The organism is Hyphomicrobium sp. DY-1 (assembly GCF_047497105.1).
Lineage (GTDB): Bacteria > Pseudomonadota > Alphaproteobacteria > Rhizobiales > Hyphomicrobiaceae > Hyphomicrobium_B.
This window is the reverse complement of record NZ_CP134870.1, coordinates 2,117,569-2,232,911: the sequence shown is the minus strand read 5'-3', so window position 1 is coordinate 2,232,911 and position 115,343 is coordinate 2,117,569. Positions and strand designations below refer to the sequence as shown.

The window sequence follows — 115,343 nt, the reverse complement described above, 5'->3', positions numbered from 1 at the left end:
TAAAAAGGTAATTTCCCTATAAAAGGGCCTCTCGGAAAAGTTTACTGTTTATCATACACTAGATACACCAAATGGAACATAACATCAAAAACACGTCATATTTTGCATCTGCGGCCCAATTGAAATCAGACCTTCTCATTTTTGGGTTTTTTAGGATCAGGCATTTCCACAACCACAGTATCCGTCATTTCTTCCAAATTTACCCACGAGACTGTTAGCTGTACGAGACCCTTCAGATATTTAATATCTTTGTCTTCCCATTTTCTCACAAAATGAGTTTCGTCGTTCCCCAGCCAAGTTGCTCTGGACGCTACTTTCTTGACGTTTTCGTTCTGCACAAAATTCGCTATGCAGTTTGCCAGCAACGCGTCTTTGATAGATTGCTCTTTTTCGGGCAACCTCTTTATGAGGTAGGTCTTGATGAGGAACTCTAAAGCCTTCCTGTATCCTGGACCGCAAACGTCTAACAACCCGTACTGCTCAGCTGCATGAGCCTGATTGTAGATGTCTGCGAAACGCGGGTAATTCTTTTCGATCTCGCCAGGAAATTTATGATCCTCTATGTTCACAGGTAACAAATACTTCAGCTGATAATACGGGGTCCCGAAGGTGGTGAGAGGGCCAATATAGCGCCCTATAATAAGTCGGCTACACTTGGGATTGGTGCACTTGAAAGCTAGTTCGATGGCTATGCCATCTAGCTTCGACCGCCGCGTTATTCCGTCAATGAACTCTGGAACGATGTTGTGGTGACATACACAGCATTCGCTTGGAAAAGCGTCTACTTTGGCAGCCACATTATCTGTTGCTATATCGCGCATAAATTAGGTTCTTTGAAGATAGGGGCACCATTGCTGGCACCCCTTGGCATTATTTGGTCTGTATAGAGACGTGCAGTACGAATCTAAACTTGATACGCTTCAGAAGCTTTCGCATCATCAGTACCGAAGTTGGGAAATGAGCATCGAACGCGTTCCCCAACGCTAGTTTGTCCTCAGCTCAGTTCCTAGGCTGGTACCCGAATAGCTGATTCATCTTGTGTCTTAAAATCACGGAATTTCTACGCGATATTTTTTGTCTGTGATTCTCTACCGCCTAACCCCGCCCCCCACATTGACCTTGTCTCGCCTCGGTCTGAGAGAGTGGACGCCGTTAGTCCCTTGCCGCTTTAGCTCAGCCGGTAGTCACCGAAGCGAGCAACGCGAGCGGAAGGGACGAGGAACGAGCGTAGCGAGTGACGGGGGCACGTCACATTCGCAGACCTCGGGGGAGTTGGTGGTATCAAAATCTAGCAGTTGCCAATCAATCGCAACTGAAACAGAGCTAAGCTATTGAGCGATATGGTGCCGCTTGTGTGACTCGAACACACGACCCCGTCATTACGAATGCGCTTGGCGTGAAAGGAAATTATCATGCTGTTTCCGATACTTAAGCTGCGTTCTTTGTCTTGGTCTGGGATTTTTTCTGGGACTTTGCGTTTTCCTCCAACGCGTCGGCAACCTCTTCATCGAGAATGTGGGCATAGCGCGCGGTGGTAGCGATGTTCGCGTGGCTCAACACTTTCTGCACCATGGGTAGCTTTCCGGTCCGGCGCAAAACCTTGGTTGCAACATCGTGCCTGATGTCATGGAAGCGGAAATCAGTAACTCCCGAGCGTTTGCTTAATCGACGCCACTCAGTCTTCGCGCCTTCCGGCGTAATTGGGTAGCGCGCTCCCTTCTTCTGATCTCCTTTAGGTCGCTTACAGATGTAGGTGAAAACAAACTCGGGGTGATGCCCCCGGCACCGATCAAGGATCGACTTGACCGTCGGCGTGATTGGTGTGACGACCTTTCGGTCGCGCTTGCCGATGGTCACAATCTGCCTGCCGATCTCGTTGACGTTAGACCATCGCAACAGAGTCTCGTTGCGGCGAAGACCGGTGACACGGGCGAACTCAAACCAATCCGCATAATCGCTGCGCACACTACCATCTAAGGCTTCCGCTTCCATAGGCTGAAGCTCGCGGACCCGTTCCTCCGGCATCTTCTGCCAATGGTCCTTCCAGTTCGGCTCCTTCGGTAACGGCACTTTCCAAGTACGGCGTGCTCGAACCAGGACGGCTTTCAACGGAACGACGGCAGTTCTATTGATGGTAGAGTTGGAAGCGAAGCGAGTTAGCGCCTCCTTCTTAGCCTTCTTGCGTGGCCGCACGATCTGTTGCTGCCGACGCGCAGCTATTAGGGCAGCGACTTCGCCATCGCTGATTTCGTCAATACGCTTATCCGGCCCAATGAACTCGGTGATCATCCTCAGATGCCGCCAAGTATCTTTGCTGTTTCGGTGAAGCTGACCGACTTCTTGCCAATACCTCCCGCACGCTACGCGAAGCGTCATGGGGCCATGCCCAAACCGCTTCTCTTGCTCAATATCGGCCTTCGCCCGCTCCTTTAGGTCACGCTCGACTTGTTTGGCTTCAGGCTTGTTCCGGGCTTTGGTACTGCCATGAAATCTATGACCGTCGATTTGAAAGTCGTATTGGTAGAAAGGCGAATTTCTGAGCCTGTAGATGGACACGCTGGTACCTCACGCACTTTCTGACGCTCGATAAACGATTGAATGTTTTTTGAAGTGAACATGCGGCGGGGGCGCTTAGTCCCACCGCCTTTTTTTACGTAGCGGATACGGCCCATGCGGGCGTGCTCATTCAACGTCTTTACGGCCATGCCAAGAATTTTGGCTGCTTCTTTTGACGAGTGGAGTGGTTCAGGCGGCATCGAACTGACCCTCTCAAATGCGTGCGCTAAACGTGGCGCTGCGCCGGGTCGGTTTAGGAGTATCTTGCCTAAAGGCTATCGCGGGATAACCTGTGCCGCACAGCTTAGAGACGAATTTAGCGAATGCTTTGCCGGGGTCATTGCTGGCTTTCAATTGCCGACGAAGACGTTTTGAGACAGCCAGCGGGACCCCTATCATCACACCCGACGTTCTAGATAGCGCTACTTCAAGCGCACTAAATCCTTGACAGATATTATCGTGGAAACAAATTTCGAGGCCGTTTCGCTTTCTCGAGGGGAACTTCTTTTTGTGTCGGGTTACGTTGGGTTGAATGCTCATTTACTGTTCCTTACAGAGACCCATGGCTTCATGCAGCCTGGTACACATGTGTACCCTAAAAGGTTCATGTTCCTTTATGGGAACAGATTGGTTCCATGGTAAACAATGAGCGAAGACCTTCACACACGCGTGCGAATGCCCCAGGCTTTGCACGACAAAATCGAGGCGGTGCGCAGAGATACCGGACGATCATTCACGGCCGAAGTGGTCGCCCGGCTAGAGCGAACCTTCACCGAAGACGCGGTTAAGGGCAGCGAATTAGACGCGCTTCGCGCGAGCCTTCGCTGGTTGGAGGGGCGACTGTTAACCCTAGAAAGCAAGGTCAACGGACTGGAAAACCCCCTGTCCAATGCGGAGCGCCTGCTCAAGCTCTAACTCTGCAATCAATCGCAAAACGGCTTGCGCGGCCGACACAACCGCTGCAGATCATCGCCGCGGAGCAACACCAAATGTTGCTCATCTAGGTAGTGGGTCAGTTTGAAACTAAAGGAAGTGCGAGCAATATCCCTTGGCATGCGACAGCGATCGCCGCAGCTATTGCGGCTTTTGAATTTAGGGACGCTTGCCGATCTATTCGGTCCTTAATCTCCGGGGGAGGTCCGCTCGGGTACGCTGCCGGATAGGCTGGAGGGACCTTGGATGAAGCGACCCAATAATATGCAGAAACCGCCGCTGAGATCGTACCGGCGATTGAGACAAAGATACTCAGGGTCACGCCACTAATTCCTTTTTCTTGTAAGGGCCGCGCACCTTCGTTGCCTCAGCGGCTCAACGGAAGATGGCGAAACATGATTTAGCCGTCCCGCCCGCTTCGAAGTCATGTGAATTTGCACAAGGCGCTGAATGACGCAATTTATCCGGAGATCGTAAACGGCGGCCCGTCATGGTGTGTCGTAGTAATCGACCATATCGACCGCACCGCTATGTACGCCGATGAGCATCGGTTCGAAGTCTTGCCACCAAGCTTCCATGCGACTCGTTCCGAGCGTAGCTCTGAGGCGGCCCGTTATCGGCTTGCAAGCTTGCTCGGCGGCCTCGATCAATTTCTGAATGTCGTCGGAGGTCCGGTACGGCTTATTCGTCTCTCGCATGAAGCACGCCGATGCTTCGCGTTGCAGCGGCAGGGCTTCTGCCTTTTGCTCCGGTGTCATCGGGTCGAACTCTTGCGCAAATGCTGGTGAGGCAAATGCAATTGACAGAGCGGCTATTAGAACTGTCGAGTGTTCTTTCATCAAATCACACGTTAGTAAGCTTTTGTGGCCCTAGCGGCATTAGCCCGGTTTGAACTTACTGCTACGTAAAAATATGAACTATATACTTTAGCCCTTAACGTCTTGCAGCCTGCAGCGCAGATTGGTGGATGTGGGCGCCTTTTGCGTGTCAGTCTATCTGAATATGTCCGGTAGTTTTTGCCGACCATCTCGGGCTTTGACCACAGCCGTCGATTTGATTGCCACGGCCGCGGATGCCGTTCTCGGGAACGATGATGTTGGTCATGTTGCATGGAGAATGGTTATAGCCGAACGAAACTGGTCCGCCCGCCGCAAATTTCATTCCTCACATCCGAGAGATTAGGCGAGCAACGTGGGCTCGTTCAACTCTTTCAAAGAAGCCCCTCGGCCGCATTCTGGATGAAAAACGCGTCGGTTCTAATGTAGCGGGCGACACCTTGGTCAGTTGTATGGCGTGTCTGCTTGCGAATTTTCCAAATCGGCGCACCGCTTATCGCAGCGCTAGTTACGAAGCCCGCCCGCAGTGAATGGCCGGAAAAGCCGGTAGGATCAAATCCTGCTGCAGCGAGCCTACGCTTGACGATTAGTGAAACAGCTTCTGACGACAGCCTCCTGTCCAGAATGGCTCCGTGTCTGTTCATCGGCCGGAAAACCGCTCCGTCTTGGATGCCCGAAACTTTCAACCAATCGCTTAATGCTCGCACGGGGCAATGACGTTCGCGACCGAATGGAACGCCAATTTTCTGTCCAGTGTTGAGCTGATCGGTTTTGGAATGCCTCAGCGTGATGACGACGCCATCGCCCGTCTGAGTCAGATCGGCGAAGTCTAGACCGACGACCTCGGAGCGTCTCAGAGCGCCAGCAAACCCGATCAGTAAGAGGGCGCGATCTCTAAGATCGCTCGCCGACGTGCCAATTGCGTCAAGCACGGAAAAGAGATTGTCCCGCAAGAGCGGTTTGGCCGCTCCCGCGGGTCGTGCACGGGTCCGAGCTATGCCGCGCAGAGTTGCTTTGACGAGTTCAGTTGCAACGGGATTTACCTTCGAATGTGTTCGGTGTGCATGGGAGATCGCAGTAAGGCGTCGGCGCAAAGTGGCGACCGAAAGCACGTCAGCATGGGCAGCGAGATAAGCCGCAACAAGTTCGGGTGACGCGGGAAGCGCGCCGCCCCAATCGCAAAACTGGGCCAAATCGGAAGCGTAAGCCAGTCGGCTGTTCGGCGCGCGGCTGTCGCGGATGAACTCGTTAACTTTCGTCGCGAGGCCGGGCTCATCGATGTTGCTCGCTGTTGCTGCCGCTTTAGTCTTGGAGTCTCGATGGCGAGAGACCTACCGAACTTTGCAATCGATTGCAAAATGACCGACGAAGAGTTCATCATCGGTGTTAGCCGGGAAGCTAGGTCGCGATAATGAATGTTATCGGAGGTAAAAAGTTGAAGAATGACGGCCTATGGCGGACATCAAACACAGGGTCGTACGCTATCAGCGGCAAGCTAAAACTCTGCTGAAAGCGGTCGATACCAGTCGGCGCATGCTTCATTTGATGTGTACATTAGGGATCAGAAGTGTGGGGGCGCCGGACCAAGACACCCGCAGTGTTTTTTTCGCGCGCGTGGCAGCGACGTGCAGGAGCGATCGATACTGATCGACTATGTCCGTCCGGTCTGCTTGATCCACCGCCGCGTTTAGCGCGCCGGCCGGTGGAAACGCAGATTCCGACAGCAACGGGATGGCCACGGAAAAGAACTCAAGCCCCTTGGCCCGGTGCATAGTGGTCACTCGAACTCCGGGGGCGGAACGATCATCTGTGCTTCCGGCCTGCAGCTCAATGGTCTCAATCCCCGCCGATGAGAGCGCTCGTCGCACCCGCGCTACATCAGCCCGCCGACCACATAACACTCCTAAGTCCGCGAGTCCGATCTGGTCCGCAAGCTGCACTCGTGTCCAATCGACCAATCCCTTCAACTCCTCCGTCTCAGACCGGTACGAAACGAGCTCAGGCGGCGCACCGCGCAGGACGCTGACGTAACCACGTAACGAGTCGGTTCCTTGATCGAGGTCATCGACGCTGACTCCCTCAAGGATAGACACGGCCCAGGTGCGGATCTCTTGGGTAGTTCGATAGTTGAGCCGAAGCTGCCGCGAGCGGCCGCGCACGTTGATCCCGCAGACGGACATGCTTGCGCGGCGCGCGTAGATGCGTTGATGCGCATCTCCCACGACAAAAATCGAATTTTGGTCTCCAGACGAGGCTTCCGGCACGATCGCGCGAACCAGTCGAAACGCCTGTTCCCCCATGTCCTGTGCTTCGTCTACGATGACGGCCGCGTAGGGGAGGTTCGGCGCCTGCGCCAACAGGATCTCTATCGCTTCCCGATAGGCGTCATCCGGCTCTGCCAGCCCCTCGCTGATCATTCGCGCACGGTAATCCGAAAAAACTTCCCAGAGCGCGGCCCGTTTGCGTCGGTCAAGCGGTGTCCCACGTCCCGCACGCGACGCCTTCAAATAGGAGCGTTGCTCGGTCAAGCCAGTTGCTTGGACGATCTGCGCCCATTCAGCCTTCACGAACGCTTCGGAAAGTCCATCAGGCAGCACATGATCGAGAAACACATCACGCCAGATCTCCTCAAGTCGGTCGCGAGCTTCCCCGAAATACGCAACCTTCCGCTCGAAGTTTTTACGCTTTAGGAACTGAGAGACCCAGCGGTCAAGGTTGATCACCTCGATGCGGGGCGGCTGCGCATCGAGATGCTCCGGACAGAGGGTCCGAAGATTCGCTTCGATGTCCTGCGCGAGACTGGTTGTAAAGGTAGTAAACAGGACTCGTTGACCCGCGCGCGTAGGGTCCGACATGATCTGATCGGCTAGATACTTCGCGCGGTGCATCGCGACTACAGTCTTTCCGGTTCCGGCGCCCCCACGAGCCATCGCTGGGCCGTTGTAATCACGGTAGGCAATCTTGCGTTGCTCGGGGTGCAGGAAGATCCGCCAACCCTCGAGTCCCTCCTCGAACACGCGCCGAAGCTCTGCTTCCGACTCCGGAATGAAAATCGTCTGACGGCTTTCCTCCGTTTCGATCAGCGCGCCAAAATTCAGCTCGGCCTTTGGAGACTCCGCCTCTGACTGGGCACCGATGCCCGTCAGCGCATGGACCTCCTCGTCGTTGTAACCAGCGGCGAGGGCGTAGAGGATTTGGTAGGTGAGCGGGTCAAACCGCTCCTCGGCCGCCTCGAACGCTTCAAGGGTGGTGAGCAGGCGCACTGCCGGAAGCTCCTCCTCCGGAACCCCAAGAGCACCAAGCCTCTTATCGGACAATTTGGAGAAGAGGCGGGGCTCGGACGGGGCCGGGGCACTCTCTGTTCCCGCGTCGACCTCTTCGATCACCCGGATTCGGTTGGTGTCCGGGTCGAGCTTGACTCTCCGTCCCACAGCCCACCGATATGCCTTGTCATGTTCGTTGACGTGAACAAACATAATGTCCCGGCCCACCTCAAAGGCGATCGCGCGGTAACCCTGATCCACGCGGAGGGATTTAATCGCGTTGTCCCGCGCCCCCTGGACCGTCTCGAGGTTCAGCCCGTTTCCGGACGGGTCAGTCATGTAGCGAGTCATCATATCCATGAACCGGACGATGACCTTGTCCGGCAATTTCCTCAGACTCTTCATGCAGCCGATGTCGTAGGAGACCCGTTTTGTGATCGCGACCGTCATGGGTATGCTCCCGCAAGCGCCTGAAGAATTCTGGTGACGGTCTCACCGACCGGATCCGTCTTCGGATCGAATATGACGAGGGTCCAACCAGTGCCACCGTATCCTTCCTCCGACACGGCGATGTTGGCCTTTGACCAGCCAAATTCTATCATCCCGACAACCCGCCCTCCTGCGAGGAGGTCGTCCCCGAACCGGTCAGGTGCAGGGGTTTCTGCCGAGATCAGCGCGTCGATGAGCGGGGAAAATGCTTCGTCGCACAACGCCCGCGCTTCGGCCCAGGCTCGGGCCTCTGCGTCCCCATCCAACGCGTCGGACGGGGCGGTCATGTCAGGGGGAGATAGGACATCGAGCCCGTCGATCTCGACGTGGAATCCGCGCAGTTCCTGAAATAAGTTCACGATGCGCCATAACCCTCGCCAAGCGTCAGTATAGGACGTTCTGGCGGCCGGCATATTACCCGGCCCCGGGAGCGCGGCCCGAAGCAGAATCCGAAGGTCCCCATCTGTCGCCCGCCACTCTGTTGGGGAAATCTGCTTGCAGGCCAAATAAAGGTCGAGCACTCCGAGCCCGACGTGCTCGGTGAGTCCAGGCGTTAAGAGAAATGCGCGTCCCTCTCCAGAAAGGGCGGCCACCCTTGGCAGCTGGTCCAATGGCTTTCCCATCGCGACCAGACCCCGGATTAAAATGGACCGAGCTGAACCAGAAACAGTCTCGTCTGTCTCTCCATCCAGAAGCCGCCGAAGTGCGCGCAGGGCGGTGTCGTTCTGAATAGCCCTCACCGAATCGGCGAGCGGGGAGAAAGCCGTATGGGCCAAAACGCGGCCGAGGCGTCCGATCTTATCAGTGTCGAGGACTGCTTCTGCGAGCGGGTTTTGTGGTGAAGCGGCGTTGGCGTCGAGATCTTTCCAAGCAAGCGTCCACACTCGCACTTCCCCAGAGCGGATCATTGTAATGCGGTCGAGCAGGTCCTTCGCGACGGTCGCGGCATGATACTCGACTCCGTCCATCTCAATCACGATCGGTCGGGTCCCGACGCGACCGATAGGGGTGAGCAGAAAGTCTATCCGCTTCTTCGGGAAGTCACGATATCGCACGTCAATCTGCACCTGCGGCTCGATAGTCCAGAGCCGAGGCGCGCCCGGGCGCCCCGCCCGCAGCACGAAGCCTCGGCGTCCTCCGGAAAGTACCTGTGGGGTCAACGCTCCCTCTCCGTAGATCTCGGAGAGAGCTCGAAGGAGCTGCTTCTCAAGCACGCTCTCGACGAGCGCACCCCGGATGGAGTCGTCGATCCCCGTCTCCGTTCGAGAGAGACTGTCCCATTTCTGCAGGATCGACTCCATCAGCTCGCGCGCCCGATCCCGATCGGGTTCTCCGGGCCCGAACTGCGCCCGGTAAGGTTTAACGCAGCGATAGCACCCATTCCGATCCGGCTGCTGATTGCAGGGGCAGTCCCGAAGCGCCTCCAGCGCTCTTAAAATGACCGCTCGCATCGTCTCCGGATGCTCGCCGATCTGGCGCAGATATCCGGACCCGCCGGGCACGGAGTCGTATAGGTAGAGGCTGCGGACTGTCGTCATCCCATCAAGTTGCGCCTCGAAGACGGTCGAGCGGATATGGTCCACCTTGCCTGCGAAATGCCGGCGCATGCCCAAGTTAATCGCGGCGACAAAGCTCTTTAGATCGTCATCATCGGCCTCACCGAAGACGGGAACCACGATCCGGATCGCCTCCGTCGAGAACCTTCGCATCAGGAAGACCCCGGTCTCCCATGCGTCACGTGCGAGATCCTGTTCCCGGGAGGCGCGGCAGTTCGGCGGATGCGTGCCCCGGTCTCCGTCCTCACGAGGGGGCTTTTGTAGCGTGCCGCAGTGGCGACAAATCCGGAACGGTTGCGCCGGACGACGTTCCCCGGCGATCTTCGGCCCTGTCGAGGCCGAGGTCTTCCGGCCAAAATTGAAGTCACGAAAGGAGCACCTTGGAATGAACTCGAACCCGAAGGGTGCTCCTGTCTCGCGACACGTGAACCAGGACGCAGTGATGTCGCCTGGCTCATGGAACGGCATCAGGGCCCGATCGAAACGGCGCTGATCACGCTGATCAAGATCCCGGATGACCGCTTTATCTTCGCTGTCGACCGAGATCACGGACCTGAGCTGCACCACATCATGGTGCGATCCGGAATCCGACCACATCTCGTCTCCGCATCGAGGGCAGGTTCGGCTCTCCGCCCCCTCTATTCGCCCCGCGACATGAGAACAGGAGGGGCAGAAGGTCCATGCGGCCAAGTCTTCCTTGCCGATTTCAATCCGTTCTATCTCGACCTGACGTCCATTGGCGTAGAAGAACTGGCCCGGCGCAAACTCGGACAGCGCAGAACTTGCGGGACGGGAATACTCGAGATAGAGGAGCCCATCCTCGTCGCGAGCATGGTCGTTCCGCCGAGACAGGATCGAGGTGAGTTTCACCCCCTCCTCCGGGAAAGCGTAGTTCGGTAAGATCCCCTTGTCGGTCAGGAATTTTATGACCGGGACGTCATCGATCCCGCTCCGGATGAGCCGGTTGATCGCGGTCCGATCCCGAGAGATCTCCGCCTCACGCTTTTCGTATTCCTCCTCTGTCAGTTCCGCCCGTCGCCGCCGTAACCGTTCCAATTCCCGTGTGGCCTCCTCGCGCTTCTGCAGCAAGCGCGCTCGCTCCTCGGCCGCCTCGTCGAAGGTGGCCCCGATCCGCCATCCGATCGATAGGGTATCCGTCCCCGTAAGATAGATGCGGATCCGTTCCGCGAGATCTGCACGCTCCCGGACCTCTTGGGGAAGCCCAGACAGGAAGGCGCTCGCGAGTTCCGTACCACGTTCCCCAACGAGCTCCAGCCACTCGACCGGGAACCCCTGCATCACCCCGTCCGCACGGCGTTTTAGGACCTCGCGCACCTTCCCATAATCCCCAGCCTCAGCGGTTGCGGCGACGTAAGCATCAAGGGTGAAGGCGGTTACCTGGCGGAGGAGCACCTCCTCTGCGGCAAGAAACACCCCGGGCGGGCGCACCTGGCCGGAGAGCATCGCAGTCGGGTCCTCCCAGAACTCAAGGTCATGTGGCCGTGCATTGGCGAGGACCATATTCAGAGCGTTTCCGTCTCGACGGCCGCTCCGGCCCATCCGTTGCACGTAATTCGCCTCCTCCGGCGGGACCGAGCTGAGCAGCAGGGTCGAGAGATCGCCGATATCAATTCCCATCTCGAGGGTCGGGGTAGCCGAGATCAGGTTGGGTGCCCAGCGGGCTTCCTCCTTGATGAACCCGGTCTCCACCCGAAGCCGGTCACCTGCTTCGAGGATTCCCGTATGCTCACGTGCCACCACCCGGTGATTCCGGTCGGAGAGGAGCGAGCGTCGCAGGGCCGGTCTCGGCGGCAGGACTGAGGACTTAAGCCGTCCCTCACAGCCGATCCGCGTACAGGGAGAATCAATCGCATGGTCCGCATTCTCCGCGAGCACCGTCTCTCGCCGTCTGCATTGATCGCAAACGAGGCCCAGCGTTGCGGTCGAGACGGTAACCTGCGCCGGCTCTAGAAGCCAGGCGTGGCGGTTCTGCCCGTCAGGCCCGTTCACTCTCGTAACAAACGCATCCGCCTCCAGCCGGCTTAGAACCATCGGGTAGACGCTGTCCGGATCGGTCCCGAGCCGGAGATCAACGGGCCCAAGCGTACGGAAAAGCCAGTCGCGATACCAGTTCGAGATCTGATTCCGAGTGATCCGCTCGAACCCGACCGGGCTGTTCTGGAGCGTGATTGGGATGGGAGCGAGCGCGTTGCGGGGATTGGGGCTAGGCAGTGTTCCAGTCTTGCCGAGACCGAGTTGTGCCCCAGCAGCAAACCAGTTCAAGCCTCGGCTCCCCTTGCTCGTCGCTACCGCCCTCGCGATATACGGATGAGCAACGGACCCTTGTCGCCGCATCCTCTGCAACACCCCGGATAGAAACCGAGCCAGGGTGACAGGGTCAATCTCAGGTAAGCGGGGGAACTGATTCCGAAGCTGTTGGGCGAGCTTTTCGGCTGAGGCGCGCGTTTGCGACGAGGGGATGTCCGCGACCGCAATTCCGTTCACCTCGAGTGTGTGACTGAAATGCGCCCGATAGCTCAGGTCGACTAAATACTCCCAGCCGAGCCGGATCCGCATCTGCTCGAGAAAGACGGGGTCGGTGATAGAAACGCCGTCGCGGATCAGGTTCTGGTAGCGGCCGCGCCAGGTCTGCTCCTTCGAGATGAAGAGCGCAGTGAAATCGTCTGGCCCCAACGCATCGAGGTGGCGTGCTGGAACATCCTCGATCACCTCCCGCAAAGACAGTCCGTTGGTCTCGGCGCTCGTCAGGGCGGCAAATAGCGACTTCTGGTAAACGGAGAGCGCGTTCCGAGTCTCGGCGATAGCCGCACGATGGGCAGCATCCTGAATTGAGTCTGAGAATATCAAGAACCGCGGTTTGGCGGCGATGCGCTCCTCGTTCTGTTCGGAGGTGTAGAGCGTTCCGATCACCCCAGTTGTGAGGCGCGCAGCACGCATCCCGAATAGCAGGAGTCCTCTCGCCTGTCCGCATGCAGGGCAGGTACGATCGATCCGACCTTGGGCGTCAGAGGGATTGTACATCCAGACGGGCGAGTCGGGGCCTGGCTCGAGCCCATCATGCTCCGAGGGGTGGAACTCCATAGACTCCGAATTGAGGAGTCCCTTCACGATCTGGCCAGCCCCCTCGCTCGCGTTCACCTTCCGGTCGATTGAGTCATGATAGAGCAGCCGGATCCGGTCGCCCCCGTTCTCATCGAAGAATTCTTCATGGAGCTGATCGAGCGGAGCCCAGAGGGATCTCGATCCGCCGTTCAGACGACCTATGTGGGCGGTGGCGCCGCACCGATTGCAGTTCACCACCGGTAACACACCCTGGAGCGCGTGACGGTCGAGGTCGAGCGCGTGGAGCAAATGGATTTCGGAGCGCCTGCCGCCCGCCTCGATGCGCGGCAGGCTCGTGACCATTCGGGACATCTCTCGGACCCAGAGCTGCAGGCGAACGTTGAAGAGCGGGCGCGGACTCTCCGGGGAGCCGGAACGGGCCCAGGCGACAAGAGCAACCACCAGTTCTGCAAGAGCGCGATGATCCGCGGGCGCCCAATCTCGGAGAACCTTCGCTTGGGAAAGCCCTGTGGCTATTGCATCATAGGAGGCAGGACCGGGCTGTTCAGCGATGAGCCTGAGCGCCCTTTGGCAGAGGTGATGCTGGAGAAGCCGATCCCCGAGCGCGATCCGCCAAGTCTGGTCAGCTGGATCGCCATCACGCAAGAAGATCAGGTCGGAGTCAGCAGTATCCGGAAAGAGGCAAGCCGCCAGCCGCTGCGCAGCGCCGGGCTGATCCAGATCCTCCGCGTCTTTTAGAGCGGCGTGGATCGCCGCCGGAGCAGGCCGGTCGAGGTATTCTGGGTCCCTGAATACCTCGTTAGGAGTTTTCCGAATCTCGCGGATGACCGCGCCCGTTTCAAATGGCTCCCCAAAAATCGTCTCTGCGTAGCGTCGCAGCTCGGTCGCTGCCTCGTCGCCGGAACCGAGCGTTGCCGAGGAGCCGACGCAGATAAGATGTCGCTCAGGCGTTCCCAGCCTGTACTTTAGCCGCCGCAAGAGAAGCGCTAAGTCCGCCCCTTGCGCTCCGTCAAACGTGTGCATCTCATCGACCACGAGGAATTGCAGGGTCTTCGGGTCGTTCTTCTCCCAAAGCGGTCGGTCGCGACCGCGCAAGAGGAGATAGTCGAGCATTTTGTAGTTCGTGAGCAGGATGTCGGGCGGATTGCGCCGCATCGTCTCGCGATGGGTGATGATGCTGTCCGCCGTCACCTCGTGGGTCGCGTTCTGCGGCTCCGCGTCCGCATAGATCCCTGCTCGAACTCCATGCAGAGCTGAGATGGAGGTTAGCGCAGAAGCGATTCGACGCGCCTGGTCGGTGGCCAGCGCGTTCATCGGATAGATCAGGATCGCTTTGATCCCCGGCTTCCCCTTGTTCTGCCGACAATGCTCGAAGATCGGCCATAGGTAGGACTCCGTCTTGCCCGACCCTGTCCCCGTCGCAACGAGGGTCGAGCGCATTGCCATGCCGCTCAGTCGCACGAACGCGTCCATCTGGTGCTGATAGGGGGCGAAGCGGAGTGGGACCTCGGAGAACGGCTGGATCCAGGTGCCATCCACTGCTCCATCAATTTGACGGAACGGCATGTCGACCGAGATCCATGGTCCCTTGATGAAGTTCCCAGGGTCAGCAAGGAACCGATCCACCATGCCGTCGAAGGCATGGCTCGAAGTGTTGAGTGTCGTGTGAACGAGTTCGCGCAGGCTCTCCTGAACATGTCGTGCGAGAAGGATGGGGTTCATCTCACGCGGCCTCTTCTGACTTCAGTCGCTCGAAATGCGCCCAGGCGCGCTCGTAATCCTCGATCCGGTCGCAGAGTGTGAAGGGTCCAACGAAGTGGCGGGTCATCTTGCGCGGCCCGCCAGGCAACGTGTCATCGATGGCGATACAGGTCAGCTCGGAGGGGTTCTCCGCGAGAATCTTCTCCCACGCCGCGCGACCGGGACTTTTGCTACGCTCGTCGAGCCAGCCGACGCCGGGCAGACCTTTAGAGCAAGTCCAGACGATGCGACCGTACTGATCGTACCAAGTGCCCGCCTCGTTTTCCTGCATGACAGGGAAATATATGCGGTAGATCTCGATCAGCTGGTCGAGCGTCAAACCAAGCGCCTGAGCGACTAGAACGTCGATTTCTACCAGTGCCATGCGGCGTGCGAATTCGGTGCGCAGGGCGGCGGTCCGATCCCAAGTAGCGGGGCCTTGGACCGGGCCTTCGCGGTGCAGACGCGGATCCGGGGAAGACCATGGGAGCACATAGAGGCTATGAGCGCTTCTGTTCCAGAGATCGGCATAAGCAGAAGTGAGGCATGCAAGGCGAAGAGAACGGTGTTGGGCTGTTGGGCCGGGATCAACCCAAGGCAAACCTTTTGCATCCTTATCATGAAAGTTCTGTTTTCCCGTTGCCTTCAGGTAGAAGTCGATCGGCAACGAAATGAACAGAGACGTCGCGGCCAAAAGATCTGAGTCGCGGCCAAACGCTATGCTCTGTACACTGTTAACATGTGCGCCGCCTCGAGGGATTAGGGCGTTGATAAGGCTGCGTTCGCCATTAAGCGCAATCATTGCGCGGAACGCCACGCGATAGAAATCGGCGTGGCTTTTTGTAGAGTCCCAACGGCAGCGAGTCATGCGGCGGCGGTATTCGCCCATCTCCAGCGCAGGGCCATAATTCGTGCGCGGCAGATAATCGTCGGGCAAAGTAGTCAAGTCGATGGGGTCGTAAGCCTTGTTCGAATTGCATACCGGACGCGGCGTTTTATAAAGCGGATTACCGACATGAAACAGTGGCCCCTGCAAGATCATCTGATCAGTCTCGCGGAATGCCGTTTCGCGCCGAATCGTACCGTCTTTTTGGGATCCGGTCTCGTGCCAATGCGCTGACATCTGCCATAGAGGAATCTCTACTCTGCGTTCCCCGGCTGCGGTGGTGATCGTCCGCTTGATTGTTGATATCGAAGCGTCCAGCTTTGGAAACCGCGCCATCTCGCGGAACACGTCGAGTGTCCTAACGGAATAGGGCTGGATGAAGCGGGCTTCCTCGACCGGCACGTTCTCGTCTTCGGATAGCGCATGGATGACAGCCAGTGCTACGCGATCCATCCGCATCACTCGGTCGCGGTGGCCCTTTGCATTCCATTCGCCTTCTGCGGTCTTAATTCCCTCAACTGACCCAACACCATCGTGTGCGTACGAGTCTTCTACTTGCGTCGGGAGAAATGCATGGGAGACTTGGTCGAACGATGGATCAGCAGCATCGCCTCGATACACGTTCAGCGAGAAGTCGGTTTCATTATGAACTTCCGCGAACATCTTCCGCTTCATTTCGTTTCTGAAGTGGAAGTGCTTCGCGATCCTCGCATACCAGTGCCGCCTGAATTGCCCCGACTTTGGATCACCGAGGTGCCCATCTTGATGAATCAGCGCCGCGCAGCCCTGCGGCGCAACGAGCCGGAAAGACAGATCTATGAAGCAACGATACAGGTTGTTCGAACCACCGCCGGCGAAGGGGTTCATTACCTCAGATGAGGTGACTTCCATCGCACCACGGATGGAGACGAAATCCTGCAGGAACGCCTCTTGCGCGGAAACCAGTTTGCCCTCTCGCCTAACGGCAGAAGATTTTTCTAGGGCCTCGCGGAGCACTAATTTTGCTTCAGAGGCCGATAGACCGGCATAGAGTGGATCAATATCGGCAAGCACCAGCCCCTCGTTCCACGCCGGCTTCGCCCAAGGCGGATTGCCGACGATGACGTCAAACCCGCCGCGCGCCTTCATGATGTCGGCGAAAATCAAGTCGAAATGCACGAAGCGCTCGCGCTCGGCCACTTCCATGGCAACTCCCAGCCAGTCGAACGTCTCGATCAGCGCTTCGACATTGGTCTCTCGGAAGAGACTGTCTTGGTTCTTGGTCTGCCGTTTGGCAGCAGCCTTGAACAGGTCGCGAGCGGGTGCGTCGAGCTCGAGCTGGTCGAAAAAATCTGGGGTCGATTCAGCGAACTCTGCAGCGCTCGGCGCTGCGAGTGCGCCATCGGCAGTGAACCCACCTTCGAGGATCATCGCCATACCCTGCAAGAACTCCGCCCGGCTGGGCAGAAGCTCCGCCTTATCGAGCGGCCAAAGCCAGAGCGCACACCATGCGTCCATCGCCGTCTTCAGTCGCTTGTAGGGTAGCGTATTCGTGGCGTGATCTGCGCCGGTGAGGCGGTCGTTACGTAGCGCCTTTTCGCGGAAATCCATCCGTTTGTTGCCCGCCATAACTTTGTCGGGCCAGATCGTGATCTCGTCGTTAGTTTCGGAGCGGGAGCGCGCGAGATCTTCGGCAACTTGGGCGAACAAAGCCTCGGCAATGCGGCTTAGCTTCTGGACCAGCTTGATTTCATGTAGTTCCAGCTTCTTGAAGAAACCATCCTTGCGCCACGTCTTGATGTGTTCCTGGGCCTCCTTGGCGAAGAGCGCAATCGACTTATCCTTGTCGAAGTTCGCCATATCCTTTGCGGGTAGGAGCCACTGCCAGACGTGTCCATCGATAAGGCGCTTCCGCCAGCCGATTTCCTCGGGCTTGGCATTGAACCAGAGGTCCTGCTGTTTCTTCGCTGTTAGGAGCTCCGGCGAGTAGGACGCTCGTCGGGCGCCAATCAGCGAGTTACCGGCGTGGAGCTGGTCGCCGAACCACGGCGAGAAGTCGCTCGCATGCAGACTGTTGAGCCAGAGTGAGATCGCCCCGAGTTCGACCGCAATCGGGTTGAGGTCAACACCGAAACAATTGTGGTCAGCGATGTAGGCGCGAACCTTCTGCTTTTCGATGCCGACATGGTCTTGAGGGATAGTGCGTCCGCTCTCCTTCTGCTTGCGCTCGAGATAAAGGTCGGCGAGTTGATTGGTCGTCTCAACGAGGAAGGCCGCCGATCCCATGGCGGGCTCGAGGATCTTGAGATCGAGGAGTTCGTCGGCTGTCAAATCTTTGCAGCGCTCGATCAGCGCATGCTTGACGAGGAGGCGCGCGAGTGGTTCTGGAGTGTAGTAGGAGGCGGATTTTTCTCGATCTCGCCCTGCAAGGCGGTAGATGAAGCTGCCTTTCGGATAAAGCCGCGCCTCCGGGCCGTCAAAGACGATCTCATCGCGAGCGAACTCACTTATCCTGCTACGCGGAACGAACCAGCTTGGCGCGAGTAAGTCCACCTTATCGCGGCGGAACGCCTCGTCCTGCTGATCTTCGTCATCCGTCTCCTCCTCCTCCTCGTCGGCGTTCTCGGGCTCCTCTCCGGTTTCCTCATCGGCGTCACCCTCGAGGGACCTGCCCCTACGCGGTTTCAGCTCGATCAGATCCGTCTTCGCTACAACACCGGTAAAAGAGATAAGGGTCTCATAGACCGCGCCCAACTGGCCGATTCCGAGCTTGGCGTAGGAGATGCGACCGGTGCTCTTGCCGTTGGAGCGCAGTGACAGCAGGCGTACAACCTTCTGTACTGCCTCGTTCCTAAGTCTTAGCGCGTTGAGGAGAGGTGTGCTCTGCGGGTCAAGCAGCGACACCTTGACTGATGGAAGCCGCAGTCCGGTCCCCTTCTCCTCATCGATGAGATCCAATCCCGTGTTGAGGAGTTGGAAAGTCCGTTGGAGGCTCTCCCAGAGGAAGGTGCCCTCGCGATCCGCCGTCGTTCGGAGCGGAACTGATTCGAGCTCGCGCAGCGCTTCCAACGAATATCCAGTCGCGTAAATTGGGTCCTTGAGGTCAAGAAGATTTAGGCGCGGGTTCGCTTCCGCATAGAACAGGAACAGGAGACGGTACATGTAGCGCAAGCATTCCCGCGACAGTTCCGGTCCGTCGATCCAGACGCCACGACGCCACGATTCCGGGAAGGTCGAAGGATATTTTCCGCCAGTGACGTCGAGCACCTCCTGGCCCAGGATCTCGATTGCGTCGCGCACCGTCTGCTTCAAAGAAGTGGTGACCGCATTGGCGTTCCGCTGCGCCTCTTCCTCGAGACGGTCCGATATCGGCACCCCCTGCTCAGGAACGCGGGCTTCGCGTGAGATCAGGCAGGCCATGACAGTCAGCGTGTCGCGGTCCGATCGAGTGAAGATCTCCTGAAGGTCGAACCGAAGCACCGACCTCGCGGGCCACTTCCGTTTGTCGACGAGGACGAGTTGGGAAAGACCCAGAACCAGTACGTGCCGCGGCCCGTCAGGGAGCTCGAACACCGCCTCGGCGAGTAAATCCTCGATCGTCCGATCGAGGAGCGCCGCCTCGCGCGACTCCACTGGGAACTGGTCCGTCGTGAAACATGCGCCGAGCGGGTCGGCGGCCTCATCACCAACGTCCGCAATCGCCGCCTCGATGATCCAAAGCGCATCTCGGCCGGAAGCGTCGGCAATCTGAGCGACGAGGGGGATGACTGGGTGACCGTTCAGCGCTGTCAGCGCGGTCTCCCGCTTCCAGACGTAGCCGAGCGCGGAGAGGAGCCCGCGATGCGCCTCCCGGATCAGCTCCTCCCTGCGTACCTGATCGGACTCGTTTCTGATTTGCCGCAGCGCCTCCACAGTCGGCGCCGCTATGCGGACGAGCCGCTCCACCGGATGTGAATTCCGGTCAAGCCCGGCCCAACGAGACGTGATGTCCTGCAGTTCGTACTTTAGGACGTCCGATAAAGTCCCCGATGGGAAAAATTCGGCTTCGTTCTCGATCCCAATCAAGTCCATCCGCTCAACCCCACAAACACTGCCTTGACGTCGACATGGGGGTTCGGGTCCGCCATCATGCGGCGGGTCCTCTCGAACCATTCTGTCCAGTCCTTGAAGAGGCGCTCGATTTGTTGCTCCTTCGCCTGTCTTACGGCTACGCGTCTCTTCTCGGCCGCGCTGATTGCTCCATGCACCTCCGGTGGCGCGTCAAGGTTCAGGGAAAGCTGAGCCTTGAATCGAGTTTCAAGAGCCGTCAGCCGGTCCAGAACCGCATCCAGATCACGTTCGATCTCCGCCTCACGTGCGCGTCTAAGATCGACGAGATGCGTCTGGAACCTATCGACCGCCTGCGGCACGACTGCGCGTATCGCCTCAAGATCGTCCAGCGCACGACTGGGTGTATCCTCGGAGAGGCGTGTCCGACTCAGGAAGTTCGGGACCTCCTCGATCCGGAGTGCTCCATCCGGTGCGCTGATTACCACGGCCCACCGATCAACGACTGGTGCGCCGTTCGCGTTTGGGATTGCCCCGTGGAGGATCACGGCGACCTCGCCTGGGGCGAGGTGCCCGCTAAGCGGTGCGACCGGAGCCGTATGCTCCGGGAAGAACGTGCTGGCGCGGTCCGCGAACCAATCCAAGATCGGGTGACCATCCCAGAAGTACTGGACAGTCGGCCAAGATCGGTCCTGCATCTTTGCTGCTTCTATCGCCCGGTTGATAAGCTGTGCGTCATCAGTGAGTTCGATCCGATCGCCCGGACCGACCGCCTCCTCGGGCATATATCTGCCGTCGACTGCGCCCTCGCTCGCGTACCCAAAACCGTCCCGTGCCCTCATATCGTCCGGTAGCGTCATGCGGATCAGACGCTCCTGGGCCGAGATGGACGGCGCGACGGGGAAGACGCGCTCCTCGGGACGGGACAGTCGCGCGAGCATGGCCGTCGCATAGCTGAACGTGTCAGGAAAGAGACGAGGCGGCGCCGTTTCTTCGATGCCGTGATCCGCCGGGAGGGTCGTTGTCGGGGCCGCGTAGTCCCCGAAGAGGGCGGCGAATTCTTCATCGAGGCTTCGGCGCGAGGTTGCCTCGGCGGCACGCGCATCCATTTGCGCCTCGAAGGCTTCAGGGCCAATCCCATTGGCAACGGCCTCGGCGACAATTACCTCTTCCTGGTCAGCATCGCCGGCGCCGAGGAAGACCGCCGGGTCACCGACTCCCTTTTGTGCGGCGATGTCTTTGACCACCAGCTTTTCGAGAACCCACATCTGGCGAATCTTCGGGTGAGAGCTCTCCGCGACGAAATAGGTGATCTGCGGGGCGCGGTCCTGGCCATACCGATCGATCCGACCATTACGTTGCTGAAATCGGAGCAGCGACCAGGGAAGGTCGAAGTGGATGAGCCTGTGGCACTGGAAGTGCAGGTTCAGTCCCTCGGATGCCATATCGGAGGCAATGAGGATTCGTATAGGCGAGCGCTCTTGACCGAACGCCTCGATCACCTGTTGGGTGCGCACGTCCGCCTCGACACTGCCGCCGTCGACGCGTGCAACCTGATCTTCAGTGAGGGCGAGATCCTCCCTCAGCCGTTGGGAGAGCCAAGCGACGGTGGCGATCCGTTCGGAGAAGATCACGAGCCGATCGCGAGAGTCCCGGCCGGTCCATCGCAGGTCACGAAGCAGCGTGAGGAGGTCCTGGTACTTGTTGAACGCGCTCGTATCGATCGCAGCGACTTCGTCCGCTAGGGCCCGAAGCCGATCCCGATCCGACGGGGTGCCACGGGCGGTTCCGTTCTCGATACCCCTGATTCTCCGCTCCAGGGTTTCGAGACAGGCGGCCGGGCTCGAGAAGATCGCCTTGGCGAGCGTGGTCCGGAACAGGTCGATCGCGCGGCCCCGCGGCGTCTCTGCGTCAAGGTCCAGATGCAGGGCCGCGACGGACTGATAGGCAGTCTCCTCCTCCCGGCTGAGCGGGAAGGCGCGTCGGAACAGCTCCCGTTTAGGCACGACTTGGCCCAGATCGGCCACCACCTCGGGGGAAGACCTGAAGCGGCGCACCACGAGGTCCTCGATGTCACTCCGATGAAGGCGAGACGGGTCCGGTACGCGGGTTGGGTCGAGCATCTCGATCAGGCTCGAGAAGCTCTCCTGTGACCCGTCATGTGGGGTGGCGGTCAGTAGCAGGAGCGAGTCGGTTCGGCGAGACAGAAGCCGCGCGAGGTTGGCCCGTTGGGAATTGGTCCCGGTGGTGCCCTTTCGAATCGCGGCGTTATGCGCCTCGTCAATGATGATCAGATCCCAATACGAGTTCCCGATCGCGTCTCGGACCTGCGCGTCCCGCTTCAGCGTGTCGATTGAGACAATGGATCGGTCAAACTGGTCGAACACGTTATAGTGGGCCGGGATCCGGTTCCTCATGCGCCGGATCGCGGCGCTGTCGAGCCGCGCAAGTGGGATCGAGAACCGAGTCCAGAACTCCTTTTGAAACTGGGTCAGCATGGACCGAGTGGTGACCACCAGGATCCGGTCAGCTCGGCCGCGCAGGGCCAGCTCCGAGGTGATGAGGCCCGCTTCAAGCGTCTTTCCCAGTCCCACATCGTCCGCAATCAGAAGCCGGACACGGTCCTGTGCCAGAGCCTTCTCGACTGGCAGGTGCTGAAAGGTGAGATCGACGATTGCTGCCCGGCCAAGCGCCAGGGGGCGACGGCTCGTCGTCGGAGTGCGCCGAAACGCCGCCTCAATATGAAGTTTCGTATCCATGAGGCCTGGAGACCTGTCTGGGACGAGGTCGATCGCAGCGGGGTCAAGAACACGCGCATCCTTCTCGAGGTCCCAAATGAATTGAGCCTCCTTATCTCGGACGATCCCCGAGAGCCCTCGACATTGCACTGCCCGGTACCCGCGCTTGAGTGTGGCAGTGCCGAGCACCTTCCACGTGGCGGACCGGAGCTTGATCAATGATCCGGGTATAGGAGTAGAGTTCATATTTCACCTGCGCTTCCGACAGCGCGGGGCGCGAGCTTATCATCCTGCGTGATCTCGATATTCCAGTCGCGTACTTCGCCTGCCGAGATCCCCCTTTCGTAGGCAGCGCAGGCGACCCGGTAAAACATGAAGTCTTTTAAGCGCGCGTTGGTGAGCCGAACACCTGTCGCGCGTTGAAAGCCAAAGCTGGCGAACGTCATCCCCTCTCCTGATAAGACCGCCCCCGAAATCAGTTTTTTCAGGAAAGTGAGGGAATGTCTAATTTTGTATCACCATTGGTCCCCCGCATATGCACAGGTGTGAGCAAGTTCAGGGCATAACCGGTCATTTTATGTCTTGGCGCGTCAGGCGCTCGATGCGCGTACACGCAGGCAGCATTCTGTTGCCATGCCATCCCTTTCTGCCGAGGGGATCGCGCCGGTGTCATATTCAGATCTCGGAGCTACCCTTTGTGCGGCCGGGGCGCACGTGCCACGGAGCGCGGAAGTTCCCGACGCGCTTCCCTAAGCAGAGGCCGTTATAGAACGTCGGCTGCAGCATTCTGCTTGAACATACCGTTGGGCCGGATGTAGCGCGCCACGCCCTTGTTAGTCGCATGTCGCGTCTGCATCCGGATTTTCCAGAGCGGTGTCCCTGCTATCGCGGCGCTCGTTGCAAAACCACTTCGTAACGAATGCGCCGAGTAGCCGATTGGATTAATGTCTGCTGCCGCAAGGCGCTTCTTGATGATATTCGACACGGCGGCGGCCGACAGGCGCTCGTTCGAGATTGCGCCATGCCGGTTGATGGGGCGAAACAGGGCTCCTGTATCCGTAGCCAACATTTGAAGCCAGCACTGCAACGCCTGCACCGGGCAATGTGTCGTGCTGCCATAGGGGATGGCCACCTGCTGTCCGGCGCTCCGTTGATCGGTTTTGGAGTGTCGCACTGTTGCAATAACGCCTTGAGACGCAAACTCGAGGTCGGCAACGTCGAGACCGATGAGTTCCGAGCGGCGAAACCATCCGGCAAAGCCGGTCAAGAGAAGGGCGCGGTCGCGGCTGTTTTTGGCCGAAGCGTTGGCGAACCGATCAAGGACCTTGAACAGATCGTCGCGCAGCAGCGGTGTCGCTGCCTGGGCCGGCCGTCCACGTGTTCGAGCGATGCCCCGCAACGTTGCTCGAACGAGGCCTGCCGTAACCGGGTTCGAGAGTTGATGCGACTGGTGTGCGCTGGAGATCGCGGCAAGGCGGCGCTTCAATGTCGCAACAGAAAGCGTGTCCGCGTGTTCGGCCAAGTATGCTGCGACCATCAGAGGGGTAGCGGGCAGCGTTCCGCCCCACGCCTGAAACGCAGCTAGATCGCCTTTGTAGGCGAGATGCGTATTTGTTGATCGGCTGGCCCGGGCAAACGCCTCGATCCGGTTCAGCAGTGTTGTGCAATTAATTGCACAAGTCCCGCCGTCAGGGCGGGGGTGTGCCGCGCCGGTCTCGAAGTTGAGGCTCGATAATGGAAAATTATCGGAGGTTAGGCCGTCGCTCGTCATAGCGACGCCCTCAGATGCCGAAGCAGTAGCCGTTCCCGGACGTCATTAAGGTGATCGAGATTGCTTGTGACGGCCGCCGTCAACGGCTCGGCTGCTTCCAAAGGAACGCCGACGTGGAAAAGGTCAGCTTGGTGACCGAGCTTCTCGATCCGCTCGCTGTCTGGCCAAACCAATCGCCGCGAGACCGGCGCGCCATCGGCGTAGAACGCCGCCATGCAGGCCGCGCCCGGACGTTGGTTCTTCGCGACACAAGTTTCCAGTACGCGACGGACGTCGGAATTTTCACGTGCGAAACGCTGAACGGCGAGCTTTCCAAGCCGGGTATGCTTGTCGAAAGCGTAGAGCGGTACGCCACAGACAACTTTGGTTTCGGGCACTGCATTAGTGACGACAGTCTTAGGTCGCTCAGAACGCAGAGCCAGCCACAGAAGCGGTAGGACGATCGTCAACGGCTCTCTTTCCAGCCATGCCGCGCAACGGACGACGTCGATGAACTGAGCGGGAACGCCGAGGTCTTTAAAAGTGGTCAGCGCCTCATCAAGATGGGTTCTCCAAGACCTGCCATGGGGTTCGATGAGTCCCGAAGCGTAAAGCGTCGCGGCTCCGCGCTCGTGCAGTGAAGCTGAGCTGTCGGCGATCAGGGCGAGACGCTCACGCTGTTTCATATTTTTGACCCGTGTTCGAGCGTCACCGAACGCCGGGTGTCTATTGATGGCCGATATTAAGAAATCGGCGGAGCGATCGCTTGGCGCGGCGGCAAGCAGGCGCGACAACGACACTGCGCCGGTTGCAATGTCTTGGTCCCGAAACAACGGGGGCTGGCGACATGCGTCAACAACTGAGGAAACCGTCTCGATCGACGCCATGCCGATGTCTTCAAACGCGACGATTAGAAGACGGCGCAGCGCATTCGCGCCGCGGAAGCGGTGGAGATGCGAGGCAGCCTGTTCAGCTAGTTCGAGGTCGCCGCGACGGATAGCTTTTTGCAGCCAAGATGCTGCTATCCAGTGGTCGATCGCACGGGGGTCAAAAGCAATCGATGAGCGATCAAGAAGTTCGGAGCTTGTGGGTCGGCGGTCCATTTGTCGTCCCGATACACGCAAGGGCGACAGCGAACTCTAACTCCGAGATCAGACTAGTAAATTGTTTTGTCTATGAATTTGTCTTAATCCGATTGTGCTCGGTTATTGCTACCTGTCACGGTTCATGACTCGGCACCAATTCAGCTCAAAGAGCGTGTGTAGATGAAGTTGTTCCACTAGGGGAAGAGCATTTGAACACGATCGAAAAGATGTACGGTCTCGGTCGGCAATGCAGACGATGCCGTCCACTTCCGCTCAGGGCCAAGAACAGTCGGCACGCAACTTGAGCTATCTAGCTTCGCGAATGTCGTTAAATCCCAATAGCGGTGATCATGGTCACGGCTACAGTACGGGATACAAAATGCGCAGCCGATCGGGCCCGGTTTTAGGTGCGTGCGTCGGTATCAGAAGTCGACCTCTCCGTGACCCGGCGAGCTTCGATTGAGCGTACCGTCAACTTCGCAAATTAGTCAGTTCGAACACCTTTGTGATTAGTTCCTCGAAGCTACGACGACGGGTTCCAAATTGCTCCATGAGCAGCCGGCCGGCCGACATGTCTTTAAGAACGCTGTCCTTCATGTAGTGATTTTCTAACGCTTCGAATTCTTTGGCTTTAGCAGCCCAGCCGGAAGCCGCACGCCGAAAGTGTTCGACGACCATCTCAGCTGTGGTGCCTGACATCGGATTTGCGGTCGCATGCGCTATCGCATCGTCAAGCCAGTCTCGAAGGAGTTTGAACTCGGCGCTATTGTCAAGAAACATCGATCCGGCGTTTATCTCGCTTTCTATTAGATCGTTGAGACCTTTAAGGGCTCGTCCCTGAAGCTCCTCTGCGCCGATGAGAACTTCTTGCAGATTGGCCGGGCTGGTTTTCCCTGCGCTCTCGAAGTGGTGAATCGCTTTGGAGGTAAAGCTCCGCGCCAGGATGGCATCCCGATGCGGCAACGATTTCCGGTCTTTGTATTTCCTCGTGAGTGCGCCCGCGGAATCGAACAGTTGTTCGGCGTCGATGAGTTCGAGCGTGTGCTTCCTGAGTCCCTTCCCGCGTGGCAACATATTCGGTGTGATGACATGGTGATGCAGATCGAAGAGCGGCGCACCCGCTTCCTGATAAGCTCTTGCCACGACCTGCGAGCAGAACAGGCGCTTAGACTTGCTCTGGCGACTGCGACGGCTGGGTAGTTTCGACAGTGCTGCGCCCAAGTGCCCGTACCGCCGCTGAGCGAGGCTCTGCGCATTCACGGCGGCTCGTGCCGCCAGAGCTTCATCGTCGTGGCGGAGAAGGATGTACCTAGAAGAATCTGTGATCGGCTTTCGCGTAAATGCGAACACCCGCACGCCCATGGTCACATCGGCCTCGACCAGGAGGATCGGTCCCAGCCACATTATGGCATGGCTGAACGGCCCGCCGTCGAACCCGCGAATCAGGGCCGATAAAGGGCTCGTTCCGGACTCGAGGATGATATCGCCCGGCTTCATGAAGTCCGGATTAAGCAAGCGGACCGGTCGCGAGGCTTTGCTGCGCGCGTATTGACCAATCCATGGTACTCCGGTCACTTCACCCTCCGCTCGATGCGCAAAATATAAGCTTCCAAAGTCGAAAGCGTAGAAGGGCGAAGCATTTCACCGACCTCGGCGTCTTAGCGGTCGAGAACTTACCCTGGTGCTCGACACGACCAGAGTAGCGCAGCGCGTGATCGACACCCGCCTCAATTATCTTGATCAAGGGGTAAGGACCGTATCCCACATCACGATGCTCTTTGGCGTGGCGATTCTTTTGCCGGGATACCAAGTGCTCGCAAGACCTCGCCCAGTAATATGGTTGACAAATTGAATGTGGCTGGATCAACCGACAAAAGCCATTGCCGGACGTCTTCGACAGCCTCTAAGTTCGGCGGCATTGAAGGGAGGATTTTTGAGGCTGCTATTCTCGACAACCCAACCGCCATCAGGGAGACGGCCTGCTTTCTGCACTCGCCCATTTCCAGGTAGAGAGGAATATTTGGGATGGTCGCCACAAGATCCGCGCGCCCGATTTCGCTCAGAACCTCCGCCAACACAGCAATGTAGCACGTCATCAGCCGAACATAGGTGAATCTAATCCCATGTTCGATGTCGTGCAGCACACCGCGAATATGGCTCTCCATCTTCTTTTCCGGCGCATATTTGCGACCCGCATCGATGATGGTTGGAAGCGGCTCACCGCGCATCCACTGGAGGGCAATAGCGGCAAAGCGCGTGTGCCGCTTGTCCTTTGCAGGGTACCCAAGTAGCTCCGAATGGCAAATTTTGAAAATATCCGAGTACGATTTGTACGCGGCTGAACCGACACGTGGATGCTCGGGGATATAGCTGATGAAGACGTTTGTTGGCCCCGTCGCCATCCTTTGCTTGAGATACGCGTACAATCTCTGCTGCCGGTGCGCGGAGATCGTTGGAGACTGCTGAAGAACCGAGACAGGGAGAGAGATGACCGAGTCCGCGTGGATCAGCGCGGCTTCGACATCTTCCAACCCTCCGGCCGGCGACAACCGGGCCAGCGATTGCTCGATGCGCCCCTGCTTCAGGTCGATGAGGAGTTGGGTGAAGATCCCTTCGAGCCCATCCGTTTTTGGACGTTCTTGTTGTGGGTTCGTCTCCCAGATGCAGTCCAGCAGTTCAGCCTTTCGGCTGTCGACGTGCCGCACAGCCGCAGGTTCGATCTGAATAGCGCGACTGGCGTCCAGTGGTTTTGCTTTCCACGTTTCATAGTCGATAAGAAAAACGTTGCCTTGGAATTCCTTGCCGAGCCGGCCCGCACGGCCTGCCAAGTTCCAGAAGTCCACCGCCAACATCGCATTGGTGTCTCCCTGGCGTGGGTCACAAATAAACAGGTTCTTGGCTGGAAAGTTGACGCCTTGCAGCAATGTACTTGTCGTTACGAGATACTTCAGGCTGCCGTTGCTGAACGCGATCTCGACCGCCTTGCGGACCGGGGCGGGGATGCGCCCGTAGTGGAAACCGACGCGGTGCCGTATCGCAGGCGCGAGCGCATACTCGGCATGGACGGCTTCCTCGATGAAGTCTGCCAGCTCTGTAAGAGCTTCATCCTCTTTCCCTTGCGGCAGGCCATTGGCCAGGCCGGCGGCGATCTTCTCCGCAACATCAGGCCCGTTTGCGTAAACCAGTGAAGGAGCGCCGCCACCGAGGGCAAGAGAGACCGAGATTAACTTGGCCGAAGTCGTCGTCGGACGCTGGGCAAGCTCTACCTGAGCAACCGTCGTTCCCCGCTCGGATCTCGGTGAGCGGATGCTCACAAGCTTCTTGCGAGCGGACGGCGAGTCGACGAACAGGATATTCTGCGCGACCGCTTTGGCAGTCGTTGTCCGTGCTCTGAACCCCTGCAATCCGAAATACGATCCATACACCTCCGTGTTGGCCACGTTCGGGCTTGCGAAGAGGACCTGGGCATTCGGGCTGCGCCGCAGCGCCTCATCCAGAGCGCTTGCCAGCAAGATGCCGCGCGGCGCTTCTGCTAAAGCATGCGCCTCATCAACTACGATCAGATCAAAGCTCAGCGTCGGATGGTTGATCTGCGTCAGATGCAGGCGCTCTTGCGTGAACACAAAAATCGATCTGTCCGGCAACGGCATATCGGCGGAAAGAGGCATCGTCAGCAACGCGACGGGGTTCTCCGCCAGACGCAGAGACCAAGTCGAAATGTCGTCCGTAATCTGCGTGATGAGCGCCCTCGAAGGAACCAGAAAGACCGCTCGAAAAGCGCCGCCAATTTTCGCTCGCTCTTCCAAATGCGCCAACACAACAAATGACTTGCCCGCCGAGGTCGGGGCCGATATGCCCACAGAAGCTCCCGACTTCAGGTCGCGCCACAGCTCCCGCTGAAAATCCGTGAGCGTGGTCGTCTTGCCGGAAACCAGCACCTCATTCTTGGCGCGACGGTTCTCCTCCTCTGCCAGCAGGGACAACGGCGTGAAGGCCGACGCATCGCCCATGCCGTTGACGAGATGGACGGCCGGAAAGTTTCCCAGTCGGCCGAGGATGACATTGGCTATAGCTGACGCCCCCGGATGGGTCATCCGCCGCAGGTCGAACGACGAGGCTGCGATGCGATACGCCGCATCACGCCGGTCGTCGTCGCTGGAAAGCGACAGCACGGCGGCTGCGCGCAACAACCGGATCAGCGCCGCATCTGACAGCGCCGACGTCGGCGCTGTCTTGAGTTCTCTCTGAAGCCATTCCGTGTGCAGCTCTTCGCACTCGCGATGGAACGCAGTGTTCTTCCAGATCCTATCACCTAGCTCATTGATCATTCAGGCCATCCAATTAGTTTCTGGAAGGCCCTCCTGAAGTCGTCGACCGATGGCACCGGCAGGAAGAAGAGCTCGACATTGTGCTGATCAAGCCCTGCGGAGGTCGCCACCGCGTCAAACTCGGCAATCGCCGCCCCGATGGACGCAAGCAACGTCGCGCGGAACGCCGTCTCGCGGTTCTCTGGCGCGTGCTGCTCGAGCGCCGCATCGAAGTCGAACATGATCAGGCATGTTGAAATGTCTTTGCGAGAGTTCGATTTCTCCGAGTAAGGGTCAAGGTGGCTAAGTGGGGCTTCACGCGCCTCGCTCGACAGATCCGCCATATGATGGTGAGCCTTTACCAGTACGATCTCTGCGGCCAGTTGATCGCGGAAAAACGCCGCCATGGACGTCGCCGCCGCACCGATAGCCTTTTTGATCGACTGATGGACCTTGGCCTCTCCCCAGAACAGCAACAACGTCTGCTCCGCCTCATCATAGCGGATGTGAATGCCATCGGAGCCATGCACTGGCATCTGCGAATTCGTCTTCAGGCTCATCTTAGCAATGAGCTGCGGCGCGGCCAGGATCCACTCGGTTAGCAGATAGAGCAGCAGTTCACCGGCTTCTCCGCTGCGACCAGTCGCAATCCTCGTTTTGATGAAGAGACGCCGCGCCCGTCCGGCAAGTGCGCTGATTCGTTCCAACACTTGCTGTCGGGTCAACGTGTCGATCTGGCCGAGCGTATCGTTGATTTCGGCGCGCGGTAGGCAGAAGCCGACCAGTTTCGGTTCAAGCGCCTCGACCAGCTCATCCAGCGTCGGCTTTCCGTCCCTGAACGCGAGATAGTGGACGCGAATGTGGGTGCGCGCGTGGCCGCTCCTATTCGTATTCTCCAAAGTTCGGATCCGCGCCGCCAGCCCCGAATGATCTCCCAACATCGCGGCGATCGCAGATTTCAGCGCGTCCCCGCCGTCGGGCAATGCAGCGCCCGGCGTTATCGTAAAGGCCTGGTCATCAGAAGGATTGGGCGAATCCATTCAATCGCAATCCGTTCCGCAGCAAACGCAGCACTACTTCCAGTTGGAGCTATTGACAGCCTTAGCGGAAGGGAACGATTCGCACGAGCCGTCGTGGGATAATATTGCTAGAACTCGGCAAGAGTCGGGGGATAGCGACGTGCACCACCTAGCGGTCGACGTCAGCATGTTTCCCGACGAACACTTGTCCCTATTCCGCTGTTGGAAGTCGAGCTGCCACACCGCGGAGCAAGTCGCTATCCGGATGACTGCAAAACCCTCGCCGTCGTTCGAGACTTGTTCAATGCGGATTTTAACGAGGTTACGCCCTCGCAACCCAAACTGCCTACGAGAAAACCCGTCCGACTAATCAAGTAGTTGGAACGGGCGCTATCTCTAAAGGCGTAGGTCATCGCGGTCGACTGTTATTCCGAAGTCTGAGTTTCATCGAAGGTTTCAAGCTGCTGGCGTAACGCTTCGAGGGCGAGTCGGATGCCTGAGCTGTTGTCCAGAAGGTCCCAAACCGTAAGCAGAGAACCGTTCGCTTTCTTGGCGAAAACCGACTTCTCTGTTTCCTTCGCAACGGTCCCAGGAACTGCGGCGACGACTTTTTCGACGAAGGCGCGATAGAAGGTTTTCATGCCCGGCGCATAGCCCATATCAACCAGACCGTCGGGATTTATTACGAATACAGTGATGCGAGCGGCGTCTGACGTCATTCGAACGACGAAGTGTTTGACGACTTCCCAATGAACATTGAGATCATCGCAGCTCGCTAGAAATGCGATCAGTTGCTCGGTCGTTCCTGGGCGCTTCCGGTCAAGAGCCTCGAATAGGCTCTCTTCGCTAAGGGTCGACGGCGTTTCCGATTTGACGGAACGAGGTGGGGCGGCAATAGCGACGGCTCCAGACTCAAATTGTACGATGCCTCGGACGATCGTTTCAGTACGGAGTGGAACGCTGGGAACGACGAGCCATTTTCCACCTTCCGGCATCTCATGAACCGCGAGTTCAACCATTGCCAAGGAGAAATGTAATCCGGCGTGCTGCTGCAAAAACTCGGTTAGACCCCGAGCGTTTTCTGTGATGCCGTCACCCACGATGAGAAGCAAAAATCGTCCGCGGCGCAAATTTCGGGATACGGTGTCGACGAACTTTTGCTCTTCGAGCCGACCACCCTCGTCTACGGTGTCCGACGCAGAAGCATGTAGATTGAACTTCGGCTCCTTCCGTGCCTTGCGAATGGCATCTTGAAAATCTTCGAAGCTGAGTGCCTGGAGGTCCTTGGCATAATCGATGATTTGAGCGATCACTTCGCGCCGGGCTTCGCCGTTCCGCCACAGCTTGCATTCGACCGCGATAATGTCACCCGTGGGAGTGATCAACAGATTATCCAGGTAGCCGGATGCGAGCGGCAACTCGATGCAAACTGGTGCCACTGGGAAGAACGACGGCTCGATGTCGATTATGGGCAAAACGGAAGGGGCTTTATGCACCAGCTCCTGCACCCATCTTTCGTTATAGCCAGCCTCGCCCTTCTTTTTTAAATCGCATCGCGACAGGCCGTTGACTGAGACACCCTTCTCCATCGTGCCACTTACAAGAAGTGGCATTCCTCGCCCCTGCATTTCCCAATCATCCCCGACTCAAAATCTTGACGGGAGGAACATAACTAATGCGCTTCGTTTGGGCCGGATAGTTGATCAGTTTTTCGCGTAATCCAAAAGAAAGATCACAGCTGTGCCCGGGCCATACAACATATTGTTTTGACCGATTATTTTCGCATCGGATCGAGCAGCGAAAGAGACGAAGGCTGAACCGGATGTAGCCTTCCAAGCTCTGTCCCTCTGGCTAGCCAAACCACCTCCATTGGCCAGCGTATACCCCGCTCCCCGCTCAGAGATTACTTCAAATAAACAGCGTTCCGTAATGCGATGATGTTTGCACGCAGATCATCTGAGTACGTATAGTCTTTAGACTGCATACGTATTCTGCGCGCTCGGGGGATCGGCTATGGCGCATCAGCAGGTCAAGGAACCGGAAGAAGATACTTGGTCCAAGCTAGGATCAGCAGCGGTGGACCGTGGAGATTTCAAAGCTGCAAAAACCTACTTCCAAAGTGCTGTCGATTTAGCTCCTCGCTCGGCGCTGGGGCGTTACCATTTAGCACTCGTCATGGAAGCGCTTGGCGATTTTGGTGGCGCAGGAGAGCAACTCACTGAGGCGTTGCGATTGCAGCCTGCCATGATAGAGGCCGCTCGACACCTCGGCGCACTTGTGACGCGGCGATCACTGCCCGGCACTGTGAAACTCAACAGGTTCGGAGTGCAGGCCGCTTTGAAATTCGATCTCGTCAACCGAGATCAGATCGCGGAAGCATTCATCTACTCGATGGCGCGCGGCGATCCTTTGAAACCAAGCCTCGATCTTGGACGATCGCAAGGATGGCTCGTCGCGGCTCGCGACTTATGTTTAAAGCGTACAAGTCCACTACTGGCCGATAATCTTTTTCGTACGGCTCTTCGCGACAACATTATCCGCATGCCCGAACTCGAGTGCTTGCTTATCGCATTGAGGCGGACCCTATTACTTGAAGTGCCGGAAAGTCGCTTTCAGGATCGCACGCTCTCCTCATTTGTCATTACGTTGGCGGAGCAGTGCTGGATCAACGAATACGTTTGGGCGACGAGTGACGACGAGGAATGTGCGCTGAGAGAACGATTTTCCGGAATTGACTTTACGAGTGGTGATGTCAGCTCCGGGATCAAATTAGGCATCGCCGCAACCTACGCACCCGTCTCTACGTGGCTGGGCGAAGGGATTGACGAGGTTTCGGTTCGAAGAGTGAAACCGAATATTGTCCGCGACTTTGCTCTCGATCGGTTGCGCGAGGATAAGCTTGAACGCTCACACTCCGCGAATGTGCCGAAGATCGCTGCGGTTGCGAATGCGAATGCGAATGCGACCTCGCAGGCGGTCAGAGACCAATATGAAAGTGCGCCATATCCGCGCTGGACGAGCCTTGGGGTGTTGACCAACAAGGCCGAGTGGCAGGGAACGTTGCGTCAATTCTTTGACCGCGACCGCCTTAAATTCCTCGATGAACCTTTCGAATTGCTGATCGCGGGATGCGGAACAGGATTACAAGCGTTAGCCGCCGCTACCGTCTATGGGCCGAATGCGAGGGTGACCGCGATTGACATTTCAAGAGCGAGCCTCGGTTACGCTTCCCGCATGGCCGAGAGGCTCTCGATCCCAAATGTTCAATTTTTGCAGGCAGACATCTTAGACTTAGAAAATACGGCCGAATTCAAAGAACGGTTCGATGTGATCGAATGTGTCGGCGTGCTTCACCACATGCAAGACCCGTTTCGCGGGTGGACAATTCTAAAGACCTGCCTCTCAAGTAGCGGTATCATGCTGATCGGTTTGTACAGTAGAATTGCTCGTCGCTATTTGGCGGAGCTGAAAAACGCCGAAGACTATCCGGGACCAAATTGCTCCAATCGAGAGCTGCGAAATTATCGGCAGTCTTTGGTAAAGCGGCCGGACGGCAAACTGCGAGACGAATACTTTGGTATCCGCGACCTTTACAGCACGAGCGCATTCCGGGACTTATTCCTCCATGTGAGTGAACGAAACCATTCTCTTCCAGAGATCGCGACATTTATGAGTAGTAATGGCCTCAATTTTCGAGGCTTCATGAATGTGCAGGACTTCGTGAAGCTCAAAGAAGTGCTGCCGTTGGTCGAGTGGCCCGGAAAACTTAAACAATGGGCAGAGCTGGAGAAGCGCAATCCAAATCTCTTCGGCGACATGTACCGATTTTGGTGTGACAAGAGCAGCACCCACGCCGCTTAGCGTGGCACGTCTTAGCGCAATAGAGGGCGAACTTTGCAATTGATTGCAAAGCCGATCTAACGCATCCGCGCTTTGCGTTGTTCGTTTTCCGCCTGGATAATTGGATATTCATCGGCCCCCATTATCAATAGTTCACCCAATCTGGTATCGGCTCTGCCGTACCTAATCGAGATCGACTCTCCGAGACTCGCTGTTGGGTCCGATGGGCGCGATACGTCGATCAGTTTTTCGCTTGGGCCGAAGAAATAGCGCCGCCGCGCCAGGGGGCAGCAACATATTGTTTTTCTTGTCGATTTCCACGTCCGATTGAGCAGCGAAAGAGACGAAGGCTGAACCGGATGTAGCCTTCCATGCTCTGTCCCTCTGGCTAGCCAATTCGCTTCAATTGGCTACGACCAATACAGCGTCGCGAAGTACTTTATTTGCCTTTGGGACCTAATCTGCTTCGCCCTTGTCCCGCACGGCGGCCACAGCATGGAAGCGCTTCTAACCACCGGCAATCCGTTCGATCGGTCTCTTGGCCTCTGGCTATTGTTTCTCGCAATAGCGGGATTGGTGTACCTTGGCCCATTTCGCAGTTTACGACGCCCGCGCATACGAAGATTGCCGACGTTAGCGTCAGACAATCACGTTGCCGATCCCAAGAAACAGTTGGAATTCGTTTCGCGAGTGCAATTTGAGACTCAGCCGCTGCTTAACAAAGGTGAGTTCCAGGTCCTGCTGGTGCTTGAGGCGGTGGTTCGAGACTTGAATTCGGGGTTTCGAGTGATGGCGCAGACCAGCCTCGGCGAAATCCTTAAGCCAAAGCGTCAGCTCTGGAGTGAGACGGCTTCCGATCTCGCCTACCGCTCTATCAACAGCAAGCGTGCGGACTTCGTCATCGTCAATGCAACAGGACACGCTGTACTTGCGGTCGAATATCAGGGCAATGGTCATTACCAAGGGACGGCGCTGATGCGCGATGCAGTCAAACGAGAAGCATTCCGCACGGCCGGAGTTGCACTCGTCGAAGTGCCTGCCCGTTTCGAGAAAGCAGATGTTGCGATGCAGGTCCGTCAAATTCTGCAACGCCACACCCGAAGAGCATCAGTTGGGTTTCATTGATAACCTCAGAACTGCTCTTCTGAGCTTTCGATTTTCAGCACTCTCCGAAGCTGGCACAAGCAGCCCGGCTTTCGCTAATGCGGGGAACGTTGCTGGCAGGAATTTCGGACGTCGCAAGTTGGGCTTAACCATCCGTCATCGCTCGAGGCTATGCAACGGAGCTGGGCGGAGCGGCGCGATCATGGTCATCGCTTTGGGACTACTTACCTCTAACCTTCCCTGGCCACCGTGGTCTGTCTTCAACAGCAATCATTTCGCCGCCAAACCGTGCGATAAACTTCAGCGCATGTTCCTCTTCAGCGAAGCACCAAACATTGATCCACTGATTGTCACGAAAGAACGTATGGCCACGCGGGCAAAGCGATAGGTCTTTGCAAAACGCACGCACTACATCGTGAGCTTTTCCCGAAGTCACGTTAGCGGGCAGCGCCACCTGATGCGGCCACCCGATATCGACGTCGCGATTGCGCATTTCGCCCTTGCGTCTGACCATCTCTCATGCGTAGAACAAAAAGAGAACATGGTCAACGAGGGAGGAAACGATGTCACCAGCTCGCAAGCAGATCGAAGGTGCTCAACACGACGAAGCGACGACGGCGATGTTGCTAGAAATTCGGAAGCACATTGTCGAAGAGACTGTCTCGATGAACCCAGCATTTGATTTTGAAGGGCTGGACGAGGAAGTGGCGCAAGCGCTCGTGGACCTGTCGCATTACGGCGAACGAAGCAGGGAGCACTTGACTAGGTATGCGAGACAGAGAGCTAACCAGTTTGTGTGGCTGCGGGCGTCGAATGCTCAATATGCAAAGCAGCATTCAAATCTTTTGACAGCCGAAGTGGATTGAAGGATCGTCAGAGTGCGCTGGACGGGGCCGGACAATGTCTGGAGTGTCTCATGCGTAAAGTGATCTTCGCATCGACTTCAATAGCTGCTGCATTGTCAGCTGTCGTCTATGTTGTTCCGGTCAGTTCGGCCGCAGCTGCGAATTTTGTATCGCCGCTACCGAAGAAGCCGAGCGCGGTCGTTGAGGTCAACCACCGCCGCTATTGGTATCCCGGCCCTTACCCGTACTATGCGCCATATCCTGCTTACGGTGCTTACTACTACGGACCACCGGTTGCAGCATATCCGCCGCCGGTCGTCTATTACCCTGGACCTCGTTATTATCCGGGCCCGGCCGTGTATGGCCCTGACGGTTTCTATGTCGTCAGGCGTACTTACCGCGCATACGATGCTGACTGGTAGGGGAAGCGCCCGATAGTTCGCAGCGCAGCAACTATTTTTTCTCTTCCAAGTGAATTTTTGGGAGTTTGAATGATCAGTGTAGTGTATAAAAATTTTAGCACCCAATCCCTCAGGTGCGTTTGACTGGATCAGCACTTCCCCCGTGCCACCAGTTCAGGGCGTCGGCTAATCCCCCCGGCTGACGCCCATCACTTTTTGTTTTTGAGGTAAGCCTCGACCTTCTTGGCGTTGTTCGAACCTGTGGCGCGAACTGCACCTGCCAATGCTTGGCCGGTCACCCCAAACTTCTTCTTCCAATAGGCGACTTCATATGGCTCGCCCATAGCGATGCGAGTACGATCCTGAGCGCCTTTCTTCTTTTTGTCGTCCGCCATTTGTCAGTCCTCAATCACTTGTTATTGTGCTGTCCAATACGCTGGACCTCTCGACACTATATAACCGGAGGCGGTGTCAGCAAGGTTCGCTTGAATGTGCGGTAAGTTCACTCAAATGTCGTCATGGCGCGATGTGCACGCGTTCTCTCAGCCACTCGCAGAGACGGATAGTGAAGTCGTTTCCACGCCAATGCGCTTCGCCAACATCATTCGGCTGAACGACGCTGGCGAACGTGAAGTCGTGCCGATGCGTTGGGGCTTCGCTGCTAAGGGTGACAAGAACCCGTCTCGCCCGAAGCACATGCACGCGCGATCCGAGACAATCGATAGACTGCCGACATTTGCAAATGCCTTCATGCACGGTCGCGGTATCCTCGTGGTGCACACGTTCAACGAAGGCGAAGAGCTGCCAAACGGCAAAACCAAGCAATGGGTAATCACGCCGAAGGACGGAAAGCCGATTGCAATTGCTGTGATCTGCGAAAAGTGGACGAACGGCGACGAGGCGCTAGACACGTTCATTCAAGTGACGACGTCTGCCAACACGCTGATATCTAAGATTACCGACAGGATGCCAGCCATCCTTCGGCCAGAGGATTGGGAAGTTTGGCTGGGCGAGCGCGAAGGCGGACCTGCTGATGTGAAGATGGTTCTTCGGACTTTCGAAGACGGCGGCAACTGGACGATGACCGAGCAGGCACATACGAAGAAGGCCAAGACTGCGAAGAAAGACGAGGGGCAGTCGGACCTTCTTTAACCGGAAACGCGCAGACCTGTTGATGCGGACTGCAACGTAAGAGATAATCTCAAATAGGGGTTATCTCATGTTAAAGAAATTTTTGATTGTCGTCGCGTGCGGCCTAGCTTTTCACACTGCTGCATTGCGAGCTGACAGCTTGCCGCCGCAGACCGAGACAGCTCCGAAAAACTCGACTACCAAGGAAGTGCTCACGGACGCTGCGATAGCCGCCTTAATCATTGCAGGTTCTATCGCGCTCTATAAAGCAACAGGCCATCCCTGCGCTTGCCCCAGCGACACTATGCGGAACGGCAAAGCGTGCGGGCGCAGAAGCGCATGGAGCAAACCAGGTGGCGCGCGACCGCTCTGCTTTCCGACAGACATAACGCCTGAGATGATTTCTGCTTATCGGGCTTCCGAAGCCATTCCACCTGTTTGGTGATGATATGAAGGGCACTAAGCGCCCGGGAACGCTCAGACGCTAGCGAGGCAATCAACACCGGATTGCTAGGGGAGTTAGAGGTTGAAGCGGCTTTAGTTCGCCGTGGTTGGCACCCGGTGCGCCTTGATCGAATGCAGGTAAGCGCTAACGTCGACATCATTGCGGTCAAGGGTCAGCAAAAAGTAGCCATCCAGGTTAAGGCAGGAAGAGGGTGGGGCCATAGCCACGCCAAGTATCTGCATTTAGGGCGCGCCCTGTCCTACCTCAGAGACGGAAAAGGCGTCTTCAATAGTAAGGTAAGCCCCCTCAGAGCCGACGTCGTAATCGCCGTAGTGTGTGGCAAGGAGTCGGGAAGTCGCTTCGTCGTGATGCCCGTTGCGTTTGCGGAGACGATAGCGCGCGCTCACGCAGACTATTGGTATCGCGTGGCCACTCGAACAGAGAGCGGGCAAAGAACAGACCGCTTTCCGATTTATGTAAACTTGTTTGCGGAACCGAAGGCTCATGGCAAACACCACATGAGGATGGCCAGGAACGCGGCCCGCTTCGAAGACCGCTGGGATATTCTCGAACAGCCCATTGACCGTCTGCATAAAACTGCCGCGTGGCCTTTGGACGAATGACGCCGAAATCAAGGCAGGAGGCAGATGTGCCAGTCGATCCCACTCGAATTCTTTCAGTCATCCGAGAACTGGAACAGACGTCGCCGAATGCTTTGAAGGAAACGGACCGCGAGCTGCTGCTGTCGATCAAGAAGACACTTCAGGACCACAAACGGGAAGTCGATAAGATGCTTCTGCGCTTGGAGTTCATTGACGGGCAGCAGTTAAACTAGTGGAACCACGCTCGCAGCTGCCAAATAATTACGACCACAACAACTGCCGCCACTATCCACCAAATGTATTCTTTACCGCTCGGTTCGGGGCCACCGTAGTCGGGGGAATTTTCGTAGCCGGAGGGCATCACGAGCCTACACGAGATTTAGTGAGCCAGCGCAAATAGGCGGCCCTGCGCGCCAACGCGGGGAACCCCCGCTGGCAGGCGTATCGAGCAGCCTAAGTGTGACGATCCTGCCGCCACAGAGCAAGTGCGTATGCTGCCCATGCACAAATAGTCGGGTAGAGAGCTATCGGCAAAAGCATCCTAAACAAGCCGATTGGGTCCGGTGGAGGTCGCCGGAGCGACCAAATCATTAGCGCAATCGCGAGCGTCACGACCGAGATCGCCGTGAATGCTAGCAGCCTTGCGTAAAGCTGATCGACCTTGCTTGTTGCTATCTGAGCGAGGATCAGGGCTGTAACGACGGTGCCGCCGATTGTGATCGTGTAGACAATGGTGAACCCTATGGCGGTAGCCGACGTGTTGCCATGACCAATGGTCCAGAACAACGCGGCTGCGAATACGATCAGCGAAGCCGAGGCAGGCAAACTCGCGCGCATAGACTGCTCACTTCCTAGTTGAGTTCGATTTTTCCTTACACAGAAACTTCTACCGTCGCGCTAACGTGCTGAGTTAACGCCGCGCTCCGTTGCCTTTGCAATCAATTGCAACAATTGAGCGCCTCGGATCGTCCTATTTTCGATGGGAACAGATAGCGGGGTTAGGCGAGCTCTTCTCTTGAGCGCCGAACGTGGGAGCGCGAACGTATGTGAGCGAACATCATGAGGGAGAGCTACCTTCGTAACCGTGTTCTCGGTGGGCGGCGATAGTAGGAGTGTACGAAAGTTCCATTCCGCCTGTAATACGACCTCACGTGTACCGTTTTTTGCGGCCATCGTAGGCGCTCGGCGAATAGGTATAAGGAGCGCGCTTTTCAGGGGGAAAGCCGACTGCCGTGATCGGCGAACCGCACAGATGGTGACTCCAACCGTCTTCCGGACCGTTGGGCGGCGATTTAAGTTTGCAATTGATTGCAAAGTGTAGCTCGGTACTTCTCTACCATTTTGGCCCGGTACCTCACAGGCCGTCTCGTTGATTGCCAGAATAATTTACCGACCGGCCGGTCCCGCCGGAAAGCTTGGCTCGTTCTTTCTCAGCCACGATAATTGGACGTTCATCGTACTCCATAATTAATAGTTCACCCAATCTGGTATCGGCTCTGCCGTACCTGTGAATGAAAAATGCACAACTGGGGTCTTTTGAGGCTCACCCGAGTTAAGTCGCGCCGAAAGAGCAACTTGGAGTGTGAAAGGGATAGGGTTGTTGCGACTCGATGGGAATTCGATCGTACCGGTCTCGAGCTTGATCTGTGGAATGTCGCGCTCTGCATTATGCGACAAGTACCAAACTCCGTTGACCGAAAGGTCAACGTTGAAGCGGCTGAGCACGTACCGGGCCTCCTGCCAAATCCACACTATTTGGACGGTGAGAAAGTCTCTGAGTATCGTCTCGATAGTTTCAGGCGCTTCAATGGAATTCGGGGGTCCGAAGGTGCAGCTCAGTAAGATGCTATCGGGTTGAATGCTCGGATCGGATGCGAACCGTGATTTCCCGATATCGCGCCAGACACAGATGCGGCGTGTCTGGGGAGTTTTAACGTGCATCCACGGATACGATCGGTTCGTCACTCCCTCGGGCCATCCGGTTTTTTCACTCGGAACTGCGGGAAACGATGACCAAGTGTAGTCGCCTTGAAAGTCAAATTTCGCCGTCGCTATTGGACCGGGCGCAGCGCGGCTGAGGGACGGCATAAGCGACGCCAACACGACGGTAAAGGCCGACAGTAAATTCATGGGCACAGACATAAATCGAGTACCGGCTCAAAAAGCGCTCAATTAACCCTTTCTAGATACTCGATTTTTACGCTGGCAACGCTAGACCTTGCCGTCATACTTAAGAGTCGATTATCGAGTCGGCACCAGCAAAGTCCTGCCGTTGGATAAGTCGGCAATCGGAACATCAAGCGGCTCATTTCAGCTCGCCGTCTTATGGATTGGCACTCTCCAAATGAGAACGACTTGAACAAATCCATCGCTGTCGGCGCGGCTGTCGCCGTCATTCTCTTTGGATTGATTTTACCGCCTGGACTCGCATGGCTTTCGGACATGACATTCAATCCCGAGAGCGTCCGCTGCTATCCCGTAACGGGAACCAAGTCTAAGGTGCCAGCCACTTATGCGGATGTTGTGATCAACTCGTCGCCGCAGGTTGTTGCGACTGCCAATATTCGCGCTTCTAGTGATCGAGCCCGCATCAAACATGGCTTCCGGCCACTTGCCAGGGCGATGGAGCAATGTGGCCGTTCGGTATGCTCAGCCGAGTCTCTGAGAGCCGTCCGCTCCGCGCTCCGCAAGTACCTCGATGCGCGCGTAAGCGTGGCCACGCGCGTGCTCGTAGCCCAACCCGAATTGAACGGATACGAAAAGATAATCGACTACTTAGGAACGCCAGAGCAAGTTAAATTGGCCACACGCCTTCGGTCGCTTGTCAATGCGCGCGTGCTTTCCCTCAATTCTCTCGGCCATATTCGCGAAGCGGCCGCGCTATATATTTTTCGGCCGGTCGAAGATTTCTTGCCCTGCGCTAGCTCTTGATATGGCCCGCGGAACCTACTCTGTTTCAGACAACAATGAGATCATTAGCAAGCAGTTTAGCGGGTGCAGTTCAGGAGCGGCTCCAGCTGACACGAGGATCGCCGCTGGCGGGAATTTCGGAGGTTGCCGGTGGGGTTGTAGCCATCGTTGCATCTCTCGGCGCTACGCATGTTCTTATGATGATCGCGGACGTCGTCCGACGCAGAGCCCGACGACGCGACAAGCATAGAAGGAGCGGTGGTGACTGCGCAATGAATTGCAAACTGCACATGCTGGCGGACTCTTCTGAAGTGCTTCGTATCCCGGATAAGAGCCTCAATGAGTTTATCACTCCTCCGGGAACAAGATGCGAGCGTAAGCGAGCACTTCACTTGAACAATGCAAGGAAGGTTCGCGAACGTATGTGAGCGTAACTTTTGAGAACTGAGAAGCGAGTAAGGAGAAGTGAAGTGATTAGGTTCCGCCAAGCATTCCGCCAAACGATCCGCCAGTTGATCCGTCATTAGCGCCGCCAATTGGGTGAAAATGGCGGAATGCCTGGCGGAATAGTCCGCGTCCATCAATCTTCTAGTGAGTCAATATACTCATCGGTGCAAACGTCTATCTCGCTCTTTTGAGACGATGATGATTTCACGGAATTGCTCTTGGTCGCCTGTACCTTAAGGGAGTTCATGTAGACGTTGATGAATACGTTTACATGCTTTTTGAAGAACGCTGTCGAGGGTGTCGGTGAGTGAGTGAACTCCTCTGTCACGTATTTGACGTGACCTCCAAACCAGTTCCAGCGCTCAACGCTGTACTCGATGATACTTGATACGTGTTCTGGCGGCATCGCATCTACCGCCTCTTTGAGCTGGTAGCGCGCACTTTTGGTCAGCTTGCAGTAGGCAGCATCTGTGTGTTTGACAACGGCGCATTCCCAAGCATCGACGTAAGCTACCGGATCAGTGACCTTCTTCGACTTGCTATTCTCGAATTTAGAAGTCTTCGACTTAGGAGTTTTTTGGAACTGATAATGCGCCAATGCACGCCTTGTCGGTCGGATAAACGTATGCAGCGTGTTTCCGGCGAACGGCCCTCGTTCGCGTCGAATAAGGCCGTGAACCTCCAGAAATGCGAGATACCGTTCTAAGGTGCGCAGTTTTAGTCCAGTCCACTGGCACCATACCCGAAGTGGATACGCAGCCCATACGTGCGGGTCGTCCCGTAGCTTTGCCTTCGAAGTTTTCCAACTTCGAATGACAGAAGCCAATAGAGCCGCTGCTTTCGGATAGTGCACACACCACGCTTTAAATTCAGCCGGGTCTTCAAGATTGTATCCAGATGCTACCACCGACATGCGACCCGTCCTGAGTTTGCGGCGCATGTGCCATCGGTGTGCACTACCGCTGGTGCTATAAACTCTCCGGCGGCATCGCGCTTTTTGTAGACTGATATTTTTCTCAGATATTCGACCACATGCAGCATCTGCACAGCGGTGAACTCGGTAAAATATTCAACCCAATTTTGGGGACCGACCCTGCCTCGCTTGAAATTGGTTGCAATCGATTTGGCGCTAGAAACACCGAGCGAACAAAGTCTGGGAAAGAGTCTGGGACTTTTGACGGTGAGTCTGGGATTTTTAGGGACATCGGCTCCCTTTCGTTCCCTTTTACTAAATAAAAGGAACTTCGGAAGTCTCTGATTTTTATGAGATATCGTGGTGCCGCTTGTGTGACTCGAACACACGACCCCGTCATTACGAATGACGTGCTCTACCGGCTGAGCTAAAGCGGCTTTTGTTCCGGCGGAGGGGCGTTCCCCCCGAGAAGGCGCGAGGGATACTCTGGGCGGCCGGGAATTGCAAGGGTCGTTGCTTCAAAAGTCATTCCTGCCACAGAGGCCCGCGCAAACCCAGCGCGAGCCAAGACCCTCAACCCGATCAGCGCCTTAGTTGACCGACCGGAAAGTCCGGCGTGCGACGGGCTGCTCAAGCTCCGGCTCCGGCGGCTCCGTGCCCGGATCGTCCGGTGCGCGCGGCGTGATGAAGACGGCCGAATCCCCCCGCCCGGACGGCGAGCGCTCCTGCGACAACGCCTTGACTGTCGTTGCAACCTCATCGCCGCGTCCCACCGCCGCTGGATGCGCGGCCCCATTGGCGGCACTTGCCGCCGATGCCTTCGGGGCGCTGTCGGAATTCGGCGTCACCGGAACGGTGACTGGCTCGGCGGTCACGACCTCAGGTTCGGCAGCCGCCGTCGCCGTCACGGGCTGGCTTTCGGCAGGGACGGGCGTTGCAGCTTCGGCCTTGCGACCCGGAGCCGCTGGCGCTTCAGCCTTGATTTCCGTCGTCGCCGGGGCGATGGCGATCAACTCGTCGATCTTGGTCGCCAGAATTTCGCCGCCAGCACTATCACTTGTTTCAACCGGCACGCGCCATTGGAAGGCATCGAGACGGCCATCGACCGGCGAGATCGGCTCCCAGTGATCGGAGATGACACCGTCGGCCATCCACACCGGATCGCGCGCAGCGTTCATCGCCCGCGCCAGCCATTCACGCACCCGGCCCTTTTCACCGTTCTCGCCGGCTTCTATCCGCGCCATCAACAGCGCAACGCGTTGCGTCAAGCGATCGGCGAGCAGCGGCTCCAGTGCCCGGCGGGCTTCCTCGTACAGTCGGGCCTCCGCCGCGGTCGTCGCCACCGCGATCGGGCTTTCGATCGAATGCGGATTGAGAGCCGCGAGCTGGCGGACGCGGTCGAGCCGGTCTCGCGTGCTGTCACCGACACGCGCATGCGCGTAAACCGTCGCGAGATCGGGATGCGGCGCCTTCGTCCAAGTCTTCTGGATGATCTTTGCCGCCTTTGAGGTGTTGCCGCGCGATGCCAGAATGCGACCCGCAACGACGGCAGCCGGCACGAGATCCGGCGCCAAGGCGTGCGCTTCGAGCGCCCAGGCGAGCGCCTTGTCGGGCGTATCGTCCTCGGCTGGGATCGCCTTTGCCGCCAACAGCACGGCGCGTTTGCGATCGGCAGCGGCTTTTGGAATGTGACCGCTCTTGCGCGCGTGTTCGAGCGTCGCCAGCGCCGCCGTCCAGTCCTTCTGCTTGCATTGCTGCTCAAAGAGCGCCGTCGACGACCAACCGAGTTTCGGATTGGCCTTGAGCGCCCGCGCTGCAAACTGCCGCGCAGCTTCGCCCGCGCCTTCCCGCTGCGCTTCGAGGAACAGCCCGCGAAGCCCCAGCTGTTCGGTCTCGGGAGACGCCAACATCGCGTCATAAATGCGCCGCGCCGACGCGCGGTCGCCGGAAAGCTCCGCCGATTGCGCGCGCAACAGTTGCGTAAGCGGTTCATGCGGCAGACTCTTGCGTGCCTGCAGCGCATAGCGCGCCGCAAGCGAACTATCGCCCGCACCGATGGCGATCATGCCCCCGGAAAGCGCATCAAGCCCTTTGCGCTCGCGATGCCGCATCAGCCGGCTGCCGATTATCGCCGGGCTGTTCCACAGTGTCTTGAAGACCGACCACAGAAAGATCAGCGAAGCGACCAGCGCCGCCAGGATGACGACGGCACGAAACACCGAGGTCTCGATGTCGTAGCCCTGCCAGACGATTTGCAGCGTGCCGGGCCTGTCGGCAAGCCAGGCAAGGCCGGAGGCGATGAGGGCGATCGTGAGCAGATAAACGACGAGGCGCACCATGACGCAGACCCTTTATCGATTATGGCGACGGCTGTGCCGATTGCTGGGAGACGCCCGCAATGGAAGACTTCAGTTGTGAATTGAGGTTCTGAAGCGCGGTCTCGACGCTGACCCGCGCCGCAACCTTGTCGAGGAAGGGGCGCATCGCATCCTGCGCCTTCGGTGACAATTCCTTGCCCTGGTCGATGACCTCTCCGAGACGACCGTCTGCCAGCGCAACCTGCATGCGCCCGACGACGGCTTCCGTGCTCTTGTCATCGGATTTGAGATCGATCCGGCGAACGCGCACAACCGATTTCGCACCAGCCCAAAGCCGATCGACGACGCTCGCGTCCTGCGGCTCTGAATCGGCGTCGATTGCACGGTCTGCCGCCGTGCGGAATTCCTTGGTCAGCTCGGGCAACGTCGGCACACCCGTGTCCTGAAGCTTCTCCAGCGCTGACAGATCGAACGTCGGCCCCGCAACCTTCTTCACGTCGGCAAGCTGAGCCGAGAAACTCTGCCCGCTGTCGAGCGTGCGCTGCAGGTTCTGCAGTTCAAGCGCGAGGACAACGCGCTTCGCGCTTTCCTTGCGCGCCGCATCGCCTTCGACGACCGCCTGCACGCTTTTATCAAGCGCCGCGATCTTCTGGTCGATCGGCTGCACGGCGGCTGAAATGTCGGCAGGTTTCGCCGCAGCCGCACGCAAACCATCGAGCGCCGTCTTGAGACTTCCGAGCTGATCCTGCGTAACTTTGAGATCGGCGGCGACGTGATCGGTCGTCGACTTCAACGCCGCGATCTCTTCTTCCATCCGCACACCGTCGGTCTTGAGACCGGCGACATCCTTGTCGATACGCTGCGTGCCCGCGCGTGCCGTCTCGGCGGCTTCGGTCGCCGATTGAATGCGGCTCTCGACATCCTTCGTCACGTTCGTCCGCAGCGCGGTCAGCTGCGTCGCAAGGCTCGTTTCGAGATCGGACACTTTGCCCGTCAGCCCCGCGATTTGCTCGATACGCGTCGCATTGGGATCGTTGACGCCCGCATCCGCCATCGCCTTCAGCCGATCCTCGATCTTGCCGATGCGCTCGATAAGTTGCGGCTGCCCAGCGTCGGAGGCGGCCGAGGCCAGCGCCGCTTTCGTCTCGGCGACGAGGCGCGTCTGCCCTTCGATCAGCGACGGAATTTTCTGTGTCGCATTTTCGAGGCCTGCGATCTTCGCTTGAATTCCGCTGAGATCCGGTGGCGGCGGTGCTGCGCTTTCGTTCTTCTCGATCGTCGCGAGACGTTGCGAAAGATCGGCGATCTTTGCATCCGCGCCGTTCTGCATTTCAAGCTGAGGCAAGGCCCACAGCACGGCAGCGAACGCCAGCCCGCCGCCGGCAATCCCGGCCGCCAGATGACTGAAAACGCCGCCGCGTTTTTGCACGATGACGCTCGGTTCTTCGGACTTAGCCGCACGGGCGGCAGAGGCCGCCGACGACGCAGATGCGCCGGGTTTGTCGTAGCTGGGCTTATCGTATTTGCCGGCGCCGAACGTCGCCTTGGCGTCGCTCTTCTTCGGCTCCTCAGCATAAGATCCAGCAGCAGCCGGACGCGGAACTTCGCTGCCCGCCGCGCTCTGAGCCGCGGCGCTCGATTTGCCCGGCGACACCTTCACCTCGGTCGCTTTCAGGTCGAGCGTCGCATAGGGCTTCTTCCCCGCTCCACCGCTTGATCCTGCACCCGATTTCTCATCTGCCATCGGAGCCTAAGCCTCCTTACGAAACTCGCATATGCCGTCCGGTCCCGGTTCGGAATCCAGGTGTTCCGGAAAAATCTGTCTATTGAGAGGGCTCAATTGCCGGGGCGACCAGCCGGCCTGTTTTTACGCCTTGTTACTCCGCTTTCGAGCTTGCCGCGAGACGTTTTACGAGCGCAATCATTTCTTCGATGTTAGGTTGCGAAGAAACGAGAGTCATATCGATTTTTGCAATCGGCCCCAAGGCTTCACCTACGCGCTCGGACAGACACAAATACGTTATGCCGGAAAGTTGTACCGGCGGCGACAGCGCGGCAACCAACCGTGACCAGATCCGCGCCGTCCGCGGCGACATCAGCGTTACCGCATCGATGCCGCCCGTTTGGAGCGCTTTGATGACATCCGGCGGCAACGCTTCCGCTTCGACTGACCGATACGCCAGCACCGGCACAACGTTAACGCCACTTTCGGCCAACGCGCTTTCAAGATCGAACGCGACGACGTCGCCTCTGAGATAGATCAAACGTTCGCCCGCGGCCCGCGCCCTGAGCATCGGTGCAAGATCTTCGGCCCGTCCGGGCCCTTCCACGATCCGCGCAAAACCGATGTCCCTCGCCGCAGCTGCGGTTGCCGGCCCGACGACGTACAGCGGCAGCGGCGTCAGCGTGGCAAGTACAGGCGAAGCGGCAAGCGCCGTCAAAGCGTTACGGCTGGTCGCAACGATTGCCGTCGCATTGGCAAACGCGTCCGCCGGAACATCGTTCGCAACGGTTTCCATAAGTGGCGCCAGCATTACCTCGCACCCAAGCTCTTCGATGCGCGTTTTCAGCGGTTCGGCATCTTGAATTGGGCGCGTAATGATGACGTTCATCAGACGTTCGGCCGGACAAGCAACGCGGCATCCGCCTGGTTTAAAATTTCATCGGCCGCGGACAATCCGAGGTCGTGGGCATCTTTGACATTTCCGATACGAGAAACGTCATAGCATTTCTCGCCATCCGGCGAGAGCAGTTGCCCGCGAAAGCGCACTTCATCACCTGCGACGATGCCATGCCCGGCGATCGGCGTCCGGCATGACCCTTCGAGCCGCGCCAGGAACGCCCGCTCGGCCGCGACCGCCCAAGCCGTTGTCTCATCATTCAATGCTGCAACGATCGGCGTCACGAGTTCATCGCCATCGCGAATTTCAAGCCCGATCACGCCCTGCGCCACGGCCGGCAGCATATGCTCCATCGATACTGGCGATGTGATCCGCTCCGTCATTCCCAGCCTCTTGAGACCGGCGACCGCCAGAAAGGTTGCTTCCGCCACACTGTCTTCCAGCTTGCGCAACCGTGTCTGCACGTTGCCGCGGAAATCGACGACGCGCAGATCGGGGCGCGCATGCAGCACCTGCGCCTTCCGCCGAAGCGACGATGTCCCGACGACCGCATTCTGCGGCAGCTTCGAGAACGATTCATGCCGCAAAGAAATGAATGCGTCGCGCGGATCTTCTCGCGGCAGCACCGCGCCGATCACCAGCCCGTCGGGCAGTACGGTCTGCATATCCTTCATCGAATGGACGGCAACATCGATCTCGTTGGTCAACAGCGCTTCTTCGATCTCTTTCGTAAAGAGACCCTTGCCGCCGATCTCCGACAGCGGCCGGTCGAGCACGCGGTCGCCCGTCGTCTTGATGACCTGAATGGTGACGGCCTCATCGGCCAGACCATGGGCGGCGATGATCCTATCTTTGACTTCGTGCGCCTGGGCGAGGGCCAAAGGCGAGCCTCGGGTCCCGATGCGGATGCGGGTCGCTTGCAAAAAGGTTTCTCCGGATGCTAGGCGGGGCGTTCGGGCCCAAATGCCGATAGATGAATGCCGGTAATTCGGGCGACAGGTATGCTCCAAAGAGGCGCGGATTCCAACCACGCGCCTGCAAGTTCTAAGTTAAGTTCCTGAACAGATGTCTGAGCCTTCCGATACTGCGCCTTCTGCCGCCCTTGTTCTCGGCATTGAGACGAGCTGCGACGAGACGGCCGCCGCCATTGTATCCCGCAACGCCGCGGGAGAAGGGCGAATTCTGTCCAACATCGTTCTGTCGCAGTTCGACAAGCACGCGATCTACGGCGGCGTCGTACCGGAAATTGCCGCCCGCGCCCATGCCGAAAGCCTCGATCTTTTGGTCAAGACCGCTCTCGATAAAGCGGGCGTAACGCTCGGCGACCTGACCGGAATTGCAGCGGCCACCGGCCCGGGACTGATCGGCGGCCTCGTCGTCGGCGCCACCACGGGCAAGGCGCTGGCCCTCGCGACCGGCCGCCCGTTTGTTGCGATCAATCATCTGGAAGCGCACGCCCTGACGGTCGGCCTGACCGATCGGGTCCGGCCGCCTTATCTGATGCTGCTGGTCTCCGGTGGCCATACGCAACTGCTGCTCGTTGAAGGCGTCGGCCAGTATCGCCGGCTTGCGACGACTATCGACGACGCCTTGGGCGAAGCCTTCGACAAAACGGCAAAGCTCCTCGGCCTGCCGATGCCCGGCGGCCCCGCCGTCGAAAAAGCCGCAGCGAACGGTAACGGCACGCGTTTCGACCTTCCGCGCCCAATGAAAGGCCGGAGCGACCCGCACTTTTCATTCGCCGGTTTGAAAACGGCGGTCAGACATGCGGCCATGCAAAGCGCGCCGCTATCCGAGCAAGATATCGCCGATCTCTGCGCCTCCTTTCAGGCGGCCGTGTGCGAGAGCGTCGCTGATCGCGTGCGGCTCGCGATGCGTACGGGCGCATCGCATTTTCCGGACGCCGGGCAGCGGCCATTCGTCGTCGCCGGTGGCGTCGCCGCCAACAAGGCGCTGCGTGCCACCCTTGTAGATGTCGCCCGAGCGCACGACTTCTCGTTCCACGCACCGCCGTTCGAACTTTGCGGCGACAATGGTGCCATGATTGCCTGGGCAGGCGCCGAACGCTTGGCCCGTGATCTTGCCGACCCGCTCGACGCGCCGGCAAGACCGCGCTGGCCGCTTGACGCCGAAGCGCCCAAAGCCATCGGCGCCGGTGTCAAAGCTTAAGCTCATTACGGCTTAAGCCGCCGAAGGCTAGTCTGAATGTGCCATTTGCATTCCAATCGAAGTGCCGTGCTAAGTTGAACGAATGACAGTCCCGGGGGCGGTTTTGCAGATACGTTCGATCAGTGTTGTCGGCGGCGGCGCCTGGGGCACAGCCCTCGCGCAGACGCTATCGCACGGCGGCACGGCGGTGACGCTTTGGGCGCGCGAGCCCGAGGTCGTCGACGACATCAACGCCCGCCATGTCAATCGCACGTTTTTGCCGGGCGTCGATCTCAATCCGGCAATCCGCGCGACCGGCGATCTCATGAGCGTTGCGCATGCTGATGCCATTCTCGCTGTCGTCCCGGCACAGCACCTGCGCGGCGTGATGGCGAAACTCGCGACGCAGATTGCACCCGATACCCCTGTCATCCTTTGTGCCAAAGGCATCGAGCAATCGACCGGCCGCTTCATGGGCGATGTTCTGGAAGAGGTCGCGCCGCGCTTGCTTCGCGTTGTGCTTTCCGGACCGAGCTTTGCCGCTGACGTGGCCCGCGGCTTGCCATCGGCGCTGACGCTCGCCTGTCGCAATGAAGCCGTCGGCCGCGCGCTCGCCGCAACGTTGTCTTCGCGCCAGATGCGCCTCTATTGGTCGAGCGACGTACTCGGAGCCGAGCTCGGCGGCGCCGTCAAAAATGTTCTCGCCATCGCGGCTGGCATCGTCGCCGGACGCGGCCTCGGCGCCAGCGCGCATGCGGCCCTCGTGACACGCGGCTTTGCGGAGTTGCGCCGGTTCGGCGACGCCTTGGGCGCGCGTCCCGAAACACTTCTCGGACTATCCGGCCTGGGCGATCTCATCCTGACGTGTGGCAGTCCGCAGTCGCGAAACATGTCGCTTGGCCGCGCCCTCGGCGAGGGCCGCACGCTAGCCGAGATTCTTGGCGCCCGTGCCGCCGTCACGGAAGGCATCTATACCTGCAAGGCGCTTGTCCGCTTGGCGCACGAGCATGGCATCGACATGCCGATCGCCGAAGCCGTCAACGATATCATCGAAGGCCGCCTGATGGTCGATGAGGCGATCACGGCGTTGATGCAGCGGCCTTTAAAAGCTGAAGATTGAGCGCCGCGCGATCGACCTTCCAGACGTGGTAGATCGCGTGCGGATCAGATAGCGCCACCGGCACCAGGAAACGCGGCGCCTTGCCACTCACAAGATCGACCTTCAGCGTTCCCTTCCAGTCCGGACTCGATGCAAGCGGCTTATCAAGACCATCGCAGATCGCAACGTAATCGACATCCTCCTGCTTCAACAGCGCAGCCGCAGTCTTGGCATCGTGCGCTGAAAAAATCAGATGATTGGCGATGATCGCATTCGCAATCCGATGATAGGGCGCCGAGAGCACGCGATGATGCGTTTCGGCGGCGATAAAAGCGCCAACGTCGATATGCGCAGCAACAAGCCCCGCAGGCAGGTCGGCCAATTCGCGGATCGCTTCGGGCTTGGAGCAGGCATCCGCGTCGGCGCGTACCTGTTCCGTCATGGCAGGCGGAGCACCGACCGCCGCATCGACACCACCCGATGCCCACAGCAGCACTGTCTGATTGAACAGCACGATCGCGCCCAATCGTATTGTCGACGCGCCGATATCTCCGACCGGACCCAGGCGGCTGACGACGAGCGCCATCGGCACGATCGAGATAAACGATGCGTAAGAAACATACTTGTATTGCCAGCAGGCTAAACCGATCAACGACACAACCGCGGCAAGCAAAAAGAGGTCAGCCGCGCTGCGCGTCTCTTTCAGTCGATGAACTTGCGCCCAGAGCGCAATGCCATAGAACGCAAGCAGACCGAACGACTGACTGAAATGGCGATGGAAGAAATCCGCGACAATGCTGTTGTTTTCGGCGACCTTGTCCAGCCAGATCTTGATTGCAAGCGGCGGCAGCTGTCCTAAGGGGCCCCCGAGACACTTCGGCTCAAGCCATCCATAGGCTGCAATGCCAACGCCCGCACAGGCCGCAATCGGGGCGATACGCGCATAAAGCTTCCACTCCCGGCCCGGCACAAGAGCGACCAGAACCCCCACGACCCCCGATGCGACCAGCACGACCATGTTGAGCGAAATGGCATCGCATTTGATATCCATCCAGCGCGACGGCGGAATGGTCGCGAAGAAAGCTGCTGCGAACGTCAGCGCCAGCGCAATCGAAAACGCCGCCGCACCTTTCTCGACGCGCCGGTCGAAAAGCCCCCACGCAGCAACGAACGTTCCCAGCACAACCGCCGGAGCCAACGCCTCATAGCCAACGGCGAGCGCCAGGCCAACCAGCGCGCCAGCAAAGCGCCAAGCGGCCGTGCGCTGCGGATAGGCCCACATCAATAGGGTGGCGGAAACCGTACAGGCGATCATCACATTATGATGGTCGATGCGGCCAACAGCGAATTGATACCACCCAAGCGGCGTCAGCGCCGCAAATAGCAGTGTCAGACGGCCGATCATATCGCCGCCGACCTTCGCTGTGGTTTTGAACATGACCCACGTGAGGAACCCCAGCGTCAACAGCGGCCACGCAGCATGGGTCAAACGCTCCGCATCTTCGATGGGAAGGAAGAGATTGAAACCCGCGATTAGCGCTGCAATCGGTAGATCGACAAGGCGAGACCAATGCGACAGCATCCCGGCATCGCCGCCGAACTTTATCGTCGTCGTATCGAACCAGTGCCAGGAAACCATCAGCTCCCGGACCTGAACAAGGCGCGTCGCGTCGTCCGGATCGCCAAAGAAACCGTAAATCCCGACGCCGGTGACATGCCAACTTCGAGCGCCGACGAATGCGAGCGCAATCAGCCACCAACCCCAATTCGGAACATCCCGTAAGCAGGCCCTAATCCCCTGCTCGACCGATACCTTCGATGTAGCGGAATGCATACGCTGGTCCCCGGAAAGGCCGCGAGCCTATCGGACGCCCATTAGGGGACCGTAAACTTCGGCCAGCCGCAGATAAAAAAGGCCTGAAATTTTATATTCGGGCTTGCTTCGAATTCTTTGCAAATATCAGCCTTTGTTTACCCATCCTCCCTAGTCTTCCGCTCAAGCATATCCGGCTCCCGGTCGCGAGCTGCTGCCCAAAGCCGTTCTGTTCATGCGTAGGCGCGTTTCATGTCCCATAGCGAAGTGTTCGTCATCGGCGCGGGTCCGGCCGGTCTCACGGCGTCGTATCTTCTGACCAAGCAAGGTATTTCGACGACCGTCATCGAGGCCGATCCGCACTACGTTGGCGGCATCAGCAGAACCGTCAACTACAAGGATTTCCTGTTCGACATTGGCGGCCATCGCTTCTTTTCGAAGTCGAAAGAAGTCGTCGATTTGTGGAAGGAAATCCTGCCGCAGGATTTCATCAGCCGTCCGCGCATGAGCCGCATCTACTACGACGGCAAGTACTATTCTTACCCGCTGAAAGCCTTCGAAGCGCTCGGCAACCTCGGCGTCGTCGAAAGCGCCATGTGCGTGCTCTCGTTCATGTACAAACAAGCCTTCCCGAACGAAAAGCCGGAAACCTTTCACGACTGGGTCGCCAATCAGTTCGGCGAGCGCCTGTTCTCGATCTTCTTCAAGACCTACACGGAAAAAGTGTGGGGCATGAGTTGCGATGAAATCTCGGCCGATTGGGCTGCCCAGCGCATCAAAGGCCTCGATCTCTGGTCGGCGATGGCCAACGCGCTGCGCAACTCCGTCAAGCCGAAGGGCGTCAAGGACGGCACGGGCGCACACGACGGCGAAGTCATCAAGACGCTGATCGAAAGCTTCCAGTATCCGCGCAAGGGCCCCGGCATGATGTGGGATGCGGCAGCGGCCAAGACCCGCGCCCAAGGTGGCAAGATCCACATGGGCACCGAGCTGTCGACCCTCAGATACGACGCTCGCCAGAACCTCTGGACCATTAAGGCCCGCACACCATCGGGCGATCTCGCAACCTTCACCTCGCGCCACGTCATTTCATCGGCCCCGATCCGCGAACTGATGCACGCTTTCGCCGAGGCCCCGAACGCGCTGGCCGCCGCCGACAATCTGCGCTACCGCGACTTCATCACGGTCGCCCTCGTCGTGAATAAGCCGGACCTCTTCCCCGACAACTGGATCTATATCCATGAACCGAGCGTAAAGGTCGGCCGCATCCAAAACTTCCGTTCGTGGTCGCCGGAAATGGTGCCCGACAGCAAACTCGCCTGCCTTGGCCTCGAATACTTCTGCTTCGAGGGCGATGGTCTCTGGGCAGCAGAAGATAAAGACTTGCTGGCGCTCGCCCGCAAAGAGCTTGCGACGATCGGCCTGGCCACCGAAGACGAATGCGTCGACGGCTGCGTCGTCCGTCAGAAGAAGGCCTATCCGGTCTACGATGATGGCTACAAGCGCAACGTCGAAGCCATCCGCTCTGAGCTTGCCGAAAAATACCCGACGCTGCACCTCGTCGGCCGCAACGGCATGCACAAGTACAACAACCAAGACCACGCGATGATGACCTCGATGCTGACGGTCAAAAACATCGCTGCCGGCGAAATGCTCTACGACATCTGGAACGTCAACGAGGACGCCGAATATCACGAAGCCGGCGGCTCAGGCGCGGAAGAAGCGCTAAAGAGCGTCCGCATGGTTCCCGCTAAGCTGCGCAAGGCAGGCTGATCGCATGGCGCTCGCACCGGCTGATGACGTGACGATGCCCGAGAGCGGTCGCGGAGCGAGTCACACCGCCGCGGTCGTTCCGCAGCTATCGCGCTATTCCGTTGTCAGCGTCGCCGCGCTGGCGACCGATGTCGCCATCTACATGTCGCTCTGCGCGCTCGCCATTAACGCTCCGGTAGCAGGTGTCGTCGGATATGGAGTGGGCATGATCGCTCATTACGCATTATCGACCGCCTTCGTCTTCGACGTCGCCCACGCCCGAAAATCGGCGCCGCGACGCCTTGCGGAATTCGCGGCCTCCGGATTGCTCGGCTTGATGCTTACCGGCCTCGTCATTGCGGTGATGACTGACTACTTTGCCGCATCCGCTATTGCGGCCAAAGCCGTCGCGACGATCGCCAGCTTTCTCGTGGTCTTTCTCGTTCGCCGCTGCATCGTCTTCGCGCCGGCCGCCGACAAAAATATCTGGGACGCAAACCTCGTTTACTCAAAATCAGGGTCTTGCGACTAGGTTCAGTCGAACACGTCGTAAGCTGTACCTCCGGCAGCCCGGCGAATTGATTTTCAAGTAGTGTCGCGTCTGAACCTCCGCACTTCGGTGCGGAGGTTCTGTTTTTTCAGCCCTTGAGATCGATCTCGTTCCACGCTAGGCACGCTTATCTCGTGGAACGCGCTATCTCATGCAAACCTGGCTATTCAAATCCGAGCCCGACGTTTTTTCCTGGAGCGACTTAATCGCGCGTGGGACTAAAGGCGAAGCCTGGGACGGCGTCCGCAATTATCAGGCCCGCAACAATATGCGCGCTATGAAGATTGGCGATCTCGGGTTCTTCTACCATTCCAACGAAGGGAAGGAGATCGTCGGCATTGTGCGTGTCATCGCGTCCGCACATCCCGAAGCAAAAGACGAAACCGGCAAATGGGAATGCGTCGACGTCGCAGCTATGGTGCCGGTCCCCTCGCCCGTTGGCCTCGACGCGGTTAAGGCCAATCCGAAACTGTCCGGTATGGTTCTCGTTAACAATTCCCGGCTGTCGGTCCAGCCGGTCGCCGCCGACGAATGGAAAGAAATCTGCAAGATGGGCGGCGTCGACTTGAAGAAGCTTAAGGGATCATGACCGGCGGCAAACTCGATCTCACCGATCCGCGCGACGCCGAGCGTTTCATCCTTGAAAATACCAGACCGATCGCCCCGCCTCTGGTTCCCGAAATCACGCTGCGGCTCGCCGAAGAATCTTTGCCGATCTGGCAGAAGACCGAGGACGAACTGGGCGAATTGAACGTTCCGCCGCCCTATTGGGCGTTCGCGTGGGCCGGCGGCCAGGCCGTCAGCCGGTACCTTCTCGACAATCAGGACGTCTGCCGCGGTTTGCCCGTGCTCGATCTCGGTAGCGGGTCAGGCATCTCGGCGATCGCTGCCGCCAAAGCCGGGGCATCCCACGTCGTGGCAGCAGACATCGACCTGCTCGCGCTCGCGGCATGCGCCGTCAATGCCGCCGCCAATGCGGTGACGCTTTCTACCACCGATCGCGACATGCTGTCGGCGGCGCCGCCCAGAGAAAGCATCGTCATTGTCGGCGATCTTTTCTACGAGCGCGAACTGGCCAGCCGCGTACTGCGCTTCATCGATGACGCCAAGAACGAGGGATGCTCCGTCTACATCGGCGACCCTCGCCGCAGTTACTTTCCGGAAGGAAAGTTTACGCCGCTCGCCGAATACCAGGTACCGGTGACCCGCGAGCTTGAAGACTTCGAAATCAAACGGACCACCGTCTGGCGTGCTTAAGAAAATCATGTCGCGGTGCGAGATTGATTTCGATCATTTTGGTTGCGAACCCCCTTCCCCCACCATCGAGCATGTTGTGGAGCGGGGCTCGTCGCCGCATAATGGCAGTAAATGGCCGCAACTCAGATGGCCAAACGGAGGTGCGCTCTAATGTCGGATAAAGTTTATGCCGTCCCCCAGGCGTGGGCGGAGCGGGCTTACGTCAATGAACAGTCTTATGACGCGATGTATCAGCGGTCGATCAGCGACCCTGAGGGCTTCTGGTCAGAAGCCGGTAAGCGGTTGCACTGGATCGCACCCTATACGCGCGCCAAGAACACGAGCTTCGCGCCGGGCAACGTTGACATCCGCTGGTTCGAAGACGGGACGCTGAACGTCTCAGCGAACTGCATCGACCGTCACGTTGAATCGCGCGGCGATAAGGTTGCCATCATCTGGGAAGGCGACAACCCAAACGAGAGCGAGCAAATCACCTACCGCCAGCTCCACGAGCGGGTTCAGCGTTTCGCCAACGTTCTAAAGAAGCTCGGCGTCAAGAAAGGCGACCGCGTCACCATCTACCTGCCGATGATCCCTGAAGCAGCCTATGCCATGCTCGCCTGCACGCGGATCGGCGCCATCCATTCAATCGTGTTCGGCGGCTTCTCGCCCGACAGCCTTCAGAACCGGGTCGAAGACGCAGAATCGAAGCTCATCATCACGGCCGACGAAGGCCTCCGCGGTGGCAAGTCCGTTCCGCTCAAAAAGAATTGCGATGCCGCGCTGGCGAAATGCAAAGGTGACGAGAAAGTTCTCGTTGTCCGCCGCACCGGCAATCCCGTGCCTTGGACGCCGGGCCGCGATTTCTGGCTGCACGAAGAACTCATCACCGTCCCAGCCGAGTGCGAGCCGGAGGAAATGCGCGCCGAGGATCCGCTGTTCGTGCTTTACACATCGGGCTCGACGGGTAAGCCGAAGGGCGTCGTCCACACGACGGGCGGCTATCTCGTCTACGCTTCGATGACGCATCAATATGTGTTCGATTGCCGCGACGACGACGTTTACTGGTGCACCGCCGACGTCGGCTGGGTCACCGGCCATAGCTACATCGTCTACGGCCCGCTCGCCAACGGCGCCACAACGCTGATGTTTGAAGGCATCCCGACCTACCCCTCGGCTTCCCGCTTCTGGGACGTTGTCGACAAGTGGAAGGTCTCGATCTTCTACACCGCGCCAACCGCTATTCGCTCGCTGATGGGCGCGGGCAACGATCTTGTAAACAAATCGAGCCGTGCCTCGCTGCGTCTGCTGGGATCGGTCGGCGAGCCTATCAACCCGGAAGCTTGGGAATGGTATCATAACGTCGTCGGCGAAGGCCGCTGCCCGATCGTCGATACGTGGTGGCAAACGGAAACCGGCGGCATTTTGATTGCGCCGCTTCCCGGCGCAACGCCGCTAAAACCTGGCTCCGCCACGAAGCCGTTCTTTGGTGTGAAACCGGCGCTTGTCGATGACAAAGGCAAGATCCTCGACGGCGACACGCAAGGAAACCTCGTCATCCTCGATAGCTGGCCGGGCCAATCGCGCACCGTCTACGGCGATCACGATCGCTTCGTGCAGACCTACTTCTCGGCTTATCCTGGCATGTACTTCACAGGCGACGGCTGTCGCCGCGACGCCGACGGCTATTATTGGATTACCGGCCGCGTCGACGACGTCATCAACGTGTCGGGCCATCGCATGGGCACGGCCGAAGTCGAAAGCGCACTCGTTTCGCATCCAAAGGTCGCCGAGGCGGCCGTCGTGGGCTACCCGCACGACCTCAAGGGCCAGGGCATCTACTGCTATGTCACGCTCAACACGGGCGAAAATGGCGATGACGCTTTGAAAAAGGATCTGGTCGCTCACGTTCGCCGGGAAATCGGCCCGATCGCATCGCCCGATCTCATCCAGTTCTCACCTGGTCTGCCGAAGACGCGCTCGGGCAAGATCATGCGGCGGATCCTCCGCAAGATCGCCGAAGACGATTACGGTAGCCTGGGAGACACATCGACCCTCGCCGATCCAGCCGTGGTCGACGACCTCATCACAAACCGTCAGAACCGGCGCATGATCTGACCGCGAACGTTAACCCTATCGTCCTGGGCTTCGGCGCTTTCCGGCGCCCAGGATGTTGTCGCGTTTGCCGGCACCTCGATTTCACTGACGCCGAACAAGCGGCTGACAGTCATCGCGACCGTCCCTTTCGCGCCCACGGTAACTGTATGAGCTTCACGGTCGATCCGGATGGTGGGCGGATCGATTGTCCCAACATGACGAGCGAACGTCACGTCCTTGTCGAAATGGGACAACGCCATTGTCTCGATCTGGACATCCTTCGGCGTGCCATCGCGCACCGCTCCGGCGCCTGCTTCGGACGCAGCCCGGACTGCCCCTTCGACACCTTCCCGCATGTTCGCAACCCGCGCGTAGTCAAGCGCAGCACCTGCTGCCAAGACCAGGGCGACGATCATCGATACGAAGATGACAATTGCTGAATATTGTTCACCGCGGTCGAACGGTAGAACGGCCGCGGTTCGTCGCTTGAGCATCTGTCCCTCCTTGAAACACCCCTTCCCGATTACGAGTGCGGTCATGCAACTCGGATGCCGGAATAAAGGCGTTCCGTGGGCGGACAGTTCGATCAACACGTAATTTAAAAACGCACCGCCCGGAACGGCGGTAGGGCCAGGGAAATCGCGCTCAGAAATCGGACGTAATGCCGCCCTTCTCCCAGTCGCCGAAACGCGTCGGTTCCGGCCCCTCGCGACCGCCGACTTCGGCAGGGCGTGCCTGCGCAGCCTCGCGCCCCTTTCGACGCGCCTCGGCCTCGGCAAGCGCCCGCTGTGCCTCCGGCGTCAGGACGCGCGGAAGAGGCTCGTTGTCGGTCACAGTGTCATCTTTGGCGGTCATCGCACGTCGGGGCTCCGGGAGGGCAATCGCTACCTTTTTCGGCGCGTCACCTTTATGAATGGTTGGGATACCATATATACGCGGCTGTAAGGTTGCAGACCAGTTGATGGACCACGTGTCGCGAGTAACCCCATGCCCATGAACTACCTCAAGACCGCAATGCTGCTTGCATTGCTGACCGGCATCTTCCTTGTGCTCGGTGCGCTTGTTGGCGGCAAGACCGGCCTCGTGTTCGCGTTTTTCATCGCGCTTGCGACGAACGCGTTCAGCCTCTGGAAGTCCGACAGCGTCGTCTTGCATATGTTCGGCGCGCAGGAAGTGACTGACGCCACTGCGCCCGAACTCGTCGGCATCGTCCGCGATTTGGCACTCCGGGCCGAACTACCGATGCCCCGCGTCTACATCATGAACAATCCGCAGCCGAACGCCTTTGCGACCGGCCGCAGCCCATCGCACGCCGCCGTCTGCGCCTCGACTGGCCTGCTGGAATCTCTCGACCGGCGAGAATTGTCCGGCGTCATCGCGCACGAACTCTCGCACATCAAAAATCGTGACACGCTGACGATGGCGGTTGCAGCGACCATCGGCGGCGCTGTTTCGATGTTTGCGCAATACATGCAGTTCGGCATGATTTTCGGTGGCAATCGCGATGGCGACCGCGGCGGTCTCGGCATGATCGGCACGCTTGCAGCGATCATCATCGCGCCGATGGCCGCAGGCCTCGTGCAGATGGCAATCAGCCGTTCACGCGAATATCAGGCCGACCACATGGGCGCGATGATCTGCGGTAATCCGCTTTGGCTTGCATCTGCGCTTCGTCGGATTGATGGTGCCGCCCGCCGCATTCCGAACGAAGAAGCGGAAGCGATACCGGCCGCGGCTCATATGTTTATCATCAATCCGTTGAACGGCCACGGCGTCGATAACCTGTTCTCGACCCATCCGAACGTCGAAAACCGCATCGCGGCGCTTGAAGCGCTGGCGCGCGAGATGGGTGTCAGTAGCGGAAATTCCGGTATGACGAGTGCGCCGGATCCCGCACCGCGTGGCGGCGCGACAGGAGAAGTCTGGATAGGCGGCAAAAACTATACTAAGCCTCCGAGCCCCTGGGGCTAACGTGCAAGATCATACAAAATCCAAAAATTCCGCGCCGCGACCGTCTCGTGCGCGCGCCGGCGGCCCGTCGTCTCCCCGAGGCGGCGCATCCCGTCCACGACCGGCGCAAAGCCCGGACGGGCTGAAAACGCGCGACGTCGCCGTCTCCGCGCTCTACACTGTGCTTGTCGAGCGGCGCCCGTTTGACGACGCCTTTGCGAGAGCCGCCGCCGCGCGCGATCTCCCGGGCCGCGACCGCGCTTTCGCGCGTCTCATCGCCACCACGGCGCTCCGGCATCGCGGATCGCTGCAAGCCGTCCTCAACACCTATCTCGCCAAGCCGCTGCCCGAACGCATGGGCCGCCTCGACGAGATTTTGCTCGCAGCCGTGGCGCAGCTTCTGCTGCTGCAGACGCCGCCGCACGCCGCAATCTCGCTCGCCGTCGATCAATGCCGTGCCGACAGCTCCGGCAAGCGCTTCGCCAGCCTCGCCAACGCCGTTCTGCGCCGCGTTAGCGAAAGCGGACACGGCCGCTTGGCCGACCTCGATAATATCGCGCTGACCTTTCCCGATTGGCTGCTGGCGCGTTGGAGCGACGCCTATGGCGCGGCCGCCGCCCGCCAGATCGCCCGCGCGTCCCTCGCTGAGCCCGCCCTCGACCTGACGGTCAAATCCGATCCCGAACGGTGGGCAAAAGAGATTGGTGCCGTTGTCCTGCCGACCGGCTCGATCCGTTGCGCGCAGGCCGGACGCATCGAAGAGCTGCCCGGCTATCTCGACGGCGCCTGGTGGGTGCAGGACGCCGCCGCCGCGCTCCCCGTCAAGCTGATGGGCGACGTCGCCGGATTGTCGGTGCTCGATCTCTGCGCCGCGCCCGGAGGCAAAACGGCCCAGCTTGCGACCGCCGGGGCCAATATCACCGCCGTCGATAAATCCGCGGGCCGTCTCGGCCGCTTGAGCGAAAATCTTACACGCCTCGGGCTGACCGCGACCACCGCCGTTTCCGACGCCTTGACCTTCAGCGCCGACCGGCAGTTCGACGCCGTCCTTCTCGATGCCCCCTGCACGGCGACCGGCACGATCCGTCGTCATCCCGATATTCTCTATCTGAAACGGCCCGAGGATGTCGGTGCCCTGGCAGCCCTCCAGAAACGGCTCCTCGACCACGCGGCTAGCCTTGTGAAACCCGGCGGCATACTCGTCTACTGCACTTGCTCGCTCGAACCGGAAGAGGGCGAAATGCAGGTCGAAGCCTTCCTCGAGAGCCACCCCGATTTCGCGCGTCGCCCGATTGCCCTCGACACCGACACGATCCCGATGACGTGGCGCACGCCCGCCGGCGACCTGCGGACGCTGCCGACGCAATTTGCCGATTTACCGGAAGGACTTCAGGGCCTTGACGGATTTTTCGCGGCATCTCTGGTGAAGACCTGTTGAGCGCTAGTGCGTGTGACGCCTGTCCGCCTTGTTTTGACTGAGGTCGGGGGCTAGTCCATTCTGAGGTGGTAAGACCATCTCTGGACGGGGAGCCAGACTTTGAGTCTCAATGTTTCGGAACGGCTGAAAATTCGCTCGCTCTCGGTGGAGCGATTGCGCCGTCGCGCCGTGACTTTGACGCTCTCATCCCCATTCCTGCGGTGGCGATACGCCGGCAACGGCGCCGATCAGATCCTGATCGTGCCCCAGGAACTGCGCGCTGCCGATCCAAGCTTCTGGACCGAGGTTTCACACGGTTACTTCGGACTTGCCGCCGAGATCGCCGATCTCAAAGGCGCATCCGTCTTTCGCATCACGCCGCCCAGCGTCGCTTGGGAACGTGAACTGCATGGCTTCGGCTGGCTTCGTCACCTCGCCGCAACCGAAGAGGACGAAGCCGCAGCCGCCTCACGTGAGCTCGTCCTCGAATGGATCGCCCTCAAGCGCATCTCTCACGGCGTCGCCTACGAGCCCGAGGTCGTCGCTCGCCGTCTGATCTCCTGGATCTCGCAAGCGAACATGCTGCTCGAAGACCTCGACGCGCGCGCTTACACCCAGATCATGTCCAGCATCGGCCAGCAGATCGGCGCGCTGCGGACGACGTGGCGCAATGCACCCGACGGCGTACCGCGCATGGTCTGCCTGATCGCGCTGGTGCTGACAGGTCTCGCCGTCTCCGGTCACGACAAACAGTTGAAGGATGCCGAGGCCGCGCTCATCGTCGAGTTGAAGCGGCAAATCCTCGATGACGGCGGCCACATCAGTCGCAGCGCCAGCGTGCTCGAAGATGTCGTTCTCGATCTGCTGCCGCTCGGTCAGTGCTTCGGCTCGCGAGCCCTCGTCGCGCCGGATGAGATCAACGCAGCGGTGCGAAAATCGCTGCGTTTCTTGCGTTTCATGCGTCTTGGAGACGGCATGCTGGCCCGCTTCAACGGCGTCAGCACGGGTTCACCGGCCGCCCTCGCTACCGTGCTGGGCTACGCCAGCGATGGCGATTTCGATATCATGCCGGTGGCCCGCGCCTCCGGTTACGCCCGCCTCGACCGCGGCACCACGATCGTTATGACTGATGTCGGCTCGCCGCCACCGCTCGAACTTTCAACGGAAGCGCAGGCAGGCGCGCTGTCTTTTGAAATGACGTCACGCCAGTACCTGATCTTTGCCAACGGTGGTTTTCCCGGTCCAGCCGATCACGACTGGGATTCGGTCGCCCGCGCCACCGCCAGCCACAACACACTCTGCCTCACCGAGACGTCATCCTCGCGCCTGATCCGCCACGAGCAATTGGAATCGATGGTCGCCGGCCTGCCGATCCGCGGCCCTGACACCGTTTCATTCGAATTCCACGACGGCCCGACGCAAGCAGAAATCAACGCGACGCACGACGGCTATCTGAAACGCTTCGGCTTGATCCACGGCCGACGCTTGGCGCTTGCGCCCAAAGGCGACAAACTCGAAGGCGTCGATACGCTCGAACCGCCCAAGGGAACGCTGCGACTGAAGCAGGACCTCCCCTACGCCATCCATTTTCATCTGCATCCTGATTGTCGTTGTCAGTCCGCGGGCCACGGTCAATGCCGCCTCACCCTTCCCGACGGCGAGGTCTGGATTTTTGCCGCCGACGAGACGGCACAGATGTCGATTGAGGAAAGCCTTTACTTTGTCGACAGCGCCGGACCGCGTCCAAGCCTGCAAATCGTGCTGCGCGGCACGACATTCGGCGAGACGTCTGTTCACTGGTCCGTGCGAGCCGAAGCGGCTGAGTCCGCTCCGAATTCGTAAATAACAAATCTTGCGCGTCACAATCGCGCGCTCGTCCTGACGCGGGATGGCCACGCCCGGCGCGCCGTGATAACGGCCAAACCGAAAAAAGCTGGGGTGAACATGGCTGACCAACGCATACGCCGAGCGCTTCTCTCGGTCTCCGACAAAACCGGGCTCATCGACTTCGCCGCCGCGCTGAAAGGCCGTGGCATTGAACTCGTCTCGACCGGCGGCACCGCTGCGGCGCTGAAAGCCGCAGGCCTCTCGGTGATGGACGTCTCGGAACTGACCGGCTTCCCCGAAATGATGGACGGCCGTGTGAAAACGCTGCATCCAAAAGTCCACGGCGGGCTCCTCGCCATTCGCGGCAACGCGGTCCACGACAAGGCGGCAAGCGAGCACTGCATCCTGCCCATCGATCTGCTGGTCGTGAACCTCTACCCCTTCGAAGCAACCGTCGCCAAAGGCGCAACGTATGACGATTGCGTCGAAAACATCGACGTCGGCGGCCCGGCGATGATCCGCGGCGCTGCGAAAAACCACGACAGCGTCACGGTGGTCGTCGAGCCTTCGGATTACGAACGTGTGCTGAGCGAAATTGCAGCTAACGATGGCGCAACGAAGCTCGCGACCCGCAAAGCGCTTGCCGCCAAGGCGTTCGCCCGCACCGCCGCTTACGATGCCGCAATCAGCAACTGGTTTGCCCGCGAGCTTGACAGCAATGCTCCGGAATGGCGCGCCTTCGGCGGCCACCTGGGGCAAGCGCTGCGCTATGGCGAAAACGCCCACCAGACGGCGGCGCTTTACCTCTCAGCGGACACGCGCGTCGGCGTCGCGACAGCGAAACAGCTTCAGGGCAAGGAATTGTCCTATAACAACATCAACGACACCGACGCCGCTTTCGAGCTTGTCTCAGAATTCGATCCGAAGACGCCCGCGGTCGCCATCATCAAGCACGCCAATCCGTGCGGCGTCGCAGTGAATGCCTCTCTCGCCGAAGCCTACCGCCAGGCGCTCGCCTGCGATCCGGTCAGCGCCTTCGGCGGCATCATCGCGTTGAACAAAACGATCGACGCCGCGACCGCCGAGGAAATGACGAAGATCTTCACTGAGGTCGTCATTGCGCCCGACGCAACCGATGAAGCCAAAGCCGTCTTCGCCGCGAAGAAAAACCTGCGCCTGCTTCTGACGGGCGGGCTTGCCGATTCACGCGCACCGGGCCTCAACTTCAAATCCGTGGCGGGCGGCTTTCTCGTCCAGTCGCGCGACGCCAGCAACGCCGACGATCTCGATCTGAAAGTCGTCACCAAGCGCGCCCCGAGCGAACAGGAACTGAAAGACCTGCGCTTTGCGTTCAAGGTCGCAAAGCACGTCAAGTCGAACGCCATCGTTTATGCCAAGAATGAATCAACCGTCGGCGTCGGCGCCGGCCAGATGAGCCGCGTGGAATCTTCGCGGATTGCGGCATGGAAAGCTGCCGAAGCCGCCAAAGCGCTTGGCCTCGACAAGTCGCTGACGATCGGTTCTGTCGTCGCCTCCGACGCCTTCTTCCCGTTTGCCGACGGCTTGATTACGGCGGCGGAAGCAGGCGTTACGGCGGTCATTCAGCCGGGCGGTTCGATGCGCGACGACGAGGTCATCAAAGCCGCTGACGAACGCGGCCTCGCGATGGTCTTCACCGGCGTCCGCCACTTCCGCCACTGAGGCAGCCACCCGTCAGCGAGCCGGACGCGTCCGCACGAACATCATCATCACGACGCCGATAGCAAGGAAGGCGAGAACGGCGGCCATGCCGACCCGCTGGCTGCCGGTCTCCTGCGTGATGATCGCGACGCAGAACGGCGCCAGGAATGCCGTCACTTTGCCCGAAAAGGCAAACAGCCCGAAGAACTGCGTGATCTTGTCGGCAGGCGCGATGCGCGCCAGCAGCGACCGGCTGGCGGCCTGAACCGGGGCCGACACGACGCCGACCAAAATCGCAAACGCTAAAAATACCTGCTCGCCCGGCGCTGAGAACGGCTTCGACCCGACAATCTTTCCCGCCACCTCGGTCGTGAAAAAGATGTGCGTCTTGTCGACAGAAAGAATACCGAGCGCGCCGACAATCAAAGCCAGAAGCGCCAGGATGATCACCGCTTTCGGGCCGATGGCGTCGTCAAGCCAGCCGCCGAACAGCGCACCAAACGCGCCGACCAGAGTCAGGATGATGCCGAACATGCCGAGTTCGAGCGGCCCCCATCCGAACACCGATGCGCCGTAGATACCACCGAACGCGAAAATCGCCGACAACCCGTCCGTAAACAGCATTCGCGCGACGAGAAAGATCAACAGGCTCGGCATCGAAGGTAGCGACTTGATCGTCTCCCAAAGTTCCACCGCCGCGGATCGCTCCGGGTGTGCCGTCGATGCGCGGTGCCGGTCCGGCACGAACAGGAAGAACGGAATAATGAAGATCGCAAACCAGATCGCCGCAAACGGCCCGGTGATGCGATCGCTCTGATGCGTCGCGCCGTCGAGATGCAGAAGCGGCTCAAGCCCCAGCAGAGTTTTTGGGTCACCCGGCATCGGCACCAATAGTCCCGCGACCACCGCCAAGCTGACAAGGCCGCCGAAATAGCCGACGGCCCATCCGGTGCCGGAAAGCCGCCCAAGTTCCTCCTTTGGCGCCAGACCCGTCATGATGGCGTTCGAGAAGACGCTCATCAATTCTGCGGCGAGCGTCGCACCGACGAACCCAGCAAGCACGATGAGGATCGTCGTCATGTTGGCATCGGGAACGCCGAGCCACAGGCTCGAAAGGCTTGCGAGAAAGAGCAGCGACAGCATCGCCATCCACGGCTTGCGCGATCCGCGTCCGTCGGCCGCCGCGCCAAGTAGCGGACTGATGATCGCAATCAGAAGGCCCGCCACCGCAGCCGCATAGCCCCACAGAGCCTGCCCGCAGGCTGCTTTCTCACTTCCGACAGCAAGTCCGCAAACCGAATTCTGGACGACGGCGTTGGCGAAGTAGGGTCCGAACAGAAAGGTCTGCACCAGCGTGTAGTGCGGCTGCACCGACCAGTCGAACAGCATCCACGAGACGCGAGCGCGGAGCGGCGCGCGCTTGACGGCGCCGTCGGTCGCCATCGCGGCTTGCTCGGCCCCCTCGCCGATGTCCAAGGTCGACATGCCTTCCCCCTTTTCGTGTGACCGTCTCGTCGCTCGCGCGAGATAATCAGCTTCGCAAGACGATAAGATGATCGGGCAATTCGTTGGGATCGACAGCGCCCGGCGGGAAGTGCTGCGCGAGCAAATCCCCGATCCGCGCAATCGCCCGCTCGAAACCGTCCGCCACTCGCCCCGCGCCGATATCGGCCGTAAAATCGTTGACGATCTTCTGCCAGACGCCTTTTTCAACGAGCGCGTCGATGCCGCTGTCGGCGATGATCTCGACGCGCTTTTCCGCAACGGAGACGAAAATCAACACGCCCGTTCGCCCGGTTGTCGTATGTAAATTCTGCGCAAGAAATTGCTCGCTGGCACGCCGCCGCGTGTTGGCATGAAGGATCGACTTCGGAACGAGAGACAGTCGCACCTTCGGATGCCAGGCGAGCGCCAACAGCCCGAGGAAGACCAAAAGCTGGATGAGAAAGATCCACTGCACTTTCATCCACGTGAAGTGGATGAGCGGCCACGGAATGACCAGCGCCAGCAATGCCGCCCACATAAACGGAATGTGCTGATACCGGCTGCTCTGATCGGCGACGACGGCCACGATCTCGCCTGAGGTATTGCGCTCGGCCTTCGTGATCGCCGCCGAAATCCGTTCGGCGTCCTTGGCGCTGATGAAGCTCATCGTTGCGTGCTGCCTGCTTGCGTTGATCTCGACATTGCTACCACCCTCCCGATGCGCCACCGCCGCCGAAGTCCCCGCCGCCGCCCGACCAGCCTCCGCCGCCGCTATCGCCGCCACCACCGGACCACCCACCGCCCCAGTCGCCCGATCCGCCTGGAATAACTACGATGCCACCCCGGCGTCGCGGCGCACCCGGCATGCCGGCCCGCATCGCCTGCGCGTTGCGATAATTGACCCAGATGATGAAGGCCACGATCGCGAGAAACAGAATGATGTGAAAGATCACCGTCGGATCGTTTTCCGGCGTGCGCGGCCCGGCAGCGCGCCGCTTCACCTCCTCGGCATCACCAAGCACCACCGACTTGATATCGCGGACGCCATCCTTGATGCCGCCCGCATAATCGCCGCGCCGAAACTTCGGCAGAATGGCATTCTGAATGATGAGCGCCGCCATCGTGTCGGTCATGAACGGCTCAAGCCGACGCCCGACTTCGATGCGCACCTTGCGATCGTTCGGCGCAACGATCAGCAGAATGCCGTTGTCCTTGCCCTTCTGACCGATGCCCCACTTGCGCGCGAGGCCGATGCCGTAATCCTCAATGGAATAGCCCTGCAGCGACTTGACGGTCACGACCGCAAGCTGATCGGTCGATGTCTGCTCAAGCGAGGCAAGGTCGGCTTCGATGTCAGTCTTCTCGGTAGGCGTTAGCAGTCCCGCTTCATCCGTGACGCGGCCGGCCAATTCCGGATAGACGGGATCTGCAAAAGCTACCGAGAAATGCGCCGACAGCACAAGAACGAGCGCCGCCAGCAAGCCCGGCAGCGCCTGCACCATGCCACGCCATGGCGAAACCCGAGCGGCGTTGATGACGCCAGCCATTTCAAAGGCTCCCGGCCAAAAGCGATGCGCGCCGCGGTTCAAGGCTTGCTGAAATCGACTTTCGGCACCTTCTGCTCTTCAGGCGAAATGTCGAACGTCGCCATGTCTTTGGCCTGCGGATAAAGCACCATCTTCCAAAGCCGGCCAGGGAAGGTGTTGATCTCGGTATTATACGACTGCACCGCCGTGATGTAGTCGCGCCGCGCAATGGCGATGCGGTTCTCGGTGCCCGCAAGCTCACTTTGCAGCGCCAGGAAGTTCTGCCCGGACTTGATATCGGGATACCGCTCGACGACCGCCATCAACCGCCCGAGCGCGCCCGAAAGCGTCGCCTGCGCATCCTGGAATTTCTTCATCGCATCGGGGTTCGTCAGAATATCGGGCGGCAGTTGAATGTTCGTCGTCTGCTCGCGGGCTTTCGTAACTTCCGTCAGCACGCTTTTCTCCTGATCGGCAAAACCCTTCACCGTCTCGACGAGATTGGGAATGAGATCGGAGCGGCGTTTGTACTGGTTCAGCACCTCGCTCCAAGCGGCTTTCGCCTGCTGCTCCTTCGTCGGAATTGTATTGACGCCACAGCCCGCCATCGACAGGGCAGCGACGACGATCGCAAGAAATGCGATCGGGCGAACAATGAGAGTTTGCATGCTGGCGGTCATGGCGCTGGCGATCCTCATGTCTGGTCCGTAAGCGGTGCAGGATTGGAAAGCGAAGAGAGAGGCCTCAGAAATCGGACGTCTGTGGTATGATTTTCATCTGTGACGTTCAAGCGACGCCTTCGCCGTTCGTCGCAATTCGGGTGGCCAACCAACCGCGATCTCATGGCTGATCGATTTCGATCAGAGGAATTGCCGGCCGGAATTTTTCCGCGCGAAATGGAATTGTTGTGAAGAGATAAACGCCTCATTCACCTAGCGTTCATCTTGTCGGCAAGTGTTAAAAATTTCCGACTGCGAATTTGGTTTGCGCCACGCATACAAACGTATCGAATCCGTTCGTATTCGTACTTACGATCTGACGCAAAACGTCCTTCTAAAGACCAAATCCCAGCGGCTCTTGCTTGCAAAATGCCCGGGCGAAAGCTCCCGAGTGCATAAAAATCCCATGAAATGCGGTCGTTTTTGAAAGACGGCCCACCGCTTCGCGATCAGTGTTTGCACCGCACACGCGGCCAACCAAGCGACGGCAAAAGGGCTCGGGCCTGCCATGCGCAATTGGCAGGATGACATTGGAAACGATGTTTAGTGACACCACGTTATAGCCACCGGCGGTCGCGCAGAGAGACGCGATTTTGTTTCGTATGGAGCACAAAATGCACAATTGGAAAAAAGCGGTGGTGGGCGCTCTCGCAGCCTTAGCCGTGGGCGGCTTCTCCGCAGCCGCTGAAGCTCATGGCGGCGGCGGCTTTCATGGTGGTGGCGGCTTCCACGGAGGCGGCTTCCACGGTGGTGGTTTTCATGGTGGCTTTGGTGGTGGCGGCTTCCGCGGCGGTCACTGGGGTGGAGGCCACTTTGCGGGCGGTCACTGGGGTGGTCGCGGATGGCACGGCGGCGGATGGCATGGCCACGGTCGTCACTGGCGCGGCGGCGGCTACGGATGGGGCTGGGGTCCCGGCTTCTACTACGGCGGCCCGTACTATGATGATTACTACGCCTACGACGACGGCTACCTCTGCAACGACTATTGGTATCGCCGCCATCATCCCTATTGCTACTACTGACAAATGACCTGACACCGGCCCCGTGAGGGGCCGGCTTCGTTTTAAGATCACGGCAGGAGCGGTGCGGCCGTGCTGTCCGCATGCTGCGGCCCGGCTAGCAGACGGTCCGGATGAGAGAACGAAATGCCGAGGTGGATTGGCGTCGAAGCCATGACAACCGGAATGCTGAAGATCAGAGCTACCAGGATTGTGCAGGCAAGTGCCGCCTGAAGAAACTGCACGAAGCGTTTCAAGTGAGTTGCACCCTTTCAAAGTCCCAGCCGGGTGCAATTATTTTCCCTCCCGATGGCAGCATCGAGTCTGAAGCGCGGCGGCGCTGAGTCAAATGCCGCAGAATGTGATACGGCGCCGCTTGGGCGCCGTAAGACACTTCACCACCAGCGGCAGAAGCGATGGCCGTGCCGCCACCAGCAATGGCGGTGACGATGATGCCAACGGCGCCAATAAACGTCCTGTGCTGCTGACGAATGAGCCGTAAGCAACTTCAGCGCATGCACGTCGCTGCTGACCGTTGCGGCGTTTGCGAAGCCAGCGCCGAGAACCACCGCCGCAGCGGCGATGGCCACTCTCAATGTCGTTTTCATGAGGTCTCCCCCCTTGCTTGTGAGAACAAAAGTCACGCCAAGTGAGGGCACACCTATAATCGGGGCTAATCGGGCGCCGTCCATACCATTTCGTAAAGACTGGGGTCCACGCCATATAGGCGCGTCGAGTGTTGCGGAGAATCCGCCGCGGCACCGATCTTAAGAAGAAATGGCCAGCCCGCCGAAGCGGCTTTTGGCCGAGACGATTTCAGGAGGTAACTGAAATCCGATTGGTGCCTGGAGCGGGCGAAGGGATTCGAACCCTCGACCCCGACCTTGGCAAGGTCGTGCTCTACCCCTGAGCTACACCCGCATGTCCAGAAAGCTTACGCCGCCTTGCGGCGGCGGAAGACCCGCCTTATGGCGCAAGTGATCGCCCAATGCAAGCCCCTCAATCACAGCGGCGAAAATGTCCAATCGCCCTTATATATCAGGGGCGGCCAGGGTATGGATGCGCCGCCCCCGACAGGAAAGCCGGAGAAAAGCCTCGACCGATGCCCGTAACGCGCCAACAGCTCTTTCAGACCCTCGCCGATCTAGGAATTGAGACGGAAACGATCGACCATCCGGCTGTTTTTACCGTCGCGGAAAGCGACAAGGTCGAAATTGCCCTGCCGGGCGCCCACACCAAGAATTTGTTCGTAAAGGACGACAAGGGCGCGCTTTTCCTCGTCATCGCCAACACCGAAACCCGCGTCGATCTCAAAGCCTTGTCGAAACGCCTTGGCGCCGGGCGATTTTCCTTCGGCAAGCCCGAGTTGCTGATGGAAACACTCAGCGTGACGCCGGGCTCCGTCACGGCCTTTGCAACGATCAACGATACGGGCAATCGCGTGAAGATCATCTTCGACGAGGCTCTGATGGCCGCCCCCTCGGTCAACTGTCATCCGCTTGAAAACACAGCAACAACAAACATTGCACGCGACGACCTTTTGCGGTTCATTCGGTCCACCGGCCATGAGCCTCAGGTCATGGTATTGACCGCATCTTGAGGTTCGAGCGGCGAGGAGATTGGTTCAATGGAATTTGGCGCTAAAGGCACGGAGTTCGGTGCACCCGGTGCCGCCCACATGATCAAGGATGCGACCACCGCATCGTTCAAGGCTGACGTTCTGGATGCCTCGAAGACGGTTCCTGTCGTCGTCGATTTCTGGGCGGCTTGGTGCGGCCCCTGCAAGCAGCTCACGCCCGTTATCGAAAAGGTCGTGCGCAGCTACAGCGGCAAGGTCCGCCTGGTGAAGGTCAACGTCGACGAGAACCAGGCGATTTCGGCGCAGCTTCGCATCCAGTCGCTGCCGACCGTCTACGCCTTCCGCGACGGCCAGCCGATCGACGGTTTCGTCGGCGTGCAGCCCGAAAGCGCGATCAAAGCTTTCGTTGATCGCCTCGTGGCCGACGATGCTGAGATGGGCATCGCCGAAGTTCTCAAAACCGGCGAAGAACTGCTGGAGCAGGACGACCTGCAAGGAGCAGCCGAAGTTTTCGCGAGCATCCTCCAGGAAGATCCGGCCAACGCCGAAGCCATCGCCGGTCTGACATCCTGTTACATGAAGAGCGGTGACATCGCCCGCGCCAAGCAGACACTGGCGCTCGTGCCGCCGGATAAGCGCGAGCTTGCTGCCGTCAAAAGCCTCGAAGCAGCGATCGAGCTTGCGGAAAAAGGCGCTGACACTGGCGAACTCGATGCGCTCCAAAAACGCGTCGCCGAAAACCCTCAGGATTTTCAAGCTCGTCTCGATCTCGCCGTCGGCCTCGGCGCGACCGGCGACCGGCAGGAGGCGCTCGAGCTTCTCCTCGATCTCATCAGGGCGGACCGCAAATGGAACGACGAAGCCGCACGCAAGCAGCTTCTGCAGTTCTTCGACGCCTGGGGCCCCAAGGAACCCCTGGTGGCCGAAGGGCGCCGGAGGCTATCATCCATCTTGTTCAGCTAATCCAGAAACGTTCCTTAGCGGAGATTTTTTTTGATACTCACGGAGCGCTATCGACGCCCGGCCGATTTGCCCCCGAGGATTCCCGTTTTTCCTCTTCGCGGCGCGATTCTCTTGCCGCGCGCCACATTGCCCCTGAACATCTTCGAACCTCGCTATCTCGAAATGATCGATCATGCGATGTCAGGCGCGCGCATCATCGGCATTTTGCAACCTGTCGTATCGGGCGATGACGATCAGGAAAGCCCGATCGAAAAAACGGCTGAGTTGCGCTCCGTAGGCTGTGCCGGGCGCATCACATCATACCAGGAACTGGACGACGGCCGATTGATCATCACGTTGACGGGAGTCACGCGCTTCGAGTGCGTCGGCGAAGCCGAAACTGAGATGCCTTACCGCATCATGACTGTGAGCTACGACAAATTCGCCAGCGATCTGACCGAAGGTCTCGGCGAAGAGCTGGTCGATCGGCAAAATCTCTTGCGCGTCTTGAAAACCTATCTCGAAGCCAACCGCCTGAAAACCGATTGGTCGACAATCCAGCGCGCATCGAACGAATTTCTCATCAATGCTCTGTCGGTGATGTGTCCTTACGGACCGGAAGAAAAGCAGGCACTGCTCGAGGCCAAGGATCTGCGGTCGCGCGCCGAAGTTCTCGTTGCGCTCGCCGAAATCGATCTGGCGTCGAACGGCAGCAGCGGCACGACACTTCAGTAATATCGGAAAAAGCCATGACCGATGACGCTGACGATAGCTCTCCAGACGACGCCAACGCCGTCGATCCGAAGTTGCTTGAGCTGCTCGTCTGTCCTTTCACCAAGACACGTCTGGTCTACGATGCGAGCAATCGCGAATTGTTGAGCAAAGCTGCAGGCTTGGCATTTCCGATCCGCAATGGCGTACCGTTGATGATCGAAGATGCAGCTCGAAAGCTGACCGACGAAGACCTACGCCGGCTGTAATGAACATCTGAGCGGCCTGCTATTGCGACAGCAGATTTGATCGACGCCGCTGTGCGCTTAACCACGTCTCTTTAGACTCTGTAAAAGTGCACTGGCCGACTGTGCCCCGGCATTTAGGGGCCAAAGAAATTGTTTCGAAAACTGATTTACTCGCGACCTGTCGGGGAGCGTATGGACATGCAGCCATCGCCCGGCGACAACAGGCGAGCGACTTGGACATGGCGCGTGTGCGCGTCAACGGCGGCTATCATCGGCACGCTTTTGCTTGTCCTTGGCCTTGTCTCGAGCGCCGTGACATTCGATAGCGGCCTCACTGCCGCTTTTGTTGGCGTCGCGGTGCTGACCGCGGCCACGATCTTTTGCGTCACGCCGCCCTGGAAATTGTGGCGTCAGAAAACGCCCGTCGCTCAACGTGATGCAAGGCGTGCTGACGATGACATCGAAGACCTCAAGGATGCGCATTGGCGCCTATCCGACAACGCCGTCCGCTATCGCCAATTTTTGGATTCGCAGCGCGACTTCATCGTCCGCCGCGCGAAAGACGGTCGTCTTGTCTTTGCGAATACGGCATTCCTTGAAGCCTTCGGGGTGCGAAGCGAGGACATTCTCGGCTCGCGCTTCCGGCCGCATATCCTGCGCAGCGAATCCACGGTCGGCATGTCGGCCACCAACTTGCGAACGATTGAGCTTCTGCCGACGCGGCGCGGCAAACGCTGGATCGCCTGGGACGAAACGGAAGTCTTAACCCAGGACGGCGCCATCGAAATCCAGAGCGTCGGCCGCGACATCACCGTCGAGCGTGAAATCGAAGAGCGGCTGCGCGGCGCCCGCGATCGCGCCGAGACGGCCAACCGCGAGAAATCCCGCTTTCTCGCCGCCATGAGCCACGAAATCCGCACACCGATGAACGGCATCATCGGTATGATCAGTCTACTGCGCGATACTCAGCTTGATCCGGAGCAGAGAACCTATGCGCGCGTTGCGGAAGATTCCGCTCGCGCCCTTCTCGGTCTGATCGACGGCATTCTCGATCTCTCCAAAATAGAGGCGGGAAAATTCGAACTGGCGAACGAGATCTTTTCGCTCCGGAACTGCATGACCCAGATGATGCAGCTCATGGCGCCCGATGCTGCCGCCAAAAAGTTGACGTTGAATTTGGCGATATCTGACGCAGTGCCTGAGTGGGTTCGGGGGGACGAAATCCGTCTGCGCCAGATCATCCTCAACCTGTTGTCGAACGCCATAAAGTTTACCGACACGGGCGGCATCTCCGTCAGCATCTCCATCGCGAATGATCCCCCTGCCAATCCCGACGCCGTGCGCATCGCTATCGAAGTCGCCGATTCCGGCATCGGTTTCTCGCCCGACGCGGCCCGCCGCCTTTTCAACGAGTTCGAGCAAGACGCAAGCGCGATGAACCGCAATCCGGCAGGCACCGGCCTCGGCCTCGCGATTTCAAAACGCATCGCCCAGGCCATGTCCGGCGACATCGTCGCTTCGGCCGGCCCCGACAAGGGCGCCGTCTTCACCGCTCGGGTGGAACTCCATGCTGCCGGCGCGCCGCCGCTCACGGCCGGTTCGCTCGTGCCAGAGGAAAGCGGACGAGACGGCTCCGAAACTGCCCTCCGCCGCGCCCCTTGCCCGCCGTTTCGCGTTCTGGTCGCCGAGGACAACCAGATCAATGCCCTCCTCGCCTGCAAAATCATCGAACGCGCCGGCGGCACGGCGACCGTGGTCGAGGACGGACGTTCCGCAATCACGGTGATGTGGGAAGTGCTGGAGCGCAAACGTCCTGCGTTCGACCTCGTGCTGATGGACGTCCTGATGCCCGAGATCGACGGCATCATGGCCACCAAATCGATCAAAGCGCTCTATCGGGAACGCAAGGACGCGGCCCTCTCCTGTCCGCCGATCATCGCGCTGACCGCGAACGCCTTCGCCGAGGACCGCGACCGTTGCCACGCCGCCGGAATGGACGACTACCTCGCCAAACCCTTCGACGCCCGCAATCTCCATGACCTGCTTCTCAGGTGGGCACCCCAGCCCCTTCGCGCCGCCCCACCTGCGGCTTGATCAGCGGACGTTTCGATCTAAAAACTGTCACGGAATCGTGCTAGCGGCGTGTGCTAGAGCACCGTAGGGATTTCCATCCGATGTGGCAGGCAATTGCAGACCGAAGCAAACGTAAGCCCGGCCGTCTCGGAAAGCTCCCGGCGGGCCTTGCCGCCATTGAAGCGCTGAGCGCTCCCGCCCGCCGCCTCAAGGGCTTCACCCGCGACATCGAGCCAAAGGTGTACGGCCGCGTCGGCAATCTGGAAGTGCGGTTGGCCCGCACCTGGACCGAGATCAAGCTTGCGCAACGTCTGCGCTATCAGGTCTTTTTCGAAGAAATGTCGGCGGTGCCGAGCCGCCTCGCGCAATTTCGACGTCGCGATGAGGACGCCTACGACGCGCTCTGCGATCATCTTCTTGTCGTCGATCTCGATAAGACGATGCCCGGACGCGCCGGTCGTCCTGAACGTCCGAAAGTCGTCGGCACTTACCGCATTCTTCGCCAGGAAATCGCCGAGCAAGGCCCCGGCTTTTATTCCGCCGGCGAATACGACATCGCCCCTCTTCTCAAAAGCAAGGCGGCGACCCACCGCTTCATGGAGCTTGGCCGCTCGTGCGTGCTCGCCCCCTATCGCAGCAAACGATCGGTCGAACTGCTGTGGCACGGCCTTTGGACTTACGTCCGCGAAAATCGCATCGACGTGATGATCGGCTGCGCCAGCTTCGAAGGCATCGACCTCGAAGACCACAAGATGGCGCTGAGCTACTTGCATCACAAAGCCCTGGCGCCGCTCGAATGGCGCGCCAGTGCCCGCGATCCGCTCGGCGTCTCGATGAACCTGATGCCGATGGCGGACGTCGATCAGAAGGCAGCGCTGAAAGCCATGCCGCCGCTGATCAAGGCTTATCTGCGCTTAGGGGCCTATTTCGGGGACGGCGCCGTGATCGACCGGCAGTTCGGCACGACTGACGTGCTCGTCATCATGCCGGTCGCAAAAATCGATCCGCGCTACTTCGACCACTACGGCGCCCCGGCCGAAACCAAGAGCCGCATTGCCGTCGACGCCTGATCGCCTCCGACCTGAAAATTCCCTCGCCCTGTTGGGAGAGGATCAGTGTGAGCGGCCAGAAATAGCCCGCTATTCCTTCCCCGCACCATACGCGGCCAGCGCCGCCATGTTGACGATGTCCGCGTCCGTCGCACCGAACGTGCAGATCTGCACCGAATGCGACAGCCCGGTAACAATCGGCCCAATCAGCGTTGCACCCGCAAGCTCCTTGATCATCTTCGTCGAGATCGACGCGGCGTGGAACGCCGGCATCACCAGAACGTTTGCAGTGTCCGACAACCGGCAGAACGGATAGTGCTCCATCAGGCTGCGATTGAGCGCGACGTCGGCCGCCATGTCGCCGTCGTACTCGAAATCAACGAGACGCTCGTCGAGAAGCCGCACGGCTTGGCGCACCTGCTCCGAACGCTCGCTTTTCGGCTGCCCGAAGGTTGAGTAGGCAAGCAACGCCACTCGCGGCTCGATGCCGAAATAACGCGCAGCCCGCGCCGCTTCGACGGCGATATCTGCAATCTGCTCGCCTGTCGGCAAATCGTGAATGCTCGTGTCGGCGATGAGCACGGCGCGGCCGCGGATCAGCACCAGCGACACGCCGATCACATGGCGGCCGGGCTTCTCGTCCATGACCCGGTGGATGTCGGCATAGACGCTTGTCCAGTTGCGGGTCACGCCGGACACCAGCGCATCGGCATGCCCGTGCACGACCATCAGCGCGGCGAAAATATTTCGCTCATTGGTGACCAGACGCTCGCAGTCGCGCTTCAAATACCCGCGCCGCTGCAATCGCGCATAAAGAAACTCGGTAAACTCATCGAGGAACGGCGACTCGCTCGTGTCGATCAACTCGAATTCCCGGCGAAGCGGAATGCCGAGTTCGCGGAAGCGATCGGTGACGACTTTCTTCCGCCCGATCAGGATAGGCTGTCCATAGCCCTGCTGGAAGAACGTATGCGCCGCACGGATAACGGCAGGCTCCTCGCCTTCGGCAAACACCACGCGCTTGGGATCGTTACGAACTGCGTCGAACGTTGATTGCAACCAGCCCTGCACCGGATCGAGCCGCGCATTGAGGCGTGCAACGTAGCCTTCCATATCGACGATCGGATTGCGCGCAACGCCCGAATCCATTGCCGCTTTCGCGACAGCGGCGGAGACGTGCGGCAGCAGGCGCGGATCGAACGGCGCCGGAATGATGTATCCAGGACCGAACGTCGGGCGCTCGCCAAGAAACGCCGCCGCAACCTGATCGGGAACCTCGGCCCGCGCCAGCGCCGCAATCGCTTCGGCAGCCGCGATCTTCATCGCGTCGTTGATCGTCGTCGCATGCACGTCGAGCGCGCCGCGGAAGATGAATGGAAAGCACAGAACGTTATTGATCTGGTTCGGGTAGTCCGAACGGCCGGTCGCCATGATGGCATCGGTACGTACCGACCTCACCTCTTCCGGCGTGATCTCAGGATCCGGGTTGGCCATCGCAAAGATGAGCGGCTTTGGCCCCATCTGCGTAACCATCTCTCGCGACAGCACGCCGGCCGCCGACAGTCCGAGGAAAATATCGGAGCCGCCGATGACGTCACTCAACGTCCGAGCGTTCGTCTTCTGAGCGAAAGGCGCCTTATAGGGGTCCATCAGCTCCTTGCGACCCTCGTAGACGAGACCTTTGATATCGCAGACGTAGATGTTCTCGCGCTTGAGACCTATCTTCACGAGCAAATTGAGACAGGCGAGCGCCGCAGCACCCGCGCCCGCGCACACGAGCTTCACGTCGCCGATATCCTTTTCGACGACGCGCAATCCGTTCAGTACGCCTGCTGCAACGACGATGGCCGTCCCGTGCTGATCGTCATGAAAAACGGGAATATCGAGCAGCTCTTTGAGCTTCTCTTCAATCACGAAGCAATCGGGCGACTTGATATCTTCGAGGTTCATGCCGCCGAACGACGGCCCGAGATAACGCACCGAATTGATGAATGCATCCGGATCGGGCGTATCGACGAGCAGGTCGATGGAATCGATGTCAGCAAATCGCTTAAACAGCGCCGCCTTGCCTTCCATCACCGGCTTCGCTGCCAGCGCCCCGAGATTTCCAAGCCCCAGAATGGCGGTGCCATTCGACACCACGGCAACGAAATTGCCCTTGCTCGTGTAGGCGTAGGCATCGCGCGGATTTTCGGCGATGGCCTGAACGGGAATGGCAACGCCCGGAGAATATGCCAAAGACAAATCGCGCTGCGTCGCCAACGGCTTCGTTGGCGTAATTTCGAGCTTGCCGGGCTTGCCGTTGGCATGGAATGCAAGCGCTTCTTGAGCCGTCACGTGGGCTGCGCGGTGAAGGGAGGGCATGATGTTGACCGTTCAGGATTTCGTGCGCCAGGGCAGTGTTGCCCAAACACACATCAGGGGATAAGGGCCGGCACGATAGGTTGCGGGAGCCGGGACGGCAACCTATGCATATCCAGCGCTTGGATGGGGCGGCGAGACGTTCCTTTTCGCGCCTTTCGTAAAGCCGAACAGGGCAATTTGAAACGTAATCTCTTGATGTCCAGAACCGACGAGCCGCGCAAGAGCAGGCGGCCAGAATCGGCGCCGTCGGCGCCTGCCGAAGTGTCGCAGAGCAGCACTACGCCCGCGACGCCCGAGGCCACGCCCTCCATGGCCCAATACCTAGAAATCAAAGCGGCCAATCCCGATAGTCTCCTTTGGTATCGGATGGGCGATTTTTATGAGCTTTTCTTTGACGATGCGGTCATCGCCTCCGAGGCGCTTTCGATTGTTCTGACCAAGCGCGGCAAACATCGGGGCGAGGACATCCCAATGTGCGGCGTCCCCGTGCACCGCGCCGACGAATATCTGCAAAGGTTGATCAAGCAAGGGCACCGCGTCGCGGTTTGCGAGCAGCTCGAAGACCCAGCCGAGGCGCGGAAACGCGGCGCCAAGGCCGTCGTCAAACGTGACGTCGTCCGCCTCGTAACCCCCGGCACGCTGACCGAGGAAGCCCTGCTCGACGCCAAGGCGCGCAATTACCTGACGGCCGTTTTCCTCGCCACCCCGGCTGAGTTGGGTCTCGCATTCCCGGACGCCCGCGTCGCGCTCGCCTCGATCGATATTTCGACCGGCGAATTCGAGGTCTCGGAAGTGTCAGGCGTCGATCTTTCCGGTGAACTGATCCGCCTGGCATCGAGCGAAGTTCTGGCTGCCGACACGCTCATCGGCATGGAAGCCTTCGCACGGACGGTCGATTATTCCGGCGGCAAGATGACGCCCATTCCATCCGCCTATTTCGACGGCGCTTCCGGCGCACGCGATCTCAAAGAATGCCTTGGCGTCGCCGATCTCGCCGGTTTCGGTTCGTTTTCACGCAGCGAACTCGCCGCCGTCGGCGCTGTTCTGAAATACGTCGACCTGACGCAGATGGGGCGAAAGCCGCTGCTGCAAGCGCCGCGCCGGTCGGGGAGTGCGGCCCTCTTCATCGATGCTGCCAGCCGCGCCAGCCTCGAACTCGTGAAATCGACGTCGAGCGACAAATCCTCGACCTTGCTTGCCGCGATGGACCGCACCATTACCGGCGGCGGCGCACGCGAACTGCAGGCACGAGTTGCGAGCCCCCTGATCGCGCCGATCACGATCGAAGCCCGGCTCGACGCTGTGTCCTTTCTCGTCGACAACCGGCGTCTCATGGACGACCTTCGTGACTGTCTGCGCGGCACGCCCGATCTCGCGCGTGCCCTGCCGCGACTGACGTTCGGCCGTGGCGGCCCTCGCGACCTTGCCGCCGTGCGCGATGCCATAGACGCGGCATCCAACGCCGCAAATATGCTGAACCGCGCCGCAACGCCGCTCTCGTTGCCGCCCGAGCTGCAATCCATCTGTACGCGTCTTGAGGCCGTTCCGGCAGCCCTTGCGCACGCATTGACGAATGCCCTTGTCGACGATCCGCCGCTGCTTCGCCGAGACGGCGGTTTCATCCGCGAAGGCTACAATTCAGATCTCGACGCGGCACGCGCTCTGCGCAACGACAGCCGCCGCGTCATGGCTGAGCTTGAGACCCGCTACATCGAAGAAACGGGCATCAAGACGCTCCGTGTGCGCCACAACAACATTCTCGGCTTCTACATTGAGGTCACACAACTAAACGCCAAGCCCCTGATGTCGCCGCCGCTGTCCGAACGCTTTCGTCACCGCCAGACGATGGCGAATGCGGTACGCTTTGCGACCTCCGAACTGCTCGAAACCGAAGGCCAGATCGCATCCGCGAGCGAACGCGCACTCAATCTTGAGCAGGAAATCTTCACGTCGCTGACTGAAGACATCTCATCCGCAACGGACGCGCTCGGCGCAGCGGCCGCCGCGCTTGCCGAACTCGACGTTTACGCGTCTCTGGCATCGCTCGCGCTGGAACAGGGCTATGTGCGCCCATCCATCGACGAAACGTCCGCCTTCGAAATTCGCGGCGGCCGCCATCCCGTCGTCCAGCAGGCACTGGCGAAACAGGGCGGGACCGCCTTCATCGAGAATGATTGCATTCTCGGCCGCAGCGGCACCCCCGAGGCCCATCCCGCCGAAAACCAGCTTCCCGATGCCCGCATCTGGCTCGTCACCGGTCCGAACATGGCCGGCAAATCGACGTTCCTGCGCCAGAACGCGCTCATCACCGTGATGGCCCAAATGGGCTCTTACGTGCCCGCACGCTCTGCTCACATCGGGGTCGTCGACCGGCTGTTCTCGCGCGTCGGCGCCTCCGACGATCTGGCGCGCGGCCGATCGACGTTCATGGTCGAAATGGTCGAAACGGCTGCGATACTCAATCAGGCGACGAAACGCTCGCTCATCATCCTGGACGAGATCGGCCGCGGCACCGCAACCTTCGATGGGCTTTCGATTGCGTGGGCGACAGTCGAATATCTCCACGGCGTAACGAAGGTCCGCGCCCTCTTCGCCACACACTACCATGAGCTGACCGCACTCGCCCGCCGTCTCGACGACATCGCCAACGTCACGATGGACGTCGCCGAATGGCACGACACCATCGTTTTCCTGCACAAAGTGAAGCCCGGCGCCGCCGACCGCTCCTACGGCATCCAGGTGGCAAAGCTCGCAGGCCTTCCCGATCCTGTCGTCGCCAGAGCGCGCCAAGTGCTCGCCCGCCTTGAAAAAGCCGACCGCCGGCCCAAAGCCGGGGACGAAAGCATCGATGATCTGCCGCTATTCTCCGTGGCGCGGCCCAAAGGCGCATCAGGCGGCGCGTCGGCCAATGATGAGCCTTCTGCCGTTGAAAAGCTGCTCTTGAACATGCATCCTGACGATCTCTCGCCCAAAGCGGCGCTCGAGAAGCTCTATGAACTCAAGGCTCTGGCCGAAAATTTGAAGAAGACGAAGCCTTGACCGACGATACCGTGAACGTCCTTACCCCGCCGCCCTATTTTGACCGGCTCGCCGCCCGCCGCGAGTTGACGGGGCATTTCAATGCCAGCAACGCCTCGCACGCGGAAGCGCGCCCCAAGGTGCTGGAAAGCCTCAAAGGCCTCGTCAAGAATGCGCGCGAATCTGCCCGCACGGCGCTTGAAGCCGACGGCAACGGTCGCCGCTGCGCCGCGGGCCTGAGCTTGTTTCAGGACGAGTTGCTGCGCCTCATTTACGATTACACGGTGACGCATGTTTATCGCGCCACCAATCCCTCCGACGCCGAACGTATGGCGATCGTGGCGACAGGCGGCTACGGCCGCGGACTGCTGGCGCCGGGCTCCGACATCGACCTGCTGTTTCTGCTTCCTTACAAGCAGACGCCGTGGGGCGAGAGTGTCGTCGAATACATGCTCCTGATGCTCTGGGATCTGGGCTTCAAGGTGGGGCATGCGACGCGTACGGTCGATCAATGCCTGAAGCTCAGCCAGGCCGACATTACCATCCGCACTGCACTGCTCGATTCCCGATTGATCCTCGGCGACACGCAACTCTTTGCCGAATTCGAGGATCGCTTCCGCGCCGAAGTCGTGAAAGGCACCGCGCGCCAATTCATCGACGCCAAGATGGCCGAGCGCGATGAGCGCACGCGCCGGGCCGGCGAAAGCCGCTACAAGGTCGAACCCAACATCAAGGACGGCAAGGGCGGCTTGCGCGATCTCCACACGCTGCAATGGCTGTCGAAATACATCTTCAACCAAGAAGTCGGCGCCGCCGCCGTCGAAGCTGGCATTTTCACGCCGGAAGAAGTCCAGACGTTTCGCCGCTGCGAAGATTTTCTGTGGCGCGTGCGCTGCTTTCTGCATTTCCTCACCGGCCGCGCCGAAGAGGTTTTGTCGTTCGAAGTTCAGCCCGCGATGGCGAAGAACCTCGGCTATACGTCGCGTGAAGGTCTCCGCGCTGTCGAACGCTTCATGAAGCATTACTTTCTGATCGCAAAGGACGTCGGTGACTTGACGACGATTCTATGCGGTGCGCTGGAAATGCAGCAGCTGAAAACATCGCCCGGCTACAAGCGCCTGTTGAGCCCGCTAAGCTGGAAAACGCGCCGCGAAGTCCGCGAAAAAACCGATTTCCGCATCGACAACGATCGGCTCAACGTCACCGACCGCGAGGTTTTCGCGCGCGATCCGGTCAATCTCATTCGCTTCTTTGCGCAGGCCGCGAACACCGGCGCGTATCTTCATCCCGACGCCATCCGGCTGCTGCGTAGCTCGCTGCGCCTGATCGACGACAAGCTGCGCCACGACCCCGAGGCCAACGCCATTTTCCTTTCGCTGCTGACGGCGAAGGGTAATCCCGAAGCCTCGCTCCGGCACATGAATGACGCTGGCGTCCTCGGCCGCTTCCTGCCGGAATTCGGTCGCATCGTCGCAATGATGCAGTTCAACATGTATCATCACTACACGGTCGATGAACATCTGCTGCGCACGCTCGGCAACATCGTTGCTATCGAGCGCGGAGAGCTTGCATCCGAACTGCCGCTTTGCACGGCCATCTTCTCGTCGATCCAAAACCGCCGCGCCTTGCTTGTCGCCGCGTTCATCCACGACATCGGCAAGGGCCGGAAGGAAAGCCACTCGATCGTCGGCGCCCGCATCGCGCGCAAGCTATGCCCGCGTCTCGGACTAACGGCAGCCGAAACCGATCTCGTCGCCTGGCTGCTCGAAGAGCATCTGACGATGAGCAACTTTGCGCACTCACGCGACATTTCAGATCCCGACACCATCCGCGCGTTCGCCGACATCGTACAAAGCCCGGAGCGCCTGAAGCTTCTTCTGCTGCTGACCTGCGCCGACATTCGCGCCGTCGGCCCCGGCGTCTGGAACGGCTGGAAAGGCCAGCTTTTACGCACACTTTATCATGAAACCGAGCCGCTCGTGGCGGGCGGCCACACCCAGATTCCGCGCGACGAACGCATCGACAAAGCGCAGGCGGCACTCCGTCAAGCGCTCGTCGATTGGCCAGCAGACGTCGTCGACGACTTTATCGACCGGCATTATCCGAACTATTGGCTTCGCACCGATCTTTCGACGCAGATCGCGCATGCGAATGTCCTGCGCGATGCCATGCAATCGCGCGGTAAGTTCGCGACCAACATCAAGACCGATGCCTTCACTGCCATCACCGAGCTGACGGTCTTCGCGCCAAACCATCCCCGTCTTCTCTCGCTGTTTGCAGGTGCATGCGCCGCGGCGGGCGCCAACATCGCCGGCGCTCACATTACGACCACCCGCGACGGCTACGCGCTCGATACCTTCCTGCTCAATCGCGAGTTCCAGGACGACGAGGATGAGCTGCGCCGATCTCGCCGCATCATCAACACCATCGAAAGCCTGCTCAACGGCAAAGAACGGCTATCGACGCTGCTCAAGAAAAAACGTATCGGCACGCGCGGCGTCGAAGCCTTCACGGTAGAACCCGAAGTCGTCATCAACAACGCGCTCTCGGATCGCCTGACCGTGCTCGAAGTGTCCGGGCGCGACCGCCCCGGCCTTCTCTATGAGTTGACTTCGGCTCTGTCGGACCTTTCGCTCGACATTTCCTCCGCACACGTGACGACGTTCGGCGAAAAAGCTGTCGACGTCTTCTACGTCACTGACCTCCTCGGCAAGCAGGTCGTCAACGAGACCAGGCAGGCCACATTGCGGGCGCGCCTCCGATCAATCCTCGATCCGGCCCGCCCGAAAAGCGCGACCGAGCCCGCCAGAGTTTGATGCTTGTGCCGGCGCGTGACTTCACGGCCACGGCCCACAAGGCAGCCGCCGGGCCATCAAATTGCCGGATGTCTACGGCCTGAAGCCGGTTTAAGAGGGCAAATCTGCTTTGTGGCACAACGCGAACCTTTTCGATGAATCTTTATAAATCGTTTGCCACCGTCGGCGGCTTGACGCTGCTAAGCCGCGTTTTTGGCTTCATGCGCGATATCCTGATCGCCGCCACACTTGGATCGGGCTGGGTCGCGGACGCCTTCGTCGTCGCCTTTCGCTTCCCCAATCTCTTTCGCCGCCTCTTCGGCGAGGGCGCATTCAATTCGGCGTTCGTGCCGATCTTCGCCAAAAAACTCGAAGGCGACGGCCCCGAAGCTGCCCGACGCTTCGCCGAAGACGCGATGGCGGGCCTCCTTTTCGTGCTGCTGATCGTCACCATTGTCGCTGAAATTGCGATGCCGTTTCTGATGTACGGGTTGGCGCCCGGCTTCGACGCCCGGCCAGAGAAATTCGATCTCTCCGTGCTGCTGACCCGCATCACGATGCCGTACCTTCTCTGCATGTCGCTCGTCGCGCTGATGTCGGGCGCATTGAACTCGGTCGGCCGCTTCGTCGAAAGCGCATCCGTCTCAATCGTGCTCAACGGCGTGATGATGGTCGCGACGCTGATCTCGATGTGGATGGGCTACAAGGCCGAACCGGAAGCCGGCGTCATCCAGGCTTGGGCCGTCTTCGTCGCCGGTTTCCTGCAGCTCGCCGTGCTGATATGGGGCATGCACCGGGCTGGCATGCGTCTCGGCATCCGCCGGCCGCGACTGACAAACGACGTTCGCCACCTTGTCCGGCTCGGCATCCCAGGCGTCATTTCCGGCGGCGTAACCCAGCTCAACATCGCCATCGGAACGGTCATCGCGTCGCTTCAGCCGGGCGCCGTCTCCCACCTCTATTACGCCGATCGCATCTATGAATTGCCGCTCGCAATTGTCGGCATTGCGGTCGGCATCGTGCTGCTGCCCGACGTCGCGCGCCAGCTCAGAGCCGGCAACACGGCGGCCGTAATGGACAGCCAAAACCGCTCGCTCGAATTCGCACTGCTGCTGACGGTCCCCGCAGCATTTGCGCTCGCCGCGATCCCGACCGACATCGTCCGTGTACTGTTCGAGCGCGGCGCTTTCGGCCCGAAAGATACCCACGTCACGGCGTCTGTGCTGGCGATGTTTGCGCTCGGCCTGCCCGCATTCGTGATGATCAAAGTTTTTTCACCGGCCTATTACGCTCGCGAAGACACCAAGACGCCGATGCGCTACGCCGTGATCAGTCTCACGGCAAATACTATCGGCTCGATCGGACTGTTTTTCCTGTTCCGCCATCTCGGCATGCTGCCGCAGCTCGGCATCGCCATTGCAACGGCAATAGGTGGCTGGCTCAACGCCTATCTGCTGTGGGCCACACTGAGCCGCCACAGCGATTTCGTCGCCGACAGCCGCATCAAGCGCAACATCCCCCTGATCCTGTTGGCCAGCGCGGTCATGGTCGCGGCCCTCCTCGCCATCAGCCACTGGCTGTCGCCCCATTACGGGCACGATACAGGGTTTTTGGTAAAAGCCTCGATTCTCGGGATCGAGATCGGCGCCGGCCTGATCATTTACGCCCTAATCATCTTGGCAACCGGCGTCATGACGCTCGGCCAGCTCGGCCGTCTGGCGCGCAAGCAACGTTAGGCAACAACGTTAGACAATGAGCAAGACTTGCGCGGCGGCCGCATGCACGCGATAAGGCCGCCAAATCATTTCAACACCGGTACGGATCCCATGAAAATCACGCCGCGCGTCTTCTCGGGCATGCAGCCGACAGGCAGCCTGCATCTCGGCAACTATCTCGGCGCGATGGTCAACTGGATCAAAATGCAGGACACGCACGAGTGCATCTATTGCGTCGTCGATCTGCACGCGATCACAGTAGCGCAGGACCCGGCCGAGCTTCGCACCGCCATCCGTCAGGTCACGGCCGCCTACATCGCCGCCGGTCTCGATCCGAAGAAGAGCATCCTCTTCAACCAGTCGCAGGTCTCCGCCCACGCCGAACTCGCCTGGATCTTCAATTGCGTCGCCCGCTTGGGTTGGCTCAACCGCATGACGCAGTTCAAGGAGAAGGCCGGCAAGGATCGCGAGCAGGCCTCCGTCGGCCTGTATGCCTATCCCAACCTGATGGCCGCCGATATTCTCGCCTATCGGGCGACGCACGTTCCCGTCGGCGAAGACCAGAAGCAGCATTTGGAACTCGCTCGCGATATCGCACAAAAGTTCAACAACGACTATTCGGCTTCGATCATCGAGAACGGCTTCGCCGACGGCATTTTCTTCCCCCAGCCGGAGCCCGTCATCACCGGGTCGTCGACGCGCGTCATGAGCCTGCGCGACGGCACGAAAAAAATGTCGAAGTCCGACCCATCCGACCTCTCGCGCATCAACATAACGGATGACGCCGATACGATCGCGAAAAAGGTCCAGAAAGCCAAAACCGATCCCGAACCGCTGCCAAGCGACGAGACAGGTTTCGCAGGCCGCCCGGAAGCCGAAAACCTGATCGGCATCTACGCGACGCTTGTCGATAAGCCCGTTGATGCCGTTCTCGCCGAGTTCGGCGGTCAGCAGTTCTCGTCGTTCAAGAAGGTCCTGGCGGACGTGCTCGTCGCCCGCATCGAACCCATTGCTATCGAGATCAAGCGGCTGTCAGCCGATCCTGCCGAGATCGACCGCGTCCTGGGTAACGGCTCGGCGCGCGCCCGCGAAATCGCGTCGCCGATCATGGACAAGGTCAAGGATATCGTCGGCTTCATCCGCAGCTGATCGCTTACCCACACGTTCCCTGAAGTTGCATATGGCGGCAGCACTTGCCGCCATTGCGGCCGCAGGGCGGGAGTGGCAGCATCCGGACCATGAAACCGCGTCGCTCATTCGAAGAAGGCCATCGCCGCAAGTTCCTGATCGTCGTCGACGAGAGCCAGGAAGTCGAAAGCGCGCTCTATTACGCTGCGAGCCGCGTCCAGCGCTCTTCGGGCATGATCATCATGCTCTACGTCATCGAGCCGAGCGAGCTGCAGAACTGGGCGGGCGTCCGTCAGATGCAGATCGACGAAGAGACGACGAAAGCCAAGGCCCTGTTCCGCCTCTTCCGCCGCAAACTCGCCCACGCCGGTTTCGAGGCTGTCGAAACCGAAGATGTGATCCGCGAAGGCCGCACGCCCGAAGAGGTCAACAAGCTCATCGCCGAAGACGAAGACATCGCGATCCTGGTGCTCGGCGCGTCTATCGACGCTAAAGGCCCCGGACCCCTTGTCGCATCCCTGGCGGCAGGCCGTGCGGGCGGCGGATTTGCGGTTCCCGTAACGGTCGTGCCGGGCCAACTTTCACTCGCGGAAATCAAGGCATTGGCCTAAATTGGCCACAAATCCGAGCCGGGCGATAACCTCGACACGGCGATTTGGCGTACCTATATTAGAAGCGTTCCAATCACCCGCCGGCGGGCGATGCTCATTCGGCATCGGACACGAAGTGAGGCCAGCATGTTTATTCAGACCGAAGCGACGCCAAACCCGGCAACGCTGAAGTTCATCCCCGGCCGTGACGTCCTCGCTGACGGCACCGCCGATTTCCGCTCGAAAGGCGACGCTGTAGCCTCACCGCTTGCGGCCCGGCTTTTCGCGATCGACGGCGTCAACGGCGTGTTCCTTGGCTCAGACTTCATCTCGGTGACCAAAGGCAACATCGAGTGGCAGCACCTGAAGCCGATGGTCCTCGGCGCGATTATGGAACACTACATGTCCGGCGCCGCGGCAACGGACGAGGAAGACGCCAACGACAGCAGCGCCGAAAACTACGATCCGCAGGACGAATCGATCGTCGCCACGATCAAGGAGCTGCTTGAAACTCGTGTGCGCCCCGCTGTCGCACAGGACGGCGGCGACATCACCTTCTCAGGCTTCCGCGACGGTGTCGTCTACCTGCACATGCGCGGCGCCTGCTCGGGCTGTCCCAGCTCGACCGCGACGCTGCGGCACGGCATCGAAAATCTCCTGAAGCATTTCTTGCCGGAAGTGCAGGCCGTAGAACCGGTCTAAACTGAGAATTTCTTCCTTTGAACCCCGCCTCGGCGGGGTTCTTCGTTTCTGGACCTAAAAACAACCACGGAAATGGAAATGACCACACCACTCGATCATGCCGCATTCGATCAATTGTTTGATAAGGCACGCACAAACAATAAATGGCAGCCGCGCGACGTGCCTGACGATCTATTGAAGCAGATTGTCGAGCATATGAGATGGGGTCCGACGAGCGCCAACTGTTCGCCCGCTCGAATTGTTTTCGTGAAATCGCCAGAAGCGAAAGAGCGTCTAAAACCGCACCTCAGCCCTGGAAATGTCGATAAAACAATGGCCGCACCCGCGACCGCGATTATCGCCTACGACTTGAAATTCTACGAATATCTGCCGCGCCTCTATCCGCCGGCAGACGCCAAAAGCTGGTTTGTCGGCAAAAAAGAGCACGCCGATACGACGGCATTTCGAAATGGCAGCCTGCAAGGCGGCTATTTTATTCTGGCAGCCCGCGCGCTTGGCTTGGATTGCGGGCCAATGTCAGGCTTTAACAATGCCGCCGTCGACGCCGAGTTCTTCGCTGGAACCGACATAAAGGCGAATTTCCTATGTAATCTGGGATATGGCGACCCGGCGGGTGTTTATCCACGTTCGCCACGATTTAGCTTCGACGAAATGGCATCAATCGTATAAAAAGCCGCCCGGAATGAATATTCTTTCGCTCGATACCTGTTTTGATGCCTGCTCCGTCGCGGCGGGCCGGGGGCTTCGTTCGCTCACCCCCGGCATTTCGTTCGCATTCGAGGGTATGCAGCGCGGCCATTCCGAGCGATTGATGCCCATGATCGAAATGGTCATGGCCGAAGCATGCCTGAAATTCAAATCGCTCGACCGCATTGCGGTCACGTTTGGACCGGGCACATTTACAGGCACGCGCATTTGCGTTTCTGCAGCGCGCGCGCTTGCTCTCGCGACGGACGCTCAATTCGTCGCGATTTCGAGCCTCAAGCTTATGGCGATGAGTCCGAGAATACCCGCAGCACCGACTCGCTATGTCGCTATCGCGACCGACGCTCGGCGTGACGAAGTTTATATTGAGGTTTTCGATCGCCATTCGCTGCAAAGCCTTGCCGCTCCGCAATGCCTTGCAATCACCGACGCGGTAAAAGCCTTAGGGACAGCGCCCATCGTCGTCGCCGGTTCCGGTGCTGAAGCGCTTGCCGCAGCCGCCAACCGCGAAGGCATCGAAGCAACGGCGATCCTGCCGGACCTGCTGCCCGATGCCCTCGATCTGCTGTTTCCGGCCTGCGAGATGCCGGTAACGGATAGCCTCCGTCCGCTTTATCTCCGCCCGCCCGATGCCAAGCCGCCTGCCCCAAGCCCGTTCCTCGGAGCCGGTGCATGACGAACGTCACGCCGTTTCGGAACGTGAAACACGCAAGCATGCTTTGGGCGTCGCCGGATCGAGCGGAGGAAATCGCGGCGCTGCACGCTAAACTTTTCAATCCGGCCTGGGACACCGATGCGATCAAGGGCCTGCTCGAACACCCCGCCGCCACCTCGTTGATCGCCGTCGCCGGCGGCCAGAAAAAATCCGTCATTGCCTTTGTCATCGGCCAGCTCGCCGCCGATGAAGCCGAAATCCTTTCCATTGGCGTCTCGCCCGATTGGCAGCGGGTCGGCCTTGCCACCGGTCTGCTGGAGGGCTTGAGCCGGGCCGCCCGCCGTGGCGGCGCCAAACGCATCTTCCTTGAAGTTGCAGAGGACAACGAAGGCGGCATCGCGCTTTATCGCAAACTCGGCTTTACCGAAGCCGGACGCCGCAAGCGTTATTACGAACGCCCCGGCAGCACAGCCGTCGATGCTTTGACGCTCGTTCTCGATCTCGACGCCGCGAAAGCCTAGCGTCGATATAGACGCGAAGCCTTGCCACAGCCTATATGGCCGCCATACTCGGGCGATGAGGAATCGTCTTCAGCCAAAGCTTGATCGTCATGACCGCACCTTCGGCGAAGTCCGAGACATCCATCGAAAAACGATGCACGGAGTATGGCCTGCGCATGACCGGCCAGCGGCGCGTCATCGCCCAGGTCTTATCGGCAGCAACTGATCATCCCGACGTCGAGGAGGTGCACCGGCGGGTCGTCGCCGTCGACGCACGCATTTCGCTTTCGACGGTCTACCGCACGCTGAAGCTTTTCTCGGAAAAGGGCATCCTGGAACGCCACGACTTCGGTCATGGCCGCGGCCGCTACGAACCGGCGCCCAGAGAGCACCACGACCATCTGGTCGATATCGAAACCGGCCGCGTGATCGAATTTTCCAACTCGGCGATAGAGGCGCTACAGGAGCGCGTCGCGCGTGAGCTGGGCTTCGAGCTTGTCGGCCATCGACTGGAGCTCTACGGCGTGCCGCTCGGAAAAAAGAAGTCGTCCGCCCGGAGAGGCTAGGCCAGATGGCACAGGGATCGCTCCGCGCATCGGCAGTTCTGACAGGCTTCTTCGGCTTCACGCTGCCGCTGATGCCGGTGCAGGCGTTGCTGCTTAAGGTTTCACCCGCCGCCGCCCGCCGCTTTCCCAATTGGTATCATCGCAACGTCTGTCGGATTCTCGGCGTCAAACTGAAAATCGAAGGACAGGTCGTTGACGACAAGCCGGTGCTGCTCGTCTGCAATCACACCTCCTGGCTCGATATTCCGGTGCTCTCTGCCGTCGCGCCGGTATCGTTCGTCGCCAAGCTCGAAGTCGGAAGCTGGCCGTTCGTTTCGGCGCTCGCGCGGCTTCAGCGCTCCGTCTTCGTCGATCGCACGCGACGACAAGCAACCGGCGACGCCGCAACCGAAATCATGAAAAGGCTGAAGCTCGGCGATACGATCGTGCTGTTCGCCGAGGGCACATCGAGCGACGGCAATCGCGTACTGCCGTTCAAGACATCCCTGTTCGGCGCAGTCTCAGGTCAAGGCGCAACGGGCAACGGCGACGTCGTCGTACAGACCGCAGCCGTCGTCTATACCCATCTCCGCGGCGTCCCCCTGACCCGCGCCGACCGCCCGCGCATCGGTTGGTACGGTGACATGGAAATGACCTCGCATGCCTGGGGGGTGCTCAAATCCGGGCCGATCACGGCAACGATCAAGATCAGCCCACCCGCCCCGCTTTCGGAATTCAAGGATCGCAAGGACCTGGCGCTCAAAACCGAACGCGCCGTCCGTTCCGCAGTCCTCGGCATTCTGCGCGGCCGCCCCGATGACCCGGCTCTCATCCCCGTCGAGCCGAGCCAGGAAATCCGCCGTCAGAAACTGGGCTTGCCTGCGGCCCGCAGCGAGAAATGGACATAACCGGACTATTCTGTGCTATGCGCTTGCCTCTCAGGAAGCCTGAGGCAAAACCCCAATCTTAATTGGCCTATCGACGTGCAGCGCCCGAACACCAAAAGCTATTTTCTGAAGACCTTCGGTTGCCAGATGAACGTCTACGACAGCGAGCGTATGACGGAGGCGCTGGCGCGCGACGGCTATGCCGCAACGGACGACATAGCTAGCGCCGATCTCGTCATCCTCAATACCTGCCACATCCGCGAGAAAGCCGCTGAGAAAGTCTATTCCGATCTCGGCCGCATTCGTGACATGAAGGATGCGCGAAAGCGCGACGGCAAGGAAACCGTGATCGCCGTGGCAGGCTGCGTGGCGCAAGCCGAAGGCCGCGAGATCACAACCCGTCAGCCTGCGGTTGATCTCGTCATCGGTCCGCAAAGCTATCATCGTTTGCCCGAACTGATCGAACGCACAGCTAATACCCGCGAGCACATCGTCGAAACCGAATTTCCCGGCGACGAAAAGTTCGAGCGCATGAAAGCGCCGCGCCGCGTGTCGTCGCCATCCGCATTTCTGACCGTGCAGGAAGGCTGCGATAAGTTCTGCACCTTCTGCGTCGTACCCTACACACGCGGCGCTGAGTTTTCGCGCTCTCTCGTAAAGCTCGAAGCCGAAGCCCGCGAGCTGATCGCGGCAGGAGCCAAAGAGCTTGTGCTGCTTGGCCAGAACGTCAACGCCTATCACGGCGAAGGCCCTGGCGGCCGCACGATCGGCCTCGCCGAATTGATCCGCAGGCTGGCGGATATCGAAGGCATCGAACGCATCCGCTACACCACAAGCCACCCGCGCGACATGGACGCCGATCTGATCGCCGCCCATGCCGAAGTTCCCCAGTTGATGCCGTTCCTGCACTTGCCCGTGCAGTCTGGCTCCGACCGCATGCTGGCTGCCATGAACCGCAAGCATCGCGCCGAGGAATATTTGGACCTCATCGGCCGCCTGCGCTCCGCCCGCCCCGACCTGGCCCTGTCGAGCGATTTCATCGTCGGCTTTCCCGGCGAAACCGACCAGGATGCCGAGGACACCCTTTCGCTCATCAGGGCAGTCGGTTTTGCTCAGGCCTTTTCTTTCAAATACAGCCCCCGCCCCGGAACCCCGGCTTCAACCCACGAGGATCAGGTCCCCGAAGAGGTCAAATCCGAACGTCTCCAGCGCCTTCAGGCGTTGCTGGACGACCAGCAGGCCGACTTCAACGCCCAGGCCCTCGGCACGATTGTTCCGGTGCTGTTTGAACGCCGTGGCCGCCAGCCGGGTGAATTTGTCGGCCGGACACCCTATCTACAGCTCGTTCACGTGGCCGCCGAGGGCGACCTCGTGGGGTCCACGGCAAACGTGGCCGTGACCGATGTTCGCCGCGTCAGCCTGTCGGGTGTCATCGCGGCAGCATAATCGGAAGATAGGGGTGAACCGCGCTTGTTGTGCGTTAACCACACCTCGCTGTGCCGAAGGCATATTCCGCATGCTAACGTTGCTTCTACGGTCGATTCGATTTTGACTTCTGCGCGTAGAAAAATCGCAACCAAAGGAGAGTCAGGATTGGCAGCATTCCGCGGGTCCTCCGCGTCAGCATCGAGACGGCCCAGCCCCGCCGGCAAGGCCGAACTTGAAACTGCTCGCGTCGTTGTACCCTTTGAAGACAACCGGCTGCTCACGCAGCTGCTTGGGGAATACGATAGCCACCTGGCCCTTATTGAAGATCGATTAGGCATTGATGCCCACGCTCACGGCAACGTCGTCATCCTGACTGGCCCGGCCGCCGCCTGTGATATCGCCCGAAACGTTCTGGAACGCCTCTACGCCCGCATCCGCAAAGGCGAGACGGTCGGCGCCGGCGATATTGACGGACTGATCCGCCACGCTCGGACCGAAGGCTCTGAAACCGACGGGCAGGCCCAGATCGCGACGCGCCGCAAGGTCGTCAAAGCCCGCACCCCGACGCAAAGCGAATACATGCGCGCGATCCAGAAGAAGGATCTCGTGTTCGGCGTCGGCCCCGCCGGTACCGGCAAAACCTATATCGCCGTCGCATTCGCCGCCCATTGCCTTGAGCGCGGCCTCGTCGAACGCATCATCCTATCGCGGCCCGCCGTTGAAGCCGGCGAACGCTTAGGCTTCCTGCCCGGCGACATGCGCGACAAGGTCGACCCCTATCTTCGCCCGCTTTACGACGCCCTGTACGACGTCCTGCCGCCTGAAAAGGTCGAACGCGACATCGAAACCGGCGTCATCGAAGTGGCGCCTCTCGCCTTCATGCGCGGCCGTACGCTGTCGAATGCCTTCGTCATCCTCGATGAAGCGCAGAATACGACCAGCATGCAGATGAAGATGTTCCTGACCCGTATCGGCGAGGGCTCGAAAATGATCGTGACGGGCGACCCGTCCCAGGTCGACCTGCCGTTCGGCACCAAGTCCGGCCTCGTCGAAGCTGTCGAGCTGCTCGCAGGAGTTGACGATATTTCCATCATCAACTTCATGGCTGGCGACATCGTCCGCCGCGACCTCGTCGCCAAGATCGTCGACGCCTACGAAAAGCCGAAGTGAACCAATGCCTGCGTCACCAAATGCGGCTAAGCCCGTCTTCGAGGTCGAAATCGTTGAGGACGACGGGGACTGGTCGCAGATTTCTGATCTCGATCATTTGATCGAGACCGCTGCCCAAGCTGCCGTTGCGGCAGCCGAGGGACAAATACCGGGTTTTGTTTCCGTCGCCCTGTCTTCCGACGCGATCGTCACCGACCTCAACGGCCGCTTCCGCGGCAAGCCTAAACCCACGAATGTCTTATCTTTTCCGGCTGGGGACGGGGCGCCCGACGGTCAGATTGGCGACATAATCCTCGGGCTTGAAACGGTCGAGCGAGAAGCCGCCGAGCAAGGCGTCCCAATCGCGCATCATCTGCAGCATTTGGTCGTCCATGGCGTGCTGCATCTTTTAGGCTATGATCACGAAACCACGGCAGATGCGGAACGCATGGAAGCCATTGAAACAGATATACTTTCTAAATTAGGCATCGCAAATCCCTACACGGGCGAGCTGGAAACCGGTACAAGTGAGTGACCGGGTTTCAACCCATGACCATGACTGACAACACACAAGATAAGCCTCTGTCCGATAGTTTAGCCGATGAGGCGCGGGCATTCGGTTCCCTGGGCTGGCTTCACCTGCTGCGGTCGAAGCTGGGCTTGGTGGTCCCGCAGAACGTTCGCGACGCGCTCGAAGGCGCGTTGAAGACCGGCGGCACCGACAATTTCACGGAAGCCGAACGCAAGATGTTGGAGCGGCTGCTCCAGTTCGGCTCAAGCCGCGTCGCTTCACTGATGGTGCCGCGCGCCGACATCACGGCGCTCGATGAGAACGAGCCGATATCGGAGCTGCTGCAGACCTTCAACGAGGCAGGTGTCTCGCGCATCCCGCTGTTCCGCGAAACGCTCGACGATCCGCGCGGCATGATCCACATCAAGGATGTGCTGCGCTGGCTGATGGCCGAAGCAACCGGCCAGTCGTCAAAAAACGGCAAAGTCGATCCCGACGCTCCGGCGCCGGTGAACCTGTTCGATCTGCGAGCGATCGACCTCAACAAGCCGATCACGACGGTGAAGATCCGTCGGCAGATCCTCTACGTGCCGCCCTCGATGCCGGCCGTGGATCTTCTCATCCGCATGCAGTCGACACGCATCCACATGGCGCTTGTCGTCGACGAATACGGTGGCACCGATGGCCTCGTCACCATTGAGGACCTAGTCGAGCAGGTCGTCGGCAATATCGAAGATGAACATGACGACGACGACGAAACCAACATCGTCGTCGATCCGAAACTCGGCATCGTCGCCGTCGCCCGCACGCCCATCGAAGAGCTCGAGAAGCATCTCGGCGTGAAGCTTGTGCCGGACGACGAAGAAACCGACGTCGATACGATTGGCGGCCTCATCTTCTCGATGCTCGGCCGCGTGCCGGCGCGCGGTGAGCTGATCCGCCACCCGACCGGCGTCGAGTTCGAAGTTCTCGACGCCGACCCGCGTCGCGTCAAAAAACTGAAAATCCATCCGCCGCGTCCGCCTCTGACCAACACCAAGTCGTTGCCCGAAGCGCCGAAGGCGTGATGGACGCTGTCCCAGCCATCGCGCCGGAACAACCGCCGCTGATCGCGCGTATGCGCGAGAAAATCATGGCGCTCCGCGGCTGGCGGCGCGTGCTACTTGCAATAGCGGCAGGCGGCCTTTCGGCCTTGGCGTTCGCGCCGATGTTCGTAACGCCGATTCTCTTTCTGACGCTTCCCGTCTTCATCTGGCTGATCGACGGCAGCGCGAATTGGCGACGTGCCTTTGGCGCCGGCTGGCTGTTCGGCTTCGGATATTTCTTCTGCAATCTCTTTTGGATTGGAGAAGCGTTCCTCGTCGAAGCCGATAAGTTTGCGTGGCTCTTGCCCTTCGCGATTACGCTCCTGCCTGCCGGGCTTGCGCTGTTCTGGGGCATTGGCGGTGCAGCGGCGCGACTGTTTTGGAGCGACGGCCTTTCGCGTGTTTTCGTCTTTGCCATCGCACTCTCAATCGTCGAATGGCTGCGCGGACATATCCTGACAGGCTTCCCCTGGGACCTGCCGGGCTACGCGCTGACCTATCCGTTGCCGCTGATGCAGGGCGCGGCACTGTTTGGCGCCTATGGATTGACGGCGATTGCGTTGTTTGTCTTTCCCGCCCCGCTCGTCGCCCTGAGCGACAAGCGCAAACGCCCGCCCCTGCGTACCGTCTCAACCGCCTTGCTTCTCGCCGTCGGGCCGATCGGCCTGCTGTGGGCTTACGGTGTCTGGCGTCTGCAATCGCCGCAAGAGTTCGTCCCGAATGTAAAAATGCGCATCGTACAGCCGAGCGTTCCCCAGCGCGAAAAATGGATGGCGGAGTACCAGCGCCGCATCTTCGATGATCACGTCGCGCTGTCGCTGACGAACCCCTCCGGCAAAATGGATTCGCTTCAGGGCATCACACACGTCATTTGGCCCGAAGCGGCGATGCCGTTCTTCCCCCTTGAAGCCCCTGTCGCGCTCGACATTCTCGCGAATATCCTGCCTCCCGGCACGACGCTGATCACCGGTGCGCTCCGTCACGATCCGACGCTGCCTCCCGGTTCGCCAATCACGCCTGAGACGCGCACGCTCAACAGCATTCTGGTGCTGAACGAGAAGGCCCAGCCGATTGCGACCTACGACAAAACCCATTTGGTGCCGTTCGGCGAGTACCTGCCCTATGAGAAAACGCTCTCCGCCATCGGCATCGAAAAACTGACGCAGGGCCGCGGCTCCTTCGCCACCGGCCCCGAACCGCGCCCGCTGATGCACATTCCCGGCCTGCCCCCGGTATTAGGCCTCGTTTGCTATGAAGCGCTCTTTCCCGGGAATGTCGTTCAGGGCCACGAGCATCCCGGCGTCATGATCAACGTGACCAACGACGGCTGGTTCGGCGAGACGACGGGACCGTATCAGCATTTCCATCAGGCCCGCGTCCGAGCCGTCGAAGAAGGCGCTCCGCTCGTCAGGGCCGCCAATAATGGGATATCGGGCGTCGTCGATCCCTTCGGCCGTGTCCTGGCGTCCCTTGGCCTCGATGTCCGTGGCCAGATCGACAGCACCCTGCCCAAAGCCGTGCCGCTACCCCCCTATGCGCGCCTCGGTGACTGGCTCCTTGCCGCCATTCTCGCGCTTTTTGCCGTCTTGGCTGCCGGGCTCAGGAAAAAAGGCCGTTAATCAAAGTCTTGAAGTCAACTTGTCGCGGAAGCGCTCGGTCATTGACGCCTTGCGCCCGTGCACCTACGAAGTGCAAAGCCTTTGCCTTTGGAACTGCTGGCTGTACGAGTGATGGTGGATCAAATCTCTATCGAAGACGATTCGAGCGAAGAGGCCCCGAAGGGATCTCGCCGCGCTAACCCCATGGATGTCCATGTTGGATCACGCGTCAGGTTGCGGCGCATGCTTCTCGGCATGAGCCAGGAAAAGCTTGGCGAGCATCTGGGACTGACGTTCCAGCAGGTCCAGAAATACGAAAAGGGCGTCAATCGTATCGGCGCCAGCCGCCTCTTCGACCTCGCCAAGGTCTTGGGAGTCCCGGTTCAATTCTTCTACGACGAAGCCCCTTCCGGCGCCCAAAGCGCCGGCGCTGCGACGCCGGGCTTCGCCGAGCAACCCGACGAAAGCTACGTCGTCGATTTTCTCGGCACCCGCGAAGGCCTCGAGTTGAACAAGGCTTTTGCCCGTGTCACAGATCCGAAAGTTCGCCGTTCGATTGTCGAACTCGTTCGCGCGCTTGCTGGCGAGGAAAGCTGAAGCCTTGCTGTTTTGTGACGGATTGGCTCGCCTCCGATAAAACGGAAGGGCGCTAGGTCGCGGCCCATTTCGCGTCTCTCGGCGCACCTCGGCTTGACCGGGCGCAACAAGATTGCGACAACCCGGCGCCTTTCGTCGGTTTGAAATCCGCACAGTGTTGCGGCGTTCGTCCCGCAAATCTTCAAAACATGGGGGCCAAAGTGGCGCGCAAGTCCTTCCTTTTCACAAGCGAATCCGTCTCCGAAGGCCATCCCGATAAAGTCTGCGATCGTATTTCCGATGAGGTCGTCGATGCGTTCTATCGCGAAGGCGCGAAGGAAGGGCTCGATCCCTGGACGATCCGCGCCGCTTGCGAAACGCTGGCAACGACCAACCGCGTCGTGATCGCCGGTGAATCGCGCGGCCCCAAGGGCATCACTGTCGCAGCCATCGAAGACCTGACCCGCAACGCGATCAAGGATATCGGCTACGAGCAGGACGGCTTCCACTGGGCCAACTGTAACATCGAAGTTCTGCTGCACTCGCAGTCGGCAGATATCGCAGCCGGCGTCGATGCCCAGCAGCCGACGAACCAGGAAGAAGGTGCGGGCGACCAGGGCATCATGTTCGGTTATGCCTGCAACGAGACGCCGGAACTGATGCCGGCGCCGATCTACTACGCGCACAAGATCCTGTTCGATCTTGCGGCCGCACGTAAAGGCAAGGTCGGCGACGCCGCAAAGCTCGGCCCCGACGCCAAGAGCCAGGTCACCGTCCGCTACGAAAACGGCAAGCCGGTCGGCGTGACGCAGATCGTCGTCTCACATCAGCACATCGTCGAAGACCTGAGCTCCCGCCAGGTTCGCGAGATCATCGAGCCCTACGTCCGCAAGGCACTTCCTGAGGGCTGGATCGGCAAAGACTGCATCTGGCACATCAACCCGACGGGTAAGTTCTTCATCGGCGGCCCTGACGGCGACACCGGTCTCACCGGCCGCAAGATCATCGTCGATACCTACGGCGGCGCGGCTCCCCACGGCGGCGGCGCGTTCTCCGGCAAGGACCCGACCAAGGTTGACCGCTCAGCAGCTTACGCAGCCCGCTATCTCGCCAAAAACGTTGTGGCGTCCGGCATTGCCGATCGTTGCACGATCCAGCTCTCTTACGCCATCGGCGTCGCCAAGCCCTTGTCGATCTACGTCGACACCTACGGCACCGGCAAAGTCGATGAAGCCGTCATCGAGAAGGCTCTCGGCGAGGTCATGGATCTGACGCCGCGCGGCATCCGCAATCAGCTCGACCTCAACAGGCCGATCTACGCGCGCACTGCGGCTTACGGTCATTTCGGCCGCCACGCCGAAGCGGACGGCGGCTTCTCGTGGGAGCGCACCGACCTCGCCGATAAGATCGCGAAGGCCGTCGGCTAAAGCCGCACGCACGAATTGAGTTTCGGAAAACGGCTGCGAAAGCGGCCGTTTTCTTTTACCGGATTTTGTTTCAACTAGCGCCGCATCGGCGCGTGGAATGCGTATCGCCAATGCCGACGCAAAAGCCTGCAAAAACCGCTATTTTCTTCTGGTAACGCATCATGTCTGACGGCGAACACGAGCTGAGATCGTTTGGACGGCGCCGCAGCCGCAAACCGAGCGCGCGTCAATCGGCACTGCTTCTCCATGATCTTCCGCGCCTCGAGTTCGATCCTGCAGCCCCGCCCGAAGGCTTCGCGCAAACATGGCTCGAAATCGGCTTCGGCGGCGGCGAGCACCTACTCTGGCAGGCGCGGCACAATCCGGGTGTTGCGCTGATCGGCTGCGAACCATTCGAAGACGGCATGATCAAAGTCCTGACGGCCGTCACCGAAGAGAATTTGAAAAATATTCGCCTGCACATGGACGACGTGCGCGACATCCTGCGCGCCGCTCAGTCAAACAGCATAGATCGCGCCTTTATCCTGTTTCCGGACCCTTGGCCGAAACGAAAGCACCGGAAGCGCCGCTTGGTTAATGCTTCGTTACTGGCGCTGCTCGCGAACGTGATGCGCCCCGGCGCTGAGCTGCGCATCGGCACGGACATTGGCGACTATGCCCGCACGATGCTTGAAGCTTTCGCCCACGAACCGCGCTTTCTCTGGCAGGCCGCAAGCCCCGGAGACTGGCGCATTCGCCCCGCCGACTGGCCCGAGACACGTTACGAAGCAAAGGCCGTTCGCGAAGGCCGCAAACGCTATTATTTCCGATTTCTGCGGGCCTGACGCCGCCGAAGCCTTGCGCAAAAGGCCAAAGTCGCCTATTTAGCTGCTATTCCAATAACACGACGCACTGATTGGAGAGTGGACCGCAGGGCCCGCTCCGAACGGACTTTAAACTCAGGAACGCCATTGCAAGACACGGTTGCCAACGATCAGGATCAGGCTTCGCCTGCAGAAAACGCCGATACGACGCGTTTTTTGCGCGAGACCGGCATTGCGGCTGAAATTGCTGCCATTGTCGAGCCGGTGCTTGCCGATCTCGGCTTTCGCTTGGTGCGCGTGAAAATTCAGGGCGACGGCCGCGACCGCATCGTGCAGTTGATGGCGGAACGGCCAGACGGCTCGATCACGGTCGATGATTGCGAGGCGATCTCCAAGGGCGTTTCTCCGGTCCTCGACGTCGCCGACCCAATCTCCGGCGCCTACCGGCTCGAAGTCTCCTCGCCCGGCATCGACCGTCCGCTGGTCCGCCCGAGCGACTTTGAAGACTGGTCCGGCCACGAAGCCAAGATCGAGCTGAAAGAAGCCGTTGACGGCCGCAAGCGTTTCAAGGGCATCCTTGAAGGCTTCGAAGACGGTGAGGTCCGCATCAAAGCCGATACCGGCGAACAGGGCATTCAGCACTTAGGGCTGCCCGTTCATCTCATTTCGGATGCCAAGCTCGTTTTAACCGACGAATTGATCCGCGAAGCGCTGCAACGCGCCAAAGAGCGCCATTCAACCCGGCCCGGCGACGGCGCCGAACTCGACGAAGACGATCTGGAGGATTGATCCCATGGCCATGGCAGGCATCAGTGCCAACCGCCTTGAGCTTCTGCAAATTGCAGACGCCGTCGCCCGCGAAAAGACGATCGACAAAAAGATCGTTATCGAGGCGATGGAAGACGCCATCCAGAAAGCCGCGAAGTCGCGTTATGGCGCGGAAAACGACATCCGCTGCGAAATCGATCCGAAGACCGGCGAAGCCAAGCTCACGCGCGTGCTCGCCGTCGTCGATGAAGTCGAGAACGACGCCACACAGATTACCGTCGAAGACGCCAAGAAGCGCAACCCCGATGCCAAAGCCGGCGACATGATCGCCGAAACGCTGCCGCCTCTCGAATTCGGCCGCGTTGCCGCTCAGAACGCCAAGCAGGTTATTGTCCAGAAGGTGCGTGAAGCTGAGCGCGACCGCCAGTTCTCCGAATTTAAGGACCGCACCGGCGACGTCATCAACGGCACCGTGAAGCGCGTCGAATACGGCAACGTCATCGTCGATCTGGGCCGCGCCGAGGGCATCATCCGCCGCGATGAGATGATCCCGCGCGAAAACGTCCGCCTCGGCGATCGCATCCGCGCCTACATCTACGAAGTCCGCCGCGAACAGCGCGGACCGCAGATTTTCTTAACGCGCGCCCGCCCCGAGTTCATGTCGATGCTGTTCCGCTCGGAAGTTCCCGAAATCTACGACGGCGTCGTCGAGATCAAATCGGTTGCCCGCGACCCTGGCTCCAGAGCGAAAATCGCCGTCATATCCAAGGATTCCTCGATTGATCCGGTCGGCGCCTGCGTCGGTATGCGTGGCGCTCGCGTCCAGGCTGTCGTCAACGAATTGCAGGGCGAGAAGGTCGACATCATCCAGTGGAACCCGGATGCTGCGAGCTTCATCGTCAACGCGCTTGCTCCGGCCGAAGTCACCAAGGTCGTGCTTGACGAAGATTCAAATCGCATTGAAGTCGTCGTTCCCGAAGCCCAGCTTTCGCTCGCGATCGGCCGTCGCGGCCAGAACGTGCGGCTGGCCTCTCAACTCACCGGCTGGGATATCGACATCCTGACCGAGCAGGAAGAAAGCGAACGCCGCCAGAAGGAATTCGCCGAGCGCACACAGCTTCTCATGGATTCGCTCGACGTCGACGAGGTCATCGCACAGCTTCTCGTCACCGAAGGCTTCGCGACGATCGAAGAAGTTGCCTACGTCGACATCGCGGAAATCGCGCACATCGAAGGCTTCGACGAGAACACCGCCGAGCAGATCCAGAGCCGCGCCCGCGAATACCTCGAACAGCAGGAAGCCGAACGCGATGCCAAGCGCCGCGAGTTGGGCGTTGCCGACGACATGGCCGAGATTCCGGGCATCACGACCGCGATGATGGTTGCGCTCGGCGAGAACGGCGTCAGAACCGTCGAAGACTTTGCCGACTGCGCGACCGACGAACTGATCGGCTGGACCGAGCGCAAGAAGGAAAAAGATTCGGAGCCGGTTCGCCACAAGGGTTATCTCGACGGCTTCGAGCTGTCGCGGACCGACGTCGAAAGCATGATCATGGCGGCGCGCGTGCACGCGGGCTGGATCAAGGCCGAAGATCTCGAACAGCCTGCTGAGGCTGAAGGCGAAGCTGAAGCTGCTGATGCCTCCGGCGTCAGCGCCGAAGGCTAATAGGAATGACCGGAAGGACGACAAACGCGCGTGATGGCGAAGCGACAACAACGGTCGATGCTGGACGACACGGAACAGGGTTCCGGCGTTGGTCCCGAGCGCCTGTGCGCCGTCACGCGGGAAAGCCGTGATTCGAGCGAACTGATCCGGTTTGTCTTGTCGCCGGAAGGCATTGTCGTTCCTGATCTCGACCGGCGGTTACCCGGACGTGGCGTCTGGATCGGTTGCGACAGAAAGTTGGTGGAAAAGGCCATCTCGACGCAGGCCTTTTCAAAAAGCCTTAAAACGAAGGCCGAAGCACCCAAGGATCTTGCAGATCTCGTTGACGCTCTTATCCTTAAGCGCGTGGCGGGAACGCTGTCGCTGGCCAATAAGGCCGGTCTCGCAGTCGCCGGTTTCGAAAAGGTTTTTGCGGCTCTCGAGAAAGGGCCGGTCCGCGTCATCCTGCATGGCGCCGATGCTGCCGCCGACGGCTGCTCGAAAATTGATCGAAAATACAAGGCTATTCAGGCAGATCGTGGCCAACCGGCTGCCATCGTCAATGTTCTGACGATCGCGCAAATGAGCTTGGCCATTGGGCGCGGAAGTGTGGTACATGCTGCGCTCATACCCGGAGGACTGTCGGATCGGTTTCTGGAGGAAGCGGAGCGGCTTACCCGCTACCGGCGCTCCACGATTGAAGCCGCCCCCGAAACCGCCCCTGGGGCGGCCGATGATATTTCTGAACTTTCTAGTGAAGGCTGAACGGACAACGCATGACGGATTCGAACGACCAGACCGATAAGACCATCCGGGTCGGAGCGCGAAAGCCGCTATCGCTGCAGCGAACGGTCGAGTCTGGCCACGTGCGGCAGAACTTCAGCCACGGGCGATCCAAGTCCGTTGTGGTCGAGAAAAAGAAGACCAGGCGATTGGGATCCGAGGGAGAGGGCGCTGCGCCCCCTGCTCCGAGCGCCGTAACGATCGAGAAATCGCAGGCACCGCATCGCGTGCCCCCGGCACCGCCGAGCCAATCGTCTGGCGACCGTTCCGCTGGCCGCGTCCTTTCGAATGAGGAACGCGCCGCTCGCGAACGCGCGCTTGCTGCAGCCCGCGCCGAGGATACGAACCGTGCGCCGGAAGTCGAACCGGTTCGCTTCGAGCCTGTCGCTCGACCGCCCGAGCCGCAGCCGCGCGCTGAAGAACGGCCGCAGCCGACGGCAACGGAGCCTGCAGTTGCCGCAAGCGCTGCTCCCGCTGCGCAACCGCCCGAGCAAGCAGCGCCGCAGGCCTCGGCTCCGGCATCCGCTCAGCCTTCGTCTGCTCCGACACCGCCGCCTGCCGGACGTGGAAACGCCCCGCAGCGTGAGCCGCGCCACGAAGGACGCCATGAAGGCCGCCGTGATGGCGGTCGCGACGCCGGTCATGCGCCGCGCGGCGATGGCGGCCGTCCGCAATTCAACCGCGGTCCACGTCCGTCGGGCAACACTGCATTCATGCCGCGTGAAGCCGGTCGCCCGCGCGAGATCGAGCTGCCGATCCCGGCCCGCCGTGGCGCGTCCGCAGGACCGGCCGATGCGACGACGATTGAAAAGCCGTCCCGCCCGGTGCGTCCCCCGGTCGTTCGCGAGCAGGTCGAAGAGGATGATGCTCGCAAGCGCGGCCCCGGCGGCGTCAAGGTTCCGCGCCCGGCCGTCAAAACCAACGATGATGGCCGCCAGCGCCAGAAGCTGACGATCACGAACTTCGATCGTGAAGCTCAGGTCCGCTCGCTCGCATCCTTGAAGCGCAAGCGCGAGAAAGAAAAGCTGAAAGCCATGGGCATTCAGCAGACGCGCGAAAAGATCGCCCGCGAGGTCGTCATTCCTGAAGCCATCACGATTCAGGAACTCTCCAACCGTATGGCCGAGCGCGCCGTCGACCTCATCAAATACCTGATGCAGCAAGGCGCGATGCATAAGATCACCGACGTGCTCGACGCCGACACGGCTGAGCTGATCGTCCAGGAATTCGGCCACACATCGAAGCGCGTTTCTGAATCGGACGTCGAAATCGGTTTCGTCGGCGAGAAAGACGTTGACGATTCCTCGCTCGAATCGCGCGCGCCGGTTGTCACGATCATGGGTCACGTCGACCACGGCAAAACGTCTTTGCTCGACGCCATCCGGCAGGCCAACGTCGTCTCGGGCGAAGCTGGTGGCATCACCCAGCATATCGGCGCCTACCAGGTGACTGCGCCCGACGGCGACAAGATCACGTTCATCGATACGCCAGGCCACGAAGCGTTCACCGCCATGCGTGCACGCGGTGCCAAGGTGACAGATATCGTCGTGTTGGTCGTTGCAGCTGACGACGGCGTCATGCCGCAAACGGTTGAAGCCATCAATCACGCCAAGGCTGCGAACGTGCCGATCATTGTTGCCATCAACAAGATCGACAAGCCGCAGGCCGATCCTAACCGCGTCCGCACCGAGCTTTTGTCCTACGAGATCGTGGTCGAAAGCATGGGCGGTGAAACGCTCGAAGTGCCGGTCTCGGCGCTGAAGCACACCAACCTCGATAAGCTGCTCGAAGCGATCCGCCTTCAGGCCGAAATTCTCGACCTCAAGGCCAACCCGAACCGCACGGCCGATGGCGTCGTCATCGAAGCCAAGCTCGAGCGCGGCCGTGGTCCGGTCGGCACCGTCCTTGTTCAGCGCGGTACGCTGCACGTCGGCGATATCATCGTCGCCGGTACGGCCTGGGGTCGCGTCCGTGCACTCCTCAACGATCACGGCGCCAACATCCAGGCGGCTGGTCCCTCGGTTCCCGCCGAGGTCCTGGGCTTTGACTCTGCACCGGAAGCTGGCGATCAGTTTGCGGTCGTGGAAAACGAAGCCCGCGCACGTGAGCTGACGGATTACCGCGTCCGCAAACGCCGCGAGACGCTTGGCTCTGCTGGCACCAAGAGCACGCTTGAGCAAATGATGCAGCAGCTCAAGGATGCTGGCCGCAAAGAATTCCCGCTCGTCGTCAAAGGCGACGTGCAGGGTTCTGTCGAAGCCATCGCTGGTGCGCTGAAAAAGGTTGGCAACGACGAAGTCGAAGCCCGTCTCGTGCACTCGGGCGTCGGTGGCATCACCGAGTCTGATATCGCGCTGGCAGCTGCCGCCAAGGCCGTCGTCATCGGCTTCAACGTCCGCGCCAACGCGCAGGCGAAACAGGCTGCCGACACCGCGGGCGTCGAAATCCGCTATTACAACATCATCTACGATCTCGTAGACGAAGTGAAAGCGGCGATGTCGGGTCTTCTGGCTCCGACCCGGCGCGAGATCTTCCTCGGCTACGCCACGATCAAGCAGGTCTTCAATATTTCGAAGTCAGGCAAAGTTGCCGGTTGTATTGTTACCGAAGGCAAGGTCGAACGCGGCGCCAAGGTCCGTCTGCTCCGCGACAACGTCGTTATTCACGAAGGCACGCTTGCGATCCTCAAGCGCTTCAAGGATGACGTCAAAGAAGTTGTCTCAGGTCAGGAATGCGGCATGTCTTTCGCCAACTACCAGGACATCCGTGAAGGCGACCAGATCGAGTGCTTCCAGGTCGAGACGATTGCTCGATCGCTCTAAGCATTTAAACCAAGCGATCCCGCGCGAATATTCATCGCGCGGGCTTGCGCGGATGTGAGACGATCCGCTACTCCCTCGACCCAGTAACCTATTTCTATCAAGAGGCCGCGCGCGGTCCCATCCCGCGGCGGATAACAAATGGCAAAGAAACCAGCCCCATCGGGCGCCAAAGGCCCGTCGCAACGCATGTTGCGCGTTGGCGAACTGATCCGTCACAAACTTTCCGAACTGCTGTCTCGCGGAGAAATCCACGACGACGTGCTGGCTTCCCACGTCATCACCATTCCGGAAGTGCGTCTCTCGCCGGACCTGAAGCTCGCAACGGTCTACGTCATGCCGCTTGGCGGCAACGATGTGAAACCCGTCATCGAAGCCCTCACGCGGAACAAGAAATACATCCGCGCCGAAGTCGCGCACACGCTGAACCTGCGTTATGCGCCCGACCTTCGCTTTCGCGAGGACGAAACCTTCGAAGAAGCGACCCGCATTGACCGTCTTCTCGATAGCGAGCGCGTTCAGCGCGACATCAAGAAATAACGAACATGGCACGACGCAAAAAAGGCAACGCCGTTCACGGCTGGCTCATTCTCGACAAGCCGATCAACATGACCTCGACGCAGGCTGTTGGTGCGGTTCGCCGCGCCTTCAACGCGCAAAAGGCCGGACATTCCGGCACGCTCGATCCGCTCGCAACAGGCATCCTCCCGATCGCGCTCGGCGAAGCGACGAAGACCGTATCGTTCGCGGTCGATGGCGAAAAAGCCTATCGCTTCGCCGTGCGTTGGGGTGCTGAGACCGAGACGGACGACACCGAAGGCGCCGTCTCAAAAACGAGCGACAAGCGACCCGAGCGCTCGGAGATCGAAGCTCTGCTGCCGCGCTTTCACGGCGAGATCATGCAGGTGCCACCCGCCTATTCGGCGATCAAGATCGACGGCAATCGCGCCTACGATCTGGCACGCGACGGCGAAACGGTCGTCCTTGAACCGCGCCCCGTCGTGATCGAGAGCCTGAAGCTTGTCGACATGCCGGATGACGCGACAAGCGTATTCGAAGCCCGCTGCGGCAAGGGCACCTACGTCCGCGCACTGGCCCGCGATCTCGGCCGGCTGATGGGCTGCTATGGCCACGTCATCGCGCTCCGGCGTACCGAAGTCGGCCCCTTCGACGAAGCTCGCGCCATCAGCATGGACACGCTCCTCGCGGCCGCGCAGTCGGAAGATCCGGGAGAGATCGCCAAGTTGCTGCTGCCCGTTGAGGCGGCCCTCGCCGATCTCCCCGAGTTGCTCGTCTCCCAAAGCGACGCCGCCACGCTGGCGCGCGGCCAAACGGTAATCATTCGCGGCCGTGACGCGCCGATCATGACCGGCCCCGCCTACGCGACCTCGAAGGGTCGCCTAATCGCGCTCGGCGAGCTTGCCAAGGGCGCGCTGCACCCGACGCGCGTCTTCAATCTCGGCTAATTTTCGTTAATTCATTGAAGAAAATCACGAAATTTCCCACGAAATCCGCCTCGCCTTTGGCTGAGGTTCGTGTATAAGTAGCGCACCCGCGCGGGCCTCGTTCCCGCGCGGCTTTCGTTTGCGACCCCGCTGGACGACATCCCGGCCGTGGCCGCTCATCTCAAACTCCCAATTTCGAAAGGAGCATTCGATGTCGCAGATCGCACCTCACCGCCGTGAGGCCAAGACGGCTATCATCAAGGACAACGCCACGAAGGCCAACGACACCGGCTCGCCAGAAGTCCAGATCGCCGTCCTGACGCATCGCATCAACGAGTTGACCGAGCACTTCAAGGCGCACAAGAAAGACAACCATTCGCGCCGTGGCCTGCTCAAGATGGTCAGCCAGCGCCGCCAGCTCCTTGACTACGTCAAGGCCAAGGACAACGCCCGCTATCAGAAGATCATCGAGAAAAACGGCATCCGCCGCTAATTGCGCGCTCGCAAGAGCGTCCAAGACAGGACGGGCCCCGATGGCCAGTCACGCGATCTACTGAACAAGAAGAACGTCGGCGCCGCGATCGGTGCCGGCGCGATACGCGCTCTACCGGCATGAGGCCGTTTGAGCTGACCGACCGAACAGAAAAAGCGAAAACGAAAGATCAAACATGTTTGACATCCATCGCGTCGAAATCGACTGGGGTGGCCGCAAGCTGAAGCTTGAAACTGGCCATTATGCCCGCCAGGCGGACGCCGCCGTCATGGCGCAATATGGCGACACCACGGTGCTCGCAACCGTCGTCGGCGCCCGCTCCGCCAAGCCCGGCATCGATTTCTTCCCCCTGACCGTGAACTATCAGGAACGCACGTACGCAGCCGGCAAGATCCCCGGCGGCTATTTCAAGCGCGAAGGCCGCCCGAGCGAAAAGGAAACGCTCGTCTCGCGCCTGATCGACCGTCCGATCCGTCCGCTCTTTGTTGATGGTTTCAAGAACGAAACCCAGGTCGTCGTGACGGTCATGTCGCACGATCTCGAAAACGATCCCGACATTTTGGGCATGGTTGCAGCGTCCGCGGCGCTGACGCTCTCTGGCCTGCCGTTCCTTGGTCCGATCGGCGCTGCCCGCGTCGGCCTGATCGGCGGTGAATTCGTGCTCAATCCGATGATCGACGAGATGGCGGAAACCGCTCTCGACCTCGTCGTCGCTGGCACGACCGACGCCGTGATGATGGTTGAATCGGAAGCCAAAGAACTTCCGGAATCCCAGATGCTCGAAGCCGTCATGTTCGGCCACAAGCACATGCAGCCCGTGATCCAGGCGATTATCAAGCTGGCAGAAAAAGCCGCGAAAGAGCCGTGGGACATCAAGATCGCCGACAAGGCGAAATACGCTGCCGACGTCAAGAAGATTGCCGAAGCGAAGCTGAAGGAAGCCTTCTCCACCAAGGAAAAGGGCAAGCGTCAGGACCTCGTTTCGGAAGCCAAGAAGGCGATCACCGAAGGCATCGCCATTCCGGCAGACGACCCGAACGAGAAAGTCCTTCTCGGCGACGCGTTCAAGTCGCTCGAAATGGACATCATGCGTGGTGACGTCCTGAAGACGAAGCGGCGCATCGACGGCCGCGATCTGAAGACGGTTCGACCGATACTCTCGGAAGTCCACGTTCTGCCGCGCACGCACGGTTCGGCGCTCTTCACGCGCGGTGAGACGCAGGCGCTGGTCGTCGCAACCCTCGGCACCGGGGAAGACGAGCAATTCATCGACAGCCTCGAAGGCACGAAGAAAGAGCGCTTCCTGCTGCACTATAACTTCCCGCCATACTCGGTCGGCGAAGTCGGCCGCATGGGTTCTCCTGGCCGCCGCGAAATCGGCCACGGCAAGCTCGCATGGCGCGCCATCCATCCCATGCTGCCGAGCCAGGAAGAGTTCCCCTATACGCTCCGCGTTGTGTCCGAAATCACCGAATCGAACGGCTCCTCGTCGATGGCGACGGTCTGCGGTTCATCTCTCGCTCTGATGGACGCCGGCGTGCCGCTGAAGTCTCCGGTGGCTGGTATCGCGATGGGCCTGATCAAGGAAGGCGATGACTTCGTCGTCCTCTCCGACATCCTTGGCGACGAAGATCACCTCGGCGACATGGACTTCAAGGTGGCCGGCACCGACAAGGGTGTTACGTCGCTGCAGATGGACATCAAGATCACCGGCATCACTGAGGAAATTATGCGCGTCGCTCTCGAGCAGGCGCATGAAGGCCGTATCCACATCCTCGGCGAAATGTCGAAGGCGATCACGGGTGCGCGTTCCGAACTCGGTGAGTTCGCCCCGCGCATCGAGACGATCAAGATCCCGGTTGACAAGATCCGCGAAGTCATCGGCTCGGGCGGTTCGGTCATCCGTGAAATCGTCGCGGAATCCGGCGCTAAGATCGACATCGAAGACGATGGCACCGTGAAGATCGCTTCCGCCAACCGTGAATCGATCGAGAAAGCCCTCGACCGCATTCGCGGCATCACGTCGGAGCCCGAGGTCGGCCACATCTACAAGGGCAAGGTCGTGAAGGTCATGGAGTTCGGCGCGTTCGTGAACTTCTTCGGCGCGAAGGACGGCCTGGTCCACATCTCGCAGCTCGCGCAGGGCCGTCCAGAGACGGTCGGCGAAGTCGTGAAGGAAGGCCAGGAAGTCTACGTGAAGCTTCTGGGCTTCGACGATCGCGGCAAGACGCGTCTGTCGATGAAGGTCGTCGATCAGGCGACCGGCCAGGAAATCCCGCGCGCTGAAGGCGAGCCGGAAGAAGTCTTCGAGAGCCGTCCGCCGCGCCGCGAAGGTGGCCGTGGCGGTCGCGGTCCGCGCCGTGAGCGCGGCTGAGCCCTCGCCTGACTGCTGAAATGACGAAAGCCGCCGGAACCCGCAGTCCGGCGGCTTTTTTTACCCCGCCTGATCTCTCAAACGGCCATCCTGGTGACGCCGCTTGCGGGCCTAGAACTCGTAGGAGAAGCCTCTTCCCCGCTGTATCGAGCTCCCGCTCGTGACACCTCGTCCGGGATGACAACTGCGCCGGATCAATACCAGCGGCAGCGGCGAATACCCCAGCTATTGCGCCAGCATTTGCGCGCCGTGCATTGCACGCGTCCGACGCCCGGCACCCACTTGTGATAGCCGCCGATGCCCCATCGGCAGCGATTCCAGTAGCCCACTTTTTGAACTGTAGTCCCCTGAGCAGCAGCCACGGTCTTCAGGCTGCCGACGGCGACGCTCGTATTCGCAATGCTTGGTCCGCTTGCAAACATCAGCCCCGCAGCGATCACCATGGCAGCGAACGAAAACTTTGTTGTCATCGGGCCTATCCCTCTCCCCTATGCCTTCGGCACCCCGCCGGAGTTGTAGACACCATGACGTCTACCAGCGGGGAACTCTTCCGCCAACGGATCAATGACAAATAACCAGCGAAAATGTCGCAGCGTTGCACGGACGCTTCAGGCCTTGGCGAAGGCAGGGACGTCGGGCCAGAAAACCCGGGCTTTCTCGCTGACGTCCTGAGGGTCGCCTGTTGTCAACAGCGTGAGCTTTCCCCGTTCATTGCCGCTGAGGTAATTCGACCGCCGCGCCAAGTAATCCTCGAAACTGTCGGTCACGACCTCGGGCTGAGAAAGAATGCGCGTAAACGGCGGCAGGTATTTCCGGAACAGATGCTCAACGAGCGGAAAATGCGTGCAGCCGAGAATGGCGCGATGTGGCGGCATGTTGCCGTTGCTAGCAAGCATCGCCTCGACGCCCTCGCGAACGAGCGCATCAAGCTCCGCTTCCGGCCGCTTCTGCTCGATGGCGCCCGCAAGCTCCGAGCAGATCTGCTGCACGACCGTGACCTTCGGACAGCGCTTGCGGATCTCTTCCGGATAGACGCCCGACGTGATCGTCCGCGTCGTGCCGAAAACGGCAATCGTGTCGGTGTTGTACTTCTGTGGATATTGCGGCGACGTCACCGCCCACGGCGTCTGCGTTGCGCCTTCGACTGTTGGCGCGACGATGCCGAGCACATTGTGTCCGCCGGCCCAGCGACTACCCGGCAGCCACTCCTGCTGCAATCGCCGAAGCGCCACCGCCGTCGCCGTGTTGCAGCCCAGAAGCGCGAGCTTGGCGCCGCGCGCAAACAGCTCTTCGACACAGTCGCGCGTATAGCCGACGATGGCTTCAGACGCCTGATTGCCATAGGGGACGTGGGCGTGATCGGCGAGATAGACGAAATCGACCGTGTCGAAACGCGCAACAAGCGCGCGAAGCACCGTCAGTCCACCCAGCCCTGAATCAAACACCCCGATCATGGCCGGAGTGTTTGCGACGGCGAATTGTGGACGTCAACCGGGCTAGACGATCGCCCGACGCCAGACAGGCCTGATTTTACTCCGCCGCAGCCGACGGCGATGCGCTGGCGGGCTTGGCTTCCGCGTCCTGCTCTTTCAGGCTCTGCAGCGACGGCATCGACACGGTGTTATAGCCGCAATCGACGAAGTGAACTTCGCCCGTCACTGCGCCCGACAGCGGCGACAGCAAATAAAGCGCCGACCCCGCCACTTCATCGAGCGTCGGCGTACGCTGCAACGGCGAGTTATCGCGCTGGAAATTGAAGATCACGCGCGCATCCGAAACGCCAGCGCCCGAGAGCGTGCGCATCGGACCGGCCGAGAGCGCATTGACGCGAACGCCCTGCGGTCCAAGATCGGCTGCGAGATAGCGCACCGAAGCCTCAAGCGCGGCCTTCGCAACACCCATGACGTTGTAGGACGGCACCCAGCGCGTCGCACCGCCATAGGACAGCGTAATGAGCGAGCCCCCGTTCGGCATCAGCGCCGACGCGCGTTTCGCGATCTCAGTGAACGAGAAGCACGAGATCACCATCGAGTTGATGAAGTTTTCGCGCGTCGTGTCGGCGTAGCGGCCGGCAAGCTCTTTAGGATCGGAATAGGCCAGCGCATGCACGACGAAGTCGATGCTGCCCCACTCGTCCTTGATGCGATTGAAAACGCGATCGACGCTTTCGAGATCGAGAACGTTGCATTCCTCAATGATCTTCGAGCCGATCGACTGCGCCAGCGGCACAGCGCGGCGGCCGAATGCACCACCTTGATAGGTGAATGCCAGCTCGGCGCCTTGACCGTGAAGGACACGGGCGATGCCCCACGCGATCGAACGGTCGTTGGCAACACCCATGATGAGGCCACGCTTGCCGGCCATGATGGGGCCGGGCTTAGCGATATCGATGTCGGTCATAGGAAGCCTCGTTTTGTCACCAAAGGTACGCCCGCGTACGTCAAACCAGCCTGAACCACGCTTATATACTCTCATCGCTCTCAACCGTTCGCCGCTGAGCAGTCCTAGCGGCGACCAGGAAAGCATCGGTTAATCAGGCATCATGCCGGCAGAAAATGAGAGTGGCATTGGTGCCGCCAAAACCGAAGCTGTTCGACATCACACAGTTAAGGCTGGCGTTGTCGATACGACTGCGAGCGATTGGCACATCAGCGAACGCCGGGTCAAGCTCGTCGATATTTGCACTTTCGGCGATGAAGCCATTGTTCATCATCAGCAGTGAGAAAATCGCCTCTTGCACACCAATAGCGCCGAGCGAGTGCCCCGTTAACGACTTGGTAGCCGAGATCGGCGGGATTTTATCGCCGAAGACGGCCCGGATGGCGTCGATTTCCTTGGCGTCGCCGACCGGTGTGCCGGTTCCGTGCGGATTAATATAATCGATCGTGGGCAAGCCCTTACCGTCGAACCCTTTCATGGCCAAACGCATGCAGCGCTCCGCACCTTCGCCGGACGGTGCGACCATGTCATAGCCGTCGGATGTTGCGGCGTAGCCCTTGAGTTCGCCGTAAATCTTGGCTCCGCGAGCCTTGGCTCGTTCGAGCTCTTCAAGCACGACGACGCCTGCGCCGCCCGCGATCACGAAGCCGTCCCTGTTCTTGTCGAACGGCCGGCTGGCCCGCTCCGGCGTGGCGTTGAAGCCGGTCGACATCGCACCCATGGCGTCGAACAGGTCCGACAGCGTCCAATCGAGTTCCTCGCAGCCGCCTGCGAACATGATGTCCTGCTTGCCCCACTGGATCATTTCGGCAGCATTGCCGATGCAGTGCGAGCTTGTCGCGCACGCCGACGCGATCGAATAGTTAACGCCCTTGATCTGGAAGGCGGTCGCAAGCGCGGCCGACGGCCCCGAGCACATGCCTTTGGGCACCTCGAACGGGCCGATCTTCTTCGGACTGCCGGTCCGGAGCGTCGTCTCCGCCGCCTCGACGATGGCCTTCGTAGAAGGTCCGCCCGAGCCCAGAATGACGCCCGTGCGCTCATTCACCACATCCGACGGCTCAAGGCCCGCATCGCGAATGGCCTGATCCATCGCAATCCAGTTCCAGCCGACGCCCGCGCCCATGAAACGCTTCGGCTTGCGCGGCACCATGCTTTCCCAGTCGATATGGGGCGCGCCATGGACCTGACACTTGAAGCCAAGCTCAGCGTATTTCTCGGCGCGAGAAATGCCGGACTTCGCCTCTCTCAGCGAAGCAAGAACTTCCTGGGTGTTGTTCCCAATCGAGGACACAACACCCATCCCAGTCACAACTACGCGCCGCATGCGCTCCTTCACTCCTGCGGTTCCTGCTGCCGCCCACCCTGGCAACCGGGCCCTAGGCCCACGCTTAAGGGCCTTCGCTCGACTTGAGTAGGACCCTCAGGTCCTTGGCTGTGTATATCACTTCGCCGTCGGCTTTCAGGACCCCATCAGCCTCGGCGAGCTTCAGCTTTCGAGCAATAACCCGCTTGATGTCTATGATATATTCAAGCTGCTTCACGTCCGGCGTCACTTCTCGCGTGAACTTCACCTCGCCGACGCCCGATGCCCGGCCCTGCCCCGTAAGTCCGAGCCAGCCCAGAAAAAATCCGGTCAATTGCCACAGTGC

91 protein-coding genes and 3 tRNA genes (1 of these 94 running past the window's edge) are annotated in these 115,343 nt (G+C 59.7%); 52 read left to right on the top strand and 42 right to left on the bottom strand.

The features are described from left to right. Positions 1-125: 125 nt before the first annotated feature. The 4 genes from RLW41_RS10595 to RLW41_RS10580 form a co-directional block, all read right to left on the bottom strand. Positions 126-821 (bottom strand): hypothetical protein, encoded by a 696-nt coding sequence (locus RLW41_RS10595; RefSeq protein ID WP_414464493.1) that lies wholly within the window; start codon positions 819-821, stop codon positions 126-128. A gap of 520 nt (positions 822-1,341) precedes the next feature. Next, positions 1,342-1,437: transfer RNA gene (locus RLW41_RS10590), tRNA-Thr, on the bottom strand. Beyond that, on the bottom strand, positions 1,429-2,289 hold the full coding sequence (locus RLW41_RS10585; RefSeq protein ID WP_414464492.1) for a tyrosine-type recombinase/integrase: 861 nt from the start codon (positions 2,287-2,289) through the stop codon (positions 1,429-1,431). Before RLW41_RS10585 ends, RLW41_RS10590 begins: the two co-directional genes overlap by 9 nt. Before the next feature lie 140 nt (positions 2,290-2,429). After that, a complete protein-coding gene (locus RLW41_RS10580; protein ID WP_414464491.1) occupies positions 2,430-2,756 on the bottom strand; it encodes a helix-turn-helix domain-containing protein in 327 nt (108 codons plus the stop codon). Between the two features lie 445 nt (positions 2,757-3,201). On the opposite strand from RLW41_RS10580, the gene RLW41_RS10575 reads away from it, so the two are divergent. Beyond that, positions 3,202-3,471: an Arc family DNA-binding protein gene (locus RLW41_RS10575; RefSeq protein WP_414464490.1), complete on the top strand. Its 270-nt coding sequence runs from the start codon at positions 3,202-3,204 to the stop codon at positions 3,469-3,471. A gap of 506 nt (positions 3,472-3,977) precedes the next feature. On the opposite strand, the gene RLW41_RS10570 is transcribed toward RLW41_RS10575, so the two are convergent. The 14 genes from RLW41_RS10570 to RLW41_RS10505 all read right to left on the bottom strand — a co-directional run bounded on the left by RLW41_RS10570 (position 3,978) and on the right by RLW41_RS10505 (position 31,881). Continuing rightward, complete coding sequence (locus tag RLW41_RS10570; protein WP_414464489.1) at positions 3,978-4,247, bottom strand: hypothetical protein; 270 nt, start codon at positions 4,245-4,247, stop codon at positions 3,978-3,980. Positions 4,248-4,476: 229 nt separating this feature from the next. Continuing rightward, on the bottom strand, positions 4,477-4,650 hold the full coding sequence (locus tag RLW41_RS10565; protein ID WP_414464488.1) for a hypothetical protein: 174 nt from the start codon (positions 4,648-4,650) through the stop codon (positions 4,477-4,479). Between the two features lie 49 nt (positions 4,651-4,699). Further along, positions 4,700-5,257, bottom strand: coding sequence for a site-specific integrase (locus RLW41_RS10560; RefSeq protein ID WP_414464487.1), 558 nt, complete (start codon positions 5,255-5,257; stop codon positions 4,700-4,702). A 606-nt stretch (positions 5,258-5,863) separates the two neighbouring features. After that, positions 5,864-8,038 (bottom strand): UvrD-helicase domain-containing protein, encoded by a 2,175-nt coding sequence (locus RLW41_RS10555; RefSeq protein ID WP_414464486.1) that lies wholly within the window; start codon positions 8,036-8,038, stop codon positions 5,864-5,866. Continuing rightward, complete coding sequence (locus RLW41_RS10550) at positions 8,035-14,439, bottom strand: DEAD/DEAH box helicase (RefSeq protein WP_414464485.1); 6,405 nt, start codon at positions 14,437-14,439, stop codon at positions 8,035-8,037. The genes RLW41_RS10555 and RLW41_RS10550 overlap by 4 nt, the downstream gene beginning before the upstream one ends. A gap of 1 nt (position 14,440) precedes the next feature. After that, positions 14,441-19,393 carry an Eco57I restriction-modification methylase domain-containing protein gene (locus tag RLW41_RS10545; protein WP_414464484.1) on the bottom strand — a complete coding sequence of 1,651 codons (4,953 nt, stop codon included), beginning with the start codon at positions 19,391-19,393 and terminating at the stop codon, positions 14,441-14,443. Next, positions 19,384-22,128, bottom strand: a complete 2,745-nt coding sequence (locus tag RLW41_RS10540; protein WP_414464483.1) for a DEAD/DEAH box helicase — start codon at positions 22,126-22,128, stop codon at positions 19,384-19,386. Before RLW41_RS10540 ends, RLW41_RS10545 begins: the two co-directional genes overlap by 10 nt. Before the next feature lie 221 nt (positions 22,129-22,349). Beyond that, positions 22,350-22,553, bottom strand: a complete 204-nt coding sequence (locus RLW41_RS10535; protein ID WP_414464482.1) for a hypothetical protein — start codon at positions 22,551-22,553, stop codon at positions 22,350-22,352. A gap of 317 nt (positions 22,554-22,870) precedes the next feature. Continuing rightward, positions 22,871-23,878 (bottom strand): site-specific integrase, encoded by a 1,008-nt coding sequence (locus tag RLW41_RS10530; RefSeq protein ID WP_414464481.1) that lies wholly within the window; start codon positions 23,876-23,878, stop codon positions 22,871-22,873. After that, positions 23,875-24,960 carry a hypothetical protein gene (locus RLW41_RS10525; RefSeq protein ID WP_414464480.1) on the bottom strand — a complete coding sequence of 362 codons (1,086 nt, stop codon included), beginning with the start codon at positions 24,958-24,960 and terminating at the stop codon, positions 23,875-23,877. Before RLW41_RS10525 ends, RLW41_RS10530 begins: the two co-directional genes overlap by 4 nt. Positions 24,961-25,413: 453 nt before the next feature. Continuing rightward, positions 25,414-26,517 carry a hypothetical protein gene (locus tag RLW41_RS10520; RefSeq protein WP_414464479.1) on the bottom strand — a complete coding sequence of 368 codons (1,104 nt, stop codon included), beginning with the start codon at positions 26,515-26,517 and terminating at the stop codon, positions 25,414-25,416. A 191-nt stretch (positions 26,518-26,708) separates the two neighbouring features. Further along, positions 26,709-29,270: a DEAD/DEAH box helicase gene (locus RLW41_RS10515; RefSeq protein WP_414464478.1), complete on the bottom strand. Its 2,562-nt coding sequence runs from the start codon at positions 29,268-29,270 to the stop codon at positions 26,709-26,711. After that, a complete protein-coding gene (locus RLW41_RS10510) occupies positions 29,267-30,289 on the bottom strand; it encodes a DUF1837 domain-containing protein (RefSeq protein ID WP_414464477.1) in 1,023 nt (340 codons plus the stop codon). The genes RLW41_RS10515 and RLW41_RS10510 overlap by 4 nt, the downstream gene beginning before the upstream one ends. Before the next feature lie 404 nt (positions 30,290-30,693). Continuing rightward, a complete protein-coding gene (locus RLW41_RS10505) occupies positions 30,694-31,881 on the bottom strand; it encodes a hypothetical protein (protein ID WP_414464476.1) in 1,188 nt (395 codons plus the stop codon). 400 nt (positions 31,882-32,281) lie between these two features. Between RLW41_RS10505 and RLW41_RS10500 the strand changes: the two genes are divergently transcribed. From RLW41_RS10500 to RLW41_RS10485, 4 genes are all read left to right on the top strand, one after another. Further along, the gene (locus RLW41_RS10500) at positions 32,282-34,129 is read left to right on the top strand and encodes a methyltransferase domain-containing protein (protein ID WP_414464475.1); all 1,848 of its coding nucleotides are present in this window, start codon (positions 32,282-32,284) and stop codon (positions 34,127-34,129) included. 474 nt (positions 34,130-34,603) lie between these two features. Beyond that, on the top strand, positions 34,604-35,233 hold the full coding sequence (locus tag RLW41_RS10495; protein WP_414464474.1) for a DUF2726 domain-containing protein: 630 nt from the start codon (positions 34,604-34,606) through the stop codon (positions 35,231-35,233). Between the two features lie 542 nt (positions 35,234-35,775). After that, on the top strand, positions 35,776-36,078 hold the full coding sequence (locus RLW41_RS10490) for a hypothetical protein (RefSeq protein ID WP_414464473.1): 303 nt from the start codon (positions 35,776-35,778) through the stop codon (positions 36,076-36,078). Positions 36,079-36,128: 50 nt separating this feature from the next. Then, a complete protein-coding gene (locus RLW41_RS10485) occupies positions 36,129-36,479 on the top strand; it encodes a hypothetical protein (RefSeq protein ID WP_414464472.1) in 351 nt (116 codons plus the stop codon). Between the two features lie 188 nt (positions 36,480-36,667). On the opposite strand, the gene RLW41_RS10480 is transcribed toward RLW41_RS10485, so the two are convergent. Then, positions 36,668-36,853: a DUF3606 domain-containing protein gene (locus tag RLW41_RS10480; protein ID WP_414464471.1), complete on the bottom strand. Its 186-nt coding sequence runs from the start codon at positions 36,851-36,853 to the stop codon at positions 36,668-36,670. Between the two features lie 94 nt (positions 36,854-36,947). Between RLW41_RS10480 and RLW41_RS10475 the strand changes: the two genes are divergently transcribed. Together RLW41_RS10475 and RLW41_RS10470 are read left to right on the top strand one after the other, a co-directional pair. Then, positions 36,948-37,610 carry an SOS response-associated peptidase gene (locus RLW41_RS10475; RefSeq protein WP_414464470.1) on the top strand — a complete coding sequence of 221 codons (663 nt, stop codon included), beginning with the start codon at positions 36,948-36,950 and terminating at the stop codon, positions 37,608-37,610. Between the two features lie 1,073 nt (positions 37,611-38,683). Further along, the gene (locus tag RLW41_RS10470; RefSeq protein ID WP_414464469.1) at positions 38,684-38,869 is read left to right on the top strand and encodes a hypothetical protein; all 186 of its coding nucleotides are present in this window, start codon (positions 38,684-38,686) and stop codon (positions 38,867-38,869) included. Positions 38,870-39,089: 220 nt separating this feature from the next. On the opposite strand, the gene RLW41_RS10465 is transcribed toward RLW41_RS10470, so the two are convergent. The 7 genes from RLW41_RS10465 to hemC form a co-directional block, all read right to left on the bottom strand. Beyond that, a complete protein-coding gene (locus tag RLW41_RS10465; protein WP_414464468.1) occupies positions 39,090-39,473 on the bottom strand; it encodes a hypothetical protein in 384 nt (127 codons plus the stop codon). Positions 39,474-42,126: 2,653 nt separating this feature from the next. Continuing rightward, the gene (locus tag RLW41_RS10460; protein WP_414464467.1) at positions 42,127-42,906 is read right to left on the bottom strand and encodes a hypothetical protein; all 780 of its coding nucleotides are present in this window, start codon (positions 42,904-42,906) and stop codon (positions 42,127-42,129) included. 361 nt (positions 42,907-43,267) lie between these two features. Continuing rightward, positions 43,268-43,343: transfer RNA gene (locus RLW41_RS10455), tRNA-Thr, on the bottom strand. 153 nt (positions 43,344-43,496) lie between these two features. Next, positions 43,497-45,245 (bottom strand): heme biosynthesis protein HemY, encoded by a 1,749-nt coding sequence (locus RLW41_RS10450; protein ID WP_414464466.1) that lies wholly within the window; start codon positions 45,243-45,245, stop codon positions 43,497-43,499. A gap of 19 nt (positions 45,246-45,264) precedes the next feature. Continuing rightward, the gene (locus RLW41_RS10445) at positions 45,265-46,968 is read right to left on the bottom strand and encodes a COG4223 family protein (protein WP_414464465.1); all 1,704 of its coding nucleotides are present in this window, start codon (positions 46,966-46,968) and stop codon (positions 45,265-45,267) included. Between the two features lie 133 nt (positions 46,969-47,101). Then, positions 47,102-47,836 carry a uroporphyrinogen-III synthase gene (locus tag RLW41_RS10440; protein WP_414464464.1) on the bottom strand — a complete coding sequence of 245 codons (735 nt, stop codon included), beginning with the start codon at positions 47,834-47,836 and terminating at the stop codon, positions 47,102-47,104. Further along, on the bottom strand, positions 47,836-48,768 hold the full coding sequence (gene hemC, locus RLW41_RS10435) for a hydroxymethylbilane synthase (protein WP_414464463.1): 933 nt from the start codon (positions 48,766-48,768) through the stop codon (positions 47,836-47,838). Before hemC ends, RLW41_RS10440 begins: the two co-directional genes overlap by 1 nt. Before the next feature lie 142 nt (positions 48,769-48,910). On the opposite strand from hemC, the gene tsaD reads away from it, so the two are divergent. Continuing rightward, positions 48,911-50,014, top strand: a complete 1,104-nt coding sequence (gene tsaD, locus RLW41_RS10430; RefSeq protein WP_414464462.1) for a tRNA (adenosine(37)-N6)-threonylcarbamoyltransferase complex transferase subunit TsaD — start codon at positions 48,911-48,913, stop codon at positions 50,012-50,014. A gap of 82 nt (positions 50,015-50,096) precedes the next feature. After that, positions 50,097-51,113 carry an NAD(P)H-dependent glycerol-3-phosphate dehydrogenase gene (locus tag RLW41_RS10425; RefSeq protein WP_414464461.1) on the top strand — a complete coding sequence of 339 codons (1,017 nt, stop codon included), beginning with the start codon at positions 50,097-50,099 and terminating at the stop codon, positions 51,111-51,113. Here RLW41_RS10425 and RLW41_RS10420 read toward each other — a convergent pair. Then, the gene (locus RLW41_RS10420; RefSeq protein ID WP_414464460.1) at positions 51,073-52,926 is read right to left on the bottom strand and encodes a hypothetical protein; all 1,854 of its coding nucleotides are present in this window, start codon (positions 52,924-52,926) and stop codon (positions 51,073-51,075) included. The genes RLW41_RS10425 and RLW41_RS10420 overlap by 41 nt on opposite strands. A 231-nt stretch (positions 52,927-53,157) precedes the next feature. Here RLW41_RS10420 and RLW41_RS10415 point away from each other — a divergent pair, with 231 nt between their 5' ends. The 5 genes from RLW41_RS10415 (at position 53,158) to acs (ending at position 58,561) form a co-directional block, all read left to right on the top strand. Continuing rightward, on the top strand, positions 53,158-54,678 hold the full coding sequence (locus RLW41_RS10415; RefSeq protein ID WP_409561694.1) for an NAD(P)/FAD-dependent oxidoreductase: 1,521 nt from the start codon (positions 53,158-53,160) through the stop codon (positions 54,676-54,678). Positions 54,679-54,682: 4 nt separating this feature from the next. Continuing rightward, entirely contained in the window at positions 54,683-55,189 is a 507-nt protein-coding gene (locus tag RLW41_RS10410) for a GtrA family protein (RefSeq protein ID WP_409561693.1), read from the top strand. A 169-nt stretch (positions 55,190-55,358) separates the two neighbouring features. Further along, positions 55,359-55,796 (top strand): EVE domain-containing protein, encoded by a 438-nt coding sequence (locus RLW41_RS10405; protein WP_414464459.1) that lies wholly within the window; start codon positions 55,359-55,361, stop codon positions 55,794-55,796. After that, the gene (locus RLW41_RS10400) at positions 55,793-56,464 is read left to right on the top strand and encodes a class I SAM-dependent methyltransferase (RefSeq protein WP_414464458.1); all 672 of its coding nucleotides are present in this window, start codon (positions 55,793-55,795) and stop codon (positions 56,462-56,464) included. The genes RLW41_RS10405 and RLW41_RS10400 overlap by 4 nt, the downstream gene beginning before the upstream one ends. Positions 56,465-56,614: 150 nt before the next feature. Beyond that, a complete protein-coding gene (gene acs / locus RLW41_RS10395; RefSeq protein WP_414464457.1) occupies positions 56,615-58,561 on the top strand; it encodes an acetate--CoA ligase in 1,947 nt (648 codons plus the stop codon). On the opposite strand, the gene RLW41_RS10390 is transcribed toward acs, so the two are convergent. Continuing rightward, positions 58,540-59,034, bottom strand: a complete 495-nt coding sequence (locus tag RLW41_RS10390; RefSeq protein WP_414464456.1) for a hypothetical protein — start codon at positions 59,032-59,034, stop codon at positions 58,540-58,542. The two genes, acs and RLW41_RS10390, sit on opposite strands and share 22 nt — an antisense overlap. A gap of 151 nt (positions 59,035-59,185) precedes the next feature. Next, positions 59,186-59,395, bottom strand: coding sequence for a DUF1674 domain-containing protein (locus RLW41_RS10385; RefSeq protein WP_409561688.1), 210 nt, complete (start codon positions 59,393-59,395; stop codon positions 59,186-59,188). 132 nt (positions 59,396-59,527) lie between these two features. Between RLW41_RS10385 and htpX the strand changes: the two genes are divergently transcribed. The 4 genes from htpX to purH all read left to right on the top strand — a co-directional run bounded on the left by htpX (position 59,528) and on the right by purH (position 65,435). Further along, positions 59,528-60,511, top strand: coding sequence for a zinc metalloprotease HtpX (gene htpX, locus RLW41_RS10380; RefSeq protein ID WP_409561687.1), 984 nt, complete (start codon positions 59,528-59,530; stop codon positions 60,509-60,511). A gap of 1 nt (position 60,512) precedes the next feature. After that, positions 60,513-61,928 carry an RsmB/NOP family class I SAM-dependent RNA methyltransferase gene (locus RLW41_RS10375; RefSeq protein ID WP_414464455.1) on the top strand — a complete coding sequence of 472 codons (1,416 nt, stop codon included), beginning with the start codon at positions 60,513-60,515 and terminating at the stop codon, positions 61,926-61,928. A gap of 99 nt (positions 61,929-62,027) precedes the next feature. After that, complete coding sequence (locus tag RLW41_RS10370; RefSeq protein WP_414464454.1) at positions 62,028-63,749, top strand: heparinase II/III family protein; 1,722 nt, start codon at positions 62,028-62,030, stop codon at positions 63,747-63,749. A gap of 102 nt (positions 63,750-63,851) precedes the next feature. Next, entirely contained in the window at positions 63,852-65,435 is a 1,584-nt protein-coding gene (purH, locus tag RLW41_RS10365; protein ID WP_414464453.1) for a bifunctional phosphoribosylaminoimidazolecarboxamide formyltransferase/IMP cyclohydrolase, read from the top strand. 12 nt (positions 65,436-65,447) lie between these two features. Here purH and RLW41_RS10360 read toward each other — a convergent pair whose 3' ends face one another. Genes RLW41_RS10360 through RLW41_RS10345 form a run of 4 tightly spaced genes read right to left on the bottom strand, consistent with a single transcriptional unit; the run spans position 65,448 to position 69,105 of the window. Next, entirely contained in the window at positions 65,448-66,899 is a 1,452-nt protein-coding gene (locus RLW41_RS10360) for an MFS transporter (protein ID WP_414464452.1), read from the bottom strand. Positions 66,900-66,945: 46 nt separating this feature from the next. Continuing rightward, positions 66,946-67,566, bottom strand: a complete 621-nt coding sequence (locus tag RLW41_RS10355; protein WP_409561682.1) for a TPM domain-containing protein — start codon at positions 67,564-67,566, stop codon at positions 66,946-66,948. A gap of 37 nt (positions 67,567-67,603) precedes the next feature. Further along, positions 67,604-68,446, bottom strand: a complete 843-nt coding sequence (locus RLW41_RS10350; RefSeq protein WP_414464451.1) for a TPM domain-containing protein — start codon at positions 68,444-68,446, stop codon at positions 67,604-67,606. Between the two features lie 38 nt (positions 68,447-68,484). Further along, the gene (locus tag RLW41_RS10345; protein ID WP_024275055.1) at positions 68,485-69,105 is read right to left on the bottom strand and encodes a LemA family protein; all 621 of its coding nucleotides are present in this window, start codon (positions 69,103-69,105) and stop codon (positions 68,485-68,487) included. A 653-nt stretch (positions 69,106-69,758) separates the two neighbouring features. Here RLW41_RS10345 and RLW41_RS10340 point away from each other — a divergent pair. Beyond that, complete coding sequence (locus RLW41_RS10340; RefSeq protein WP_414464450.1) at positions 69,759-70,166, top strand: hypothetical protein; 408 nt, start codon at positions 69,759-69,761, stop codon at positions 70,164-70,166. Positions 70,167-70,213: 47 nt separating this feature from the next. Here RLW41_RS10340 and RLW41_RS10335 read toward each other — a convergent pair whose 3' ends face one another. The 3 genes from RLW41_RS10335 to RLW41_RS10325 form a co-directional block, all read right to left on the bottom strand. Beyond that, positions 70,214-70,399 carry a hypothetical protein gene (locus RLW41_RS10335; RefSeq protein ID WP_414464449.1) on the bottom strand — a complete coding sequence of 62 codons (186 nt, stop codon included), beginning with the start codon at positions 70,397-70,399 and terminating at the stop codon, positions 70,214-70,216. Between the two features lie 138 nt (positions 70,400-70,537). Further along, positions 70,538-70,750, bottom strand: a complete 213-nt coding sequence (locus RLW41_RS10330; RefSeq protein WP_013950392.1) for a hypothetical protein — start codon at positions 70,748-70,750, stop codon at positions 70,538-70,540. A gap of 238 nt (positions 70,751-70,988) precedes the next feature. Then, positions 70,989-71,063, bottom strand: a tRNA-Gly gene (locus RLW41_RS10325). A 181-nt stretch (positions 71,064-71,244) separates the two neighbouring features. Between RLW41_RS10325 and RLW41_RS10320 the strand changes: the two genes are divergently transcribed. From RLW41_RS10320 to RLW41_RS10295, 6 genes are all read left to right on the top strand, one after another. Further along, on the top strand, positions 71,245-71,742 hold the full coding sequence (locus RLW41_RS10320; RefSeq protein WP_414464448.1) for a prolyl-tRNA synthetase associated domain-containing protein: 498 nt from the start codon (positions 71,245-71,247) through the stop codon (positions 71,740-71,742). A 27-nt stretch (positions 71,743-71,769) separates the two neighbouring features. Further along, the gene (gene trxA / locus RLW41_RS10315) at positions 71,770-72,684 is read left to right on the top strand and encodes a thioredoxin (RefSeq protein ID WP_414464447.1); all 915 of its coding nucleotides are present in this window, start codon (positions 71,770-71,772) and stop codon (positions 72,682-72,684) included. 30 nt (positions 72,685-72,714) lie between these two features. Beyond that, positions 72,715-73,398, top strand: a complete 684-nt coding sequence (locus RLW41_RS10310; RefSeq protein WP_414464446.1) for an LON peptidase substrate-binding domain-containing protein — start codon at positions 72,715-72,717, stop codon at positions 73,396-73,398. A gap of 14 nt (positions 73,399-73,412) precedes the next feature. After that, on the top strand, positions 73,413-73,643 hold the full coding sequence (locus RLW41_RS10305) for a Trm112 family protein (protein WP_409561676.1): 231 nt from the start codon (positions 73,413-73,415) through the stop codon (positions 73,641-73,643). A gap of 177 nt (positions 73,644-73,820) precedes the next feature. Next, positions 73,821-75,716: an ATP-binding protein gene (locus RLW41_RS10300; protein WP_414464445.1), complete on the top strand. Its 1,896-nt coding sequence runs from the start codon at positions 73,821-73,823 to the stop codon at positions 75,714-75,716. 80 nt (positions 75,717-75,796) lie between these two features. Beyond that, a complete protein-coding gene (locus RLW41_RS10295; protein ID WP_414464444.1) occupies positions 75,797-76,765 on the top strand; it encodes a GNAT family N-acetyltransferase in 969 nt (322 codons plus the stop codon). Positions 76,766-76,834: 69 nt separating this feature from the next. On the opposite strand, the gene RLW41_RS10290 is transcribed toward RLW41_RS10295, so the two are convergent. Continuing rightward, the gene (locus RLW41_RS10290; RefSeq protein WP_414464443.1) at positions 76,835-79,108 is read right to left on the bottom strand and encodes an NADP-dependent malic enzyme; all 2,274 of its coding nucleotides are present in this window, start codon (positions 79,106-79,108) and stop codon (positions 76,835-76,837) included. Between RLW41_RS10290 and mutS the strand changes: the two genes are divergently transcribed. From mutS to pnp, 27 genes are all read left to right on the top strand, one after another. Continuing rightward, positions 79,052-82,147, top strand: a complete 3,096-nt coding sequence (mutS, locus tag RLW41_RS10285; RefSeq protein ID WP_414464442.1) for a DNA mismatch repair protein MutS — start codon at positions 79,052-79,054, stop codon at positions 82,145-82,147. The two genes, RLW41_RS10290 and mutS, sit on opposite strands and share 57 nt — an antisense overlap. Then, positions 82,144-84,942 (top strand): [protein-PII] uridylyltransferase, encoded by a 2,799-nt coding sequence (locus tag RLW41_RS10280; RefSeq protein WP_414464441.1) that lies wholly within the window; start codon positions 82,144-82,146, stop codon positions 84,940-84,942. The genes mutS and RLW41_RS10280 overlap by 4 nt, the downstream gene beginning before the upstream one ends. 134 nt (positions 84,943-85,076) lie before the next feature. Then, positions 85,077-86,657 carry a murein biosynthesis integral membrane protein MurJ gene (gene murJ, locus RLW41_RS10275; protein ID WP_414464440.1) on the top strand — a complete coding sequence of 527 codons (1,581 nt, stop codon included), beginning with the start codon at positions 85,077-85,079 and terminating at the stop codon, positions 86,655-86,657. A 90-nt stretch (positions 86,658-86,747) separates the two neighbouring features. Then, positions 86,748-87,785, top strand: a complete 1,038-nt coding sequence (gene trpS / locus RLW41_RS10270) for a tryptophan--tRNA ligase (RefSeq protein ID WP_409561669.1) — start codon at positions 86,748-86,750, stop codon at positions 87,783-87,785. An 89-nt stretch (positions 87,786-87,874) separates the two neighbouring features. Next, positions 87,875-88,375 (top strand): universal stress protein, encoded by a 501-nt coding sequence (locus tag RLW41_RS10265; RefSeq protein ID WP_409561668.1) that lies wholly within the window; start codon positions 87,875-87,877, stop codon positions 88,373-88,375. A gap of 126 nt (positions 88,376-88,501) precedes the next feature. Continuing rightward, positions 88,502-89,056, top strand: a complete 555-nt coding sequence (locus tag RLW41_RS10260) for a NifU family protein (protein WP_409561667.1) — start codon at positions 88,502-88,504, stop codon at positions 89,054-89,056. A 78-nt stretch (positions 89,057-89,134) separates the two neighbouring features. Continuing rightward, positions 89,135-89,725, top strand: coding sequence for a malonic semialdehyde reductase (locus RLW41_RS10255; RefSeq protein ID WP_409561666.1), 591 nt, complete (start codon positions 89,135-89,137; stop codon positions 89,723-89,725). Positions 89,726-89,738: 13 nt separating this feature from the next. Continuing rightward, positions 89,739-90,437, top strand: a complete 699-nt coding sequence (gene tsaB, locus RLW41_RS10250) for a tRNA (adenosine(37)-N6)-threonylcarbamoyltransferase complex dimerization subunit type 1 TsaB (RefSeq protein ID WP_409561665.1) — start codon at positions 89,739-89,741, stop codon at positions 90,435-90,437. Further along, the gene (rimI, locus tag RLW41_RS10245; RefSeq protein ID WP_409561664.1) at positions 90,434-90,937 is read left to right on the top strand and encodes a ribosomal protein S18-alanine N-acetyltransferase; all 504 of its coding nucleotides are present in this window, start codon (positions 90,434-90,436) and stop codon (positions 90,935-90,937) included. The genes tsaB and rimI overlap by 4 nt, the downstream gene beginning before the upstream one ends. A gap of 89 nt (positions 90,938-91,026) precedes the next feature. Beyond that, positions 91,027-91,482: a Fur family transcriptional regulator gene (locus RLW41_RS10240; RefSeq protein ID WP_024275044.1), complete on the top strand. Its 456-nt coding sequence runs from the start codon at positions 91,027-91,029 to the stop codon at positions 91,480-91,482. A gap of 5 nt (positions 91,483-91,487) precedes the next feature. Then, positions 91,488-92,369: a lysophospholipid acyltransferase family protein gene (locus RLW41_RS10235; protein ID WP_414464439.1), complete on the top strand. Its 882-nt coding sequence runs from the start codon at positions 91,488-91,490 to the stop codon at positions 92,367-92,369. Between the two features lie 75 nt (positions 92,370-92,444). Next, a complete protein-coding gene (gene miaB / locus RLW41_RS10230; protein WP_414464438.1) occupies positions 92,445-93,794 on the top strand; it encodes a tRNA (N6-isopentenyl adenosine(37)-C2)-methylthiotransferase MiaB in 1,350 nt (449 codons plus the stop codon). A 147-nt stretch (positions 93,795-93,941) separates the two neighbouring features. Next, on the top strand, positions 93,942-94,946 hold the full coding sequence (locus RLW41_RS10225) for a PhoH family protein (protein ID WP_013950372.1): 1,005 nt from the start codon (positions 93,942-93,944) through the stop codon (positions 94,944-94,946). Positions 94,947-94,950: 4 nt separating this feature from the next. Beyond that, positions 94,951-95,460 carry an rRNA maturation RNase YbeY gene (gene ybeY / locus RLW41_RS10220; RefSeq protein WP_414464437.1) on the top strand — a complete coding sequence of 170 codons (510 nt, stop codon included), beginning with the start codon at positions 94,951-94,953 and terminating at the stop codon, positions 95,458-95,460. A gap of 14 nt (positions 95,461-95,474) precedes the next feature. Then, complete coding sequence (locus tag RLW41_RS10215) at positions 95,475-96,503, top strand: hemolysin family protein (protein WP_414464436.1); 1,029 nt, start codon at positions 95,475-95,477, stop codon at positions 96,501-96,503. Then, positions 96,503-98,140: an apolipoprotein N-acyltransferase gene (gene lnt, locus RLW41_RS10210; protein ID WP_409561659.1), complete on the top strand. Its 1,638-nt coding sequence runs from the start codon at positions 96,503-96,505 to the stop codon at positions 98,138-98,140. Before RLW41_RS10215 ends, lnt begins: the two co-directional genes overlap by 1 nt. Before the next feature lie 111 nt (positions 98,141-98,251). After that, the gene (locus RLW41_RS10205; RefSeq protein WP_024275043.1) at positions 98,252-98,716 is read left to right on the top strand and encodes a helix-turn-helix domain-containing protein; all 465 of its coding nucleotides are present in this window, start codon (positions 98,252-98,254) and stop codon (positions 98,714-98,716) included. Positions 98,717-98,916: 200 nt separating this feature from the next. Beyond that, positions 98,917-100,122 carry a methionine adenosyltransferase gene (gene metK, locus RLW41_RS10200; protein ID WP_013950367.1) on the top strand — a complete coding sequence of 402 codons (1,206 nt, stop codon included), beginning with the start codon at positions 98,917-98,919 and terminating at the stop codon, positions 100,120-100,122. Positions 100,123-100,283: 161 nt separating this feature from the next. Beyond that, positions 100,284-100,946: a tRNA (guanine(46)-N(7))-methyltransferase TrmB gene (gene trmB / locus RLW41_RS10195; protein ID WP_414464435.1), complete on the top strand. Its 663-nt coding sequence runs from the start codon at positions 100,284-100,286 to the stop codon at positions 100,944-100,946. Between the two features lie 126 nt (positions 100,947-101,072). Continuing rightward, positions 101,073-101,714, top strand: coding sequence for a ribosome maturation factor RimP (rimP, locus tag RLW41_RS10190; RefSeq protein WP_013950365.1), 642 nt, complete (start codon positions 101,073-101,075; stop codon positions 101,712-101,714). Positions 101,715-101,718: 4 nt separating this feature from the next. After that, on the top strand, positions 101,719-103,359 hold the full coding sequence (nusA, locus tag RLW41_RS10185; protein WP_414464434.1) for a transcription termination factor NusA: 1,641 nt from the start codon (positions 101,719-101,721) through the stop codon (positions 103,357-103,359). A 33-nt stretch (positions 103,360-103,392) separates the two neighbouring features. Continuing rightward, on the top strand, positions 103,393-104,103 hold the full coding sequence (locus RLW41_RS10180; protein ID WP_409561655.1) for an RNA-binding protein: 711 nt from the start codon (positions 103,393-103,395) through the stop codon (positions 104,101-104,103). Between the two features lie 11 nt (positions 104,104-104,114). After that, the gene (gene infB / locus RLW41_RS10175) at positions 104,115-106,943 is read left to right on the top strand and encodes a translation initiation factor IF-2 (RefSeq protein WP_414464433.1); all 2,829 of its coding nucleotides are present in this window, start codon (positions 104,115-104,117) and stop codon (positions 106,941-106,943) included. A 138-nt stretch (positions 106,944-107,081) separates the two neighbouring features. After that, positions 107,082-107,480, top strand: coding sequence for a 30S ribosome-binding factor RbfA (rbfA, locus tag RLW41_RS10170; protein ID WP_013950361.1), 399 nt, complete (start codon positions 107,082-107,084; stop codon positions 107,478-107,480). 5 nt (positions 107,481-107,485) lie between these two features. After that, positions 107,486-108,406 carry a tRNA pseudouridine(55) synthase TruB gene (gene truB, locus RLW41_RS10165; RefSeq protein ID WP_414464432.1) on the top strand — a complete coding sequence of 307 codons (921 nt, stop codon included), beginning with the start codon at positions 107,486-107,488 and terminating at the stop codon, positions 108,404-108,406. A gap of 118 nt (positions 108,407-108,524) precedes the next feature. Next, entirely contained in the window at positions 108,525-108,878 is a 354-nt protein-coding gene (gene rpsO, locus RLW41_RS10160) for a 30S ribosomal protein S15 (protein WP_409561653.1), read from the top strand. A 175-nt stretch (positions 108,879-109,053) separates the two neighbouring features. Next, complete coding sequence (gene pnp / locus RLW41_RS10155) at positions 109,054-111,252, top strand: polyribonucleotide nucleotidyltransferase (RefSeq protein ID WP_414464431.1); 2,199 nt, start codon at positions 109,054-109,056, stop codon at positions 111,250-111,252. 194 nt (positions 111,253-111,446) lie between these two features. On the opposite strand, the gene RLW41_RS10150 is transcribed toward pnp, so the two are convergent. The 5 genes from RLW41_RS10150 to fabA all read right to left on the bottom strand — a co-directional run. Further along, positions 111,447-111,722, bottom strand: a complete 276-nt coding sequence (locus tag RLW41_RS10150; protein WP_409561651.1) for a hypothetical protein — start codon at positions 111,720-111,722, stop codon at positions 111,447-111,449. A gap of 138 nt (positions 111,723-111,860) precedes the next feature. Then, positions 111,861-112,706 carry a glutamate racemase gene (locus tag RLW41_RS10145; protein ID WP_409561650.1) on the bottom strand — a complete coding sequence of 282 codons (846 nt, stop codon included), beginning with the start codon at positions 112,704-112,706 and terminating at the stop codon, positions 111,861-111,863. A gap of 76 nt (positions 112,707-112,782) precedes the next feature. Next, positions 112,783-113,652, bottom strand: coding sequence for an enoyl-ACP reductase FabI (fabI, locus tag RLW41_RS10140; protein ID WP_409561649.1), 870 nt, complete (start codon positions 113,650-113,652; stop codon positions 112,783-112,785). A gap of 133 nt (positions 113,653-113,785) precedes the next feature. Continuing rightward, the gene (gene fabB, locus RLW41_RS10135; RefSeq protein ID WP_013950353.1) at positions 113,786-115,018 is read right to left on the bottom strand and encodes a beta-ketoacyl-ACP synthase I; all 1,233 of its coding nucleotides are present in this window, start codon (positions 115,016-115,018) and stop codon (positions 113,786-113,788) included. 64 nt (positions 115,019-115,082) lie between these two features. Next, positions 115,083-115,343: the 3' end of a bifunctional 3-hydroxydecanoyl-ACP dehydratase/trans-2-decenoyl-ACP isomerase gene (gene fabA / locus RLW41_RS10130; protein WP_013950352.1), read on the bottom strand. It continues 264 nt past the right edge of the window; 261 of the gene's 525 nt are visible here — the last part of the coding sequence; the start codon falls outside the window, past its right edge; the stop codon is at positions 115,083-115,085.

Coding starts and splice junctions, on each gene's coding strand:
- RLW41_RS10595 (WP_414464493.1), bottom strand. CDS start 821: ATGCGCGATATAGCAACAGATAATGTGGCTGCCAAAGTAGACGCTTTT.
- RLW41_RS10585 (WP_414464492.1), bottom strand. CDS start 2,289: ATGATCACCGAGTTCATTGGGCCGGATAAGCGTATTGACGAAATCAGC.
- RLW41_RS10580 (WP_414464491.1), bottom strand. CDS start 2,756: ATGCCGCCTGAACCACTCCACTCGTCAAAAGAAGCAGCCAAAATTCTT.
- RLW41_RS10575 (WP_414464490.1), top strand. CDS start 3,202: ATGAGCGAAGACCTTCACACACGCGTGCGAATGCCCCAGGCTTTGCAC.
- RLW41_RS10570 (WP_414464489.1), bottom strand. CDS start 4,247: ATGACACCGGAGCAAAAGGCAGAAGCCCTGCCGCTGCAACGCGAAGCA.
- RLW41_RS10565 (WP_414464488.1), bottom strand. CDS start 4,650: ATGAAATTTGCGGCGGGCGGACCAGTTTCGTTCGGCTATAACCATTCT.
- RLW41_RS10555 (WP_414464486.1), bottom strand. CDS start 8,038: ATGACGGTCGCGATCACAAAACGGGTCTCCTACGACATCGGCTGCATG.
- RLW41_RS10550 (WP_414464485.1), bottom strand. CDS start 14,439: ATGAACCCCATCCTTCTCGCACGACATGTTCAGGAGAGCCTGCGCGAA.
- RLW41_RS10545 (WP_414464484.1), bottom strand. CDS start 19,393: ATGGACTTGATTGGGATCGAGAACGAAGCCGAATTTTTCCCATCGGGG.
- RLW41_RS10540 (WP_414464483.1), bottom strand. CDS start 22,128: ATGGATACGAAACTTCATATTGAGGCGGCGTTTCGGCGCACTCCGACG.
- RLW41_RS10535 (WP_414464482.1), bottom strand. CDS start 22,553: ATGACGTTCGCCAGCTTTGGCTTTCAACGCGCGACAGGTGTTCGGCTC.
- RLW41_RS10530 (WP_414464481.1), bottom strand. CDS start 23,878: ATGACGAGCGACGGCCTAACCTCCGATAATTTTCCATTATCGAGCCTC.
- RLW41_RS10525 (WP_414464480.1), bottom strand. CDS start 24,960: ATGGACCGCCGACCCACAAGCTCCGAACTTCTTGATCGCTCATCGATT.
- RLW41_RS10515 (WP_414464478.1), bottom strand. CDS start 29,270: ATGATCAATGAGCTAGGTGATAGGATCTGGAAGAACACTGCGTTCCAT.
- RLW41_RS10510 (WP_414464477.1), bottom strand. CDS start 30,289: ATGGATTCGCCCAATCCTTCTGATGACCAGGCCTTTACGATAACGCCG.
- RLW41_RS10505 (WP_414464476.1), bottom strand. CDS start 31,881: ATGCCACTTCTTGTAAGTGGCACGATGGAGAAGGGTGTCTCAGTCAAC.
- RLW41_RS10500 (WP_414464475.1), top strand. CDS start 32,282: ATGGCGCATCAGCAGGTCAAGGAACCGGAAGAAGATACTTGGTCCAAG.
- RLW41_RS10495 (WP_414464474.1), top strand. CDS start 34,604: ATGGAAGCGCTTCTAACCACCGGCAATCCGTTCGATCGGTCTCTTGGC.
- RLW41_RS10490 (WP_414464473.1), top strand. CDS start 35,776: ATGTCACCAGCTCGCAAGCAGATCGAAGGTGCTCAACACGACGAAGCG.
- RLW41_RS10485 (WP_414464472.1), top strand. CDS start 36,129: ATGCGTAAAGTGATCTTCGCATCGACTTCAATAGCTGCTGCATTGTCA.
- RLW41_RS10480 (WP_414464471.1), bottom strand. CDS start 36,853: ATGGCGGACGACAAAAAGAAGAAAGGCGCTCAGGATCGTACTCGCATC.
- RLW41_RS10475 (WP_414464470.1), top strand. CDS start 36,948: ATGTGCGGTAAGTTCACTCAAATGTCGTCATGGCGCGATGTGCACGCG.
- RLW41_RS10465 (WP_414464468.1), bottom strand. CDS start 39,473: ATGCGCGCGAGTTTGCCTGCCTCGGCTTCGCTGATCGTATTCGCAGCC.
- RLW41_RS10460 (WP_414464467.1), bottom strand. CDS start 42,906: ATGTCGGTGGTAGCATCTGGATACAATCTTGAAGACCCGGCTGAATTT.
- RLW41_RS10450 (WP_414464466.1), bottom strand. CDS start 45,245: ATGGTGCGCCTCGTCGTTTATCTGCTCACGATCGCCCTCATCGCCTCC.
- RLW41_RS10445 (WP_414464465.1), bottom strand. CDS start 46,968: ATGGCAGATGAGAAATCGGGTGCAGGATCAAGCGGTGGAGCGGGGAAG.
- RLW41_RS10440 (WP_414464464.1), bottom strand. CDS start 47,836: ATGAACGTCATCATTACGCGCCCAATTCAAGATGCCGAACCGCTGAAA.
- tsaD (WP_414464462.1), top strand. CDS start 48,911: ATGTCTGAGCCTTCCGATACTGCGCCTTCTGCCGCCCTTGTTCTCGGC.
- RLW41_RS10425 (WP_414464461.1), top strand. CDS start 50,097: ATGACAGTCCCGGGGGCGGTTTTGCAGATACGTTCGATCAGTGTTGTC.
- RLW41_RS10420 (WP_414464460.1), bottom strand. CDS start 52,926: ATGCATTCCGCTACATCGAAGGTATCGGTCGAGCAGGGGATTAGGGCC.
- RLW41_RS10415 (WP_409561694.1), top strand. CDS start 53,158: ATGTCCCATAGCGAAGTGTTCGTCATCGGCGCGGGTCCGGCCGGTCTC.
- RLW41_RS10410 (WP_409561693.1), top strand. CDS start 54,683: ATGGCGCTCGCACCGGCTGATGACGTGACGATGCCCGAGAGCGGTCGC.
- RLW41_RS10405 (WP_414464459.1), top strand. CDS start 55,359: ATGCAAACCTGGCTATTCAAATCCGAGCCCGACGTTTTTTCCTGGAGC.
- RLW41_RS10400 (WP_414464458.1), top strand. CDS start 55,793: ATGACCGGCGGCAAACTCGATCTCACCGATCCGCGCGACGCCGAGCGT.
- acs (WP_414464457.1), top strand. CDS start 56,615: ATGTCGGATAAAGTTTATGCCGTCCCCCAGGCGTGGGCGGAGCGGGCT.
- RLW41_RS10390 (WP_414464456.1), bottom strand. CDS start 59,034: ATGCTCAAGCGACGAACCGCGGCCGTTCTACCGTTCGACCGCGGTGAA.
- RLW41_RS10385 (WP_409561688.1), bottom strand. CDS start 59,395: ATGACCGCCAAAGATGACACTGTGACCGACAACGAGCCTCTTCCGCGC.
- htpX (WP_409561687.1), top strand. CDS start 59,528: ATGCCCATGAACTACCTCAAGACCGCAATGCTGCTTGCATTGCTGACC.
- purH (WP_414464453.1), top strand. CDS start 63,852: ATGGCTGACCAACGCATACGCCGAGCGCTTCTCTCGGTCTCCGACAAA.
- RLW41_RS10360 (WP_414464452.1), bottom strand. CDS start 66,899: ATGTCGACCTTGGACATCGGCGAGGGGGCCGAGCAAGCCGCGATGGCG.
- RLW41_RS10355 (WP_409561682.1), bottom strand. CDS start 67,566: ATGAGCTTCATCAGCGCCAAGGACGCCGAACGGATTTCGGCGGCGATC.
- RLW41_RS10350 (WP_414464451.1), bottom strand. CDS start 68,446: ATGGCTGGCGTCATCAACGCCGCTCGGGTTTCGCCATGGCGTGGCATG.
- RLW41_RS10345 (WP_024275055.1), bottom strand. CDS start 69,105: ATGACCGCCAGCATGCAAACTCTCATTGTTCGCCCGATCGCATTTCTT.
- RLW41_RS10340 (WP_414464450.1), top strand. CDS start 69,759: ATGCACAATTGGAAAAAAGCGGTGGTGGGCGCTCTCGCAGCCTTAGCC.
- RLW41_RS10330 (WP_013950392.1), bottom strand. CDS start 70,750: ATGAAAACGACATTGAGAGTGGCCATCGCCGCTGCGGCGGTGGTTCTC.
- RLW41_RS10320 (WP_414464448.1), top strand. CDS start 71,245: ATGCCCGTAACGCGCCAACAGCTCTTTCAGACCCTCGCCGATCTAGGA.
- trxA (WP_414464447.1), top strand. CDS start 71,770: ATGGAATTTGGCGCTAAAGGCACGGAGTTCGGTGCACCCGGTGCCGCC.
- RLW41_RS10305 (WP_409561676.1), top strand. CDS start 73,413: ATGACCGATGACGCTGACGATAGCTCTCCAGACGACGCCAACGCCGTC.
- RLW41_RS10300 (WP_414464445.1), top strand. CDS start 73,821: ATGCAGCCATCGCCCGGCGACAACAGGCGAGCGACTTGGACATGGCGC.
- RLW41_RS10295 (WP_414464444.1), top strand. CDS start 75,797: ATGTGGCAGGCAATTGCAGACCGAAGCAAACGTAAGCCCGGCCGTCTC.
- mutS (WP_414464442.1), top strand. CDS start 79,052: ATGGAATGCAAGCGCTTCTTGAGCCGTCACGTGGGCTGCGCGGTGAAG.
- RLW41_RS10290 (WP_414464443.1), bottom strand. CDS start 79,108: ATGCCCTCCCTTCACCGCGCAGCCCACGTGACGGCTCAAGAAGCGCTT.
- murJ (WP_414464440.1), top strand. CDS start 85,077: ATGAATCTTTATAAATCGTTTGCCACCGTCGGCGGCTTGACGCTGCTA.
- trpS (WP_409561669.1), top strand. CDS start 86,748: ATGAAAATCACGCCGCGCGTCTTCTCGGGCATGCAGCCGACAGGCAGC.
- RLW41_RS10265 (WP_409561668.1), top strand. CDS start 87,875: ATGAAACCGCGTCGCTCATTCGAAGAAGGCCATCGCCGCAAGTTCCTG.
- RLW41_RS10260 (WP_409561667.1), top strand. CDS start 88,502: ATGTTTATTCAGACCGAAGCGACGCCAAACCCGGCAACGCTGAAGTTC.
- RLW41_RS10255 (WP_409561666.1), top strand. CDS start 89,135: ATGACCACACCACTCGATCATGCCGCATTCGATCAATTGTTTGATAAG.
- tsaB (WP_409561665.1), top strand. CDS start 89,739: ATGAATATTCTTTCGCTCGATACCTGTTTTGATGCCTGCTCCGTCGCG.
- rimI (WP_409561664.1), top strand. CDS start 90,434: ATGACGAACGTCACGCCGTTTCGGAACGTGAAACACGCAAGCATGCTT.
- RLW41_RS10240 (WP_024275044.1), top strand. CDS start 91,027: ATGACCGCACCTTCGGCGAAGTCCGAGACATCCATCGAAAAACGATGC.
- RLW41_RS10235 (WP_414464439.1), top strand. CDS start 91,488: ATGGCACAGGGATCGCTCCGCGCATCGGCAGTTCTGACAGGCTTCTTC.
- ybeY (WP_414464437.1), top strand. CDS start 94,951: ATGCCTGCGTCACCAAATGCGGCTAAGCCCGTCTTCGAGGTCGAAATC.
- RLW41_RS10215 (WP_414464436.1), top strand. CDS start 95,475: ATGACCATGACTGACAACACACAAGATAAGCCTCTGTCCGATAGTTTA.
- lnt (WP_409561659.1), top strand. CDS start 96,503: ATGGACGCTGTCCCAGCCATCGCGCCGGAACAACCGCCGCTGATCGCG.
- RLW41_RS10205 (WP_024275043.1), top strand. CDS start 98,252: ATGGTGGATCAAATCTCTATCGAAGACGATTCGAGCGAAGAGGCCCCG.
- trmB (WP_414464435.1), top strand. CDS start 100,284: ATGTCTGACGGCGAACACGAGCTGAGATCGTTTGGACGGCGCCGCAGC.
- nusA (WP_414464434.1), top strand. CDS start 101,719: ATGGCCATGGCAGGCATCAGTGCCAACCGCCTTGAGCTTCTGCAAATT.
- RLW41_RS10180 (WP_409561655.1), top strand. CDS start 103,393: ATGGCGAAGCGACAACAACGGTCGATGCTGGACGACACGGAACAGGGT.
- infB (WP_414464433.1), top strand. CDS start 104,115: ATGACGGATTCGAACGACCAGACCGATAAGACCATCCGGGTCGGAGCG.
- rbfA (WP_013950361.1), top strand. CDS start 107,082: ATGGCAAAGAAACCAGCCCCATCGGGCGCCAAAGGCCCGTCGCAACGC.
- truB (WP_414464432.1), top strand. CDS start 107,486: ATGGCACGACGCAAAAAAGGCAACGCCGTTCACGGCTGGCTCATTCTC.
- pnp (WP_414464431.1), top strand. CDS start 109,054: ATGTTTGACATCCATCGCGTCGAAATCGACTGGGGTGGCCGCAAGCTG.
- RLW41_RS10150 (WP_409561651.1), bottom strand. CDS start 111,722: ATGACAACAAAGTTTTCGTTCGCTGCCATGGTGATCGCTGCGGGGCTG.
- RLW41_RS10145 (WP_409561650.1), bottom strand. CDS start 112,706: ATGATCGGGGTGTTTGATTCAGGGCTGGGTGGACTGACGGTGCTTCGC.
- fabI (WP_409561649.1), bottom strand. CDS start 113,652: ATGACCGACATCGATATCGCTAAGCCCGGCCCCATCATGGCCGGCAAG.
- fabB (WP_013950353.1), bottom strand. CDS start 115,018: ATGCGGCGCGTAGTTGTGACTGGGATGGGTGTTGTGTCCTCGATTGGG.